This window comes from Devosia sp., assembly GCF_017744655.1.
In the GTDB taxonomy this organism is placed as follows: domain Bacteria; phylum Pseudomonadota; class Alphaproteobacteria; order Rhizobiales; family Devosiaceae; genus Devosia.
This window is the reverse complement of sequence record NZ_JAGIAW010000002.1, coordinates 112779-228121: the sequence shown is the minus strand read 5'-3', so window position 1 is coordinate 228121 and position 115343 is coordinate 112779. Positions and strand designations below refer to the sequence as shown.

The 115343-nt window shown below is 62.1% G+C and carries 98 protein-coding genes (1 of these 98 only partly in view); 44 read left to right on the top strand and 54 right to left on the bottom strand.

Annotation, left to right across the window (positions count from 1 at the left end; all coding sequences use genetic code 11):
- Both J7557_RS07015 and J7557_RS07010 read left to right on the top strand, forming a co-directional pair.
- Positions 1-1063, top strand: the 3' portion of a protein-coding gene (locus J7557_RS07015) for a hydantoinase/oxoprolinase family protein (RefSeq protein WP_291418716.1). Its footprint begins 968 nt before the window's first position; only the last 1063 of its 2031 coding nucleotides appear in the window; the start codon falls outside the window, past its left edge; its stop codon occupies positions 1061-1063.
- Positions 1060-2421 (top strand): M20/M25/M40 family metallo-hydrolase, encoded by a 1362-nt coding sequence (locus J7557_RS07010; protein ID WP_291418714.1) that lies wholly within the window; start codon positions 1060-1062, stop codon positions 2419-2421. Before J7557_RS07015 ends, J7557_RS07010 begins: the two co-directional genes overlap by 4 nt.
- A 55-nt stretch (positions 2422-2476) precedes the next feature.
- On the opposite strand, the gene J7557_RS07005 is transcribed toward J7557_RS07010, so the two are convergent.
- Both J7557_RS07005 and J7557_RS07000 read right to left on the bottom strand, forming a co-directional pair.
- On the bottom strand, positions 2477-3463 hold the full coding sequence (locus J7557_RS07005; RefSeq protein WP_291418712.1) for an ABC transporter ATP-binding protein: 987 nt from the start codon (positions 3461-3463) through the stop codon (positions 2477-2479).
- On the bottom strand, positions 3453-4451 hold the full coding sequence (locus J7557_RS07000) for an ABC transporter ATP-binding protein (protein WP_291418710.1): 999 nt from the start codon (positions 4449-4451) through the stop codon (positions 3453-3455). The genes J7557_RS07005 and J7557_RS07000 overlap by 11 nt, the downstream gene beginning before the upstream one ends.
- Before the next feature lie 120 nt (positions 4452-4571).
- On the opposite strand from J7557_RS07000, the gene J7557_RS06995 reads away from it, so the two are divergent.
- Genes J7557_RS06995 through J7557_RS06975 form a run of 5 tightly spaced genes read left to right on the top strand, consistent with a single transcriptional unit; the run spans position 4572 to position 10073 of the window.
- On the top strand, positions 4572-6158 hold the full coding sequence (locus J7557_RS06995; RefSeq protein ID WP_291418708.1) for an ABC transporter substrate-binding protein: 1587 nt from the start codon (positions 4572-4574) through the stop codon (positions 6156-6158).
- A 20-nt stretch (positions 6159-6178) separates the two neighbouring features.
- Positions 6179-7138: an ABC transporter permease gene (locus J7557_RS06990; RefSeq protein WP_291418706.1), complete on the top strand. Its 960-nt coding sequence runs from the start codon at positions 6179-6181 to the stop codon at positions 7136-7138.
- On the top strand, positions 7138-8025 hold the full coding sequence (locus J7557_RS06985) for an ABC transporter permease (protein ID WP_291418704.1): 888 nt from the start codon (positions 7138-7140) through the stop codon (positions 8023-8025). Before J7557_RS06990 ends, J7557_RS06985 begins: the two co-directional genes overlap by 1 nt.
- 3 nt (positions 8026-8028) lie before the next feature.
- Positions 8029-9192 carry a Xaa-Pro peptidase family protein gene (locus tag J7557_RS06980; protein WP_291418702.1) on the top strand — a complete coding sequence of 388 codons (1164 nt, stop codon included), beginning with the start codon at positions 8029-8031 and terminating at the stop codon, positions 9190-9192.
- A 32-nt stretch (positions 9193-9224) separates the two neighbouring features.
- The gene (locus J7557_RS06975) at positions 9225-10073 is read left to right on the top strand and encodes an alpha/beta hydrolase (protein WP_291418700.1); all 849 of its coding nucleotides are present in this window, start codon (positions 9225-9227) and stop codon (positions 10071-10073) included.
- Positions 10074-10135: 62 nt separating this feature from the next.
- On the opposite strand, the gene J7557_RS06970 is transcribed toward J7557_RS06975, so the two are convergent.
- From J7557_RS06970 to J7557_RS06950, 5 genes are read right to left on the bottom strand one after another with little or no spacing between them, the layout of a single operon-like run.
- A complete protein-coding gene (locus J7557_RS06970; RefSeq protein WP_291418967.1) occupies positions 10136-11011 on the bottom strand; it encodes an ABC transporter ATP-binding protein in 876 nt (291 codons plus the stop codon).
- Between the two features lie 58 nt (positions 11012-11069).
- A complete protein-coding gene (locus tag J7557_RS06965) occupies positions 11070-11861 on the bottom strand; it encodes an ABC transporter ATP-binding protein (RefSeq protein ID WP_291418698.1) in 792 nt (263 codons plus the stop codon).
- Entirely contained in the window at positions 11858-12766 is a 909-nt protein-coding gene (locus J7557_RS06960) for an ABC transporter permease (protein WP_291418697.1), read from the bottom strand. The genes J7557_RS06965 and J7557_RS06960 overlap by 4 nt, the downstream gene beginning before the upstream one ends.
- A gap of 5 nt (positions 12767-12771) precedes the next feature.
- Positions 12772-13749: an ABC transporter permease gene (locus tag J7557_RS06955; protein ID WP_291418695.1), complete on the bottom strand. Its 978-nt coding sequence runs from the start codon at positions 13747-13749 to the stop codon at positions 12772-12774.
- 59 nt (positions 13750-13808) lie between these two features.
- Positions 13809-15464, bottom strand: coding sequence for an ABC transporter substrate-binding protein (locus J7557_RS06950; protein ID WP_291418693.1), 1656 nt, complete (start codon positions 15462-15464; stop codon positions 13809-13811).
- Between the two features lie 220 nt (positions 15465-15684).
- Here J7557_RS06950 and J7557_RS06945 point away from each other — a divergent pair, with 220 nt between their 5' ends.
- Positions 15685-19008, top strand: a complete 3324-nt coding sequence (locus J7557_RS06945; RefSeq protein ID WP_291418691.1) for a response regulator — start codon at positions 15685-15687, stop codon at positions 19006-19008.
- Here the strand turns inward: J7557_RS06945 and J7557_RS06940 are convergent.
- The 7 genes from J7557_RS06940 to J7557_RS06910 form a co-directional block, all read right to left on the bottom strand.
- Positions 19005-19700 carry a response regulator gene (locus tag J7557_RS06940; protein WP_291418689.1) on the bottom strand — a complete coding sequence of 232 codons (696 nt, stop codon included), beginning with the start codon at positions 19698-19700 and terminating at the stop codon, positions 19005-19007. The two genes, J7557_RS06945 and J7557_RS06940, sit on opposite strands and share 4 nt — an antisense overlap.
- Positions 19697-22375, bottom strand: a complete 2679-nt coding sequence (locus J7557_RS06935; protein WP_291418687.1) for a sensor histidine kinase KdpD — start codon at positions 22373-22375, stop codon at positions 19697-19699. Before J7557_RS06935 ends, J7557_RS06940 begins: the two co-directional genes overlap by 4 nt.
- A gap of 6 nt (positions 22376-22381) precedes the next feature.
- Entirely contained in the window at positions 22382-22966 is a 585-nt protein-coding gene (gene kdpC / locus J7557_RS06930; protein ID WP_291418685.1) for a potassium-transporting ATPase subunit KdpC, read from the bottom strand.
- Positions 22967-22978: 12 nt separating this feature from the next.
- Positions 22979-25033: a potassium-transporting ATPase subunit KdpB gene (gene kdpB, locus J7557_RS06925; RefSeq protein ID WP_291418965.1), complete on the bottom strand. Its 2055-nt coding sequence runs from the start codon at positions 25031-25033 to the stop codon at positions 22979-22981.
- Positions 25034-25053: 20 nt separating this feature from the next.
- Positions 25054-26763: a potassium-transporting ATPase subunit KdpA gene (gene kdpA, locus J7557_RS06920; protein WP_291418683.1), complete on the bottom strand. Its 1710-nt coding sequence runs from the start codon at positions 26761-26763 to the stop codon at positions 25054-25056.
- Positions 26764-26866: 103 nt separating this feature from the next.
- Positions 26867-27019: a hypothetical protein gene (locus J7557_RS06915; RefSeq protein WP_291418681.1), complete on the bottom strand. Its 153-nt coding sequence runs from the start codon at positions 27017-27019 to the stop codon at positions 26867-26869.
- Positions 27020-27099: 80 nt separating this feature from the next.
- Positions 27100-28365: a Glu/Leu/Phe/Val dehydrogenase gene (locus J7557_RS06910; protein WP_291418679.1), complete on the bottom strand. Its 1266-nt coding sequence runs from the start codon at positions 28363-28365 to the stop codon at positions 27100-27102.
- Between the two features lie 183 nt (positions 28366-28548).
- On the opposite strand from J7557_RS06910, the gene J7557_RS06905 reads away from it, so the two are divergent.
- From J7557_RS06905 to J7557_RS06870, 8 genes are all read left to right on the top strand, one after another.
- Positions 28549-28932, top strand: a complete 384-nt coding sequence (locus tag J7557_RS06905) for a nucleoside diphosphate kinase regulator (protein WP_291418677.1) — start codon at positions 28549-28551, stop codon at positions 28930-28932.
- Positions 28933-29298: 366 nt separating this feature from the next.
- Positions 29299-29784, top strand: coding sequence for a GNAT family N-acetyltransferase (locus J7557_RS06900; RefSeq protein WP_291418675.1), 486 nt, complete (start codon positions 29299-29301; stop codon positions 29782-29784).
- 3 nt (positions 29785-29787) lie between these two features.
- Complete coding sequence (locus J7557_RS06895) at positions 29788-30810, top strand: glycoside hydrolase family 3 N-terminal domain-containing protein (RefSeq protein ID WP_291418673.1); 1023 nt, start codon at positions 29788-29790, stop codon at positions 30808-30810.
- Positions 30811-30844: 34 nt separating this feature from the next.
- Positions 30845-32500: an ABC transporter substrate-binding protein gene (locus tag J7557_RS06890; RefSeq protein ID WP_291418964.1), complete on the top strand. Its 1656-nt coding sequence runs from the start codon at positions 30845-30847 to the stop codon at positions 32498-32500.
- Positions 32501-32735: 235 nt separating this feature from the next.
- Positions 32736-33713, top strand: a complete 978-nt coding sequence (locus J7557_RS06885; protein ID WP_291418671.1) for an ABC transporter permease — start codon at positions 32736-32738, stop codon at positions 33711-33713.
- Positions 33714-33716: 3 nt separating this feature from the next.
- Positions 33717-34604, top strand: coding sequence for an ABC transporter permease (locus J7557_RS06880; RefSeq protein ID WP_291418669.1), 888 nt, complete (start codon positions 33717-33719; stop codon positions 34602-34604).
- The gene (locus J7557_RS06875; protein WP_291418667.1) at positions 34601-35419 is read left to right on the top strand and encodes an ABC transporter ATP-binding protein; all 819 of its coding nucleotides are present in this window, start codon (positions 34601-34603) and stop codon (positions 35417-35419) included. Before J7557_RS06880 ends, J7557_RS06875 begins: the two co-directional genes overlap by 4 nt.
- Positions 35416-36321, top strand: coding sequence for an ABC transporter ATP-binding protein (locus J7557_RS06870; protein ID WP_291418665.1), 906 nt, complete (start codon positions 35416-35418; stop codon positions 36319-36321). The genes J7557_RS06875 and J7557_RS06870 overlap by 4 nt, the downstream gene beginning before the upstream one ends.
- A 39-nt stretch (positions 36322-36360) precedes the next feature.
- Here the strand turns inward: J7557_RS06870 and J7557_RS06865 are convergent, their stop codons facing one another.
- From J7557_RS06865 to J7557_RS06820, 10 genes are all read right to left on the bottom strand, one after another.
- Entirely contained in the window at positions 36361-37146 is a 786-nt protein-coding gene (locus J7557_RS06865; protein WP_291418663.1) for a MetQ/NlpA family ABC transporter substrate-binding protein, read from the bottom strand.
- A gap of 28 nt (positions 37147-37174) precedes the next feature.
- Positions 37175-37849 carry a methionine ABC transporter permease gene (locus J7557_RS06860; protein WP_291405227.1) on the bottom strand — a complete coding sequence of 225 codons (675 nt, stop codon included), beginning with the start codon at positions 37847-37849 and terminating at the stop codon, positions 37175-37177.
- Positions 37842-38918, bottom strand: coding sequence for a methionine ABC transporter ATP-binding protein (locus tag J7557_RS06855; protein ID WP_291418661.1), 1077 nt, complete (start codon positions 38916-38918; stop codon positions 37842-37844). Before J7557_RS06855 ends, J7557_RS06860 begins: the two co-directional genes overlap by 8 nt.
- A 510-nt stretch (positions 38919-39428) precedes the next feature.
- Positions 39429-40274, bottom strand: coding sequence for an NAD(P)H-binding protein (locus tag J7557_RS06850; protein ID WP_291418659.1), 846 nt, complete (start codon positions 40272-40274; stop codon positions 39429-39431).
- Positions 40275-41507 (bottom strand): acyl-CoA dehydrogenase family protein, encoded by a 1233-nt coding sequence (locus J7557_RS06845; protein WP_291418658.1) that lies wholly within the window; start codon positions 41505-41507, stop codon positions 40275-40277.
- A gap of 60 nt (positions 41508-41567) precedes the next feature.
- Positions 41568-43190 (bottom strand): ABC transporter substrate-binding protein, encoded by a 1623-nt coding sequence (locus J7557_RS06840; RefSeq protein ID WP_291418656.1) that lies wholly within the window; start codon positions 43188-43190, stop codon positions 41568-41570.
- Between the two features lie 318 nt (positions 43191-43508).
- Positions 43509-44570: an aldo/keto reductase gene (locus J7557_RS06835; protein ID WP_291418654.1), complete on the bottom strand. Its 1062-nt coding sequence runs from the start codon at positions 44568-44570 to the stop codon at positions 43509-43511.
- 68 nt (positions 44571-44638) lie between these two features.
- Entirely contained in the window at positions 44639-46339 is a 1701-nt protein-coding gene (locus J7557_RS06830; RefSeq protein ID WP_291418652.1) for an ABC transporter ATP-binding protein, read from the bottom strand.
- Complete coding sequence (locus J7557_RS06825) at positions 46336-47328, bottom strand: ABC transporter permease (protein ID WP_367272879.1); 993 nt, start codon at positions 47326-47328, stop codon at positions 46336-46338. The genes J7557_RS06830 and J7557_RS06825 overlap by 4 nt, the downstream gene beginning before the upstream one ends.
- A complete protein-coding gene (locus tag J7557_RS06820) occupies positions 47325-48314 on the bottom strand; it encodes an ABC transporter permease (RefSeq protein ID WP_291418650.1) in 990 nt (329 codons plus the stop codon). The genes J7557_RS06825 and J7557_RS06820 overlap by 4 nt, the downstream gene beginning before the upstream one ends.
- A 299-nt stretch (positions 48315-48613) precedes the next feature.
- Here J7557_RS06820 and J7557_RS06815 point away from each other — a divergent pair, with 299 nt between their 5' ends.
- From J7557_RS06815 to J7557_RS06790, 6 genes are read left to right on the top strand one after another with little or no spacing between them, the layout of a single operon-like run.
- Entirely contained in the window at positions 48614-49654 is a 1041-nt protein-coding gene (locus tag J7557_RS06815; protein WP_291418648.1) for an ABC transporter substrate-binding protein, read from the top strand.
- Between the two features lie 15 nt (positions 49655-49669).
- Complete coding sequence (locus J7557_RS06810; RefSeq protein WP_291418646.1) at positions 49670-50890, top strand: acyl-CoA dehydrogenase family protein; 1221 nt, start codon at positions 49670-49672, stop codon at positions 50888-50890.
- Positions 50891-50902: 12 nt separating this feature from the next.
- On the top strand, positions 50903-51937 hold the full coding sequence (locus J7557_RS06805; protein WP_291418643.1) for an ABC transporter substrate-binding protein: 1035 nt from the start codon (positions 50903-50905) through the stop codon (positions 51935-51937).
- On the top strand, positions 51934-53181 hold the full coding sequence (locus J7557_RS06800; protein ID WP_291418642.1) for an FAD-dependent monooxygenase: 1248 nt from the start codon (positions 51934-51936) through the stop codon (positions 53179-53181). Before J7557_RS06805 ends, J7557_RS06800 begins: the two co-directional genes overlap by 4 nt.
- A gap of 21 nt (positions 53182-53202) precedes the next feature.
- Entirely contained in the window at positions 53203-53841 is a 639-nt protein-coding gene (locus J7557_RS06795; protein WP_291418640.1) for an NAD(P)-dependent oxidoreductase, read from the top strand.
- A 22-nt stretch (positions 53842-53863) separates the two neighbouring features.
- On the top strand, positions 53864-55171 hold the full coding sequence (locus J7557_RS06790) for an NtaA/DmoA family FMN-dependent monooxygenase (RefSeq protein WP_291418638.1): 1308 nt from the start codon (positions 53864-53866) through the stop codon (positions 55169-55171).
- Here the strand turns inward: J7557_RS06790 and J7557_RS06785 are convergent.
- From J7557_RS06785 to J7557_RS06740, 10 genes are all read right to left on the bottom strand, one after another.
- The gene (locus tag J7557_RS06785) at positions 55168-55614 is read right to left on the bottom strand and encodes an Rrf2 family transcriptional regulator (RefSeq protein WP_291418636.1); all 447 of its coding nucleotides are present in this window, start codon (positions 55612-55614) and stop codon (positions 55168-55170) included. The genes J7557_RS06790 and J7557_RS06785 overlap by 4 nt on opposite strands.
- A gap of 176 nt (positions 55615-55790) precedes the next feature.
- Positions 55791-56696: a siderophore-interacting protein gene (locus tag J7557_RS06780; protein ID WP_291418633.1), complete on the bottom strand. Its 906-nt coding sequence runs from the start codon at positions 56694-56696 to the stop codon at positions 55791-55793.
- A 2-nt stretch (positions 56697-56698) separates the two neighbouring features.
- Complete coding sequence (locus J7557_RS06775; protein WP_291418631.1) at positions 56699-57013, bottom strand: hypothetical protein; 315 nt, start codon at positions 57011-57013, stop codon at positions 56699-56701.
- Between the two features lie 301 nt (positions 57014-57314).
- Positions 57315-58373, bottom strand: coding sequence for an ABC transporter ATP-binding protein (locus J7557_RS06770; protein ID WP_291418629.1), 1059 nt, complete (start codon positions 58371-58373; stop codon positions 57315-57317).
- A gap of 9 nt (positions 58374-58382) precedes the next feature.
- A complete protein-coding gene (locus J7557_RS06765) occupies positions 58383-60584 on the bottom strand; it encodes a glycoside hydrolase family 2 TIM barrel-domain containing protein (RefSeq protein ID WP_291418627.1) in 2202 nt (733 codons plus the stop codon).
- Positions 60585-60593: 9 nt separating this feature from the next.
- On the bottom strand, positions 60594-61412 hold the full coding sequence (locus J7557_RS06760; RefSeq protein ID WP_291418625.1) for a carbohydrate ABC transporter permease: 819 nt from the start codon (positions 61410-61412) through the stop codon (positions 60594-60596).
- The gene (locus J7557_RS06755; RefSeq protein ID WP_291418960.1) at positions 61409-62245 is read right to left on the bottom strand and encodes a carbohydrate ABC transporter permease; all 837 of its coding nucleotides are present in this window, start codon (positions 62243-62245) and stop codon (positions 61409-61411) included. Before J7557_RS06755 ends, J7557_RS06760 begins: the two co-directional genes overlap by 4 nt.
- A gap of 205 nt (positions 62246-62450) precedes the next feature.
- A complete protein-coding gene (locus J7557_RS06750) occupies positions 62451-63725 on the bottom strand; it encodes an extracellular solute-binding protein (RefSeq protein WP_291418624.1) in 1275 nt (424 codons plus the stop codon).
- Between the two features lie 98 nt (positions 63726-63823).
- Entirely contained in the window at positions 63824-64807 is a 984-nt protein-coding gene (locus J7557_RS06745; protein ID WP_291418622.1) for a LacI family DNA-binding transcriptional regulator, read from the bottom strand.
- 312 nt (positions 64808-65119) lie between these two features.
- Entirely contained in the window at positions 65120-66112 is a 993-nt protein-coding gene (locus tag J7557_RS06740) for an oxidoreductase (RefSeq protein WP_291418620.1), read from the bottom strand.
- 323 nt (positions 66113-66435) lie between these two features.
- Here J7557_RS06740 and J7557_RS06735 point away from each other — a divergent pair, with 323 nt between their 5' ends.
- The 10 genes from J7557_RS06735 to J7557_RS06690 all read left to right on the top strand — a co-directional run bounded on the left by J7557_RS06735 (position 66436) and on the right by J7557_RS06690 (position 78256).
- Positions 66436-67065, top strand: a complete 630-nt coding sequence (locus tag J7557_RS06735) for an IS30 family transposase (RefSeq protein ID WP_291418958.1) — start codon at positions 66436-66438, stop codon at positions 67063-67065.
- A 177-nt stretch (positions 67066-67242) separates the two neighbouring features.
- Positions 67243-68172, top strand: coding sequence for a helix-turn-helix domain-containing protein (locus J7557_RS06730; RefSeq protein WP_291418618.1), 930 nt, complete (start codon positions 67243-67245; stop codon positions 68170-68172).
- A gap of 294 nt (positions 68173-68466) precedes the next feature.
- Complete coding sequence (locus J7557_RS06725; protein WP_291418616.1) at positions 68467-69978, top strand: alpha-N-arabinofuranosidase; 1512 nt, start codon at positions 68467-68469, stop codon at positions 69976-69978.
- 311 nt (positions 69979-70289) lie between these two features.
- Positions 70290-72218: an ABC transporter substrate-binding protein gene (locus tag J7557_RS06720; RefSeq protein ID WP_291418614.1), complete on the top strand. Its 1929-nt coding sequence runs from the start codon at positions 70290-70292 to the stop codon at positions 72216-72218.
- A 236-nt stretch (positions 72219-72454) separates the two neighbouring features.
- Complete coding sequence (locus J7557_RS06715; protein WP_291418612.1) at positions 72455-73459, top strand: ABC transporter permease; 1005 nt, start codon at positions 72455-72457, stop codon at positions 73457-73459.
- A 4-nt stretch (positions 73460-73463) separates the two neighbouring features.
- Entirely contained in the window at positions 73464-74321 is an 858-nt protein-coding gene (locus J7557_RS06710; protein WP_291418610.1) for an ABC transporter permease, read from the top strand.
- 4 nt (positions 74322-74325) lie between these two features.
- Entirely contained in the window at positions 74326-75354 is a 1029-nt protein-coding gene (locus J7557_RS06705; protein WP_291418608.1) for an ABC transporter ATP-binding protein, read from the top strand.
- The gene (locus tag J7557_RS06700) at positions 75351-76271 is read left to right on the top strand and encodes an ABC transporter ATP-binding protein (protein WP_291418606.1); all 921 of its coding nucleotides are present in this window, start codon (positions 75351-75353) and stop codon (positions 76269-76271) included. Before J7557_RS06705 ends, J7557_RS06700 begins: the two co-directional genes overlap by 4 nt.
- Positions 76272-76388: 117 nt before the next feature.
- On the top strand, positions 76389-77330 hold the full coding sequence (locus J7557_RS06695) for a family 43 glycosylhydrolase (RefSeq protein ID WP_291418605.1): 942 nt from the start codon (positions 76389-76391) through the stop codon (positions 77328-77330).
- Between the two features lie 119 nt (positions 77331-77449).
- The gene (locus J7557_RS06690) at positions 77450-78256 is read left to right on the top strand and encodes an alpha/beta hydrolase (RefSeq protein ID WP_291418603.1); all 807 of its coding nucleotides are present in this window, start codon (positions 77450-77452) and stop codon (positions 78254-78256) included.
- A gap of 133 nt (positions 78257-78389) precedes the next feature.
- Here J7557_RS06690 and J7557_RS06685 read toward each other — a convergent pair whose 3' ends face one another.
- The 3 genes from J7557_RS06685 to J7557_RS06675 all read right to left on the bottom strand — a co-directional run bounded on the left by J7557_RS06685 (position 78390) and on the right by J7557_RS06675 (position 79912).
- Positions 78390-78611, bottom strand: coding sequence for a hypothetical protein (locus J7557_RS06685; RefSeq protein WP_291418601.1), 222 nt, complete (start codon positions 78609-78611; stop codon positions 78390-78392).
- A gap of 207 nt (positions 78612-78818) precedes the next feature.
- A complete protein-coding gene (locus tag J7557_RS06680) occupies positions 78819-79310 on the bottom strand; it encodes a group III truncated hemoglobin (RefSeq protein WP_291418599.1) in 492 nt (163 codons plus the stop codon).
- Positions 79307-79912, bottom strand: a complete 606-nt coding sequence (locus J7557_RS06675; RefSeq protein ID WP_291418597.1) for a metalloregulator ArsR/SmtB family transcription factor — start codon at positions 79910-79912, stop codon at positions 79307-79309. The genes J7557_RS06680 and J7557_RS06675 overlap by 4 nt, the downstream gene beginning before the upstream one ends.
- Positions 79913-80086: 174 nt before the next feature.
- Between J7557_RS06675 and J7557_RS06670 the strand changes: the two genes are divergently transcribed.
- From J7557_RS06670 to J7557_RS06620, 11 genes are all read left to right on the top strand, one after another.
- On the top strand, positions 80087-80689 hold the full coding sequence (locus J7557_RS06670; RefSeq protein WP_291418595.1) for a superoxide dismutase: 603 nt from the start codon (positions 80087-80089) through the stop codon (positions 80687-80689).
- 304 nt (positions 80690-80993) lie between these two features.
- Complete coding sequence (locus J7557_RS06665; protein ID WP_291418593.1) at positions 80994-81533, top strand: flavin reductase family protein; 540 nt, start codon at positions 80994-80996, stop codon at positions 81531-81533.
- Positions 81534-81689: 156 nt separating this feature from the next.
- Positions 81690-81968 (top strand): hypothetical protein, encoded by a 279-nt coding sequence (locus J7557_RS06660; RefSeq protein WP_291418592.1) that lies wholly within the window; start codon positions 81690-81692, stop codon positions 81966-81968.
- A 432-nt stretch (positions 81969-82400) separates the two neighbouring features.
- On the top strand, positions 82401-87080 hold the full coding sequence (locus tag J7557_RS06655) for an NAD-glutamate dehydrogenase (RefSeq protein WP_291418590.1): 4680 nt from the start codon (positions 82401-82403) through the stop codon (positions 87078-87080).
- Positions 87081-87162: 82 nt separating this feature from the next.
- Positions 87163-88110: a class 1 fructose-bisphosphatase gene (locus J7557_RS06650; RefSeq protein ID WP_291418588.1), complete on the top strand. Its 948-nt coding sequence runs from the start codon at positions 87163-87165 to the stop codon at positions 88108-88110.
- A 277-nt stretch (positions 88111-88387) separates the two neighbouring features.
- On the top strand, positions 88388-89647 hold the full coding sequence (locus J7557_RS06645; protein WP_291418586.1) for an AGE family epimerase/isomerase: 1260 nt from the start codon (positions 88388-88390) through the stop codon (positions 89645-89647).
- Between the two features lie 83 nt (positions 89648-89730).
- A complete protein-coding gene (locus tag J7557_RS06640; RefSeq protein ID WP_291418584.1) occupies positions 89731-90516 on the top strand; it encodes an SDR family NAD(P)-dependent oxidoreductase in 786 nt (261 codons plus the stop codon).
- Between the two features lie 145 nt (positions 90517-90661).
- The gene (gene cysQ / locus J7557_RS06635) at positions 90662-91492 is read left to right on the top strand and encodes a 3'(2'),5'-bisphosphate nucleotidase CysQ (protein ID WP_291418582.1); all 831 of its coding nucleotides are present in this window, start codon (positions 90662-90664) and stop codon (positions 91490-91492) included.
- Between the two features lie 175 nt (positions 91493-91667).
- Positions 91668-92216: a PadR family transcriptional regulator gene (locus J7557_RS06630; protein WP_291418580.1), complete on the top strand. Its 549-nt coding sequence runs from the start codon at positions 91668-91670 to the stop codon at positions 92214-92216.
- Between the two features lie 16 nt (positions 92217-92232).
- Positions 92233-93498 (top strand): efflux RND transporter periplasmic adaptor subunit, encoded by a 1266-nt coding sequence (locus J7557_RS06625; RefSeq protein WP_291418578.1) that lies wholly within the window; start codon positions 92233-92235, stop codon positions 93496-93498.
- An 11-nt stretch (positions 93499-93509) separates the two neighbouring features.
- Positions 93510-96830, top strand: a complete 3321-nt coding sequence (locus J7557_RS06620; protein ID WP_291418576.1) for an efflux RND transporter permease subunit — start codon at positions 93510-93512, stop codon at positions 96828-96830.
- A 100-nt stretch (positions 96831-96930) separates the two neighbouring features.
- Here the strand turns inward: J7557_RS06620 and J7557_RS06615 are convergent, their stop codons facing one another.
- The 14 genes from J7557_RS06615 to J7557_RS06550 form a co-directional block, all read right to left on the bottom strand.
- The gene (locus J7557_RS06615; RefSeq protein WP_291418574.1) at positions 96931-97407 is read right to left on the bottom strand and encodes a GNAT family N-acetyltransferase; all 477 of its coding nucleotides are present in this window, start codon (positions 97405-97407) and stop codon (positions 96931-96933) included.
- A 124-nt stretch (positions 97408-97531) separates the two neighbouring features.
- On the bottom strand, positions 97532-99427 hold the full coding sequence (locus J7557_RS06610) for an ABC transporter ATP-binding protein/permease (protein WP_291418572.1): 1896 nt from the start codon (positions 99425-99427) through the stop codon (positions 97532-97534).
- Entirely contained in the window at positions 99427-99747 is a 321-nt protein-coding gene (locus J7557_RS06605) for a helix-turn-helix transcriptional regulator (protein ID WP_291418571.1), read from the bottom strand. Before J7557_RS06605 ends, J7557_RS06610 begins: the two co-directional genes overlap by 1 nt.
- 250 nt (positions 99748-99997) lie before the next feature.
- A complete protein-coding gene (locus J7557_RS06600; protein WP_291418569.1) occupies positions 99998-101785 on the bottom strand; it encodes a LysM peptidoglycan-binding domain-containing protein in 1788 nt (595 codons plus the stop codon).
- 146 nt (positions 101786-101931) lie between these two features.
- The gene (cimA, locus tag J7557_RS06595; RefSeq protein WP_291418567.1) at positions 101932-103575 is read right to left on the bottom strand and encodes a citramalate synthase; all 1644 of its coding nucleotides are present in this window, start codon (positions 103573-103575) and stop codon (positions 101932-101934) included.
- Positions 103576-103596: 21 nt separating this feature from the next.
- A complete protein-coding gene (locus tag J7557_RS06590; protein WP_291418565.1) occupies positions 103597-104079 on the bottom strand; it encodes a GFA family protein in 483 nt (160 codons plus the stop codon).
- Complete coding sequence (locus J7557_RS06585; RefSeq protein ID WP_291418563.1) at positions 104076-104561, bottom strand: GFA family protein; 486 nt, start codon at positions 104559-104561, stop codon at positions 104076-104078. Before J7557_RS06585 ends, J7557_RS06590 begins: the two co-directional genes overlap by 4 nt.
- Positions 104561-105094 carry a GFA family protein gene (locus J7557_RS06580; RefSeq protein ID WP_291418561.1) on the bottom strand — a complete coding sequence of 178 codons (534 nt, stop codon included), beginning with the start codon at positions 105092-105094 and terminating at the stop codon, positions 104561-104563. The genes J7557_RS06585 and J7557_RS06580 overlap by 1 nt, the downstream gene beginning before the upstream one ends.
- Complete coding sequence (locus tag J7557_RS06575) at positions 105095-105565, bottom strand: GFA family protein (RefSeq protein ID WP_291418559.1); 471 nt, start codon at positions 105563-105565, stop codon at positions 105095-105097.
- Positions 105552-105935 (bottom strand): VOC family protein, encoded by a 384-nt coding sequence (locus tag J7557_RS06570; protein WP_291418557.1) that lies wholly within the window; start codon positions 105933-105935, stop codon positions 105552-105554. The genes J7557_RS06575 and J7557_RS06570 overlap by 14 nt, the downstream gene beginning before the upstream one ends.
- Before the next feature lie 72 nt (positions 105936-106007).
- Positions 106008-106424, bottom strand: a complete 417-nt coding sequence (locus tag J7557_RS06565; RefSeq protein ID WP_291418956.1) for an endonuclease domain-containing protein — start codon at positions 106422-106424, stop codon at positions 106008-106010.
- A 119-nt stretch (positions 106425-106543) separates the two neighbouring features.
- Entirely contained in the window at positions 106544-107977 is a 1434-nt protein-coding gene (gene cysS, locus J7557_RS06560; protein WP_291418555.1) for a cysteine--tRNA ligase, read from the bottom strand.
- A gap of 247 nt (positions 107978-108224) precedes the next feature.
- Positions 108225-108671 carry a cytochrome c gene (locus tag J7557_RS06555; protein WP_291418553.1) on the bottom strand — a complete coding sequence of 149 codons (447 nt, stop codon included), beginning with the start codon at positions 108669-108671 and terminating at the stop codon, positions 108225-108227.
- 144 nt (positions 108672-108815) lie between these two features.
- On the bottom strand, positions 108816-109823 hold the full coding sequence (locus tag J7557_RS06550; protein WP_291418551.1) for a fumarylacetoacetate hydrolase family protein: 1008 nt from the start codon (positions 109821-109823) through the stop codon (positions 108816-108818).
- 138 nt (positions 109824-109961) lie between these two features.
- On the opposite strand from J7557_RS06550, the gene J7557_RS06545 reads away from it, so the two are divergent.
- The gene (locus J7557_RS06545) at positions 109962-111119 is read left to right on the top strand and encodes a DUF2865 domain-containing protein (protein WP_291418549.1); all 1158 of its coding nucleotides are present in this window, start codon (positions 109962-109964) and stop codon (positions 111117-111119) included.
- On the opposite strand, the gene gltX is transcribed toward J7557_RS06545, so the two are convergent.
- The 3 genes from gltX to J7557_RS06530 form a co-directional block, all read right to left on the bottom strand.
- Positions 111064-112389, bottom strand: coding sequence for a glutamate--tRNA ligase (gltX, locus tag J7557_RS06540; RefSeq protein ID WP_291418547.1), 1326 nt, complete (start codon positions 112387-112389; stop codon positions 111064-111066). The two genes, J7557_RS06545 and gltX, sit on opposite strands and share 56 nt — an antisense overlap.
- Entirely contained in the window at positions 112386-114053 is a 1668-nt protein-coding gene (locus J7557_RS06535) for an NAD+ synthase (RefSeq protein ID WP_291418545.1), read from the bottom strand. Before J7557_RS06535 ends, gltX begins: the two co-directional genes overlap by 4 nt.
- Before the next feature lie 189 nt (positions 114054-114242).
- Positions 114243-115157, bottom strand: coding sequence for a hypothetical protein (locus J7557_RS06530; RefSeq protein WP_291418543.1), 915 nt, complete (start codon positions 115155-115157; stop codon positions 114243-114245).
- Positions 115158-115343: the final 186 nt, after the last annotated feature.

Here is a 115343-nt window from a genome sequence, read left to right as displayed (position 1 = left end):
CCTACCCATGGTCGACATGATCACCATCGGCGCTGGCGGCGGCTCGCTCGCCCGCATCAAGGACGGCGCTCTTACTGTCGGCCCCGAAAGCGCCGGCGCCCGTCCGGGTCCGGCCTGCTACGGCCATGGTGGCACCGAGCCGACCGTCACCGACGCCCATGTCGCCCTCGGCCAGTTGCCGGCCCGCCTCCTCGGCGGCAGCATGGTGCTCGATGTCGAAGCGGCCAAGCGCGCGGTGATGACCATTGCCGAACCACTCGGGCTCGATCTCGAAACCGCCGCCCGCGGCATTCTCGCCATTGCCGACAACCACATGGTCGGCGCCATGCGCGTCGTCTCGGTCGAACGCGGCCACGATCCGCGTGATTTCACCCTCGTGCCCTTTGGCGGCGCCGGCCCCCTTCATGGCTGCGCCCTCGCGGATCTTCTCGGTATCAAGAGGGTGTTGATTACCCCTGCCCCCGGCGTGCTCTGCGCTGATGGCCTCCTCGCCGCCGATCTCAAGTCGGAATTCTCTCGCGCCATGGCCATTCCCGGCGCCATGGACCCGACGGCGACCGAGCCGATCATTGCCGAACTCGAAGAGCAGGCAAAAGCCTGGCTCGATGAGGAAGATGTTGGCGCCGAAGCCCGTGTCATCGAACGCGTGGCGCTGATGCGCTATGCGGGACAGGGTGGCGAAATCGCCGTCGCCTATGCCGCCAATCGTGCTGAAGTCGAAGCCAATTTCCAGACCGCCCACAAGGCGCTCTACGGCTTCAATCTCGGCGCGCAGATCGAACTCGTCACCCTGCGCGTTCATGCGAGGGGCCTTGCCGCCGTGCCGCCCGCTGTGGAACTCGCGCCCGGCACAACGCCGGCGCCGGAAGAACACACGGCCGTCAGCATCAATGGCAAGCAGGTCGATGTACCCGTTCTCGATCGCGCAAAACTCGGCGCCGGTGCGACCTTTGCCGGTCCCGTCATCCTGACCCAGCTCGACACCACGACCTTCGTCGCCGCCGGCTGGCAGGGCAAGGTGCATGCCTCGGGCGGTATCATCCTCACCAAGGAAGCAGCATGACCTCGCCCACGCTGAGCCCGGTCTTCTCCCATATCGAAGCCCGGCACGACGAATATATCGCCCGCCTGATCGACTATGTGCGCAACCCATCCATCAGCGCCCACAATATCGGCATCCGCGAAGTCTCAGAACTTCTCGTGAAAATGCTGGGCGACCTAGGCATGGAAGTCGAGGCGATCCCGACCAAGGGCCATCCCTTCGTCCTCGCCCGCTACAATGTCGATCCGGCAAAGCCCACGGTGCTGCTCTACGGCCACTACGACGTGCAGCCGCCCGATCCGCTGGAATTGTGGGAAAGCCCGCCCTTCGAGCCGACCATTCGCAACGGGCGCATCTATGCCCGCGGCGTTGGCGACAACAAGGGCCAGCACTTTGCGCAGATCATGGCCATCGAGGCGCACCTCAAGGTGCATGGCACCTTGCCCTGCAACGTGATCTTCCTCCTCGAAGGCGAGGAAGAGATCGGCTCGCCGCAGATCGCCGACTTTGTCAGGGACTATAAGGATCGGCTCAAGGCCGACTTCGTGGTCACCGCCGATGGTCCCCTGCACGAATCCGGCAATTCGACGCTGACCTATGGCGTGCGCGGCATGACCTCGTTCGAGCTGCGCGTCCGCACCGCTGCCCGCGATGCCCATTCGGGCAACTATGGCGGCGTCATGCCCAACGCCATCTGGACGCTGGTGCATCTGCTTTCGACCATGAAGACACCCGATGGCCGCATCACCATCGATGGCCTTCACGACCAGATCATTCCGCCGACCGAAGCCGATATCGCCGCGACCAAGGCGCTGCCGCTCGATCTGGCGGAATACATGGCCAATATGGGCCTGACGCGTCTCGATGAACCCGCCGATCGTCCGTTCTGGGACCGGTTGATGTTCCATCCGACGCTGACCATCAATGGCCTTCACGGCGGCTATGGCGGGCCGGGCACCAAGTCGGTCCTCCCCTGCGAGGCCGTCGCCAAATGCGACATCCGCCTCGTCGAAGCCATGACGCCCGAACACGTCTATGCCTGCGTCAAAGCCCACGTCGCCAAGCATGCGCCCGAAGTGGAAGTGATCACCTATGGCTCCATGCTGCCCTCACGCACGCCGCTGGACGATCCCTGGGGCAAGCTCATCCAGGAAGCCATTGTCGAAGCCCGCAACGAGCAGCCGCTGGTCTATCCATCGGCCGGCGGCAGCCTCCCAGACTATGTCTTCACCAAGGTGCTCGGCGTCCCGGCGTTCGTCATGCCCTATGCCAATGCCGACGAAGCCAACCACGCGCCCAACGAGAACATGGAAATCGACCTGTTCCTCAAAGGCATCCGCACCGGCGCCGCGCTTCTCGACCGGCTCGGCCGGGTCTGAACCATTTCACGCATGAAAAAGGCAGCCGGATCGCTCCGGCCGCCTTTTCTGTTTTCTAGGCGCTGAGTGCTTCCGCTTCTTGCACTGGATGGTAGCAGGCAACTCCGCTGAGGCCCGCCGCATCGGTATGCCGCTTCATTTGCGGCTCATTCGTGCGGCACTCGTCCGTCACCCGCGGGCAGCGCGGATTAAACCGGCAACCGGGCGGCGGATTGACCGGATTGGGTGGCTCGCCACGCGTCGCCTTGCCACGCGCGAGACGGGCCCGCGCAGGATCAGGCTCCAGGGCCGAGCCACGCAGTGCCACGGTATAGGGGTGATTTGGCGTCACCAGCACACGATCGGCACCGCCCTCTTCAACCGCACGGCCGAGATACATCACCATCACCCGATGGGAGATGGCGCGCACCACGGCGAGATCGTGGGCAATGAAGATGATCGCAATGCCGAGTCGCTTCTGCAGGTCGATCAGCAGGTTCACCACCTGCGCCTGAACCGACACGTCGAGCGCCGAAACCGGCTCGTCGCAGACCAGAACCGAGGGCTCGGCCGCCAATGCACGGGCAATACCGATACGCTGACGCTGCCCGCCTGAAAATTCATGTGGAAAACGGCTCGACGCGGCGGGATCGAGACCCACTGCCGTCAAAAGTTCTTCAACCCGTGCAGTGCGCGCCGCGCCCTTGGCGAGCCCATGCACGTCGAGCGGTTCGGCCACGATATCGAGCACGGTGCGGCGCGGATTGAGCGACAGATAGGGGTCCTGAAACACCATCTGCACTTGCCGGCGCAGTGCGCGATCCCGCTTGATCGGAGCGCCACGGAAGAGGATTTCGCCTTCGTCGGGCGTTTCCAGCCCCACCAGCATGCGCGCCAAAGTGGACTTGCCACAGCCAGACTCGCCCACAACGGCCAGCGTTTCACCCGGCATAACGGCCAAACTAACGTCTTTAACAGCCTGGAACGGCTTGCCGAACACGGCGCCACCGGCACGAAAAGTCTTGGAGAGGCCACGGGCTTCAAGGATCGGTTCAGCCGACATGGGCGGTCTCCACCAGCGGATAGTGACAGGCGCGGCTACGCCCCGGAAGATCTCCGATAAGTTCCGGGCGAACCTTGGTGCACAATTCGCCCAGATGCGTGCAGCGCGGATTGAAGGCGCAGCCCGGTGGTGGCGCAATCAGATTGGGTGGCGAACCCTTGATCGGCTCGAGCTTTTCCACCGTCTCGATCCGTGGCGCCGAAGCCATCAACGCAGCCGTATAGGGGTGCGAAGGCGCCCGGAAAATGTCGTCGACACTACCGGTTTCCACCAGCCGCCCGGCATACATCACGGCCACTCTTTCAGCCATGCGCGCCACGACGCCAAGGTCGTGGGTAATGAGCAGGATGGCCATGCCCAATTCGTCGCGCAGCTCGTCCAAAAGGTCCAGAATCTGGGCCTGGACGGTTACATCAAGCGCCGTCGTCGGCTCGTCTGCAATCAGCACTTCGGGCTTCAGCGCAATGGCCGAGGCGATGAGAATGCGCTGCCGCATGCCGCCGGAAAACTGGTGCGGATAGTCGTCGATGCGCTTGTCGGCCGAGGCCAGATGCACCGAGCGCAACAGCTCGATCGAGCGCTCCCGCGCCTCCTTTTTCGAGACGTTGAGATGGGTGCGATAAAGCTCGCCAAGCTGGTCGCCGATCGACAGAACCGGGTTGAGCGCCGAGAGCGCATCCTGGAACACCAGGCTAATCACACGCCCGCGCAGCTTGCGTTTCTGCTCCTCGTCAGCAGTCAGCAGGTCATGCCCCGCCAGCTCCATGCGCCGCGCATTGATCGTCGCATTACCGCGGACAATGCCCATCACGGCACGGGTCGAAACCGATTTTCCCGAGCCGGATTCTCCAACCAGCGCCAGCACTTCGCCGCGCTTGAGGTCAAACGACACATCGCTGACCGCTTTCACGTCACCGCGCATGGTGCTGAAGCTGACATCGAGCCCTGACACCGAAAGCACTGGGCGCTCGTCTGCCTGTTTCGTCATCAGTGACACTACCTCGCTCAGAAATTGTACGACAATCCTTGACACGGCTTTGAGCGCATCGCAACACTTGGGTGCCAATTCAACAGCGAGACCATGATGATCCGCAATGTTAGGAATGCTTTGACCCGTCGTTCCGTCCTGATGGGCGGGGTCGTTATGGCCATGGGGATGGCCAGCCTGAGCCCTGCTTCAGCGCAGGACGCAGCCAGCCGTATCGTCATCGGCACCACCGCCGACGTCGTCAATTTCAACCCGCTCGTCGGCAATAGCCGTTCGGATACCTGGGTCACGAACCTGATGTATCCGCGTCTGATGCAGATGACGGACAAGGGCTCCAAGGATCCCTACGTCGCCACCGAATGGGGCTATTCCGAGGACGGCCTGACCGCCTGGATGGACATCCGCGGCGACATGACCTGGAACGACGGCACGCCCTTCACGGCTGACGACATCGTCTTCACCGTCACCGCAGTCACCACCGAAAAGATCGGCGTGACGGCAGGCCTCATTCCTTCCTTCGTCAGCGCCACGGCAGTGTCGCCGACCCGCGTCGAATTCACGCTCAGCCGTCCGGACTCGACCTTCCTGACCAATATCGGCTTCTGGATGCCGATCGTTCCCAAGCACGCCTTCCCCGAAGTCGGCCAGGTCGCAGCCTTCGCCAATGACAAGGATTGGGTGAGCGCTGGTCCCTTCATCCTGACCGAAGTCAATGCCGGCCAGAACTACCTGCTGACCGCCGTCGACAATTACCCGCTCGTTGAAGCGGGCAAGGCGACCGTCGATGAAGTCGAATTCCGCGTGTTCCCCGATGTGAACGCCCAGGCCCTCGCCCTCCGCGCCGGTGACCTCGATCTCATCGCCAACTCGCTGCCGGCCCCGATTGCCCGCACGCTGCAGGGTCAGCCGGGCATTACGATCGCCCAGGCGCCATCGCTCGGCTGGTCGCACGTGCTCTACAACATGACCGACGAAGTGCTCTCCAAGCTCGAAGTGCGCCAGGCTTTGGCTCATGCCGTGGACTACGAAGCCATCCGCACCATCGCCATGCAGGGCCTTGCAACCTCGACCAATTCCTCGGCCGTGTCGCCGGTCCTGAGCTACTGGGCCGATCCGGAAGCTAAGGAATATGCCTTCGATCCGGAGCTTTCCAAGAAGATCCTGACCGATGCCGGCTATACCGACGCCAATGGCGACGGCTTCTTCGACGGGATCGAATTCGATCTCCTTTACGAACAGAGCGCGGCAGATATCGCCAACTGGGCCCAGATCATGAAAGACGGCGCTGCCAAGGCCGGCATCAAGATCAACCTGACCGGTCTCGAGCGCAACACGTACCTGGCCCGTGGCCGCGAGAAGGACTTTGACATCTACGCCGGCAACTGGGCGGTGATGGAAGAGCCGGCCGCCTATCTCGGCCTTGCCTACCGCACCGGCGGCTTCATCAACTACGCTTCGATCTCGGACCCCGACCTCGAAAAGCTGATCGACGAAGCCCAGGCTGCAACCACGCCGGAAGCCGTCAAGGTTCCTGTCCAGGCAGCTGCAAAGCTGATCTCGGAAAAGGTCTACGACAACGTGCTCTACTACCAGACCTTCCAGTTCGCCTATAACAGCGACAAGTGGGAAGGTTTCGTGATCCAGCCTTCCGACCTGCTCTCGCTGGTCAATCCGCTGTCGCTGGCTTCGGTCAAGCCCAAGAACTGATCCAGTAGAGACCTGATAACGTGCATCTCACCGGCTACTTTCTGCAACGTTTGATACGTGGATTGGTGACCTTCTGGTTCGCCGTGACGGTTACTTTCTTCCTCGTCCGGCTTTTGCCGGGTGACCCGGTGCTGGCTGTCGCCGGCCCAGGCATGACCGAGGAAATCCGTCAGACGCAGCTTGAGCTGTACGGACTGGACCGCCCTCTGGCGGTCCAGTACTTCGCCTATCTGCGCGAGCTCGTTCAGGGCAATCTGGGCGTCTCGTTCCTGCGCAGCCAGCCGGTGAGCCAAGTCTTGATGGAGCGTCTCCCGTGGACGCTCCTTCTTACAGGGTCGGCGCTTCTTCTCACGGTGATCCTCGGCGTGCCGCTTGGCGTCCTGGCGGCTACCCGTGCCCGCGGTTGGGTCGATCAGGTCGTCCAGATCACCGGCGTCGTCGGCCAATCGCTCTTCGTTCCCTCGCTCGGTATTCTGCTCCTTTACACCCTCGGCCTCATGCTCGGCTGGTTCCCCATAGGCGGGGCCGTCAAATCGGGGCTAACGGGTGTTTCCTATTATCTCTCGGTCGTGCACCACCTGATCCTGCCCAGCTTTACGCTCGTTCTGGCGCAACTCGCCTCCTATGTGCTGACCCTGCGCGCCACCCTGATCGAAGCTCTGGGCGAAGAATATTGCGACCTCGCCCGCGCCAAGGGCACGCGCGAAAACAAGGTCATCTGGAAGCACGCCCTGCGCAACGCGCTCCTCCCCACCACGACCCTGATCGGCCTGCAGATCGGGTTCCTCGTCGGCGGCGCCGTGCTCACCGAAACCATCTACGCCTATCCCGGCGTCGGCCGCGCCATTTACGAGGCCGTGGGCCAGCTCGATTTCCCTGTGCTGCAGGGCGCCTTCGTGCTGCTCGCCGCCACGGTGGTCATTGCCAATCTCCTCACCGACATCGCCTACGGGCTCTTGGACCCGCGGGTGCGCGCCTGATGACCATGACCAATACTTCTACGACGGCGCCCACCCTGGCCCCAGCCGACCTCAAGCCCGCTCAGCGCACCTGGCGTGCCTTCCGGCGCAATCCGCTCGGCATGGGTTCGGCCGCCGTCATCCTGATCATGGTGCTCATCGCCCTCCTTGCCCCGCTGCTGGCAGAATTCCCCAGCGGCTACGGCATCGAAATCCTGATGCCACCCTCCGCCGCCCATCCCTTCGGCACCGACGATCTCGGCCGTGACGTGCTGGCCCAGGTCATCTGGGGCACCCGCATCAGCATGATCATCGGCTTCGCCTCGTCCTTCCTCGCCATTCTCATCGGCGTGGCTTTGGGCATCCTCGCCGCCTATGCCAAACGCCTCGATGCGCCGATCTCCATGATGGTCGACGTCTCCCTCGCCTTGCCCGTGCTGCCGCTGATGATCCTCGTGGCAGCGCTCGTCGGCCCTTCGGTCACAACGCTGGTCGTCGTCATCGCGCTCTTCTCGTGGCCCGAGGTGACCCGCATCGTCCGCTCGCAGGCGCTGTCGGTCACCCGCCTCCCCTATGTCGATGCGGCCCGCACCATTGGCGGCTCGCATTTCTGGATCATGACCCGCCACCTGCTGCCCGCCGTTGCGCCGATCATCGTCGTTTCAGTGGTGCTCACCGCCTCGCGCGCCGTGATGTCCGAAGCTGGCCTCTCCTTCCTCGGCCTTGGCGATCCGGAAAGCTGGTCCTGGGGCAAGATCCTCTTCAATGCCCAGCGCTCCGGCGCACTCACCGTCGCATGGTGGTGCACGCTCTTCCCCTCGCTGGCCATTCTTCTTCTGGTCGTCTCTTCGACCCTGATGTCGATCGCCTACAACGACGCCCGCAATCCAAAAACCCGGGAGAACTGAGCCGTGAAGCAACGCCTTTCGCGCGACACCTATGCGCGCATTCAGGATGGACTGCGCGCCCGCATGGCCGCCCAGGGGTTTGACGGCCTCCTGGTCGACGACCACCACCACGTCGCCTATCTCAGCGGCTTCTTCCATTTCCCCAATGAACGACCTGCCGCGATCTGGCTGACGGAAAAGGACTGCATTCTTCTCGTCCCGGCGCTCGAAGCCGACCACGCCGAGAAGCAGAACACCGCTGCCGAATTCGTCGTCTATCCCGAATATCCCGGCATCGAGGACGCCTTCTCGATCCTGCTGTCAAAACTGAACCCCACCGGCCGCATCGCCTATTCGCCGACGACGCCTGTTGGCCGGGTCAGAAAGTTCGAGCAGTTTGCGCCCAATGCCACCTGGGTCATGTCCGAAATCGTCGAGGACGCGCGGCTCATCAAATTCCCCGAAGAGATCGCCCTTCACCGCGAAGCGGCACGCATTTCCGACGCCATGGTAGACGCGGGCCTCCGGCTTATCTGCGACGCCCTTGCCGCCGGCACGCCACTCCCCAGCGAGGCCGAACTCGCCCGCCACGTCACCAGTTTCGGCACCAAGACCATGTATGCCGAACACGAAGACGTCGTCGTCGGCCAGATGCTGGCCGGCGGTCTCGTCTATACCGGCAAGAATGCCGCCCTTCCCCATGGCCTGCCCTCGGCAGAACGGGTCAAGCCCGGCGAAACCTTCATCCTCTCACTCGGCTGCGCCGTTGGCGGCCGCTTTGCCGAGAGCGAACGCACCTTCGTCATGGGCGAGCCCACGGCCGAGCAGCGTCGCTATTTCGAAGTCGCTACCCGCGCCCAGGCCATCGGCACAGATGCACTGATCGCCGGCCGCCCCTGCTCGGAAGCCAATCGCATCTGTCTCGATGTCATTCGCGAGGCCGGCATGGCGCAATATCTGCGCCACCGCCAGGGCCACGGCATCGGCATTTGGCTGCATGAGCCGCCGTGGATCGCCGATGGCGACGACAGCCCGCTGCAGCCGGGCATGATCGTCTCGTCCGAACCGGGCCTCTATATCCCCGGCCATGGCGGCTATCGCATTTCCGACACGGTGCTGATCACCGAGACGGGGCCGGAGCGGCTGACCAGCCATCCGCGCACCATCGACGAATGCATCATCGGCTGATCGCTGGATTTCACGACTAAGAGGAGACTGGAATGGACGTCACCATCAATGGCGCGCGCCTGAACATCGAAGTTCTGGGCGGCGACGACAAGAACAAGCCGGCGATGATCGTTCACCACGGCGCCCCTGGCCTTGGCAGCCATGCCGAACCCAAGGCCTCCTTCGGCCCCTTCTCCGACGAATATCGCGTCGTCGTCTTCGACGCCCGCGGCAGCGGCGCGTCCGAAGACAAAGCCCCCTTCACCCATGAACAATGGGCGGCCGACGTCGATGCCATCCGCGAATGGATCGGCGCCGAAAAGATCATCATGGCCGGCGGGTCCTATGGCGGTTTTATCTCGATGGAATATGCCATCCGCTATCCCGACCGCGTCCTCGCAATGGTGCTGCGCGACACCTCGGCCGACAACGCACACCGCGAACTCTCGCGCGCCAATGCCCTCGCCTCGCCGCGCATCGAGGTCGATCTCGACCTCTTCAACCGCATCATGGCCGGCACGACCCGAGACAACGAAGACCTCAAGGCCGCCTGGGCGCATATCCTGCCGCTCTACGACCATGACCTCGACATGGACAAGGTGCATGCGCGCGTCGCCAACACGCCCTATCACTATGCGACGCACAATTTTGCCTTCGCCGTGAACCAGGAAAACTACGACCTCAAGCCGCATCTGCCCGGGATCAAGGTCCCGACACTGATCACCGTGGGTCGCCACGATTGGATCACCCCGGTCGCTGCTTCCGAAACCATCCATCGCCTTATTCCCGGCTCGGAACTGGTCATCTTCGAAAATTCGGGCCACGCTCCGCAGGTCGAAGAAGCCCCGAAATTCCAGCAGACGGTCCGCGACTTCCTTCGCCGCGCCCTCGGCAAGGCCTGACAGGCCAAACCCAAGACCGGCGCTAACATGCGCCGGTCTCGGAGAAAGAATGACGGCCCAGCCTAGACAGCGTCGAACTTGCGCACGAAATGGCCCGGCTGCACTTCCACGACTTCCGGCGAAGCTTTTCGCGCCAGCGCCCGCACCGCCTGGGCTTCGCTCGCGAAAGATTTTGCACCCGTGCCATCGAGCTTAATTGCAGGGTCCGGCACGGCCGAGAGCAGCAGTTTTGTATAGGGATGCTGCGGATTGGAAATCACTAGGTTCGGCGCCCCCCATTCCACGACCTGTCCCGCATACATGATGGCAATGTCATCGGCGATGAACTGCGCCGTCGCGATGTCATGGGTGATGTAGAGGAAGGTGATCGAGCGCGTCTCCTTCATCCGCCGCATCAGGTCGAGCACCGAGCGGCGGATCGACACGTCGAGCATCGAAGTCGGCTCGTCGGCAATGATCAGCTCCGCGCCCACGGCCAGGGCCCGGGCCAGATTGACGCGCTGACGCTGCCCGCCCGAAAGCTCATGCGGATATTTTTCGAGCGTCACCGAGGGATCAAGCTCCACATCGGCGCAGACCTCCTGCACTGCACTATCGAGTGCCTCGCCCCGCAGCTTCTTGTGCAGCATCAACGGCCGCTCGAGATGATGCCGGATCGTATGCGCCGGATTGAGCGCCGAGAACGGGTCCTGAAACACCATCTGCACGCTGCGCAGATAGTCGAGCTTGTCGGCACGCGAGCGCATGCCGGCAATATCCCGCCCCTTGAAGGCAATCGTGCCCGAGGAGAGTTGGAAGAGCCGCGCCACGGCCCGGCCGAGCGTCGATTTGCCCGATCCGCTTTCCCCCACCACGGCCAGCGCTTTGCCCGGCCGGATGGAGAGCGAGATATTGTTGAGCGCCACCACTTCATGGGCCGCGCCCAGCATGGGCTTCATGTGGAAGATCTTGGTCGCGCCTTCGATCCGAAGCAGTTCTGAAACCTGCTGCATGGTTTCAAGCCCTCGTCAGCAGCGGCATGGAGGACCAGAGCCGCCTGGTATAGTCATGTTGCGGATTGGCGATGAGTTCGGCCGAAGGCGCCACCTCCACCAACTTGCCCTCGAGCATGATGGCGATGCGGTCGGCGAATTGCCCCATCAGCGCCAGGTCGTGGGTGATGAAGAGGATCGAGAACCCGAACTTGCGCTTGAGTTCGACGATTTCCTGCAGGATTTCGCGCTGCACCACCACGTCGAGCGCCGTTGTCGGCTCGTCCATGATGATCAGTTTCGGTTCGAGCGCCAGCGCAATGGCGAGCACCACGCGCTGCCGCATGCCGCCCGAAAGCTGGTGCGGATAATCGTCGAGCCGGCTCTGCGGAATGCCGATCAGCGCCAGCAGTTCGCTGGCCCGGGCCCGTGCCTCCGCCGTCGAAACGCCAGTGTGGCGCACAATCACGTCGCGGAACTGTTCAAAGATCGTCAGCACCGGATTGAGCGAGTTCATGGCGCTCTGGAACACCATGGAGACACTCGACCAGCGCCACTTGCGCAGCCGCTCCGGCGTCATGGCGAGCACATCCTCGCCATCAAGGCTGATCGAGCCCTCGGAAATAATGGCCGGCGGACGATGCAAACGCATCAGCGCCAGAGCGATCGTGCTCTTGCCCGAACCCGACTCCCCCGCCAGCCCCAGCACCTCGCCGCGACCGATGGAAAAGTCGACGCCCTTCACAGCCGTGAAAAGTCCCTTGGCCGTCAGAAAATCGACTTTCAGCCCGCGCACATCGAGTAGTTTGTCGGTCATGGCTTGACCTCCGCGAGACGCTGCTGGTCGAGCTTCTTCTGCGCCTTGATGGCTGCAGCCACAGTCCCGAGCGTGCGTAGCCGCGGGTTGGAGATTTCATCGACGCCAAAGTTCAGCAGCGACAAGCCAACACCGATACCGGCCACGGCCAGCGCCGGCACCAGCACTTCCCACCAGGCGCCCACGCTGATCGCCGACGCATTTTGCGCATGGTAAAGCATGGTGCCCCAAGACACCGACATGGGATTGCCGAGGCCCAAAAATTCCAGCGTTGCCTGGGTGATGATCGTATAGGTCACCGAGCCGATGAAATTGAAGCCGATGATCGACAGGAGGTTAGGCAGCAGCTCGACAAAGATCATCCGCGTCGGCCGCTCGCCGATCAATTCGGATGCAAGAATATATTCCCGATTCCGCAGCGTCAGGGTCTGCGAACGGGTAACGCGTGCGCCCCAAGCCCAGGAGGTCATGCCGATAATGATGGCGATGACGGCCGGATTGGTCTGCCCCATGAAGGCGGCAATGACCAGCAGCAGCGGCAATTGCGGAATCACCAGTACTACATTGGTGAAAAACGAGATGACCTCGTCGATCCAGCCACCAAAATAGCCGGCGGCAATGCCGAGCACGGTACCGATCAGCACGATGATGATGCCGGCGAAGAAGCCCACGGCCAGCGAGGTGCGCGTGCCATAGATGAGCTGGGCGAAGACATCGCGTCCCATGCGGGTGGTGCCGAGCAGTTCATCGGCATTAGGCGGCTGATGCGGCCGGCCGACGCGCTGCATCGGGTCGAGATTGAGCAACATAGGCCCGAAAATGGCAACGGCGACATAGAGCAGCACAATAATCAGGCCGATCAGGGCCTTCTTGTTGCGCAGGAAAACTTTGAGTGTCTCGAACATGGGTCTCAGGCCTTCCGCAGGCGTGGATCGAAGAAGACGTAGAGAAGATCGACCGCGAGGTTCGCGAGCAGGGTGGCAAAGGTCATGATCAGCAACTGCCCCTGAATGAGCGGATAGTCGCGCGTGACGATGCCGATATAGAGCGTCTGCCCAAGGCCGGGATAGTTGAACACCACCTCCGTCACGAGCGAACCGCCGAGGATCGCACCCAGCGTCAGGCCGAGCGAGGTCACCGAAGGCAGCAGCGCATTGCGGGCGGCATAATTGAGCTGCACGCGCCGGTCCGACAGGCCCTTGGCGAGCCCCATAGTGACGTGATCCTCGCCCAATTGGCCGATCATGTTGTTGCGCATGGTGACGAGATAGCCGCCGACGAAAACCACCATCAGCGAGCAAATGGGCATCAGCCCATGCAGCGCCACGCTGCCGAAGAATTCCCAACTCCAGGCAGGGTCGAGCGCGGGTGCAAAGGCGTAGCCCGTCGGCAGCCATTTCAGTGCCACGCCAAAAATGAAGAGTGCGGTCAGGGCAATCACCACTGCCGGGGTCGCCTGCAAGGCCAGCGAAACCGGTGTCACCACCGCATCGAGCATGCCCCCGCGGCGCCATGCGGCGAAGGTGCCGATGATCGAGCCGACACAGAAAGCCATTAGCGTCGCGGTCCCCGCCAAAAGCAGCGTCCAGGGCAGCGCATAGGCCAGAACCTGGTTCACCTTCTGCGGATAGAAGCGGATGGAATAGCCGAGGTCGCCGGTAAAGACCGACTTCATATAGTCGAGAAACTGCAGGTGCAGCGGCCCCGAGGCAAAACCAAATGTCGCGACCAGCGCATCGCGCGCTTCCGGCGTCAGGGTGCTGTTCTGCTGGGCGAACATGACGTCGATGGGATTGCCCGGCATCAGGCGCGGCAGGGCGAAATTGATCGTGGCGGCCACGAGGAAGGCCACAAGATAGAAGGCTATCCGGCGGATAACGAAATTCATCGCACTCTCCAAAAGAGCAAGACGGCGCAGCCGAAGCCGCGCCGCCTTTCTTCAAGGGATTACTTGACTGGGGAGAGTGCCAGGAGGTGCAGCAGGCGTTCCGGCACGCCGGCATAAACCACCGGACGAGCGACCGGATTGTCGGCATTGAAGAAGCCGGTGAAGCGGGTCGTGTTGTATTCGTACCAGAGCGGGTTGTTGAACACGTTGATCAGCGGCATGTCGGCGGCGATCAGGGCCAGAACCTTCTTCATCGCTTCGCCCTGCTCGGCCGCGTCGGTCGTGGCATTGAAGGCATCGAGCGCCGCATCGAGTTCGGGATTGGCATAACGCGAGGAGGCGAAGCGGTTCTGCCCGACGTTGCGCGAGTGCAGCGAGGAGTCGAGGAAGAAGTGCGGGCTGACGCCGGTAGCGACGGCATTGAGCGCGGCTTCGTACTTGCCCGAGATCAGCGCATCGGTCCAGGCCGGGCTTTCCGGCGTTGCCATCGCGGCATTGATGCCCACTTCGGCAAGGCCTTCGATGGCGAGCTGCACCGTGTTCACCCAGTCGGTCCAGCCATTGGGCACGATGATTTCAAAGGCAATCGGCAGGCCGGTCGGGGTTTCGAGGAAACCGTCACCATCCTTGTCGGCATAGCCGGCATCGGCAAGCAGCGTCTTGGCGGCTTCGATATCGAACCGGGCGAAGTGCCCGAACTCGGCTTCGGCCTCGACATTGTTCCACACGTCATAGGCCTGGCCGAGGCCGGAGGCATATTCGTTGGCGGTCGGGTAGCCATAGCCGGCAATATCAACCATGGCCTGACGGTCCATGGCCATCGAGAAGGCGCGGCGGAAGTCGACGTCGCTGAAGGCTTCCTTGAGGCCCGGATCCTCGCTTTCCATGTTGAGCGAGAAATAGACCGGCGAACCGGCCGGGAACCAATAGCCGCGGTGATCCGGATCGCCGGCCAGATAGGTGCGTTCGATATCGGGCAGGAAGGAGCCGAACCAGTCGAGCTCGCCATTGGCGGCCATGGTCAGCACCTGGTCATTGTTCGACACCTGCGGCATGCGCATGCAGTCGACTTCCAGCTCCGCATTGTCCCAATAGTTTGGGTTGCGGCACTGGATATATTCCTGCGGCGTGAAGCGGCGGATTTCCGTCAGCGGACCCGAACCGACCGGAGCGGGATTGGTGAAGGTGACGGGGTCGGCCACATCAGCCCAGACGTGCTCGGGCACCACATAGGTCTGCACGATCTGGTAGATCAGGCCCGCATCGACCTGCTTGAACTTGAAGGTGACGGTCTTGTCGTCACTGGCTTCGACGCTTTCGAGCTTGGGCCAGACGGCGCGCAGGTCGAGAGCGGGGAATTCCTTGATCATATTGAATGTGAAGGCCACATCCTTTGCCGTCAGCGGCTCGCCATCTGACCATTTTGCGCCATCGCGCATGGTAAAGGTCAGCGAGAGTCCGTCGTCGGAATATTCATATGCGGACGCCAGGCGATAGTTCGCCTCGCCACCCTTGATAGCGTTGAACACGACCAGCGGCTCATACATGAAGTCCAGCACCGTCGGCAGAACCGTGGTGGCATTCATCGGGTTGTAATTTTCAACCCAGGCCGTCAGCTGCTGCGGCACCGCCGTCAGAATGGCTTCCTGCGCGTGCGAAACAGGCAGGCCAACCGTGGCGGCCAATAGCACGAGCGTCGTCTTCTTCAGAGACATCTGAAGTCCTCCCAAAATGATCCTCCGCATCCGGCGTCGAGGCCGGATCCACCGCATGAGTTGCGATTGGTATCTAATTGGCACTAGAGTGGTGATGGAGTCACCGCGTCAAAATCGTCAAATTTGCCGGAAAAATCGGCAAAAACTCAGCGCGGCGGCAGGAGTCTGGTTTGAAGTGGTCTCATCGGGGAGGTGAGGCGGCAGGCCCGGAGGAGAAGACATGAAGCTGCCGGCGCTCTGGCCGTCCAACTTTCGGGGACGGCTGTTCCTGATCTTTCTCGGCGTCATGGCGGTGCCGCTGTCCCTCACCTTTTGGGCGCTGATCACCACGCTGACGTCGAGCCTGCGCGACGAGACTTTCGCGCAGTTGCAGTTCGTGCGCGACGCCAAGCATGCCGAGATCGAGCAATACCTCGCCTTCTCCCTGCGCCAGGCGGAAACGCTCACCAAATCCAACACGGTGCGCTATTCGGTCGGCGAATTTTACGGCTTTTCCTACGCCTTCCGCATGATCGACGCCTCGCCCGACAAGGCCCAGCGCGTGTTGCAGGAAGTGTTCGCGCTCAACGAAGGCGGCGTGGGCCAGCCGGCCGAAATGGGCGGTCCCCTCCTCCGCACTGCGCTTGAATATGCCAATGCGCACAACCGCTTCCACGAAGATTTCGCGAGTTTTGTGCGCACCTCCGAATTCGACAATCTCTACCTGATCAACAGCGCCGCCCGCGTCATCTATTCGGTCGAAAAGGACGGCTATCTCGGCGCCGATCTCGACATGACGCTGAGGAATACGCCGCTCGGGCAATTGACGGAAACGCTGCTCGAAGGCGATGGCGAAGACCGCCTCGCCCTCCTCGATTTCCGCCGCGACCCCGTCACCAATGCCTTTTCCGCCTATGTCGCCGTGCGTATCGACTTTCACAGCCGCACCCGCGGCCTTGCCGTCTTCCGCCTGCCCGCCGATGCCGTCGACGCCGTCGTGCAAGGCCAGTTCGGCAATCAGGCGACGGGGCAATTGTTCCTCACCAGCAGCAGCGGCGCCCTGATCTCCGGCCCGCCCGACGGAGCCCTGCACCCCGGCGACAAGCGCCTCGCCAGCATTTCCCGCGGCTCCGAACGCGGCGCCGACATTCTCGATAGCGGCGCCGGCGGCGAGCCCGCTCTTGCCGCCTGGACCGTCCTGCCCTTCGGCGCCACGCCTTGGCACCTCTCGGCCGAAACGCCCACCCGTCTCGCCTTCGCCAAGACCGAATCCCTCACCCAGTTCGTAGCCCTGATCGCCGCCATCAGCCTGCCGCTGATCTTCCTCATCGCCCTCATGCTCTCGCGCACCATCTCGGCCTCGCTCGGCAAATTGGCCGACGCTGCCGAAGCCATCGCCGCAGGGCAGCTTGATCTCGATGTGCCGAAAATCTCAGGCCCGGATGAGCTGGCGCGCCTCACCACCAGTTTCAGCCGCATGCGCATGGCAGTGCGCGACCAGCTCACCTTGATCGGCCAGAAAAACCAGGAACTGGAACAGCAAGTCCGCGTCATCGCCGAAAAGAACGCCGAGCTGGAAGAAGCTGACCGCCAGAAGGACGCTTTCGTCGCCAATACCAGCCACGAATTGCGCACCCCGCTCAATGGCATCATCGGCATTTCAGGCACGCTGGCGACCGGCGCTGCCGGCGATCTCACCGCCTTGCAGCGCAGCCAGCTCGAACTCATCACCTTCTCCGCGCGGCGCCTCTCCCGCCTCGTCGACGATCTGCTCGATCTCTACCGCATCCGCCAGGGCCGGATGAATCTCGACATCCACGCCGTCCACCTTCCGACCTCGATCCGTAACGTGCTCTCGGTGGCGCAGACCATGGTCTGGGGCGAGCCTGTCAGCATCAAGGTCGAGCTGGAAGACGACTTGCCCTATCTCGAAGCCGACCCGGTGCGGCTCGAACAGATCCTCTACAACCTCGTCGGCAATGCCATCAAATATACCGGCAGCGGCACGGTCTCGGTCAGCGCCCGGCGTGTCGGCCACGAAATCGAAATCTCGATCAGCGATACCGGTATCGGCATCGCTGCCGACAGTCTCGAACGCGTGTTCCAGCCACTCGAACGCGCCAGTGGCAACGAGATCGAAGGGTCTGGCCTCGGCCTCACCATTGCCCGCCAGCTCGCCCACGCCATGCATGGCAAACTCTCGGCGACCAGCACGCTGGGCGAAGGCTCTGTCTTCCGTCTCGTCCTCCCCGTCGCCCCTCCCGGCTCGGAACTGAACGCCGTGGAACTCCTCGCGGAGCCAGGCACCGGCTACATCGACCTGCCCCTCATGCCCGACGCGCCTTTTGCCGCCAAGGATGGGCCGCATCTCCTCGTCGTCGACGACGAGCCGGTCAACATCCAGGTCCTGCGCAATGTGCTCCAGCCGCTCGGCTACCGTTTCGAGGCCGCCCGCAATGGCACGGAAGCCCTCGACGCCGTCGCCCGCCAAAAGCCCGATCTCGTCATTCTCGATGTGATGATGCCCGGCCTCAGCGGCCTCGACGTCGCCCGAAAACTGCGCGAGCGTTTTTCGCTGCATGAATTGCCCATCATCATGCTCACCGCCCGCAGCCGCACCCGCGATCTCCTCGCCGGTTTTGAAAGCGGCGCCAACGACTATGTGTGCAAGCCCTTCGTCAAAGACGAACTCCTGGCCCGCATCGCCACCCTCCTTTCGGCCACCCACGCCCAGATGCAGGCGCGCGAAAACGCCGAACTCAAGCAGGAAATCGACCGCCGCGTCCGCGTGGAAGACGCGCTACGCCTTTCCCAGCAACGCATGTCGCGCCTCCTCGACACAGTCTCTGTCGGCCTTGTCTGCGCCAACGAGGCGGGGCGTATCATCTATGCCAACCAGCAAGCCATGCAGCTTTCCGGCGGCCGCATCGAAACCGGCCAGACGCTCCTCGGCGACCTTCTCGATCCCGGCTTCCTCGACAATATGCGCAGCGAGATCGAAACCGACGGCCAGGCCAATCTCACGAACACGACCTTTGGCGCGCCGGACCACAAGGTCATCATCCAGGGTTTTGACATCGAACCCCAGCAAGGCGGCGGCCTTGCCCTCATCATCGACCACGACACCGCGCCACTCCGGCAGCGGGCGGAGCTCGTAAACCGCTCCATTCGCGACGTCCTCGACACGGTCGGCCCCGACCTTGCGGCTATCGAAGAGACCCCGTCGGACCGGGAACTTTACCGCGAAATGATCGTGGCGGTGATGACAGAGAGCCTCAACCTCTGGCGCAAGGCGACCGGCAAATCCAAATTCGACCTTGCCGAGGAAAGCGGTATCTGGCGCGTGAGTCTCGACCGCTCCTCATTGCAAGCGCGCACGCTCGACAAGTACCTGCTGGTCGAAACCCTCCCCGACCGTCCCCGCTGGCGCGACGTCATCGGCACCGGCGAATATGTGCTTGCGCAAGTGGCTTCCCTGCAGCCGGAAACCACCGAGCCCCTCTCCGGCCACGTTTCCAGTCTCAAGCGCATGGTCAAAGCCTCGCTCGAAGCGGACCGCACCTAGCCCTCGCGCTTCAACCGATAGCCAATACCCGGTTCGGTCACGATATGGCTGGGCGAGGCTGGATCGGCCTCCAGCTTCTGGCGCAATTGCCCAATGGCGACGCGCAGATATTGCGTATCCTCGGTATGCGCCGCCCCCCAAACGGCCACCAGCAGCTCCTTGTGCGTAAGCACCTTGCCATGGCCCGAAATCAGCCGCGTCAGCAGCGCATATTCCTTGGGCGGCAGATGCACCGCCTCGCCGTTGCGGGTCACGTAGCGCATATCGAGATCAACCGCGACATCGCCAAACCGCACCTTGGTTGCCGCCGGCTGCGCCACCGCCCGCGGACGGAGCGCCACCTTGATACGCGCCAAAAGCTCGCCAATCCCAAAGGGCTTTTCGACATAGTCATTGGCGCCGCTCTCAAAGGCCTCAATCTTCTCGCCTTCCTTGTCGCGCGCCGACAGGATCAGGATCGGTCCTTCATAAAAGGCCCGCGCCCGCGTCAACACATCCTTGCCGTCCATGTCGGGCAGGCCGAGATCGAGGATCACCACGTCGGGACTCCACTGCGCAATTTCCCGCAGCCCCTGCGTACCGTTATCGGCACGCCGATGGTGGTAGCCCGCCGCCTCCAGCGCCGGCCCGAGGAAGCGATGGATTTGCGGCTCATCGTCGATGACAAGAATGCGTGCGAGCGGTTGGTTCACTTGTCTTTCCAGACGTCGGCGTCCGACTTGTTGAGAGCGATCAGCATGCGCGTGCCCTTGTCGCCATGAATGGGGCTGGCGGCCACAATGGTGCCCCCCATGGCTTCAATGAATCCCTTGGTGATGGACAGCCCCAGCCCCACGCCCTTGCTGCGATCGGTCGGTTCTTCGAGCCGCCGGAACTTGTCGAAGACGCGCTCCAGCTCATCGGTGGGAATACCCTTGCCCTCATCCTCGATGCTGATGATGACCTTCCTGCGGTCCTCATAGGCCGCTATACTGATTTCGGTATTGTCCGGCGAATAGGCAATCGCGTTTTCGAGAATGTTCACCACCGCCTGCTCCAGCAGGCCGGGATCGATCATCACCTTGGGCAATTCCGCCGGGAAATCATAGGTGATCGAATGCTCGCCCAGCCGCCGGCTCAACCGCGCCGTGGCGGTGCGTAGCACGGCCTCTATATCGCTGTCCTCCAGCCGCAGCGTCACCCCGCCGCCCTCAAGCCGGGTCATGTCGAGCAGATTGCGAATATAGTGATTGAGCCGCTCGCCTTCCTCGCGGATGGATTCCAGCAAGTCCTGCTTCACCGCCGGCGCCAGCTTGTCGCCCAGCTCCAGCAACGTCGAGGACGATCCAAGCACCGTCGACAGCGGCGTCCGCAGATCATGGCTCACTGAATTCAGCAGCGCCGTCCTGAACCGGTCCGAGCGCCGCAAGGTCTCGGCCTCCACCGCGTGCAGGGCGAACTCCGCGCGTTCGATGGCAATGCCACCGCCATCCGCCAGCGCCGTAAGCAGCTTTTCCTGATCCGACCCCGGCACCGTCGCGACCCGCTCGATGCCGACCACGCCCGTCCGGTTCTGCACGCCCCGCAGCGGCCGGAACGACCAATTGCTCTGCGGCAGCGTGCCCGTATTGTGCCCGGCCGGTTCGCCCCGCTCCCAGGTCCAGCGCGCCGCCGCCATGGCCCCCGGCCCCAGTTCCTGCGCCTCCGGCGCCCCGGCCACGATCACCAGTTCTCCATTTTCAGGCAATAGCACGATCGACTTCGCGCCCGTCGCCGCCGTCGTCTGCTCGGCCAGTGCGCGGGCAGCGTCGGCCTTGGTCGGCGCCCGCGAAAAGGCCCGCGTTGCCACCAGCAGCGAGGTCACATCGCTTGCCCGCCGCTGCGCCTCTCGCGCCCTGTCGCGCGAACGGCCGGCCAGGATGCCCGTCGCCAGTGCCACCGCGAGAAAGACCATCAGGGTGAGAAGGTCAGTCGGCGAGCCGATGGCAAAGCTGTAGCGCGGGCTCAGGAACAGCACGTTGTAGATAGCAAAAGCGCAGACCGCCGCCACCATGCCCGGCGCCAGCCCATGCACCACAGCCGCCGCCAGAATGGCCGCAAGAAAAATCATGCCCAGATCCGCCCGCTCGAACTGCAGATCGAGCACATAGGCCAGCGCCGTCGCCACCCCGACATAGCCTAACCCGATGGCATAGGGCGCCCAGCCGCGCCGCAGGATTTGCAACCAGGGCCGCCGCATCCGCACCTGGTTCTCGCCCGGCTCGGTCACGACGTGAATGGACACGCCCCGCGCCGCCCGCAACAATTCGGCCGCCAGCGACAGGCCGAACATTTCGCGCAGGCGATTGTCGCGCCCCTTGCCGATGACAATCTGGGTCACATTGTTCTGGCCGGCATAGGCGAGCGCGGCCGCCACGAGATCAGCGCCGTTGAGCACCACCGTCGTTGCGCCCAATTGCTCCGCCAATTTCAGCGCATCCGTCAGCTTCGAGGTCGTCCCGGCTTCTCCGTCTTCCGACCGCCCGCGCGTGATATGCGCCACGATCCAAGGCGCATCCTTCATCGTATCGGACAGCCGCCTGCCCTGCCGCACAAGCGCACTCGCCATGCCATCATCGGCCACCAGAACCAGAATGCGGTCCCCCGCCGCCCAGGGCCCCTCCAGCCCCTTGACCCGCATTGCCGCGTTGAGCTGATCATCCACCGTCTGCGCCGCGCGCCGCAGCGCCAGTTCGCGCAGTGCCGTCAGGTTTTCGGGCTTGAAGAAATTGTCCGCCGCCAGCCGCGCCGTTTCCGGAACATAGACCTTTCCCGCCGCCATGCGCTCGCGCAATTCGGCCGGGGTAATGTCGATGACTTCAATATCATCCGCCCGCGACAGCGCCCCGTCCGGCACCGTCTCGCGCTGCCGCACGCCAGTGATTTTCAACACCACATCAACGAGGCTTTCGAGATGCTGGACGTTCAGTGTCGTCCAGACATCGATCCCCGCCGCCAGCAATTCCTCGACGTCCTGCCACCGCTTCGGGTGCCGCGAGCCCGAAGCATTGGTATGGGCATATTCGTCGACGATCAGCAGCTCGGGTTTTCGCGACAGCGCCGCATCGATATCGAACTCAAGCAGCGTCCGCCCCCGATGCTCGATCGGCCGCCGCGGCAGCACGTCCATACCCCTAAGCAGGCTCTCCGTCTCCTTGCGCCCATGCGTCTCGACGAGCCCGATCACCACATCGAGCCCGTCCATCTTGCGCCGTCGCGCCTGGCGCAGCATTTCGTAGGTTTTGCCGACACCCGGCGCCATGCCCAAGAAAACCTTGAGTTTTCCCCGATGCGCCTTCTGCGTTTCGGCGAGGAGCGCTTCGGGATCTGGACGCCGGATGTCTTGCACGTCGGACTACTCAGCAGGTTGGAGCGGATAGGCGCTGTCGAGCGCCAGATTGGTCATCAGCACGTTGACGCGCGCCTGGCCGATAAAGCCCAGCAGCGGCGCCTCGGTGTTGGCCGCAACGAGAGCCTCTACCAAGGAGGGTTCTATACCGCGCGCTGCGGCAATGCGATCCACCTGCAAAGCCGCAAACTCCGGCGATATCTCGGGATCGAGCCCCGAACCCGAGGTCGTGACCGCATCCGGCGGGATAGCCCCCTCCGGCGCATAGGCCCGAACGGCCGCGGCATCCGCGGCCACGCGCTCGAACAGCACCGGATTGAGCGGCCCGAGGTTCGAGCCCGACGATCCCGCAGCATTGTAGCCATCCCCCGCCGCAGAAGGACGCGGCCAGAGATAGCCCGGCCCCGTGGTCACCTGCCCGATGAGTTTCGAGCCCACAACCTCGCCCGCCGCATTCTTCACGAGCGAGCCCTCGGCCTGCGCCGGGAACAGTGCCCCGCCCGCCGCCGTCACGACGGCCGGATAGGCACCACCGAGAATGACGGAGAACAGCAGCATGGAAACAATGGCTGGTCTTGCCTGGTTCAGCATTTTCTTTGCTCCTTATGCGAGACCGAGTGCGGTGATGGCAACGTCGATGATCTTGATGCCGATGAACGGCGCGACGAGACCACCGAGGCCGTAAATAAGAAGGTTGCGCGACAGCAGCGCCCCGGCCCCCACCGCCCGATATTTCACCCCGCGCAGGGCGAGCGGAATGAGCGTGACAATGATCAGGGCGTTGAAAATCACCGCCGAGAGGATGGCGCTTTCCGGACTCGTCAGCCCCATGACGTTGAGCGCCTGCAACTGCGGCAACACGACCACGAACAGCGCGGGAATGATCGCAAAATACTTCGCGACGTCATTGGCAATCGAGAAGGTCGTCAACGCACCACGGGTAATCAGCATCTGCTTGCCGACCTCCACGATCTCGATAACCTTGGTCGGATCGCTATCGAGATCGACCATATTGCCCGCTTCGCGCGCCGCCTGGGCACCCGTCTGCATGGCCACGCCAACATCGGCCTGAGCCAGCGCCGGCGCGTCATTCGCGCCGTCGCCGCACATTGCCACCAGACGCCCCTTGCCCTGCTCCTCGCGGATCAGGCGCAGCTTGTCCTCGGGCGTCGCTTCCGCAAGGAAATCATCGACGCCTGCCTCTGCCGCAATGGCCGCCGCCGTGACCGGGTTGTCGCCCGTAATCATCACCGTGCGCAGACCCATCTTGCGAAGATCGGCAAAGCGAGCGGCAACGCCTGGTTTCACCACGTCCTTGAGATGGATAACGCCGATCAGCGTCTTCCCCTCGGCAATGGCCAGTGGCGTTCCACCGCTGCGGGCAATACGATCCACCACCTGCCGGAACTGGGCCGGCGCATCGGTGTCGGTCTTCCCCGTCAGCTTCAGGATCGCGTCAACCGCACCCTTGCGCCAGGATTTGCCCTCGGTATCGATGCCGGAAAGCCGGGTCGATGCCGAGAACGGAATGATCACGCTGTCGGCCGGTACTTCGGTGATAAAACCCTTGTTGCGCGCCAGTTCGATGATCGAACGGCCTTCGGGCGTTTCGTCGCCAAGCGAGGTCATCACGGCAGCGCGCAGCGCCAGGTCTTCCCTGATACCCGGAGCCGGAATGACTTCGGTCGCCATGCGATTGCCGAAGGTGATCGTGCCCGTCTTGTCGAGCAGCAGCGTATCGACGTCACCGGCCGCTTCCACGGCGCGACCCGAAGTCGCCAGCACATTGACCTTGAGCAGGCGATCCATGCCGGCAATGCCGACAGCCGAGAGCAGCCCGCCAATGGTGGTCGGGATCAGACAGACGAATAGTGCCCCAAGCACAACCGGATCGAGCGCAATGCCCGAATAGGCGGCGAAGGCCAGCAGCGTCACGACGGCAATCAGGAAGATCAGCGTCAGGCCGGCCAGCAGCACAGCCAGCGCAATCTCATTGGGCGTCTTGCGCCGATCGGCGCCTTCCACCATGGCGATCATGCGATCAAGGAAGGTCGAACCCGGACGCGAGGTGACGCACACCTTGATCCAGTCCGACACCACCGTCGTGCCGCCAGTCACGGCCGAACGGTCGCCGCCGGATTCGCGGATCACCGGAGCGCTTTCGCCCGTAATCGCCGCTTCGTTGACCGAGGCCACGCCTTCGATGATCTCGCCATCGACCGGAATGACATCACCAGCCTCGACCAGAATGACCTGACCCAGGCCCAGCTCGTGAGCTGGCGTCGGCACCACAAGCCCCTGCTTTTCATCGACGATCAGCTTGGCCTTGGTCGTGGTGCGCGTTGCCCGTAGCGAGTCGGCGGCAGCCTTGCCCCGGCCCTCGGCAATGCTCTCGGCGAAATTGGCGAAGAGCACCGTGGCCCAGAGCCAGAGCGCAATGGCGACGGCAAAGGCGCCATTCGCCCCGCTGCCGATGGCAATCGCCGCCGAGATCGTCGCGAGCACCGCAACGAGTTCGGTGGCGAGGATAACCGGGTTGCCGAACAGTTTGCGCGGGTCGAGCTTTACGAACGCATCGCCCAAAGCGCGGGCCAGCGTCGCGACATTGAGGCCACCGGCAAGCCGGGCGCCTCCCTTGCCTTCAGTTCCAAATTCCATTGTAGACATGTGAGGAGACCTCAGTTTGCCGAGACCGCTTCGAGCACCTGGAAGTGCTCGACGATCGGGCCGAGGGCCAGCGCCGGGAAATATTGCAGCGCGCCCAGAATGATGATGACGCCGACAAGCAGACCGATGAATAGCGCACCCGTCGTAGGCAGGGTGCCGGTGCTCGGGGCCAGCTTGGGCTTGGCGACCATGCTGCCGGCGATGGCGAGCACAGCCACGATCGGAATGAAGCGACCGAGGAGCATGGCAAGGCCAAGCGTGGTGTTCCACCACGGCACGTTGGCCGAGATGCCGCCAAAGGCCGAACCGTTATTGGCCGTGGCCGAAGTGAAGGCATAGAGCAGTTCGCTCAGCCCATGCGCGCCGGGATTGAAGAGGCTCGCAAGCCCATCTGGCCAGACCACGGTCAGCGCCGAGAAGCCCAGTGTCGAGAGCGGCACGACCAGCAGCGCCACCATGGCAAACTGGATTTCGCGCGCCTCGATCTTCTTGCCCAGATAATCCGGCGTGCGCCCGACCATGAGCCCGGCCACGAAGACCGAGAGCACGGCCATGACCACCATGATGGCAATGCCCGAACCGATGCCACCGGGCAGGATTTCACCCAGCATCATCAGCAGCATCGACATGCCACCGCCGAGCGGCATCAGGCTGCCGTGCATGCCATTGACCGAGCCATTGGATGCGCCCGTCGTCTGCGCCGCCCATGCGGCCGTGCTGGCGAGACCAAAGCGGGTCTCCTTGCCTTCCATATTGATCGGGTTTTCGATCCCCGCGGCAACGAGAGCCGGAGCCGGCTGCGCTTCGGCGACATAGATCACTCCAGCGCCTGCCGCGAGGATCAGGATGCCGGCCGTGGCGAGGGCACGGATTTCCTTGCGCGCAAAAGCCGAACGGCCAAAGGCGAAGAATGCAGCCCAGCCAAGCGTGTTGATCGCGATAGCCGTGATCAGGTTGGTCAGCGGGCTCGGGTTCTCGAAGGGATGCGCCGAGTTGACGTTGAAGATACCGCCGCCATTGATGCCCAGCTGCTTGATCGCCAGCTGGCTCGCGGTCGGCGCCACCGAAATGGTCTGGCTCGCGCCATCGAGCGTTGTCACGCTGACCGAAGCCGCAAAATTCTGCACCACGCCCATGCCGATCAGGGCCACGGCGAGAACAATCGAGAGCGGCAGCAGCACATAGAGTGTCGTCCGCACCAGATCGGCCCAGAAGTTGCCGATCCCGCTTTCACGATTGCCGGCAAAGGCCCGCGCCAGAGCCGCAGCAATAGCCGCCCCAGTCGCCGCAGACACAAAGTTCTGCGTCGTCAACCCAACCATCTGGGTAAAGTGGCTCATGGTGGTTTCGCCGCCATAGCTCTGCCAATTGGTATTGGTGACGAAGCTGACCGCGGTATTGAACGCCAGGTCCGGCGAGACGCCGGCAAAACCCTGCGGGTTGAAGGGCAGAATGCCCTGCAGGCGCAGCATGGCGTAAAGCAGCACGAAGCCAAATAGGTTGAAGGCGATCAGCGAGGCGCCATAGCCCAGCCAACCCTGCGATTTGTTGGGGTCGATGCCAGCGAGCGCATAAAAGCCGCGCTCAACGGGTTTCAGCACCGGGTCGAGCCAGGTGCTTTCCTTGTTCCAGACGCGCGACATGAAGATGCCCAAGGGCCAGCCCAAAGCGAGGGCGAGACCAAGGGTCAGGGCGATTTCCGCCCATCCTTGCCAGTTCATTTTGAAGAGTTTCCGCTAAAGTTTGTCGGGCCGGAACAGGGCGATGACCATGTAGACGGCGATAGCGAGGGCGCCGAGCCCCCAGAGCCAGAGCAGCATGGCGCTAGACCCGCGCGAGCAGCTTGGCGAGGGCAAAGGTCAGGACGAAGAAGCCCACCCCCAGCGCCAGAAAGAAGATATCGAACATGTCGAGCCTCCAGAAAGAGAGGCCCGCACATTCATACCGTCGCGCGTAAAGTTTCCATACGGAATGCATAAAGCCGCATAAAGCAGCCATAAAGAAAGGCGCCGCTGATCCCCCAGCGACGCCCTGAAAACCCGGTCTTTCAGACCGAACTAGCCAGCAAAGAACGGCTGCGTACCGTGGGCCTCGATGGCATTGGCGAGACGGCCAAGCGCATGGATATAAGCCGCCGACCGCACCGAAACCTTGCGAGACTGGGCAATGTCCCAGATCGCCCGACCTTCGCGTTCGACGATCTTGAGGAGACGCGCGTGGATCTCTTCGAGGTCCCAATAATAGCCCTGACGGTTCTGCACCCATTCGAAATAGGAAACCGTAACTCCGCCGGCATTGGCGAGAATATCGGGCAGGACAATGACGCCCTTTTCGTTGAGGATCTTGTCGCCATCGGGCGTGACCGGACCATTGGCGAGTTCGAGCACAACCTTGGCCTTGACCGTCCCGGCATTGTCCTTGGTGATCATGTCTTCCAGCGCCGCCGGCACCAGCAGATCGACCTCCACCGACAGCAGCTCATCGGCCGAGATCACCTTGGCGCCGAGTTCGGATGCCATGTCGGCAACGCGACGGCCAGCTTCCTTGCCAGCGATCAGCTTTTCGACATCGAGACCGCCGGGGCGGTAAATAGCACCAGCCGAGTCCGACACCGCAACAACCGAATTGCCGTCGGCCGCGCTCAGCCGCGCATAATATTGCCCGGCATTGCCAAAGCCCTGGATGGCAACCGTATGGTCCTTGTCGAGCCCGAGTTCGGCCGCAAGATTGCGCACGAGATAGAAGCCACCGCGCGCCGTCGCGTCATTGCGGCCGAGCGAACCGCCCAGCGCAATCGGCTTGCCGGTGATGACAGCTGGGGAAACCTCGCCGGTGATCTGGTTATATTCGTCCGACATCCAGCCCATGATCATGGCATTGGTGTAGACATCCGGCGCCGGAATATCGCGGTCAGGGCCGATGATGTTGGCAAAGGCCTGCACATAGGCGCGCGACAGGCGCTCCAGTTCGGACTTCGACAACTGATGCGGATCGACGCGCACCGCGCCCTTGCCGCCGCCATAGGGCAGGTTCATCACCGCGCATTTGAAGGTCATCCAGAAGGCCAGCGTTTCGACTTCCTCGACCGTCGAATCCGGGTGGAAGCGGATGCCGCCCTTGGTCGGCCCGCGCGTATCGTCATAGCGGCAGCGCCAGGCAAGGAACGATTTGCGCGAGCCATCGTCCATGCGGATAAGCAGGCGCGTCTTGGTGGTTTCGCGCGGATATTTGAGTTTCTCGATGACATCCTGATCGATCTTGAGGTGGTTGGCGGCCTCTTCGAGACGGATAAGGGCGCGATCTAGCAGGGTGTCGTCGGACATCATTGTTCCTTGCGATCATGAAATGTGCACAGTGCATAAAAATGCGGCATACAACTTCCATATCAGAAGGCTTAGGTCAACAATCCTGACTCTTGTTGGCGAGAATATATTCGCTCCGCCTATTGACTGTGCATTTCTGCGGTCGGAGTATCCTGAAATCTCGATATATCGGTTCGATCCGCCGTGTTCCCTTCCCTCCCTCTGCCCGAAATCCTCATCAATTCAGACGATTACAACCGCGTCATGGTGCTGGCCGAGCGCTCGTTCGAGTCGATGCCCTATGTCTCGGCCTATCTGGAGCGTGAATTGAAACGCGCGGAAGTCTGCGATCCATGGGACCCTGCCGGCGTCTCCATGGGCCACCGCGTCATGTTCCGGCTCGACGACGAAGGCCAGGTACGACTCGGCCGCCTCACCTACCCCAATCGCCCCTTCGGCGAGCGCGGCAATGTGCCGATCCTCGGACCCGTCGGCGCGGCCCTCATCGGCATGCGCAAGAACTCGTCCATCGAATGGCTCGACGATGGCCGCATCCGTACGCTGACCGTGCTCGACTACGGCTGGTAGTCACGTGGAATATTGCATTCCATTGCTCGCATTCACTGGAATACAATATTACCAGCAACATTCACCGACGCAGCGACCCGACACAGCGCACACCCAACCCAAAAAGCACGTGCGGCAGAATTTTGCTGCACCAGAATGGCTAAATGCGCGCCATATCTGGGCTAATTCGCCCTGGGCGTCCTGCCCCATCCACAGAGCGAAAATTTGAGGAATATAATATTCCTAATTTCGTTGACACTTGGAATATTCGCTCCTAGCATCCCCTTGCAACGATACGAAACGGTGTGTGGAGGCACTCCATCGCGGAGGGCCGGAGCCAATCGCTTTCTGGCTCGTTCAATCTGCCGATAGGGAGCGGCATAAGACATGGACCTGCTCGTCAATCTCTATAGCCGCAAGCTCGACGACCTCCGCGCCCGCGTCGAGGATGTCGGGGCGACTATTCGCGTCGCCCTGCCGCCCGAGCAGCACATCATTAGGGATTGGGTCCGCACCCATTTTTCCGAGTATTGGGTCAGCGAAGTCAGCGCCGCCATGGCGCATCAGCCGCCCGGTTGCCTCATCGCCACCGTCGATGGCCAGCTCGTTGGCTTTGCCTGCTATGACGCGACGGCGCGCGGCTTTTTTGGCCCCACCGGCGTTTCCGAAGACCAGCGCGGCAAGAATATCGGCCTCGCCCTCTTCTATCACACGCTCGCTGCCATGAAGGCGCATGGCTATGCCTATGCCGTCATCGGCTCGGCGGGCCCCGTCGATTTCTACGTCAAGGCGGCCGGCGCCATGCCCATCCCGTCGGACAAGGAAGACATCTACCAGGGCCTGCTGCGCATCAAGAAGCCCGAGGCGAACTAGACCATGACTACGACGCCCCTCGCCCTTTTCGTCGGCATGCCGGGATATGAACTCTCGGCCGACGAGATCGCCTTTTTCCGCGAGGCCAATCCTTTTGGGCTCTTCCTCTTCAAGCGCAATCTCGACAATCCCGAGCAGATCAAGCGCCTCGTCCACCAGTTCAGGGAAGCCGTCGGCCGCGACGATGCCCCGGTCTATATCGACCAGGAAGGCGGCCGCGTGCAGCGGCTCGACAATGGAAATTGGCCGCTGTTCCGCAGCCTCGGCCAATTCGGCGCCCTCGCCCGCAAGGACCTTGAAACAGGCAAGCGCGCCATGCGCCTCTCGACCTTCGCCATGGGCTCGATGATGTCAGAACTCGGCCTCGGCAGTGGTACGACCCCCGTCGTCGATCTCGCCCGCAAGGGCACGCATGACGTTATCGGCCAGCGCGCCTTTGGCGACGATCCCGATCTCGTCATCGAAATGGGCCGCATCGTCATCGATGCCATGCTCGAAGTCGGCTCCATGCCGATCATGAAGCACATTCCCGGCTACGGCCGCGTCACCGTCGATCCGCATTTCGATTGCCCAGTTGTCGATGCCGAGGTGGACGATCTGCGCCAGACCGATTTCCGCCCCTTCATCGCCCTAAAAGATTCCCCCTGGGCCATGGTGGCGCATCTGGTCTTTACCCAGATCGACAAAGACCACCCAGCCTCCGTCTCTGCCGCCGTCTGCGACCTTATCCGCCGCGACATCGGCTACGACGGCGTTCTTATTACCGATTGCCTCACTATGGAGGCGCTCAAGGGAACCTGGCCGGAACGCGTGCGCGCTGCGCTCGATGCAGGCTACGACATTGCCCTCCATAGCCAGGGCGATCTCAACGCCAGCGAGGCGGCGGCCAGGGCGGCAGGTCCGCTCACCGCCGAAAGCCTCGCGCGTATCGACCGGGCCCAGTCGCGGCTCGGCAAGTCTCGTGTGGACGTGAGGGCGCTCCATGCCGAGGTGGAAGACATTTTCAGGGAGAACGGACTTGCCTGAGGCAGGGCCGTATTCAAAGGAGAGACATATAATGCTGAAAACTACGCTGATCGCGGCCGTTTCGGTTGCGACCCTGGCCATGGCGGTGCCCGCCAGCGCCCAGAACGTGCTCACCTTGAGCTCGGAACAGACCACGACCTTCGTGCGCAATTTTAACCCGTTCGGGCAGACCTCGGCGCGCTACACCACGCTCGATTTCATGTACGAGCCACTGGTCGTCTTCAACCGCCTCAAGGGCAACGAACCCAATTTCCGCCTCGCCGAAAGCTATGAGCTGGCCGACGATCTCAAGTCGATCACCTTCGTGCTGCGCGATGGCCTGAAATGGTCCGATGGCGAAGCGCTCACCGCCGACGATGTCGTCTTCACCTATGACTACATCAAGAAGTTTCCGGCGCTCGATTTCATCTCGGTTTCGGCCCAACTCGCTTCCGTCGAAAAGGTCGATGACCGCACGGTCAAGTTCAGCCTCAACGAACCCAATTCGCTGATCGCCAATACCATTGTCGGCATGCCGATCGTGCCCGAGCACATCTGGGCCGACATTGCCGATCCTGTGACCTTCGCCAACGAAAACCCGGTCGCCTCCGGCCCGATGACCGAGATCACGCGCTTCACCCCGCAAGTCTACGAGCAGTGCCGCAATCCCAATTATTGGGACGCTGAGAACCTCAAGGTCGATTGCCTGCGCATGCCGCAGCTTGCCGACAATCCGCAGGTTCTGGCGGCCCTTGCCGACGGTACGCTCGATTGGGCCACGAGCTTCATCCCCGATATCGACAACACCTTCGTTGCCAAGGATCCCGAGCACCACAAGTACTGGTTCACTCCATCGAGCCTCGTCTCGTTCCAGGTCAGCCAGATCACGCCGGACGAGAACAACCGCAAGGCGTTCACCGATGTGAACTTCCGCCGCGCGCTCTCCATGCTCATCGACCGCCAAACCATCGTCGACATCGCCGGCTATGGCTACCCGCTGGTCAATGAAGACCCGGCAAGCCTTGGCGAACTCTACAAGGCCTTCGCCAATCCCGAAGTCGAAACCCAGTTCGGCCAATACGGCAAGTTCGACCTCGAAGCCGCCGTGGCCCTCCTCGACGAGAATGGCTATGTCGACGCCGATGGCGATGGTTTCCGTGACAATCCCGATGGCACCCCGATCGCCATCGACATCATGGTTCCCAATGGCTGGACCGACTGGATCGATGCCGTCCAGATTTCCATCGAAAGCCTGACCGAAGCCGGTCTCAATGTGAAAATGTCGACCCCGGAAGCTGCGGTCTGGACCCAGAACCTGATCGACGGCACCTATTCCATGACGCTCAACGCGCTGGCATCGGCGGCCAATCCCTACTTCCCGTATATCCGCTCGTTCAACCCGGGCGATTTCGGCAAGAGCCGCTTCACTGCGCCGCACTGGGAAAATGCCGAGGTTATGACCCTCCTTGAGCAGTACACCCAGTCCAAGGACCCGGCCGAGCAGAAGTCGCTCATGGACCAGCTCCAGCTGATCGTGGCCGAAGCCATGCCGATCATCCCGGTCTACAACAGCCCGTCCTTCTACGAATACAATACCAACCGCTTCACCGGCTGGGCCGACGCCGAGAACCCCAAGTACTCGCCCGTCGTTTCCAACGCCAACCCGGCCCGCCTGCTGCAGCTGCTCGATCTCGATCCAGTCGCCCAGTAATCGTGCCAAGGCGGGAGCGTTACCCTTGCGCTCCCGCCGTCTCTTATAATGCCGCGCTGCCCCGTTGCGCTTTGCCCAAAGTAGACCTCATCCTGAGGTGCGGAGCGCAGCGTAGCCTCGAAGGACGAGGTCGTGCCCCGATGCTTCGACGCCACGCCCTCGTGGTTCGAGGCTTCGCTACGCTCCGCACCTCACCATGAGGACTACTGGACCCACAGGGAGAAACCTTGCACCGATGACCTTCCTGCTCCGGCGTCTCGCCTTCTATCTCGCGGCCTTCATCGCCGCGGCCACCGTAAATTTCTTCCTGCCGCGCCTGATGCCGGGTGATCCCATCCAGATCATGTTCGCCAGCGCCGGCTCCGAACTCTCCCTCGAAAATCTCAACGCCCTGAAGCTCACCTTCGGCTTCATCGATGCGCCGCTCGGCGAGCAATACCTGCGCTATCTGCAGAGTGTCTTCACTGGCGATCTCGGCCGCTCGATCAAGTACTTCCCCCTGCCCGTCACCGAGCTTTTGGGCCGCGCCCTCGTCTGGACCCTCGGCCTTGTCGGCATCGCGACGCTCTTCAGCTTCTGCCTCGGGACCTTCCTCGGCGTCATGGCAGCCTGGCGCCGCGGCACGATCTTCGACTCCATCGTCTCGCTCACCGCCATCTTTTCCAGCTCCGTCCCGGCCGTCGTCGTCTCGCTGATCATGCTCTTCCTTTTCGGCTATCAGCTCGGCTGGTTCCCCAATGGCTATGCCGCCGATCCGCTGCTCGATCCGGGATTCAACTGGACCTATATTTCAAGCGTGCTGCATCACGGCACCCTCCCCATGCTGACCATGGTCATCGTGCTTACTGGTGGCTTCGCCGTCACCATGCGCAACAACATGATCAACCTGCTGGGCGAAGACTACATCGTCATGGGCCGCGCCAAGGGCCTCGCCGACAATCGCGTCATGCTCTGGTACGCCGCGCGCAACGCCCTGCTGCCCACCGTTTCGAGCCTTGCCATCGCGCTCGGAACCGTGCTCGGCGGTTCGCTCGTCACCGAAGTGGTGTTCAACTATCCCGGCCTCGGCAACACGCTCTACCAGGCCATCATCGCCCGCGATTATCCGGTCATCCAGGGCCAGCTCCTGATCATGACCGCCGCCATGCTCATCGCCAATTTCGCCGTCGATCTCAGCTATGTGCTGCTCGACCCCCGTTTGAAGAAGGCTTGAGCGATGACGATTTTCCGCCAGCTGCTCAGCAACAAGAAGGCCATGGTGGGCATCACCATCCTTCTCATCGTTGTCCTCGTCGCCATCTTCGCGCCCTTCCTCACCGAGTATAGCCCGGTGAAGCGCGTCGGGCGTCCACACCAGGCTCCCTCATGGGAGCATTGGCTGGGCACGACCCGTCTCGGCCACGACGTCTTCGCCCGTCTCGTCTATGGCGCCCGCGTCTCGCTCGCGGTCGGCTTCGGCGCCGGCCTTGCCATCACCCTCATCGGCACCGTCCTCGGCATAATTGCCGGCTACAAGGGCGGCGTCGTCGACGAGGTCATCAACTTCTTCACCAATATGGTGCTGGTCGTTCCGAACCTGCCGCTGCTCCTCGTCCTCGCCGCCTTTATCGGCCAGGCAAGCCCGCTGGTGATCGCCGTTATCCTCGGCCTCACATCCTGGGCCTGGGGCGTGCGCGTCACCCGCTCGGAAACCCTCTCCATCCGTCAGCGCGACTATGTCAAATCCGCCGAAATGCTGGGCGAACCAAGCTGGCGCATCATGGCCTTCGAGATTTTCCCGAACCTGATTTCCATCGTCGGCATCAATTTCATCGGCAGCGTCATCTTCGCCGTGATCACCGAAGCGACGCTCGAATTCCTCGGTCTCGGCGATCCCAACACCGTCTCCTGGGGCATCATGCTCTACAATGCCCAGAACGCTTCGGCCCTTTCGGTCGGCGCCTGGTGGGACCTCCTCGCCCCATGCTTTGCCCTCGCCGTCCTCGGCCTTGGCCTCGCACTCATCAACTTCGCCATCGACGAAATCGCCAATCCACGTCTTCGTACCGGCGGCATGCTCAATCGCTGGACCCGCATGGTCCGTATCGGAGAGGGCAAGCTATGACCGATCCCGTCCTCTCGATCCGCAATCTCAACATCGACTATATCGGCGCCGAAAAGGACTTCCACGCCGTCAAGGATGTCTCCTTCGACATCGCGCCAGGCGAATTCTTCGGCCTCGCCGGCGAATCCGGTTGCGGCAAGTCGACCATCGCCTTCGCCGTCAGCCGCCTCCACCGCCCCCCTGCCCTCATCCGCAAGGGCAGCCAGATCCTCGTTGGCGGCCGCGACGTGCTGGCCCTGACCGACGATGAACTCCGCCGCTTCCGCTGGCGCGAGGTCGCCATGGTGTTCCAGAGCGCCATGAACTCGCTCAATCCGGTGCTGACCATCGAAACGCAGTTCTATGACGTCCTCAAAGCCCACAGCCGCATCAGCCGTGCCGAAGCCCGCACCCGCGCCGCCGAACTCCTGAAGCTCGTCGACATTTCGCCCGACCGGCTCTCGTCCTATCCGCACCAGTGCTCGGGCGGTATGCGCCAGCGCATCGTCATCGCCATCTGCCTCGCGCTCAATCCAAAGCTGCTCATCATGGACGAGCCCACCACCGCCCTAGACGTGGTGGTGCAGCGCGAAATCCTGCAGCGCATCGACGTCTTGCGCAAAGAACTCGGCTTCTCCGTCCTCTTCATCACGCACGATCTCGGCCTGATGGTGCAGGTCAGCGACCGCATCGGCATCATGCTCGAAGGCGAGCTGGTGGAAGTCAACGACGCCCAGACCATCTACCGCACGCCGCAGCACGCCTACACAAAACGCCTCTGGGCCTCGATGCCGAAACTCCATGGCGAACAGATCCGCGAGGGAGCCCAGTCATGAGCGACGCCATCCTCGCCCTCGACAATGTCAGCAAAACCTTCGGCCGCGCCGACAAGCCCGTCTACGCCGCCCGCTCGGTCTCCTTCGGCCTCCATCCCGGCCGCACCCTGGCGCTGGTCGGGGAATCCGGCTCCGGCAAGACCACCGCCGCCCGCCTCATCATGCGCGAATATACGCCCGACGAAGGCCAGCTGCTCTTCCGCGGCACGCCCCTAGGCAAGGCCAATGCCAAGGCATTGAAAGCCTATCGCGCCTCGGTGCAGATGGTGTTCCAGGACCCCTTCGCGGCCCTAAACCCCACGCACACGATCCGCTATCACCTCGAGCGCCCCCTGCGCCTCCATCAGCCCAAGCTGAACGCCAAGGAGCGTACCGCCGCCATCGAGGAATTGCTCACCCGCGTCAAACTCGACCCGGCGCTCTTGATGCCAAAGTATCCGCACGAACTCTCGGGCGGCCAGCGCCAGCGCATCAGCATTGCCCGCGCCCTCGCGGTCAATCCGCAGGTCATCGTCGCCGACGAACCGACCTCGATGCTCGACGTCTCGGTGCGCCTCGGCATTCTCAATCTGCTCAATGACATGAAGGCCCAACTGGGCCTGGCGCTCTTGTACATAACCCACGACATCGCCACGGCGCGCTATGTCGCCGAGGACATCATGGTCATGTATGCCGGCCAGATCGTCGAATGGGGAGACACCGAGAGCGTGCTGACCAATCCCCAGCACCCCTATACGCGGCTTCTTCTTTCGGCGGTCCCCGACCCCGATCGCCGCTTCTCGGACACGCGCTTCTCCGAAGAACTCAACCGCATCGAGTTCATCCGCCGGCAGTCGGCTTTGCCGCAGCCCGAAACGCGGGAAGTCGCAAAAAACCACTTCATCCGACCGATGCCGGAATAAGAAACTCCCGGCGTCCAATGCACGCCAGGAGTTCTGCTTTTACCAGCTCGCGAGAACGGCGCCGTTGAAGGTCGTCTCGACGAAGGTGCGGATTTCGTCCGAGTGGTACGCATCCACCAGGGCCTTCACCCACGGTTGACCCTTGTCTTCCGTACGGATCGCGATCACGTTCACATAGGGACCCTTCGGGCTTTCGCGCAGGATCGGGTCGTTGACCGGATCAAGGCCAGCCTGTTCGGCGAAGTTCGTGTTGATGCCAGCGGCGTCAACGTCGGGCAGAACGCGCGGCAGCTGGGCAGCGTCGACTTCGATGATCTCAAAGTTCTTCGGGTTGCCGACGATGTCAGCAACGCTCGCTGCGGTGCCAACGCCTTCTTTGAGGTCGAGCAGGCCGTTGTCTTCGAGCAACAGCAACACGCGGCCGCCATTGGTCGGGTCGTTTGGAATGCCAATCTTGGCGCCATCGGGCAGGTCGGCAATGTTCTCGTACTTGTCCGAGTAGATGCCGATCGGGAAGTTCACGGTCGTTGCCACGGACTCGATGGCATAGCCGCGGTCACGCACCTGGTTGTCGAGGTAAGGCTGGTGCTGGAACGAATTGGCGTTGAGTTCGCCCGAAGCAAGAGCTTCGTTCGGAATGACATAATCCGAGAATTCGAGGATTTCGAGATCGATGCCCTGGGCAGCAAGGATCGGCTTCACGGCTTCCAGGATCTGCGCGTGCGGACCGGGCGTCGCGCCAATCTTGATGGTTTCGGCATAGGCCGGCGCCGCGATTAGGCTGAGGCCAAGGGCAACACCAGCGATAACAGTCTTGAACGACATGGATAAAAATCCTTTCGAGGGAGGGGAGTTAGTGGCGCGAGCGCTTGTCGAAGCGCCGCGCAAGGGAGTCGCCAAGGCTCTGGACGCCCTGGACGAGAACGATCAGCACCAGCACCACGGCCAACATCACGTCGGGCATGAAGCGCTGATAACCGAAACGAATACCGAGATCGCCGAGGCCACCGCCGCCGACGGCGCCCACCATGGCCGAATAGCCGATGAGGCTGACGACGGTCAGCGTCAGCGCCAGTGTGATGGCCGGCAGTGCCTCAGGCAGCAGAACTTTCTGCACGATCTGAAACGGGCTCGCGCCCATCGACCGCGCCGCTTCGATCAGCCCCTGATCCACCCCACGAATGGCCGCCTCGATGACGCGCGCAATGAAGGGCGCCGAAGCAATGGTCAGCGGCACGATGGCCGCGCTGGTGCCGATGGACGTGCCGGTAATCAACCGCGTCAGCGGAATGATGGCGACGACGAGAATGATGAACGGCGTCGAGCGCGCCGCATTGACGATCAGACCAAGCACTGCGTTCACGGCGGGCGCGGCAAACAGTTCACCGCGCTGGCTCGTCGCGAGGAACACGCCGAGCGGCAGGCCGATCAGCGTGCCGATAAAGCCGGCAATGCCGACCATGTAGAGCGTCTGCACGAAGGAATCGACGAGCAGCTTCAGGATTTGGGGCGAGAAGACTTCAGGCATAGCCGAGCACCTCCGTTTCAAGACCCAGTTCCTTGGAGGTCACCAAAAGGGCGGGCAATTTGGCCACGTCAGGCAGGCTCACCACCAGCGTGCCGAAAGGCCGGCCAGAAATGTGGTCCACCTTGGCCTGCACGATGCCGAGATCGGCATCCAGCTTTCGCGTCAGCACGGAAAGCCACGGCTGCGCTGCGCCCTCCCCCTTGAACACAAGCTGCACCAGCGCTTCCTTGTCCGCCTCGGGCGTTGCGCTCAGGCGCATGGCCAGATGCTCGGGCAATTGCGTCCCGGTAATGCTGGAAACAAAATTGCGCGTCGTCGCATGCTGCGGCCCGGTGAACACATCATAGGTCGCGCCCTCTTCGACGATGCGCCCTTCGTCAATCACCGCCACCCGATCGGCCACAGTCTTGATGACAGACATTTCGTGGGTGATCAGCAGCACGGTCACGCCGAGATCGGCATTGACCTGCTTGAGCAGCGCCAGAATCTGTTCGGTGGTTTCCGGATCAAGCGCCGATGTCGCCTCATCCGAGAGCAGCACCTTTGGATTGGTCGCCAGCGCACGGGCGATGCCGACACGCTGCTTCTGCCCGCCCGAGAGTTCCGCCGGATAGCGATCGACCTTGTCCGACAGTCCCACCAGATCAAGCAGCGGCAAAACGCGCCTACGGATTTCCGCCTTGGAGACACCTGCAATTTCCAGCGGCAGCGCCACATTGCCAAAGGCCGTGCGCCGCGCCAGCAGGTTAAAGTGCTGGAAAATCATGCCAATCGAGCGGCGCTCCTGACGCAGCGCCCGTTCTTCCAGTGCTGAAATCTCGACGCCATCGACCCGCACCGAACCGGAACTGGGCAGTTCCAGCCCATTCACCAGCCGGATCAGCGTCGATTTGCCGGCACCCGAACGGCCGATAACGCCAAGAATGGCGCCCCTCGGCACATCGAGATTGATTTCATGAAGTGCAGTAACGGGCGCATTGGCACCGCGTGCCGCAAAGGTCTTCTCGACCCCGCGAAGTTGGATAATGGCTTCACTTGAAGCCGCGCCGCTGGAGATGTGATCGGTCAATTTCAGTCCGCTAAATGACGACGGAATTAGTCGGCATTTAGACTAAAAAAGTCGAGGGAGACACTTCCAAACAATGGACGAATTCCGGGTTTTTCGTCCACCGGTTCTGGATTGAGCGCAAAATCCGGTTTTCGTGGGCGGGGGGTCATCCAACCACCGGCGTCATTCCCGCGAAAGCGGGAATCTCTATTTCCAGAAGCGGAGGTCCCCGCTTTCGCGGGGATGACACGGTGAAAGAGAACTCGACATATCCCCATCCACCGGCGCGGCACCTCCCCTTGACGGGCTCCGACCCGTCCCGAAGGGCAAATCGCTCCAGTGGAGCGATTTGAGGCGAGGAGGATGGGAGGGGGTGCGGGAGCCACGATGCCTGTGCGCGCGAACACCCCCACCCTTAATCCCTCCCCACAAGGGGAGGGACACCAAGGAGCCGGAACGACTGAGGCTTGCGCCTCCCTCCCCCTTTTTGGGAAGGGAACGAGGGTGGGGGTATCGGCGCAAACCGCCCTCTCAAGCCGCTCCCAGTTCCTCCGCCAAATACGCCTCAACACTCCGCGGCTTCCGCGCCAACACGCGCTCGACAGTATCGGTGAGCCCCGCCGCACCACCCTGCGCAATCACCACAAAAAACTGCTTCACCACCTCGGCCTCAAAGCCCTCAATGCCCGAGGGCAATCCGGCCACCGCTGACGACACACCCACTGGCTTCCCCGTAATCCGCGTCGCCAGTCCCGCAATATCCGGAATAGACAGCGAATCCGGCCCCGTGATCACCAGCGGACCAGCCGCCACTTTCGGCGCCAGGAGCTGGCTGATCGCAACATCGGCAATATCACGCACATCAACATAGCCCACCTTGGCCCCATGTCTCGCCGCAATGGCTTCACCCCGCTTGATCTGCGCCGCCACCGCGGCGAGCGACACCTGCAGCCATGCGTTCGGCCGCACCGCCACATAGTCGAGCCCCGACTGCGCCAGATGATCTTCCACCCTCTTATGCGCATCGCCCGAGAACGACGTCCCTACCGTCCAGTCCGACCCGGAAATTTTCACGATCCGCGCCACGCCTGCCGCTTTGGCGACATCGACCAGCGCAATCTGGTCCTCGGCCAGCCGCTCGCTGATCGGCGAGAGCAGCAGCACCCGGCTCACACCGTTCAACGCCGCCGGCAATGAGGCGGGCACCGAAAAATCGCCCTCCGATATCTCGACCTTATCGCCAAAAAGCTCCCTGGCCGCCTCTGGCCGTCGCGTCAACACGCGAACCCGATGCCCACCGTCGATCAGTTTTGGCGTCAGCACCCGGCCCAGTTTGCCGGTCGCACCGGTAATGAGAAACAGATCGGAAGACGGCATCTAAAACACCTTCCCCTCTTTCAGATGCGTGGTGGTCCCATTGAGAATGTAATCGCCGACAATGCGCGACTTGTGCAGCAGCGGATTGTGGTTGAGCACCGTCCGGATGTTCCGCCAGTGACGGTCGAAATTGTACTTTCGCGAGGTCGCTGAACCGCCGCCGAGTTCGAACATGCGCTCAGCTGTACGCGGCCCCAACTGACCAATAACCAATTGGGCTTTCGCCGTTACCAGTGTGCTAGCAACAAGTGACGTTTCGATAGCCTCCGCGTCACCCGTTGCGAACGTATCTGCGGTATGCTGCAAAGCCCTCGCACCCTCGGCAATCAGCGTGTCGATCGCCAGCGAATTGGCCGCGATTTCGCCGATAACCTGTTGAACGAAATGATCTTCCCGCGCCGTCGCTGCCGGACTATGCGCCGCCGACCGCGCCTGCTTCCTCACATAGTCGATCCCATCGCTCAAGACGTTCCGCACCGCCCCCGCCGCACTCGCCGCCAGATGCAATTGCCGCAGTGTCGAGCAGTGCCGACCGACCTGATTTTCTAGACTTCGGCGCGCAAACTCGTGCTCAAAAACCTCAACATTATCAAGCACTACGCCGCCACTCGCGGTCAACTTCTGCCCCATGCCATCCCAATCGTCGAGGATGTTTATGCCCTCCCGATCAACCGGTAGCAGCACACCAACCGTCTCGCCCGCCTCATTGACCGCACTGAACGAAGCATAGTCGGCATAGGCCGTTCCGGTCGCATACCACTTGCGCCCATTGAGCCGCCAAGTGCTTCCAACCTTTGAGATTTTCGTCGTCACCTCACCCGGCCGCGCCGTCCCCTGCTCGGTATGTGCCCCACCAAACAGCTTGCCCTCCAGCACCCGCTCGATAGCCCCCGCATCGCGCTGGTCGGCGCCGCTCAGCACCAGATTCTCGACATAGTTGAAATGCGACCTAAGTGCATGAGCTACATTGGAATCTGCCGATCCCAAGGCCGCGATCAACTCGATATAATCCGGCACCGAACCACCCGGCCCACCCAGTTCCAACGGCACCCGCAAAGCGCCAAGCCCGGACTCCCGGAACAGCCGAAACGCCTCGAACGGCAGTTCGCGATCCAGATCCCTCTGCGCCGCACCCTTGGCGATTTCGGCGACAAGACCCGGAATTCGCTCAAGTAATTCTTCCCGGTTGGGGCCACCTTGGGTCGACGAAAGTTTCTGAACGGCAGCGGTCATCGGCAGGCCCTTATGTAAAAACAATAAGCCTGCCGGACACTTATCCGGCAGGCCAAAAGATCACGAAGCGAGGTAGATATCCGCGCCGTTGGTCCAGAGGTGCTCCGCGCCGAGTTTCAGGTTTTGCACGCGCTTGTCGGAAATGGTGATCGAGGCGGGCGTGACGATATCGAGCGTCGGCAGGTCTTCGACCACGATGCGCTGGAAATCGTTGAACAGTTGCAGGCGCTTGGCCGGGTCGATCTCGACGGCAGCAGTTTCGAGCAGACGGTCGACTTCCGGGTTTTCGTACTTGGAGCCGTTGGAGAACGGCAGGCCGACCTTGAAGTTCTTCGACCAGTAGAGGCGCTGGATGCCGACGGTCGGGTCGTAGAGATTGCTCATGCCTTCGATGGCGATGTCAAAATCGCGATCGGTGAAGATACGCTTCACGAAGGTCGCAAAATCCTGCGTGCGCAGCTCGACCTGAATGCCGACCTTGGCAAGGGCCTGGACAAAATATTCGCCGGTCTGCTTGGGCGGGCCCGAGGGCTGGGTCGGATCGACGAAGAGCTTGAAGCGGAAGCCATCGGCGCCGCGCGGATAGCCGGCTTCGTCGAGCAGCGCTTCGGCCTTGGCCGGGTCAAAGTCGTATTTCGGCACGTCGGGGTTGTAGAAGCGCGCGAGATCGGGGCTCACCGGGCCGTCGAGACGGGTGGCGTAGCCGAGATAGATGGTGTTGACGATAAAATCCTTGTCGATCGCATGCGCGATGGCGTGACGGACTTTGACGTCGGCGAGGTAGGGATTTTCGAGGTTGAATTCGGCACGCGCAATGCTCGGCGAATAGGGCGCCGGACGCGTATCGACGACGAGGTTCGGATTGGCCTTGAGGCGCTCGATATCGGTGAGCGGCACGTTGGCAACCGAAACCTGCACTTCGCCCGATTCAATGGCGGCGACGGCTGCGGCCGGATCGACGATGAAGCGAATAATGAGCTGGTCGAGATAGGGCTTGCCTTCGCCCCAGTAGTTTTCGTTCTTCTTGAGAATGACGTGGCTGCCACGTACCCATTCGACGAAGGTGAAGGGACCAGTACCGACCGGCGCGAAATTGTGCGGGTTCTCCGGGATATTCGTGCCTTCATAAAGATGCTTCGGCACAATCGGCGCTTCAAAGCTTGCAAAGGCGGTCAGCAGGAACGGTGCGGGCTTCGAAAGGATCAACTCAACCCCGTGCGGGCCGAGCACGTTGACTTCTTCAACCGAAGCGAAGGTGGCGCGGCCGCGGGGGTGATGTTCCTTGAGGGCAAGGATGGAGAAGGCGACGTCTTCGGCGGTGAAGTCGGTGCCGTCATGCCACTTCACGCCTTCGCGCAGCTTGAACGCGTAGCGCAGGCCGTCCTCGGCGACTTCCCACGAGGTGGCAAGTAGCGGCTGCGGCTCAAAATTTTCGTCATAGGTCAGCAGACCTTCGGTGGTCTTGCCGCTGACATAGTAGGCGGCGCCGGCGGTGTGGGCGATGAGCACGAGAACCGGTGGTTCGGTGCCGATATTAATGGACACTGAGCCACCCGGCGTCGGGGTCGCGTTCTGGGCGAAGGCGAAGCCCGGCACCGTCGAGACGGCGGCCAAGGCGGCTGTGGAAAGCAGGAAGGCGCGGCGGGTTGGGGCGAGCACGCCACGAGATTTGGAAGTCGTCATTTTTGGTCCTGACCGTTGCGTGCCGCTCTCGAGAGCGACGTGGAAACTGGGGCCTCTGTCGGGCAAGGCAGGACAACTTTATAATGTCTAGTTTTTTTATCGAGATAATGGATTACGAACTGAGACGATGGGCGGAAAAACCCTCAGCGCCACACTTGGTCGAGAAAGAAAAATTTCGCGCGTGCGTTTCAAGCTGCACCGATCGGCGTGGTAATCGGCGAAGAAATCAGGCGAATTGCGGAAGAAAATGCTTCTGTGCCCGCTCAAACGACGAGGGCCGGCAAGCGCCGACCCTCCTAAAAAGTTGGCAGATGGCGCTCAGGCAACGCGCTGGGTGCGGCTCAGCGGAATGATCTGTGCGGAGCCGGCGGCCGACCGGGGCACGCGGCCTTCGACCGGGTGGCCTGGATCGGTGAAACCAGGCGTAGACGGATGGCCAGTTGCCACGAGACTATCCACGAGGGCTTCATCGTCGGCATCAATCTTAACGTCGAGCGCGCGGATGTAGCCATCCCACTGCTCTTCGGTACGGGGACCAGCAATGGCCGAGGTGATGAGCTGGTTGTTCAGCACCCAGGCGAGCGCAAAATCAGCACCGGTCGTGCCCTTGGCGGCAGCATGGGCGGCGACTTTCTTCGCGACCTCGATGGATTCCTCGCGGAATTCCACGTCATGCATGCGTTTATCGCCGCGGCCGGCGCGACTATCGGCCGGGGCCGCTTCGCCGACATTGTACTTGCCGGTGAGCACGCCGCGGGCGAGCGGGCTGTAGGACACATTGCCAAGGCCGTTGGCGACGGCGGCCGGAAGCTGTTCGGCTTCGGCCGTGCGATTGACGATGTTGTAGAGCGGCTGGCTGGCGATCGGACGATCGATGCCGAGCTGGTCTGCGAGATGCGCCACTTCGGCAATGCGCCAGCCGCGGAAGTTGGACACGCCGAAATAGCGCAGCTTGCCGGCCTTGATCAGATCGGCAATGGCGCGAACGGGCTCTTCGAGCGAGGCGTCAAACACGGCACGGTGGAAATAGAGGATGTCGATATAGTCGGTGTCGAGATTGCGCAGCGAATTCTCGACGGTCTCGTAAACCCACTTGCGCGAATAGCCGCCCTTGTTGGGTTTTGGATCGCGCGAGTTGACGAACTTAGTGGCGAGCACCCAATCTTCGCGGTGCTTCTTGATACCCTTGCCGACAGTCTGCTCGGACTTGCCGTCGTGATAGACGTCGGCGGTATCGATGAAATTGATACCCTGCTCGTGCGCCTTGTCGATGATGCGGAAGGCGACATCGTCCGGCGTCTGATTGCCAAACATCATGGTGCCCAAGGTGATCGGTGACACTTTCAGCGCGCTGCGGCCAAGATAGCGATAGTCGACCATGGAAAACTCCCTGTTCGTGGTGCCTGAAGCCGGCACCATGGTCTTTTGTATTGAAGGTGGAATTGAGGTCAGGAAGCGAGCGCCCTGCTTCGGGTTTCGCCGCCGGCCGCCGCGGCGATGAGCGCGCGGGTATAGTCGGTCTTGGGCTGACGCCAGATGGTCTTGTGGTCGCTCTCTTCGATAATGCGGGAATCCTTCATCACGATGACGCGGTCGGAAATGTACTGAACCACCGCCAGATCGTGCGAGATGAAAAGATAGCTGAGGCCAAGGTCGCGCTTGAGATCGACCAGAAGATTGAGAATCTGCGCCTGGATCGAGACGTCGAGCGCCGAAACCGGTTCATCGCAAATCACGAGCGAGGGGCGCAGGATCAGCGCGCGGGCGATGCCGATGCGCTGGCGCTGGCCGCCGGAAAATTCGTGTGGATAGCGTTCGGCGGCTGAAAGCGGCAGGCGGACGTGCTCAAAGGTTTCGGCGATGCGCTGGCGGCGTTCTGCGGCGTCATGGACGCCGTGAACGATCAGCGGCGCTTCGAGAATGTCGCGGATCGATTTTCGTGGATTGAGCGAGCCGAACGGGTCCTGGAAAATCATCTGCAGGTCGCGGCGAACCGGCTGAAGCTGATTAGGGCTGAGGCCGGTAATGTCCTGGCCCTGAAAGCGGATGCTACCGCTTTCGGCATTGACGAGGCGCATGATGGCTTTCGACAGGGTCGACTTGCCGCTGCCGGATTCACCCACAATGCCAAGAGTTTCGCCCTTGGCGAGGGTGAGTGTTGCCTTGTCGAGCGCCCGGTTTTCGCGATTTCGGGTGCGGTAGGTAACGGAAAGACCGTCGACCTGCAGGATCGGCTCGTCGTCATTGGCGACGGGTGGCAGATCGCGCGGGACCGGCTGGCGGATCTGATAGTCGTTCTGCCCGTCGAGATCCTTTACCACGCGGATTTCGGAAAGCGAGCGCGAGGTGTGGTGCACACCGTCTTCGAGCCGGATCGAGGCCTGGGCCAGGCCGCGCGTATAGGGGTGGCGGTCTGCCGAGAAGAGTTCGGACGTCGGCAGCTCTTCGAGCTTATCGCCGTGATACATGACCACCACGCGGTCGCTCCAGCGCGAGACGACGCCAAGATCGTGGGTGATGAGCAGAAGGCCCATCGAGAGCTTGCGGCGCAGTTCGTCGAGCAGTTCGAGAATCTGGGCCTGAATGGTCGCGTCGAGCGCCGTCGTTGGCTCGTCGGCTATAAGAAGTTTGGGTTTGCAGGCCACGGCAATGGCGATCATCACGCGCTGGCGCTGGCCGCCGGAAAGTTGGTGCGGGAAATCATCGACGCGCTTTTCGGCATCGGGGATTTTCACGAGGTTGAGCAGCTCGATGGCGCGGGCACGCGCTTCCTTCCTACTCAGCTTTTCGTGGAGGCGCAGCACCTCGGCGATCTGGTTGCCGATAGTGGCGACCGGATTGAGGCTGGTCATTGGCTCCTGGAAGATCATCGCGATCTCCCGCCCACGCACCTTGCGAATGTCGCGGTCGGAAAGCTTTAGGAGGTCCGTGCCTTCGAAAGTGATCCGGCCATTGGGTACCTCAGCATTGCGCGGCAGGAGACGCATCAGCGCCAGGGCGCTGAGCGATTTGCCAGAACCGGACTCGCCAACGACGGCGACGGTTTCGCCGCGATCGACAGAAAAGCTCAGGTGGCGGACCGGATCGGCAGAGCCGAAACGGACGGTGAGGTTTTCGACCTCGAGAAGACGGCTGGATGCGGGGCTCACGAGCGTTCCTCCGAAAAGCGCGGGTTGAGCGCGTCGTTGAGACCGTCGCCGATCAGGTTGAGGGCGAGCACGGTGAAGACGATGGCAAGGCCCGGCAGGAAGGTGAGATACCAGGCGGTGCGGATGAGTTCGCGGCCATTGCCGATCATCGAGCCCCAGCTGACGACGTTGGGATCGCCCAGGCCCATGAAGCTCAGGGCCGATTCCATCAGGATGGCCGTCGCGACCATGACCGAGGCGGTGACGATCAGCGGCGGCAGGGCATTGGGCAGAATCTCGCGAAAAATGATGCGCGGATGGCGGAAGCCGAGACTGCGGGCGGCGACCACATAGTCCTTTTCGCGAATGGCGCGGAACTCGGCGCGGGTGAGACGCGCCACCATGGGCCAACTGACGATGGCGATGGCGACCGAAACAGTAGTGGCCGAGGGCTGGGCGATTGCAACGAGGACCACCAGCAGCACGAAATTAGGAAGGGTCTGGAAGATTTCGATGATGCGGACGAGCACATCATCGACCCAGCCGCCAAAGTAACCGGCCAGCGAGCCGACGGTGATGCCGACACCGAGGCCAAGGGCCGTTGCCGTCAGGCCGACAAAGAGCGAGATGCGCGCGCCATGGAAAAGACCGGCCAGCACGTTACGACCCATGGAGTCGGTTCCGAGCGGGAAGGCGGCGTCCTGGCCCGGCCAGAGGAAGGGTTTTCCGACCATGCCGAGCGGATCGCCGGGAAAAACGATGGGAGCGACGAGGGCGACAAGTACCATCAGGGACAGGAAAACCAACCCGAAGAGCGCATTGGGATTGCGCAGGAAGGCTGCGAGTTCACGCCGCCCGGCGGGCACAGACACCGATGCCGTGCGCGTGGTGCGGGCATCGGGCGCCTTGATATTATGCCATTGAGACGTATCCGGCTTTTCGGCCTGGGTAGCGCTGGCGCGCGCCTGTATGGGCGTAGCGGCGTGCGTGACGGCGGTTTCGGTCGTCATTTCTGCTCTCCGATGCGGGGATCGAGCCAGGCCTGCGCAAGGTCCACAATGGCATTGGCGAGAATGACCAAAATGGACGAGAGTAGCAGGATGCCCAGAAGAACTGTGTAGTCGCGGCCCATCACGGCCTCGAAGGCAAGGCGCCCGAGGCCGGGCCAGCTATAGACAGTCTCCACCACCACGGCGCCGCCGAGCATGCCGCCGACATGCATGCCGGCCATGGTGGTGATGGGGATGAGCGCATTGCGCAGCACATGCTTGACGGTCACAACCGCGGGCGAGAGCCCCTTGGCATAGGCAGTGCGCACAAAGTCCTGGTTCTTGACTTCGAGCATGGCGGCGCGGGTCAGGCGGGCATAAATGGCGACGTAGAATAGCGCGAGTGACGTCGCCGGCAGCACCATGTAGCGCGCCTTGTCGATGATGGCGGCAAAGCCGGTATAGGACGAGCCGATGGTCCCTGCCCCGCCGCTCGGCAGCCAGCCCAGTGTCACCGAGAACAGCACGATCAGCATCAGGCCGATCCAGAAGCCGGGCACGGAATAAAAGAGCAGCGCGAAGATCGAGAGCAGCCGATCCGGCAGGCGACCGGAAAAGGCCGCCATCAGCGAGCCTAGCGTCAGGCCGATGAGAATGGCGATAGCCAGAGCCATGGCCATCAGCGTCAGCGTGCCGGGAAGACGTTGGCCGATCAGCTCGGTCACCGGCATGCCGTAACGTGGCGAGAAGCCGAGGCTGAACTGAGCGAGATTGCCGAGATAATTGGCGAGCTGCACCAGCACCGGATTGTCGAGACCGAAGCGCTCACGCAGCGCCTGCATGGTTTCGACCGTCGCCGAACCGGCTTCGCCTGCCATCACGTCAGCAGCATCGCCCGGGGCGAGTTGGAGCAGGAAAAAATTGAGAATGATGATGCCGAGAACGGTGGGCACGGCCTGAAGGAGCGTGCGTCGCAGCGTCCTCAATATGCGCGGCAGAGCTGACATGAGCGCTTTCTCTTTCACTCGATGGGAGCAACGGGGTCCTTGCGGCATCCGGAAAGAGCACTGCTCAGCTCCGGGGTTCAGCCTGCGAAATTTATGTTGACTAGTTTTATAGGCTTTGTCAAATCTGCTTTGGCAAATTCATCCTGACTTTTCGCGATTTCAGGAACTAGTTTCTTACAAATCGATCAAAATCAGACATTGAAGCAAATTTCTTGCGCATCACAGTGCGCGACAGAAACAGACAAACGCTTGGGGATGCCGGTTTGGAAAAACCTGCCCTCGCCAACAGGAGAAGAGGCATGACGATCAAGAATACGATTTCCGAGATCTGGTACACGCGCTGCCCCGTGCCCACTCCGGTTGGTCTCGCGGTGCAACTGGGTCTTCTGGACGAGGCGTTTGCCAAGGAAGGCGTGAAGCTCAATTCGATCATAGACAGCAAGGATAGAGCGATCCGGTCGAGCCACTTCGACCATCACCTGAGCTATTCCTTCCGCCACGGCGGCAATGTTCCGCCGATCCGCGCACGCTCGGAAGGCAATCCGACTCGCCTTGTCGGCATCACCTGGACAGATGAATTCCAGGCCATCATCACCCTGCCCACGAGTGGCATCAAAACGACCAAGGACTTGGTCGGTCGCCGCTTCGGCATTGCCCGCCGTCCGGCAGGGATCGTCGATTTCATGGCTGCAACCGCGCTCAAGGGCCTCGTTTCGGCCCTGTCGCTCGCAGGCCTTACGCATAAGCAAGTCGAGATCGTCGATATTCCTCTGACCGAATCCGTACTCGATGGCCGCGAGGGTCCGCAGCTCTATGGCCTCAGGAATCGCCAGGCCTATGGGGCCGAAGTCGCTGCTCTACTGCGCGGCGAGGTTGATGCGATCTACGTGAAGGGAACCGGCGGCATTGCCATCACCAATCTCATCGCGGCCCATACCGTGGTGGAGTTCGGTTTCCATCCCGATCCGAAAATCCGCATCAATTCCGGCTCACCGCGCGTGCTGACAGTGGACGAGCGCCTGGCCGAAGACCGGCCGGACCTCGTCGCCCGCCTGATCGAAACGCTGCATCGCGCCAGCGACTGGGCCGAGGCGCATCCCGATGATGTCCGCCGCTTCGTCGCCCGCGAAGTCGGCGCTTCCGAGGAAATCGTGGCCGCTGCCAATGGTCCGGACCTGCACAAGCATCTGGGGCTCGGCCTTGAGCCCGAACTGGTCGATGCCATCGGTCACTACAAGGACTTCCTCTACGAGTGGGGCTTCCTCGAACGCGATTTTGACATCAACGCCTGGGTCGACCGCCGGCCTTGGGACGGCATCGACATTCGCGCCGTCGCCTGATTTCCGAGGACTGACATGACCACCGACTTCACCCCCTATATCGCCAAGGCCGAGCATCTCGGCCGACGCTTCGCCCTCACCGCTGGGCATTATGACGAAACCGGCGAATTCCCCTTCGCCAATTTCGACGCCCTCTACGAGGCAGGCCTGCTCGGCCTCGTGACGGCAACCGAGCATGGCGGTCTCGGCGGCGGGCTCACCGAAGCGCTGGCCGTGGTTTCGGCCGTGGCGCAGGGCGAGCCATCCACCGCTCTGGTGCTGGCGATGCACTACAGCCAGCATTACGGCATCCGCGCCTCGGGCAAGTGGCCGCAGCATCTGATCGAGCGCGTGACCAAGGCCAATCGCGAAGGTGTCGCCCTGCTCAATGCCGCACAGGTTGAGCCGCGCGTCGGTTCGCCCTCGCATGGCAGCCTTCCAGAAACGGTGGCACGCAAGGTGGGCAATCAGTGGCGCATCACCGGCCACAAGACCTATGCGACGGGTATTCCGCTCCTCAAATGGGTTTCCGTGCTCGCCGTCACCGACGAGCCGGAACCGCGCCTCGGCTCCTTCCTGGTGCCGACCGATGCCGATGGCATCCGCGTCGAAAAGACCTGGAACGCCACCGGCATGCGAGCCACCAATAGCCATGACCTGATCCTCGATGACGTCGCCATCGATATCGAAGATGTGCTGGATATCGCCCCGGCCACCGAAGGCCTCAAGCGCGACGAACGGCTTGGCGCCTGGTATTTTACTCTCGTCCCCTCGATCTATGACGGCGCCGCCCGCGCGGCGCGCGACTGGCTGGTGGATTTCACCAGCACGCGCGCTCCGGCGAGCCTCGGCGCACCGCTTTCGACGGTACCGCGCATTCAGGATGGTGTTGGCCAGATCGAAGCCTGGCTCGCGACCAATCGGCGCCTGCTGCGCACGATCGCCGAGGATTTCGATGCCGGTCGTCCCTTTGGCTCGGACTCGGCGGCGACCAAGCACGAGGTCATCGAGAACGCCATTCTGGCGACGACGCTAGCCCTCGATCTCGGCGGCAATCCCGGCATCAGCCGCGATCATCCGCTCGAGCGGCACCATCGCGACGCGATTTCGGGCAAGGCCCATGCGCCGCAGAACAACATGATCCGCACCATTTTGGCCAAGGGCGCATTCGCCCGCTATGCCGCCCGCAAGGACGAGCCAGTGGAGCCAGTCGCCGTGCGCACGCCGACGCGTCCGCGCCTCGTCGCCAGCGCCTGAGGAGTTTTTGAGATGAGCCAAGAACCCAAATCCGTCTGGTACACGCGCTGCCCTGCCCCGACGCCGCTCTCTATCGCCGCCCAACTTGGTTGGGTGGACGAGGCCTTTGGCGCCCAGAGCGTTGCGGTCGCCTCGATCCGCGACAGCAAAGACCCGGCTGTTCGCCAAAGCCACTTTACGCATGCGCTCGATTGGTCGTTCCGCCAGGGCGGCAATATTCCGCCAATCTGGGCGCGTTCGGGCGGACGGGAAACCCGCATCGTCGGCATCACGACGACCGATGAGTTCCAGGCGGTTATCTCCCTGCCGACGACCGGCATCAAGTCGGCCAAGGACCTCAAAGGCCGCAGGGTTGGCGTGCCACGGCAAGCTGGTGGGATCGTCGATTTCCAGCGCGCCACTGCGCTCAAAGGCATCGTCTCAGCGCTATCGCTCGAGGGACTGACCGCTGGGGATGTCGAGATCGTTTATCTCGATGTGCGCGAGACGGCTTTGCTTGAAATCAGCAATGCGGCCTTCCTCGGCCTCAAGCGCCGCTACCCCTATGGCGAGGAATTGCTGGCTCTCGCCCGCGACGAAATCGATGCCTTCTTCGTCAAGGGCGCGGAAGGATTGGTGCTGGCCAATCAGATCGGCGCAACCATTGTTTCCGAATTCGGCTTCCATCCGGATGCCCGCATCCGCATCAACAATGGCACGCCACGCCCGCTGACGGTCGACGCGAAATTTGCCGATGAGCGGCCAGATCTCGTGGCTGAACTGGTAGCGACGGTCGATCGCGTCGGCGCTTGGGCCGAGACCCATCCCGAAGACACGGTGCGCTTCATCGCCCGCGAAATCAGTGTCGCCGAAGAAGCGATCTGGGCCGCCAATGGCCCGAATGTCCACCGGCACCTGAAACTGACGCTCGAAGACGAGCAGATTGACGCCCTCTCCCATTTCAAGGATTTCCTCCTCGAATGGGGTTTCATTCCCGCCGACTTCGACGTCGCCGCCTGGATCGATCCACGCGCGCTCGACGCCATCAGGCGCAGCGAGGCCGCATGACCACTCCCTTTGTCGACATCGCCATTATCGGCGGCGGCCCGGGCGGGCTGGCGCTCGCCCAGGGCCTCAAGAAAAACGGCATCGAGGCGGCCGTGTTCGAACGCGATGCGGAGCGCGCCGACTATGTGCAGGGTTTTCGCCTGCGCCTCAGGCAACGCGGCCTCGATGCGCTTGAGGCCAATCTGCCGCCGCATCTCTTTGAAGCATTTCTCGCCACTCTTGGCCGGGCGCCAACCGAAAACACCGCGCTCGACGAGAATTTCGTTCCCGTAGACAGCAGCGCCTGGGGCCGCGGAGTCGAGGACACCCATGTCGAAAAGTCGGTGAGCCGCATCACCCTGCGGCAAATCCTGCTTTCCGGCCTTGAGGATGTGGTTCAGACCGGCAAGCAGTTCCTGCACTACGAGATCGAGCCGGAAGGTACAGTGCTGTCGCACTTTGCCGACGGGTCGCGCGTCCGCTCCAACATTCTCGTCGGCGCTGACGGCGCGGGCTCGACCGTGCGGCGGCAATTGCTGCCCGACCTGAAGAGTATCGACACAGGCGTGCGCCGGCTTGCCGGAAAAATGACGCTCGAGGCAGCGGCGGCACACGACATCGAATCCGTCCTGCTCGACACCAATGCCAATATCCGGCCGAGCGAAGGCCACAACCTGATGATCACCAGTCATCGCGTTGATCCCTCGGCCTTCGACCGTCACGGCGTCATTGGCGCGGATGATCCGACACATAGAGATATTGCCGGTTTCCACTTCAACAACGCAACCAGCTACGTTTGGTGGAACACGGCCTATGAGGTAGGCGAGCTTGCGCCGGACGATGTACTCGAAACGCTCGACGGTGCGGCGCTGTTGGAGGTGTTGCTGGCAAAGATCGGCCATTGGGACGAGCGCATTCTCAAGCTGATCCGCCACACCGATCCGTCGACCGTTGCTCTTCTGAAAGTGCGCTCTTCGCAGCCGGGCGCTGTCTGGGAAACGGGGCCGGTGACGCTTCTGGGCGATTCCATTCACGCCATGACCTATTTCCGCGCGCTGGGCGGCAATACGGCGCTCTACGATACGGGCTTGCTCGTGCCGCAACTGGTGGCGTCACGCAAGCGCGGCAAGCCCATACTCACCGCGCTCAACGACTACGAAAACGCCATGCGCGAGCACGGCTACGAGGCCGTGCGCTCCTCGCTCACCGCCATGCTGAACAATGTCGCCGCCGGCCGCGCCCTCAAGGGCGTCGCCGCCGAGTAGAACCATAGAAAGCCCCATTCCATGTCCATCGTCGTCTTCGGCGCCTCCGGCAATATCCGCAAGGAAGCCCTGTCGCGCGGTTTTCGCGTCACTGCCGTCACCAATTCGAGCCCGCTCGAAGCTGAACCCAATCTCACGACGCTCACGGCGGATCTCGCCGACACCGAGGCTGTTGCCCGGATCATTTCGGGCCATGATGCAGTGATTTCGGCCTATAGCCCCGGCCTGCGGAAATACTCGGCCGACGAGGCCGCCGAACTCATCCGCCGCGCCCATGAATCGCTCTTCGAAGCCGTCAAACTCGGCGGCGTGAAGCGGCTGATCCTTGTCGGTGGCGTTGGCAGCCTCGAAGCGAGCCCCGGCGTCGATGTCGTCGACAGCGACTTTTACCCCGCCGACCACAAGGCCCATACGCTGCGCAACCGCGAGATCGTGCGTGCCCTCAAGCGGGGCGAATATGATCTCGACTGGACCTATGTGTCGCCGCCGCTCGAGATCAAAGCCGGCGACCGCACCGGCAAATTCCGGCTCGGCGAAGACCAGCTTCTCCGCGACCCGGACGGCAATAGCCGCATTTCTGAGGCCGATTTCGCCGTGGCCATTCTCGATGAGCTCGAACAGGGCCGCTACGTGCGTCGCCGCTTCACGGCGGCCTATTGAGCCGACTGCTTGGGAAATTGACATGACCACTTACAAGCGTCGGCTCAATCTCAATGTCGGCATCAACACGACCGGATATCTTGGCGCAGGCTGGAAATATCGCACCGGGACGCGCGAGGAAATCACCGACCCCGCATACTATCTGCGCCTCACCCAACTGGCCCATCGCGGGCTCTTTGACTCGGTTTTTTTCTCCGACCATCCGGCGCTGATGACGGACCCGAACAGCCGGCCGTTTCACACGATCGATCCGCTGATCCTGGTGACGGCATTGGCAGCGCAGGTGCCTGACATCGGCTTCGTTACGACCATGTCATCGACCTATAATTCGCCCTACAATCTGGCGCGACGGACGCAGTCGACCGATATCATTTCGGCCGGCCGGCTGATCATCAACGTGGTCTCTTCGTTCAATCCCGGGGTTGCCGCCAATTTTGGCAGCGAGCCGTTGCCGTCGCGCGATGTGCGCTATGCCAAAGCGCGCGAATTTCTGGATGTGGCAAAAAAACTCTGGGCGAGCTGGGACCCGCGGCGCGCGGGCGACGTGCCGCCCGAGCGGTTCTGGGATGCCAGCCAGGCCCAGGCCATCGACCATGTCGGCGACCATTTTTCGGTAAAGGGTCCGCTCAATGTGCCGCGGGGACCGCAGGGGCATCCGGTGATCGCACAAGCCGGCGCTTCGGAAGGCGGGATCGACCTCGCGGCGCGGCATGGCGAGATCATTTATTGCAACATTCTCTCGCGCGAAGCGGGGCAGGCTTTCCGCAAGAAAGTCTTTGATCGCGCGAGGGAAGTCGGCCGCGACACTTCGGAAATCCGCATCGTTCCGGGTCTTGTCGCCATTGTCGGCGAGACGCGGGAGGAGGCTTTGCGCAAGCATGAGCTGTTCAGCGGCGCGGGCTCGGAAGATGGGCTCATCAAGCGCTTCATCGAAGAAAACGGGCTCGATGCAGACACCTTCAACCCCGATGAAGTGCTTGATCCCCAACGCTTTATTCCAGATCCGAACCGGCTCATGGCCGTCGGCATGGGACTTGGGCTTTCCGACTTGCTGGCGCATGAAAAGCTGACGGCGCGTGAGGTCGTTCGGCGCTCAGAGGGACACCATCGGCTTGTGCTTGGGACGGCCGAAGAAGTGGCTGACCAGATCATCGACCTTTGGGCCGATGGGACGGTGGATGGCTATACCTATCAGCCGCCGCGGGCACCGGATGATATCGAGGAATTCGTCGAGCAGGTCGTGCCGATCCTGCAGGATCGCGGTGTCTATCCTACTGAATATGAAGGCAAAACGATCAGGGACCGCTATGGCCTGCCCTATCCTGACTAGGCGACGAGGTCGTTGCTGATGCTCTCGACGCCGCCGCCGGCCTGCATGTCTGCTAGGCTGGTTTTGTCGAGGACTTCGGCGATGGCGTTGCGGACCTCGAACATCAGCTTGCGGACGCGGCAGGTTTCGATGTCGCAATCGGCGCAGGGCTGGTAGCGGGTTTTGCTGGCGCAGGGGATCGGCGCCAGCGGCCCGTCGAGCACGCGAACGACGTGGCCGATCATGATTTCTTCAGGCGGACGAGCAAGATAGTAGCCGCCGTACTTGCCCTTGCGGGAGTAGACGAAGCCGGCATTGCGCAGCTCGGAGAGGATGGCGTCGAGGAATTTTTTGGGGATGTTATTGGTCGCGGCGATGTCGCCGACCATGGCCAGATCGCCCGGTTTCACACCGGAGAGGTGGCCCAGAGCCTTCAAACCGTATTTGCCCTTGTTGGTGAGCATTGCGAACCGACCATCCTTCACGCTGCGCGAAAATTTCGCGCAGTTGGTAGATAAAGTCGATCAATCTTCTTAACAAGAGGCCAATCGCCAACACGCGGCATTCCGCCCCCATTCGGTTGGCAGACTGTTCCCTTCGAGTGTCGCATTTGGCCGCTTAATGCGAAAAAGCTGTTAGCCTACTCGTAGACCTTGCCGAAGCGCCAATAGCCCATCAGGTTAAGGAGGCTCCGGTCGATGCCGCGCTCCTTGATGAGGAGGCGACGGATGGACATGATCGCTTCGGACTCGCCGGCGATCCAGGCGTAGAAGGCGCCTTCGGTGGCCTTGGCCAACTCCCAGGGGACATTCCTGTCGATGTCGATGTTTTCGAGCTCGACACTGGTCTCTTCGGCATTGGCGGCGGGGAGTTTGGCGCGCTCGACGGCGTCGACGAGGAGGTTGCCGGGGCGCGAGTCGCCCTCTTCGTGGCGGATGAGCCAGTTGACCACGAGACCGGGCCAGGTTGGGAGGGCCAGAGCGTCGGCGCGGTCGGCGACTTCGGCGAAGACTTCGCAGGGCGGCGGGCTTTTGCGCGCGGCGAGTTCTTCGAGGATACCGGCGAGGGCGGGGACGGCGGTTTCGTCGGCCATGAGGAGGACGTGGCGCGGGTCGGCGGGCGGCTTCCACTCAAAACCACCGCCGATCCTTTCGGAGCGGCGATTGGGGGCGGAGATTTGCACCTTGTCGCCCGGCTTGGCATGGGTGGCCCAGCGCGAGGCGGGACCGTTTTCGCCGTGGAGGACGAATTCTACGTCCACTTCGGCCTCATCGGCGCGGAGGTTGCGGATGGTGTAGGTGCGCATGGGAACGCGCTCGGCGACCGGGACGGATTTGTAGGTGGCGTACCAGTCCTCGGCATCCGGCATGTCGGGCACGCGGCCATCGTCGGTGGGGAAGAAAATCTTGATGCGCTGGTCGGGAGCCCAAGTAGTCATTTCCCGGATTTCCGGACCAGAGAAGGTGATGCGGCGCAGGTGCGGGGTGACGTCTTCGGAGCGCGCGAGGGCTGCGTTGAAAATACGATAGGGACGTGTGTGGGACATATTCAGGCGTGGCCGATGACGGAAGAGAGGGCGAACGAAGAGCGATTGCCCGACAGCGCGGCGCGGGCCAAGGCGAATTGCAGGGCGTGGACGTCGGAATATTCGGCGGGCTCCCAGCCGCAAACGCAGTTGCGCGGCGGCAGGTGGGAATCGGCGACTTCGCGGTAGACCTTGCCAAGAGCCGTGGCGAGCGTTTCGAGCACGTCCATGGGCTGAGCCTGGTTCACTTCCAGCGCTTCGCAGAAGAGGGTCAGCACGCGCTGGTGGAGAATATCCGCATTGTCGCGGTCGGCGGCGGCGTCGGCATTTTGGTGCATGGCGGCTCCGGGCATGGCCAGAGCGCCGCCCGCTTTAATATGATTAGTTTCGTCATATTAAAGCGGTGTGGGGTGGGATGCAAGGGGTGCGTAGTGGCACAGCCGGCCACCCCCTCCCATCCTTCCCCATCAAGGGGGAGGTGCGTATCGAGTTTGGGAATGGATCAGGGTGCCTCTCTGCTCTCGACGATCGTCACCACCGGGCTTGTCCCGGTGGTCCATGCGGAGGCGAGATGGATTGCCGGGACAAGCCCGGCAATGACGATGGAATGGAAGGAATGGCGTGTGGTGCGGGACGTCGTTAGCGCAGGCGCTTGCCGTCCCGGCCGAAGACGAGCAGCGAGGCCGGGTTGAACCTGGCCTGGTAGCGGTCGCCGGTTTTCAATGTGCGGTTGTTGTCGGTGGCGATGGTGAGGAGGTTGGAGCCGGTGCCGCGGGCATAGGCGTAGGTTTCCCCGCCGAGGTGCTCGATGATTTCGACTGACGTATCGAGGGCAGCCGTACCGGTGGGGTCGAAATGCTCGGGGCGGATGCCGACGGTGACGGCGGTGCCGGCCGGGATGGCAATGGGCGATGGGATCAGGTCGTTGGGGAAATCGGCAAGGCGGATGCCGCCGGCTTCGACGGTGCCGGTGAGGAGGTTCATTTTGGGCGAACCGATGAAGCCGGCGACGAAGAGATTGTTGGGATCGTCATAGAGTTCGAGCGGCGAGCCGGCCTGTTCGATAATGCCATCGCGCAGGACCACGATCTTGTCGGCCAGGGTCATGGCTTCGACCTGGTCGTGGGTGACGTAGATGATGGTGGTGTTCAGTTCCTTGTGGAGCCGCGCGATTTCGATGCGCATGTGGACGCGCAGTTCCGCATCGAGATTGGAGAGCGGCTCATCGAAGAGGAACACATCGGGGTGGCGCACGATGGCGCGGCCGATGGCGACGCGCTGGCGCTGGCCGCCTGAGAGCTGGCCGGGCTTGCGGTCGAGAAGCTTGCCGAGTTCGAGAATGCGGGCGGCCTCGTCGACGCGCCTGGCGATTTCGTCCTTGGGGCGGCCGGCGAACTTTAGGGCAAAGCCCATGTTTTCGCGCACCGTCATATGCGGATAGAGCGCGTAGGACTGAAACACCATGGCGATGCCGCGATGGGCGGGATCGATGTCGTTCATGCGCTTGTCGCCGATGAACAGATCACCCGAGGAGATCTGTTCAAGGCCGGCGATCATGCGCAGGAGGGTAGACTTGCCGCAGCCCGAGGGACCGACGAAAACCACGAACTGCTTGTCTTCGATGTCGAGATCGACGCCCTTGATGACATCCACCGCGCCAAAAGACTTCTTCACATTTCGGAGTTTGAGACCGGACATTGGTAATCCTCAGACGGCGGTGAGAGTGGTGACGGTGCGGCCGAGCCGCTCATTGGTGACGGTGACCGTGATCGGGCCCTTGCCGGTGGTGCGCAGCCAGAAGCCGGTCGAGCCGGCGCGCAGCGGCACGAGGCCGGGGCCAAGGCGGGTGGCGGGACCCGATACTTCGATGGAGACCGGTTCGGGGAAGAAGGGGAGCTTCGTGCCCGACTGATCGAGCGCCCGGACGATGACCCGCACCGTGTCGCCTTCGGCACCGAGTTCGGTATGGTCGGGCGTGACCTGAAGTTCGGTCGCGATCGGGTCGGAGATGAACTTTACCGTCTTGGCCACCTGGCCATTGATGTAGCCGGTGATAACTGCGTCTTCCCAGGACATGCCCCAGAGGCCGAGTTCTTCGTCGGTCAGGTGTTCGCGCTTGATGACGACGGGCGCGTGGGGGAGATGGGGGAAGGCTTCGCGGTCGGGGCGGAAACGCTTGGGCGCGTTGTTGCCATAGGTCAGCTCGACCTCGTCGCAATTAGTGAGGATCATCAACGGCAGCACGCCGCCGATGTTGCGTTCGCCGCGGGCCCAGAAGGTGACGGGCTTGAGGATGATTTCTTCCTCGGGCTCGCACTGGCTGGCATAGGCATAGGCGGCGAATTTGGGCTCGCGGAACATGTCCATGACGCCGTGGTGGCAGAGGCGGTCGCCCGAGCCAAAGTCCTTATGGGTATTATAGTCGAAAGCGCACCAGCCGATGCAGCCGGCAATTTGCGGATCGCCATAGGCGGCGTTCATCACGTCGAGGTGGCGGCGAACGTGTTCGGCCTGGCGCTGCTCCTGATCGTAGCTTTTGGTGGGGTACATGTGCCCACCATATTCGGTGATCATATAGGGCACGATGCGGTCGAGACCCGTGACTTCCTGCTGCGGGCGCAGCGGGGTGCGCGGGCGATTGCCGCCCCATTCCTCGTTGCCGAGGATGAAGTCGTTCATGGTGTAGACGTCTTCGAGCAGTTCGCTATCGGTGATGTAGCGGACGCCGCCGGTCTGGCGGGTGCTGTCGAGTTCGCGGGCCAGCTTGTTGGTGCGGACGTAGAAGTCGTGGCTGTCCTGGCTTTCGTTGATGCGAACGCCCCAGATGACGATGGAAGGGTGGTTCCAATCGCGGGTGATCATGCGGCGGACGTTTTCGACCGACTCGTCCTGCCACTCCAGCGGGCCGATATGCTGCCAGCCGGGGATTTCTTCGAACACAAGCAGGCCGAGTTCGTCGCAGCGATCGAGGAAATAGTGGCTCTGCGGATAGTGCGAGGTGCGCACCATGTTGAGGTGCAGCTGGTGCTTCAGGATTTCGGCGTCCTGCACCTGGGCCGACTTGCCCATGGCGTAGCCGGAATAGGGGAAGGACTGGTGGCGATTGAGGCCGCGGAGCTTCAAGAGCTTGCCGTTGAGCTTGAAACCATCGGCGGTGAATTCGGCGCTGCGGAAGCCGAAGCGGAAGCTTGCCGTGTCCTGGCCGGACGCTGTGTCGATGGTGACTTCGAGCGTATAGAGCGCCGGGGTCTTGATGTCCCAGAGGGTGATGCCGGCGAGATCGTTGAAGGCGATGTCGACCGAGGCGCCGGAGATGGCGGCGTCAGTGGTGGCAACGGTGTTGCCCGAAGCGTCCTTGAGGGTCGCTACCAGGGTGCCGGAGAGCGGCAGGTTTTGCGGATTACTGAGATCGATGCGGGCGCGGACGGACTTCTTGTCGGCCAGCACGTTGGGAGTTTCGATCTTACCGTTGCCGACGAAGATGCTCGATGTCACGCGCAGCCAGGCTTCGCGGTAGAGGCCGGCATAGGTGAGATAGTCGATCTGGCCGCCGAAGGGCGGGATGGCGGGGTTTTCGCTGCCGTCGATGACGACTTTCAGGACATTTTCGCCTGATTTCACGCGGCCGGTGAAGCGGCCTTCGAAGGGGGTGTAGCCGTCCTTATGCGCAGCAATTTCCTCGCCGTTGAGATAGACGCGGGAATTGGCCATGGCGCCATCGAAGACGACGGAGACTTCCTTGCCCTGCCAGCCTGCGTCAGCGGCGAAGCGCTTTTCGTAGGTGAATTCGCGCTGATAGGCCTTCTCGTCAAAATAGGAGAACGGCAGGTCCACCGCATTGTGCGGCAGACGGACGGTGTCCTTGCCTTCGAAGAGCCAGCCAGAATTGAAATCGATCAGAGGACGCATAGTTAGGTTCTACTTAACGGCGCCCAGCATGCCTTCGACGAAGCGACGCTGGAGCAGGAAGAAAATGATGAGGGTGGGAAGGGTGGCGAAGATCGCACCGACCATGATGACGCCGAAATCGGGCGTGTAGGCGGAGGTGAGACCGGCCACGACAAGGGTGAGCGTCTTCATCTCATTGGTCTGCAGGACGATGAGCGGCCAGAGGTAATTGTTCCAGTTGGCCATGAAGACAATGATGGTGGCGGCCGCGTAGGTCGAGCGCATCACCGGCATGTAGACATAGAGGAAGATCTGCCACTCCTTCAGGCCATCGATGCGGGCGGCATCGCGCAGCTCATGGGGGAAGGCCTTCGTTGCCTGGCGGAAATAGAAGATGATGAAGATCGAGGCGACAGTCGGCAGCAGGATCGCCTGGTAGGTGTTTATCATCTTGAAGTTGGCCATCATGATGAAGAGCGGGATCATGAGGGCGGCGAAAGGGATGGAGAGCATCAGGAGAAGCCCGGCGAAAATCTTTTCGCGGACCTTGCTGCGGAACATTTCGAAGCCATAGCCGGCGAGCGAGGAGACCAAGAGGGTCAGCGCCGTGCCGAGGCCGGCGATCAGGAACGAATTGAACAGAATCCGCGGCATATCGACGGAACTGAAGAACACCGAAATGTTCTGCAACAGCGCGCCGCCGGGGGTGACCTTGCCGCGGATGATATCGGCGGAAAGATTGGTCGCGCCGATCACCATCCAGAGGAAGGGAAAGACCGACACAAAGGCCGCGACGGTCAGCAGCAGATAGGTGGCAATGCGGCCGATAAGGGCGAGAGGGTTGCTCATGTGCGGCGCTCTCTTGCGGCCAGGAACTGGATCAGGGTCAGGATACCGACCATGACGACGATGACGTAGGATACGGTCGCCGCGTAGCCGAAGCTGGGCATGAACTTGAAGCTGAGGTTGTAGATGTAGAGCGACAGGGTGAGCGTCGAATCCGAGGGGGCGCCGGGGGTCGAGGGGATCAGGTTTGGCTCATCGAAGAGCTGCAGCGTGCCGATGGTCGAGATCACCGTCGTAAAGAGGATCACGGGCTTGAGCATGGGTACGGTGATGTACCAGAAGCGAGCCCAGGCGGGGACGCCGTCGATCTTGGCCGCTTCGTAGATCGAGCGGTCGATATTCTGCATGGCGGCGAGATAGAAGATCATGTTGTAGCCGGTCCAGCGCCAGGTGATGGCACTGATGATCACGACTTTCGACCAGAAGGGATCGGCCATCCAGGGGATGGGGTCCGAGATGATGTGCGTGAAGAGCAGGAACTGGTTGATCACGCCATCGGCGGCGAACATCGAGCGGAAGACGACGGAATAGGCGACGAGCGAGGTGACGCAGGGCAGGAAGATGGCGGTGCGGAAGAGGCCCTTGCCCCAGAGCTTGCTGTCGTTGAGCGCATTGGCGAAGAGCAGTGCCAGGACCAGCATGATGGGGACCTGGATGGCAAGGAAGGTCAGCGTATTGGTGAGCGCCCGGATGAAGACCGGATCCTGCGTCAGCCGCACGATGTTGGCGAAGCCGCCGAAGCTGAAGGCCATGCCGCGGCCGACCTGAAAACTCATCCAGAGCGACCACAGGATCGGATAGATCATGAAGACGCCGAGCAGCACCAAGGCGGGCATGACAAAAAGCCAACCGCTTACCTGCTCGTTTCGCGCGAGACCCGATTGCGCCACGCTATTCTCCGTTGTTGTCACCACTGCCTGCCAACCCCGATGTCATTCCCGCGAAAGCGGGAACCTCCGTTGTGAAACAGGGGTCCCCGCTTTCGCGGGGATGACACCGGGATAGGGTCCGCACCTCAGGTGCGGACCCGACATGACGGTTTTACTGGACCTGCTGGCGGACCTGGGCGTCGATGGCGGCGATGATCTCGTCGATATTGCCACCCGAGGTGATGTTCGGGATCTGGGCGGCGACAGCAGCGTCGGCTTCGTTGGTGAAGATGCCGTAGTTCACGGCCGGAATCTTGCCGAGCCAATCGGAGAAGTTCTGCCAAACGGGGGTGCCGCCGAAGAAATCGTCGCTGGCCTTGTAGGCGTCGCCTTCGCGGGCAGCGAGGAGCGAGCCGAGAGCGCCCTGGTTGACGAGAATCTTCTGGTAGAAATCGACGTCCTTGCCCCAGATTTCAGCGAGGAAATCGACAGCTTCAGCCTTTTCGGCCGAGGAAGAGAGCACGTACCAGCTGGAGCCGCCGAGGTTGGAGGCATTGGTCGCGCCTTCGACACCATCGAGAGCCGGGAGCGGGGCGATGGCCCACTTACCGGACTGATCAGCGTTGGCCTTGATCGTGCCGACCATCCACACGCCGGTGAAGGTCGAGAGGGTGTCACCCGAGGTGAACGAGCCGGTATATTCGGTCCAGCCCGAGACGGGCTTGGAAATGCCGGCAGCCATCAGGCGCTGGTAGGTCTCCATGGAGGCCTTGAGGACCGGGTTGTCAGCGATATGCACGCTGCCATCGGCATTGAAGTACCAGGAGCCGGCCGACTGCATCATGATGCGGAGCCAGCCGGCATCGTTGGGATCGATCGGCAGCAGGATGCCACCGGTCTTTTCCTTCACGGTCTTGCCGATTTCGATCAGCTTGTCCCAGGTGATGTCCTGGAGGTCGGCGGCGGTGAAACCGGCTTCGCCCAGAAGGTCGGAGCGGTAGAAATAGCCGGTGACGCCGGAGTCGAAGGGCAACGAATAGGTCTGGCCGTTGACGGTGGCGAGTTCGACCTTGTAGGGCGCAAAGCCCGAATAATCGACGGCGCTGTTGAGCGGCTCGAAAGCGCCGGGGAACGACTGCAGATATTTCTGGGCGCCGTAGTCTTCGATCAGGACGATGTCGGGCAGACCATCGGTGGTGCCCGAAGCGAGCTGGGCCTGAAGCTTGGTTTCAAGATCGGCCTTGGCGAAGTCGACGATATTGACGGTCACGTCAGGATGCAGCGCGGCGTAGCGCTCGGCCGCTTCCTTCATGGTGGCGCCATTGAAGTTGGGGTCCCAGCACCAGACGGTGATTTCGACGGCCGAAGCGGCGGTAACGCTGAACATGCTGACGCTGGCCAGCGCGACGGCGGCCGCGCGCTTCCAGCCCGTGGACAAACGGGTCATTGCAATTCCTCCCTAGCGGGTGTTTCCTCTTCACCCGTAGGCAGAACCTTAACCGCATAAATCGCGGCACGCAATAATTTCAGTAAATTTTTACTGCGTTATTTTTCAAGAGGTTGGCGGGTACTGCCACGCCAGACGAGCTTGGACGCCAGGGTGATCTGCTTGGCGAGTTCACGGCCACCGACGCGTTCGAGCAGCAATTCCACCGCCCCTTCGCCGATTTCCTCGGCCGGAAGATGCACCGTTGTGAGGGGTGGATTGAGAAATTGGGCGACGGAAATGTCGTTGAAGCTGGCGACGCCGACATCGCCGGGAATGGTGAGGCCCATTTCGTGAATGGCGCGATAGGCGCCGATGGCCATGGAATCGTTGAAGGTGATGATGGCGTCGGGCGGGCGCTTTTCACTGAAAATTTCCTTGGTCAGACGATAGCCGCCCTGCTCGGTATTGTCGCCCGAGCGGAACATGCGGTCGTCGAACCAGCCGGCCTTGGTCATCCACTGCACGAAAGCCTGGGCGCGGCGATCGCCCCAGCCGATATAGGCAATGCGGCGATAGCCCAGATTTGCCAGGGATTGCAGCAGTTTTTCCATGGCGAGGCGGAGGTCCGCCTGGACGGAATCGATCTGGTCGTCGGGTGGAGCATGGTCGGCAAAGACGAGCTGCTTGGCGTGGCGCTGCAGCCACTCGATCTCGTCTTCGTCGTGACGACCGATGGCGATGACCCCCGAGGCGCTTTGCAGCATGCCGGCATCGGGCTTGGCGTCGGTGTGGTAAACTTTTACCGTTTCGATCTTGAGCGCGGCGCAGCGGCTTTCGATGCCAAGGCGCAGGGCGACGTAATAGGGATCGACCAGTTCCTGCTCGGGGCGCAGAAAATGCACCAGAGCGAGCTTGGTAAGGCCCTGGACATTGGCGCGATTGCGATTGCGCGGTGTCGCATAATTGAGCTTTTCGGCCGTCTCGATGATGGCCTGGCGCTTGCGGTTGGAGATCGACAGCGTCGTGTCGTAGTTGAGCACACGCGACACCGTGGCGCTTGAAACGCCTACTGCCGCTGCGATTTCCTTGAGAGTGACCATGAGGGCGGAAGCTACAGCCGCGAAAGGCTGGCGGTCAACGGGCTGTTCGCGGCGCGAATGTGAGCATGTCCCGCTTCGTCGGTGGGACTGTTTGCTTCGCCCGTTCGGTTCATCCGTGGCGATTTTATCTACGCGATGCTGCCCTCCGGTTTGATCCGAGGGCAGCACGGTGGGTGGGAGGACATACTCAACGCAAGCACTACCTTTAGCTGGGGTATTGCCAGCCCGTCCCGACAATCCCGTCCGGGGCGGCATGGACCACCGGGACAGGCCCGGTGGTGACGATGGCGGGTGGATTTGGTTCGAGACGGGTTACTCCCGCGGGCGGACCAGCACCCTGCCCCGCACTTCGCCCTTGAGAATGCGGTTTGCCGCCGCCGGAAGGGCTTCGAGGCCGATTTCTTCCACCAGCGCGCCATAGGCGCTGATATCGAAGAGTTCGGCCACGCGCTGCCAGGCGGCGATGCGCTTTTCATAGGGCTGCATGACGCTGTCTATGCCGAGGAGGTTTACGCCGCGCAGCAGGAAAGGCAGGACATTGGTCGCAAGGGCAATGCCGGCAGTATTGCCGAGGGCGGCGACGGAGCCGCCATATTTGACCTGTTTCAGCACTTTGCCGAGCACATTGCCGCCGACGCAATCGATGACGCCGGCCCAGCGGGCGGGCTCGAGCGGCTTGTCGGCATCGGCCAGAAATTCGGCGCGATCGAGGATGCGGGTGGCGCCGAGGGCGGTGAGCGCGGCCGAGTTTTCGGGACGGCCAGAGAGGGCCACACCGGAATAGCCGAGGCGTGCAAGGAGCGCGATGGCGATCGAGCCTACCCCGCCCGAAGCTCCGGTGACGAGCACTTCGCCCGATGACGGGGTGAGGCCTTCGGATTCCAAGCGCATGATGGCGAGCATGGCGGTGAGGCCGGCAGTGCCGACGACCATAGTATCGCGGGTGGTGAGGCCTTTTGGCAGGGGGACGAGCCAGTCGCCATTGACGCGGGCGCGCTCGGAAAAGCCGCCCCAATGGGTTTCGCCGACGCGCCAGCCGGTGAGCACGACGGGATCGCCGGCGCGGTAGCGGCCATCGGAACTATCGCGAACCGTGCCGGCAAAATCGATGCCGGCGACATGGGGAAAGGTGCGGACGAGACCGCCCTGCCCCGTCAGGCACAGGCCATCCTTGTAGTTGAGGTCGGCCCAATCGATGTCGACAATGACATTGCCTTCGGGCAGGCGAGAATCGTCGAGCGTCTCGACCGCATTGGTGACGCTACCGTCCTCGGCCTTCTGAGTTACAAGGGCACGAAAGCTCATGGGTCTGTCTCCTGAGGCCAATCCATCCCCAGTGTCATTCCCGTGAAAGCGGGAATCCGCGTTGCGAAACGGAGGTTCCCGCTTTCACGGGAATGACACTGCGATTGAAGGGAGGGTGCTGTGTATCCCGGCAATATCCAGTTGGGTTCAATCTAGCGCGTTATCGGTCAAAGTCAAAGGCAGTGCCGACTCTTGTATGGAAGAAATGCCTGTCTAGAACGTTGATATTAAATGCTAAATCCGACAAACTGCGGGAGCCGGGCGAAATCGAGCTGACAGAATGCACCCCTCGTCGGCACAGTATCGGTATCTAGGCGGGATCTATCCCCCAGGATCGGCCGGAGACGGCGTCATGGGCCCAGCGTGGCCGCCGCCCAGGCAAGGGCGGCAGTCCGGCCTTGCATATGAGCCATCGGCCTGGCCTTGACCAAAGGCCCATCGAAGCGGCTCTGCGCACCGTGCCGAGGCACTGGGAGGCAGACCTGATGGCCTTCTCCCGCTCTGGCCAGAACTTCCTGATGCTGCATGAGCGCATGAGCCGCATCCTGGTCGGCACCCGGCTGGCCTCAAAGCATGCAGGACCGGTGGCCGAGACGATCAGGGCAGTTCTCGAACCCCTGCCGCCGCTTCTGCGCCAAACCCTGACCTTCGACAATGGCACCGAGTTCGCCCGGCACCACGAGCTCAACCCGCTCGGCCTCGCTACTTACTTCTGCGATCCCCATGCCCATGGCAGAAGGGCGGCATCGAGAATGCCATCGGGCGCATGCGACGCTTTCTGCCACGAAAGACCGATCTCGCCAAAATCGACGAAACCGTCCTCACCAGTCTCATTGCAGTCTATAACAATACACCTAGACGCTGCCTCGGCTGGAAAACACCAGCCGAAGTCATTCTCAAATCAAGTGTTGCACTTCAAACGAGAATCCACCTCCCCGCTTTCGCGGGGATGACACCGTGGTTTTGGAATGACAACGCGCTTGAGAGCGAGATCATTGTGTTTCGGCGTTTCTGATAGACTGAAACCCCAAAGCCTTAGGACCTTTGTGACGAAATTATTGCAGCACGCTTGATTGGTTCAGCTTTTTTGATAGACAATTACTGTCCATCATCTGAAAGCCTAACCTCTCATGAGCCGCAATTTTCTGGTCGTCGATCCCGAAGAGGATATCGAGGTTCTGAAGGGTTTGGCCTCGCCGATCCGGGTGCGCATTCTGAAGCTGCTGCATGTGGAGGGGCCGCTCAATGGCAATGACATTGCCGACAAGCTGGACCTGCCGCAGTCGACGGTTTCGACCAATATCCAGATTTTGGAGACGGCTGGGCTGATCCGGACGGAGACGCAGAAGGCGCGGAAGGGCAATCAGAAGATCTGCCATTCGACGTTTGACGAAGTGCTGGTGATGTTCAAGGAGGACATGACCCCGCTCAAGTCGAACTCGATCGAGGTGGCGATGCCGCTGGGGCTCTACACCAGCTGCGAGGTTTCGGCGCCGTGTGGGCTGTGTTCGACCGAGGGGATTATCGGGCTGCTAGACGTGCCGGAAACTTATCTTGAGCCCGACCGGATGAAGGCGGGGCTGATCTGGTTTACGCGTGGGTTCCTCGAATATCAGTTTCCCAACAATGCCAAGCTGGCGCAAAACACCATTGAAGTGCTTGAATTTGCGCTGGAATTGAGTTCGGAAGTGCCGGGGACATCGGCGGATTGGCCGAGCGATATCACGCTATCGGTCAATGGGACGGAGATCGGGACGTGGACGTCGCCGGGCGATTTTGGCGACAAGCGCGGGGTCTATACGCCGGACTGGTGGAAGCTCAAGGGCAGCCAGTATGGCAAGCTCAAGAGCTGGCGGGTGACCGATGAAGGCACCTATGTGGATGGGGTGAAGATTTCGCCGGTGTCGCTGGTGGACCTCGATCTCTCCAATCACCACTCGATCCGGTTGCGGATTGCGGTGAAGCCGGATGCCAAGCATCCGGGGGGGATCAATATCTTTGGGCGTGGTTTTGGGAACTACGACCAGGATATTATTATGCGGTTGCAGACGGCTAGGTAGTTTCACGCTGCGTATTCCCGCGAAAGCGGGAATCTCAGGCCACGGTTGACGAACGGGGATTCCCGCTTTCGCGGGAATGACACCGTAGGTGGGCTGCTGGAGCGGCGGTCGTGGAGAGATGGATTGCCGGGACGAGCCGGTAATGGCGGTCGCCTAAGGTTGGGTGCGCCGCTTAAACGACCCGTTTCAAAAATCATACAAAAGTGCGCCGAGCGGCTTCACAGGGCGAGCTTCGTCCTGTACAACCGATTTACTGATACAAATCAGAAAAACAGATTGTATGGGAGGGGCGTGGTGAAGGCGTCTGTCGTTGCGAATAAGGATTACACGATCTCCAAAATTGATGATCGTGTCTATGGGGCATTTCTCGAGCACCTCGGCCGCGCCATTTATGAGGGCATTTACGAGCCCGACCACCCGACGGCCGATAAGGACGGCATGCGTGGCGATGTCGCCAAGCTGGTGAAGGATCTCAATGTACCCGTAGTGCGCTACCCCGGGGGTAACTTTGTTTCCGCCTATAACTGGGAAGATGGCGTCGGACCGCGTGAGGAGCGCCCGGTTCGTCTCGATCTCGCATGGCACACGTCGGAAAGCAATGCCGTTGGCGTGCACGAATTTGCCGACTGGTGCGCTACCGTTGGCACCGAGATGATGCTCGCTGTGAACCTTGGTTCGCGCGGCGTCGACGAGGCGCGCAACTTCCTCGAATATGTCAATCATCCCGGCGGTTCCTACTGGTCGGACCTGCGCATCAAGAATGGTCGCAAGGAACCCTGGAACGTCAAAATGTGGTGTCTCGGCAACGAGATGGACGGCCCATGGCAGGTCGGCCACAAGGACGCCGACGAATATGGCAAGTTGGCCGCCAATACGGCGCGCGCCATGCGCATGTTCGACAAGAACCTCGAACTGATCGTGTGCGGCTCATCGCATTCGGACATGCCGAGCTTCCCCGACTGGGAGCGCATCGTGCTCGAGCACACCTATGATCACGTCGATCATATCAGCCTCCACATGTATTTCGCCAATCGCGACGACAATACGCCCAATTATCTGGGACTGAGCGAGAAGCTCGATCGCTATATCGAAACCGTGGCTTCGACCATCAAGCAGGTGAAGCACAAGAAGCGCTCCAAGAAGGACGTCTATATTTCCTTCGACGAATGGAACGTCTGGTACCATTCGAACAAGAAGGATCGCGAGATCCTCGATGGCAATGGCGGCTGGCCGCATGCGCCGGGTCTGCTCGAAGATATTTACAACTTTGAAGACGTGCTGATGGTGGGGCTGATCCTCAACACCTTCATCCGTCGCTCGGATGTGGTGAAGATCGCCTGTATTGCGCAGCTCGTGAACGTCATTGCGCCGATCATGACCGAAAAGGGCGGGCCTGCCTGGGCTCAGACTATCTACTACCCGTACTTCTTCGCTTCGGTGTTTGGTCGCGGCACGGCGCTGCAGCTCGTCACCAATTCGCCTGGCTATGAAACGACCCACGCCAAGGATACGGCCTATGTCGACGTTTCAGGCGTGCACAATGAAGAAGACGGCACGCTGAGCTTCTTCCTCGTCAATCGCCACACCAGCGAAAGCATCGAGACGGAAGTGAGCCTGCAGGGCTTTGCCGGCGGCACCGTTATCGACCATCAGGTGATGACGCATCCGAACCTCAAGGCCGTCAACACGGCCAAGAATCAGGATGAAGTGAAGCCGAGGAAGGGTGAAGGCGCCAAGATCGAGGGCGGGAAGCTCTCGGTAAACCTGCCGCCGTATTCCTATCAGATGGTGCGGGTGAAGCTCTAAAGCTTCGCGCTGGTTGGCCCCTCCCGCCCTCCCCCATCAAGGGAGGTAAAGGGACCGTGATTGTGCCAACACTGAGCACGGCCAAGTGCGACGACTTGGCTCGCAGACTGTTAACGTTCACCGTCTCCCAACGGTGAAAATGAGGCACATCGGCAACGATGTGCCTCTCTTATTTTTGTATCATGTTATCCGATTTGTATCACGCAAGTGATTGACATCGCCTACCCCTCAGTTAAGTATGACTTATAACGGCGCTGGAGGGTGCCGAGAAGCGAAATGCGGGAGGCATTTCGCCCATGGGAGGATACAGAATGGATAGACGTAGTTTCCTTATCGGGACGACGGCGCTGGGCGCCCTTATGGCCGCCGGCAAGGGCCTGGCCTTTGCTCAGGATGCCGAGGGCAGCGCCCCGGACCTGACGCAGTTTCCGCGCAATGAAACGGTTATCGTGCACAATCCCGAAGGGATCATCCGCAACCCGGCATGGTTCAACCTGTGGGCCGTGGGCGCGGGCAATGGCACTTCCAACGGCCTGCACAACCTGACGACGGACACGCTGTGGTTCATCGATCCCGATGCTGGCGTCGAAGGCGCGAGCGAGAACGCGGTCTATAATTCGCTGGCCGACGATCTCTGGCAGTACAATGAAGACTTCTCGGAAATGACCGTGAAGCTCAAACAGGGCATCTACTGGAGCGACGACGTCGAATTCACCGCCGACGACGTGGTCTTCACAGTTCAGAAGCAGGCCGCAACGCCCGGCACGCCCTATAATGGCGCCTTCTCCAACCAGGTCGAAGAAGTCACCGCACCGGACAAGTACACGGTCCACTTCAAGCTCAAGAAACCCAATTCGCGTTTCCATACGCTGTTCTCGGTGCGCTGGACCGCCGCCTGGATCATGCCGAAGCATGTTTACGAGGGCGTCGAAGACATTCTCAGCTACGACGCGAACCCGCCGGTCTCCATCGGGCCCTACACGCTGCATTCGTTCGATCCGAACGGCACCTGGTACATCTGGGAAAAGCGCGAAGACTGGCAGCGCACGGCCATGGGCATGATTGCCGAGCCGAAGCCGAAATATGTCATCTACCGCAACAACATTTCGACCGATAACCGCCTGATCGAGATCCGCAACGGCAATCTCGACATGGTGCACGACCTGACGCCGGAAGGCACATTCTCGGTGGTGCAGCAGGATCCGCAGATCCAGGGCTGGTTCCCAGGCTTCCCCTATGCCCATCCCGATCCGACGCTGGTGATGGCGATCTTCAACCACCAGAACCCGAAATTCCAGGACAAGCGCGTCCGCTGGGCTCTGGCGCTGATGCTCGATGCACGCGCCATGTCGATGGCGTCCTATCGCGGTGCGGCAACGCTGTCCGCCATCTCGGTGCCGCCGACCGGTACGCATCCGCGTGACTACCATGCGCCGCTGCAGGACTTCATGATCAACTACGAGATCGATACGGGCACCAGCAAGGTGAAGCCCTACGATCCAAATGTCGGCATGCAGATCGCAGACATGGTGCGCGGCCAGTTCGGCGATGCCGTGCCAACCGACGAAACCGCGGTGCGCAATGCCTTTGGCTATGGCTGGTGGAAGCAGAATATTCCGGCAGCGGAAGAACTGCTGACGGCCGCCGGCTTCACCAAGAACGGCAACCAGTGGATGCAGCCTGATGGCACGCCTTTCACCTTCTCGGTGATGGTGCCACAGGAAGGCGTGGTCAACCGTCTTGGCGTGATCATTGCGCAGACCTGGGCCCAGAACGGGATCGGCGCACAGGCCGAAGTCGACGCCGACACCTGGGGCCGCCAGCGCGTGGGCAATTACGAGTGCAATATTGCCTGGGCCGTGGAAACCTGGGGCGGTCACCCCGACCTGTCGTTCTTCATGGACAGCTACCACTCGGCCTATGTCGCCGAGCCGGGTGCCAGCCAGCCGGATCGCAACTGGATGCGCTGGAAGGATCCGCGTCTCGACGAAATCATCGAGAAGATCCGCGGTATCGACTTCAACGACCCCAAGGGCATCGAATACGGCCACGACTTCGTGAAATTGCATCTCGAAGAAATGCCGAATATTCCGATCATGGCCTACAACGTGTTCTCCATCCAGTCGAACAAGTACTGGACCGGCTGGCCGAACGCGGAAAACAACTATGCCAACCCGGTGACCAACTGGTCGAACGGTCGGTACATCTTCACCCAGATTACGCCTGTCGCAGGGGCGTAAGCGTCCTCCCTGGTGGCCCGGCGAAAGCCGGACCACTCTGAGGGGCGCGGGTGACTGCGCTCCTCATGAGTTTTCTCCCGTGGTCAGTCCCGGGACAAATAGACCACCCCGCCCGACTGGGTGGGAGCTGGGCCCCGGCCTGCGCCGGGGTGACATGCAGTGGAGGAGACTGCTTCGGCGCCCCATCGGCCGAAGGCTGGGCCCCACCGGATAGGCAAGGACGGTGAGGAGTCCGTATGCAAGGTTATTTCTATTTCGTGGCGAAGCGCGCGCTGCTGATGTTGGCGGTGATATTCTTCGGCGTTTCGGCCATGTTTCTCGTGACGTATCTTTCGCCCATCGACCCTGTGGAACAGGTGTTGGGGCGACTTTCGGCCAGATCGAACCTGTCGCCTGAAGCCATTGCTTCGACGCGCGAGGCGCTGACGGCGATGTTCGGGACTGGGCAGCCGATGCTGACCCAGTATTTCAACTTCTGGACGCGACTGCTGCAGGGTGACCTCGGGGCGTCGCTTATGGCCTTCCCTACCCCCGCCATGGAACTGGTGATGCGCGGCATGCCCTGGACGCTGGGCCTGTTGCTGACCTCAACCGTCATCACTTTCATCATCGGCAACCTGATGGGTGGCCTTGCCGGGTACTTCCAGAACAACCGCTTCTTCAAGGCCTTTGGTATCGTGACCATGGGCCTGCAGCCGATCCCCTATTACATCGTCGCCTTCATCATCCTGATCATCTTCGGCTTCCTCTGGCCGGTGCTGCCGATTTCGGGCGGTTTCGGGATGGATGTGCGGCCGGGCTGGACCATGCCCTTCATTCTCTCGGTGCTACAGCACTCGCTGCTGCCGGCGCTGTCGCTGGTGCTGGTGGGTCTCGGTGGCTGGTTCATCGGCATGCGGGCGCTCGTTTCCAACATCGTCACCGAGGACTATGTCACCTACGCGGAACTCGCCGGGGTCAAGCGCGACACCATCGTGGGCGCCTATGTGATGCGCAATGCGCTGGTGCCGCAGGTGACGGCGCTCGCCATGGTCATAGGCGGTGTCTTCTCGGGCACGATCATCACCGAGCAGGTGTTCAACTATCCCGGCATGGGCTCGCTCCTCGTCGATGCGGTGAATGCCGGCGACTATTCGACCGTCCTCGCCGTCTGCACCGTGTCGATCACGGCCGTGGCCTTCGCAATCTTCATCGTGGACTTGCTGCACCCGCTGCTCGATCCGCGCGTTCGGGCGGAGTAGAGCCATGTTCGCCGTTTTTCGCGACCTCATCCGCTACAATGTGGAATTCGCCATCGGGCTGGTGCTCGTCGGCATCATGGTGATCTTCGCATCGCTGTCGTTCTTTTCGCCAGTCGATCCGAGCATGATCTACATGGCCATTCCCGACCAGCCGCCCTCGGCGCAGTATTGGTTCGGCACCAATTCGCGCGGGCAGGAGCTGTTCTGGCAGCTTTCGGCGGCGTTCAAGAACAGCCTGATCTTCGGCATTACCGTCGCCGTGCTGAGCCGCATCATCTCCATCACGGTGGGGCTGGCGGCCGGCTATCTCGGCGGCTGGGTCGACCGGGTGTTGATGTTCATCAACGACATTTTCGTCGCCGTGCCGATTTTCCCGATCCTGGTGCTGTTCTACTTCGTGCTGCGCAACAACATGGACAGCTTTACCATGGCGCTGATCCTGGCCTGTTTCGGCTGGCCGTTTGACGCCCGCCTGATCCGCTCGGTGGCGCTGGGGCTGAAGCATCGCGAATTTACGCGGCATGCCGTGTTTGCCGGGATGAGCACGCGAAAAGTGCTGCTTGAAGAGCACCTGCCCTATGTGATGCCGATCGTGTTTTCGACCTTCATGAACAACATGCTTTGGTCGATCGGCATGGAGGTGACGCTGGCTGTGCTTGGCTTCACCAATATCAACAATCCCACCATCGGCACCGTTCTCTACTGGGCCAATTCGCACTCGGCGATGGTCGTCGGGGTGTGGTGGTGGATCGTCATACCGGTGATCCTGATCGTCATGACCTTCCTGGGGCTGTTCCTGCTGGCTGTCAGCATGAACGAATATATCGACCCGCGCAGCCGCCTGCGCCGCATGGGGGCTTGAGGCCATGGCTGAGGATATCGTTAAAGTCGAAGGCCTGAAGGCCTATTACCAGATGAACTACTTTGGCGTGAGCCGGGAGGTTCGGGCGGTCGACGGGATCACCATGACCGTGCGCAAGGGCGAGGTCTATGGTATTGCCGGGGAAAGTTCTTCGGGCAAGACCAGCTTCATCAAGGTGCTGGCCGCCGCGATCAGGCCACCGCTGAAGGTGGTCGAAGGATCGGTCAAGTTCGATTTCAAGAATGGGCCGATCGATGTCGCCACCGCGACGCCCAAGCAGATCGAGGCGGTGCGCTGGAAGCACCTGAGCTACATCATGCAGGGCTCGATGAGCGTGCTTAACCCGGTGCGGCGCATCGGACGGACCTTTCATGATTTCGCCTCGCGGCCGATGGGGCTGACGGGCAAGGCATTTGAAGACCGGGTGATTGCGCATCTGGCACGGTTGAAGCTGCCGCCGGATGTGTTGAAGGCCTATCCGCATGAACTGTCTGGGGGCATGCGGCAGCGCGTGACCATCGGGCTCGCGACGGTGTGCCATCCCGAATTCATCATTGCCGACGAGCCGACGACGGCGCTCGACGTGGTGGTGCAGAAAGAGGTGCTGAGCCTTATCCGCGACATCCAGAAGGAGATGAACGCGGCCGTGGTGTTCGTGACGCATGACATGAGCGTGCATGCGAATGTGGCTGACCGGGTGGGCATTATTTATGCGGGGCGGCTTGTCGAAGAGGGGCCGACGCGGGACATGTTTTTTGCGCCCAAGCATCCCTATACGGCGCATCTGGTGGCGAGCTTGCCGCGCATTGGCGACGTGAAGCAGCGACCGGCGCTCGAAGGGCGGCCGCCGAACCTGGCTGATCCACCGCAGGGGTGCCGGTTCCATCCGCGTTGCCCCTTGGCCGTGGATAAATGCCGCCAGGACGTGCCGCCGATGGAACAGGTGGGACCGGACCATCGGACTGCCTGCTGGCGCTGGCAGGACGTGAAACCGCTGGTTGGGGCCAGTGCACCATCGGGAGTGATGGCATGACGACGCTTCTCGATGTGCGCGACGTATCCAAGCGTTTCACCATGGGCGGGATCTTTGGGCGGAAGACCGTTGATGCGGTGATGGATGCGAGTTTTTCGCTCTCGGCGGAGAACCCCGAGATTTTCACAATTATCGGGGAGAGCGGGTCGGGCAAGACGACGCTGGCGCGGATGATTTTGGGGCTGGAAGACCCGAGCGAGGGAGAAATCCTGTTTCGCGGGAAGAGGGTATCGCGGTATGGCGGGCGGGCGGAAAAACTGGCTTTCATGAGCCAGGTGCAGCCGGTGTTTCAGAACCCGTTTGAGGCGTTCAATCCGCTGAAGAAAGTCGAGCGGTATCTCGAAAGCACGGCGCGGCGGTTTTTGCAGACTTCGGACAGGGCGGCGATCGACCGGGCCATGGACGAGGCGCTGCAGAAGGTGGGGTTGAGCCTTAAAGAGGTTCGCGGGCGGTTTCCGCATGAGATGAGCGGCGGGCAATTGCAGCGCTGCGCCATTGCGCGGGCGCTGATCCCCAATCCGCCGCTGCTGATTGCCGACGAGCCGGTGTCGATGGTGGACGCATCGCTGCGGATGAGCATCGTCAACCTGCTCAAGAGCCTGCGGGATGACCTGAAGGTGTCGGTCATCTACATCACGCATGACCTGGCGACGGCCTATTACATTTCCAACCGGCTGATCATCATGCAGCGCGGGCGGATTGTTGAGATGGGCGATGCGCGGACGGTGCTGGATAATCCGCAGCATCCCTATTCGAAGCTGCTGAAGGCTTCGGTGCTGTCTACCGACGATGCAGGGGACGGGAAGCTCGCGACCGATCCGGAGATGGTGAAGGCGGCGGGCGATCTGGTGGGACAGGCGGGGAAGCTTGTGACCAAGCCCGATGGGCGGGAAGTGCGGGTTTACGCGGGCGTTTAGGCCCACCAGCAGCACCCTGCGGAGGAGAGAACCCCTCACCCTGACTTTTCGCTGAACGCGAAAAGTCTGTCCCTCTCCCGCAAGGGGCGAGGGGAAAACCGAGCGAGTGGAGAGATTATGAGCGCGCCGATCTTTCGTGATCCCATCGAGGATGGGGCGGCCGATCCGACGGTGATCCGGCGGGAAGGCACCAATGAGTGGTGGATGTTTTATACCAATCGCCGGGCTGCGGCCGGGGGCGAGGGGTTTTCGTGGATCCACGGATCGCCGATTGGAATCGCGGTTTCGACCGATGATGGGGCGAGCTGGCACTATCGGGACACCGTAAAGGGGCTCGATGCGCCGGGGGATCTTGGGCTCAATACCCATTGGGCGCCGGAGGTGATCTTTGCCGAGGGGCGGTATCACATGTTCCTCAGCTATATCACCGGGGTGCCGACGCATTGGAAAGTGCCGCGGACGATCACGCATTTTGTCAGCGATGATCTCGAAAACTGGACGCGGGTGGGGCCGCTGACGCTGTCGAGCACGAACTGCATCGATGCCTGCGTTTTCAAAAGCCCGGATGGGCTTTGGCGCATGTGGTACAAGGACGAGGGCCAGGGATCGAGCACCTGGAGCGCGACCAGCACGGATATGTTCGACTGGAAACTCGAAGGGCTGGTGCTGCCGGGATCGCCGGATGCGCCGCCGCATGAGGGACCGAATGTATTTCGGCTCGGCGGGTTTTACTGGCTGATCGTCGATGAATGGCGGGGCCAGGCCGTTTATCGCTCAGACGATACGAAGAACTGGGTGCGACAGGGGATTGTCGGCGGTGAGCCGGGTGCGGATGCGCTGGATCGCAAGTTCATGCGCCATGCTCAGGTGGTCGTGGTCGGCGATCATGGGGCGCTCTACTACTTCACACATCCCGAATGGGACGAGCTGGGGCACAAGGAAGGGCCGCCGGATGCGCGGTCGCGGGCGACGGTGATCCATCATGGGCGGCTGACCGTGCAGGACGGCGTGCTGGTGCTCGAACGCGATATTCCGGTAGACCTGCCGCTTCTGCGATAAAGTCTCTCCGATAAAGCGCATGTCTTTGTCCTGAACCGGTCACTACTTTCAGGAGACACGCGTTAGTCGAAAGCTGTTTTGTGCACTCGTCGCGGCGGTGTCACAGATGGAGGGACATGATGGAAAACACTTTCCAGGACGACGGCCTCGACCTTTTTGCACAGAACGGTCCCCCTGCCCTGCCGGCAGGGGGCGAGACGCTGGAGCGCGACGGTGCGCGCGTGTGGTTCGCCAGTTTTGGCGAGGGGCCCGCGGTGCTTTTGCTGCATGGCGGCATGGGGAATTCCAACAATTTTGGCTTTCAAGTGCCGGCGCTGATCGAGGCGGGTTATCGCGTCGTGGTGATCGATAGTCGGGGGCACGGGCGCAGTTCTTGGGATGGCGGGGCGTTTTCCTATGGCCAATTTGCCGAGGATGCCTTTGCGGTGCTGGATCGGCTGGAGGTCGACAGCGTGGCCGTCGTCGGGTGGAGCGATGGGGCTTGTACGGGCCTTGCCATGGCCAAGGCGGCGCCGGAGCGCGTGGCCGGGGTGTTTTTCTTTGCCTGCAATGTCGATCCGAGTGGGACGCTGCCGTTTGAGTTTACCGACACGATCGGGAAGTGTTTGGCGCGGCATCAGAAGGATTATGCGGCGCTGTCACCGCATCCGGAGCGGTTCGACGAGATGAGTGCAAAACTGCAGGTGATGCAAGGGAGCCAACCGGATTATTTGGCGGAGGATTTGAGGAAGATTGAGGTGCCGGTGACGGTGGCGCAGGCGGAGCGGGATGAGTTCATTCGGGCCGAGCATGCGCGATATATCGCCGAGACTGTGCCGGGGGGGCGGTATGTCGAGATGGCCGGCGTGAGCCACTTTGCGCCGGTGCAGTGGCCGGCGCTGTTCAATGGGGTGGTGCTGGAGTTTTTGGAGGGGTTGGATGATTAGGTGGGGTTTAGCGACGTCTATTTGTCGCTCGTCACCACCGGGCTTGCCCCGGTAGCCCCATGCGGGGGCGAGATGGATTGCCGGGACAAGCCCGGCAATGACGACGGCGGGGATAGCCTTGTGTTCGTAGGCGCTACTGCGCTGGCGGCTCAGAGCCGAGTTCGCGTTGGCGGCGGAGGAAGCCGATCCAGCCGCTGAAGCGGTCGTGGAGTTTGCTGAAGCGGGTGGCGGTGTCGTTGGGGACGCCGAGGGTGATCAGCTCCTCGTGCATGTCCTTGAGGGCGCGTTCCATGTCGTCGGCGTCGTCGAGCAATCGCTCGATCTGTTCCTGGGTCAGCCGGACCAATGTTGCCATGACAGATACTCCTTCCCTTTTGGGGAAGGATACGCCGAAACTTGGGTGTCGTCAGGGGGGTGTGTTGGCGGGTGGTTAGAGAACCACGGACTGTCACCCAGGCGCAGGCCAGGACCCATCCACGGATATCAAGATGAGCCCCGGCCTTCGCCGGGGTGACAATCGAGTTTTAGGCAGGGGCCGGTGACGATCCGCCGGGATTTGAGATCAGGAATTATCCGGCTTCCAGACGGCGGGCGGTTCGCGTTTGAGCGGGCCCATGGTGGTGATGTCGTTGCCGCGGCGCATGGCGATGTTCATGCGGAAGGAATTGCCGATGCGTTCGGAGCGCTCGATGAAGATTTCGGCGATTTCTGGCGCGCAGAGGCGCGTCACGGTCTCGCGGAAGAGGCGCAGCCAGCGCATGAAGTGGGCGTCTTCAAGCTCGGGAATGGCCATGTGTTTTGGCATGGGACGGCCACCGTATTTGCCGGTGCCGAGCAGCATGGAGCTCCAGAAATCGGCGATGGTGGCGAGGTGGGCCGGCCAATCGGCTTCGGGGATGACACGATTGAAAACCGGGCCGATGACGGCGTCCTGGCGGGCGGCGGCGTAGAATTCGTTGACGACCTGTTGGATGAGGGCTTCGTCGAGGCCTTCGGGGGTTTCCCAGCCAATGCGGGTGAGGCGCGTGCCGACGGGGGGGCGGGGTTCGGTCATGAGGCGGACTCGGGGGTAATGCGATAGGAGCAGCGGCGGCCGCCACTGACGATATGGTCTTCGCGCTCGACATTTACATCGGGGCCGAGGACGGCGCGGAAGACTTCCAGCTCGGCGCGGCAGAAGCCCTGGCATGCAGTGGCCGCAGCGCAGATGGGACAGTGGTTTTCGACGAGAAGCAGCGAGCCGTCGGGCTGTTCGTTCCAATCTGCCATGTAGCCTTCGCGGCTGCGCAGATCGACGAGGGCGGCGACGCGGTCTTTCAGGTCCGACTTGTCCGATACGGCGCCCTCATAGGCTTCGCGGGTGAGGGTTTCGCGGGCGGTGATGATGGTGTCGAGCGCGCCTTCACCGAGGGTCGAGCCGATGAGGTCAAGGAGTTGGACGGTGAGCGCCGCGTGCGTGTCTGGGAAGCGCGACTGCGCAGCCGCCGTGAGCGACCAGGCTTGAGTGGGGCGGCCGACGCCGGCGGAGATGTTCTCGGAGGTGACGAGGCCGTCCTGCGCGAGGCGCAGCAATTGTTGGCGCGCAGCTTCGCCGGTGATCCCCAACTGTTCGCCGATGGCGGACGAGGAGAGGCCATTGCGCATTTTCAGAGCCATGAGCACCCGCTCGCCGGGGCTCCGCGGCGACCAGGCGTAATTTTCCAAGTCCGAACTTGACATATTCGTGGAATGGGTTTTCAAAGTCATTGCTTGGAAAATACTCCGGATGGCCAACAATGGCAAGCCGGTCGCGTTTCTGGTTCTCGGAAGCGCTTTTGAAGGAGCCCCGAAATGGCCTTTGAACTCCCTACCCTGCCCTATTCCACCAATGCGCTGGCTGGTGCCGGCATGAGCCAAGAGACGCTGGAGCTGCACCACGGCAAGCACCACCAGGCCTATGTGACGGCGCTGAACGGTTTTGTTGAGAAGAACGCGGACCTGCAGGGCAAGAGCCTTGAAGAGATCGTGCTGTTTGCCAAGGACAAGGCCGACCTCGCGCCGGTGTTCAACAATGCTGGGCAGCACTGGAACCACATTCACTTTTGGAACGCGCTGACGCCGACGGGTGGCAAGCTGCCGGGGAAACTAGAAGCCAAGATCGTCGAGGACTTTGGTTCGGTTGATGCGTTCAAGGACGCGTTCAAAACCGCGGCGACGACGCAGTTTGGTTCGGGCTGGGCTTGGCTGGTGCTGGGCAATGACGGCAAGCTGAAGGCTACGAAGACGCCGAATGGTTCGAACCCGATCGCTACTGGCGAAGGCAAGGTGCTGCTGGGTCTCGATGTGTGGGAGCACTCCTACTATGTCGATTTCCGCAATCGTCGTCCGGACTATGTGACGAACTTTTTGGACAAGCTGGCGAACTATGAGTTTGCCGAGGCGAATTTGGGCTGAGGCTGGAGTGATAGGCCACCGCACACACTGACGGTCGTCACCACCGGGCTTGTCCCGATGGTCCACGCCATCCGTAGGGATGGCGGCTCCCCGAGACGCATTGCCGGGACAAGCCCGGCAATGACGACGGTTGGAGGTGCGGTGTCATGCAGGTGGCGGCACGTCGCCCTATGTTCTCTCCGATTTCTGAAATGCGATGCGGTGGATGGATTGCGCCTTGCGACCGGATTGCGTGATTATTGACTTTCAGCAGTTCGCCCGGCGCGCAGCGCGTGCCAAGGTGGATGCGTCCTTGAGTAGCGTAATGGCTGATTTTGAAATGCCGGACACCATGGCGCTGCGCCCGACCCGGAACCCTGTGGTGAATACCTCGGAGTTTCGTGCCGCCATGTCGTCTGTGGCTTCCAGCGTGTCCGTGGTGACGGCGCGGCGGGGCGACGAGATGGTGGGGCGGACGGTGACAGCCGTATTGTCGCTTTCAGCCAATCCGCCGTCCGTCTTGGTTTCAATCGACATTGTCAGCCGGCTGGCCGATTTCATCGCCAAGACGGGTGGATTTTCCATGGCGGTGCTGGCGGAAGACCAGATCGAGATTGCCGATGCCTTTGCCGGCAAGGTGCCGCATGACGCGCGGTTCGATCTTGGCCAATGGTCGCGCTGGCCGTCGGGGCAGCCACTGCTGAAAGGGGCGGTGACGGCGATCGATTGCGAAGTGATCGGCTCGATTGAAACGGGGACGCATGTGCTGTTTGCCGGGGCGATCATCGAGTCGGATTCTTATGAGGAGCGGCGCCCCCTGCTCTGGCAGCGCCATGGCTATCACGCGCTTTCTGGCATCGACTGACACGACGCATTGTTGAGCGTGTCTTTTGTCCAGAAACCGGCAACCACTTTCGGGCGGCAAGCTTTGGTGCCACACTGCAATCGTTTTCCTGATTCAGTCTGGATGGGGCAACCGCGGCCGGAAGACCTGAGTTTGCCAAGCGTCCAGGAGGCAGATGTGCCGCGTTATTTTTTTCACTACCGCACCGATGAAGAACTGGTCCGCGACGAAGCGGGCAGCGAATTGGCAGACCTCGACGCCGCCGAGCAGCAGGCCGCCGAGATCGGCAAGGCGATCATCGACAAGCTGGCTGGCGAAGGCGGCGAGACGCGGGCGCCACGGACTATCGAAATCACCGACGCGCGCGGCGAAGAGCTGCTTTATGTGGTGTTCTGGGAAGGGCCGAAAATCGGCGAAGGGCCGGCGAACCCCGTCACGCCCGTCAGCGTGCACTAGGACCGGTCGGCCTATTGGAGCCAGGCTTTGCGCCCGGACTATTTTAGAGAAATAGCGGCATCCCGTGGGCGGTGACCACGAAGCCCAAGATCAGGGCTGCGGCCAATGCCGCGTAGGAAACCATCAGATAGACGTTGGGCATGGGGGCCTCATCGCAGTACCCTCAAAGACTACCAGATCAATCGAGATTAACAAGAGGTAAACGCTGCGCAGGCTGGCACGAGTCGGAAACGCTTTGCCCGAATGTGGCAGTTTTGTGAAATTTTTCGGTCGTCACACTGCTGTTCGGTCATTGGGGCATGAAACTTAGGAAGGGCAGACAGGCCGGGCAGGCCTGATAGAGTGCAGGGCAAATCACTTCGGCAACCGGCGTCTGGCTTCGGCACGAAGCAGCGCCCGGACCGACCGAAAGCGCTCTAAGGGGGGCGGTATATGACGGACGAACGGAGCTGGGCTTTTATCGAGGCTGCATCGGCTTTGGCGAAGGGCAATGCGAGCCTCGAGCGCTTCCTGATCGAAGCGATCAAGGCGACCGATCCCGATGATCTGGCGCGCCAGAAGCCCGAGGTTCTGCTGGCCGCGCTCGAAGCCAGCCACAAGGCGCTATTTGCCGGCTCCCTTAGCGATACGCGCATTCTGCTGACCCCGCCGGCCAAGGCGGGCGATGCGCTGGTGATCGATGTCATTTCACCCGACATGCCCTTTATCGTCGATTCAACGCTCGCGGCGCTGCGCGCGATGGGCGGGGCTATCCGCCTTTTCTCTCATCCGGTCGTGCGGGTGAACCAGGGGCAGGTCACCGACAATGGTGGCGCAGCGATCAGCGTGCTGCATATCCATAGTGAGCCGGTGGCCGACCGCGAGGCGCTGCGGATAGAAATCGCCGAGACGCTGGCCGAAGTGGCGAATGCCGTGAACGACTGGCGGGCCATGCTCGACCGCTTGCGGGGGGCAATGGCTGGGCTCGATGGGCTGAAACCGGCGCTACGCGACGAGCCCGTGCGCTTTCTTGACTGGCTGACCGAGCATAATTTTACGTTCCTCGGCATGCGCGAATATCGGCTGGAGGACGAGATGCTGGTGCCGGAGGGCGAGACCGGGCTCGGCATCTTGCGCGATGCAGGACTGAAGGTTCTGCGGACGGGCCAGGCCTATGTGGACAGTACGCCGGAGCTGGTGGCTTTCCTCAAGACCAGCGAACCGCTGCTGGTGACCAAGGCCAATGTGCGGGCGCGTGTGCATCGGCGCGTGCATCTCGATTATGTCGGGGTGAAGCTTTACGACGCCGCGGGCAATGTGCGCGGGGAGTTGCGCGTGGTGGGCCTCTTTACCGCGCAAGCCTTGGCGACGCCGCATACCGATGTGCCTGTTATCAGGCGCAAGGTGGCCGAGGTGATGCGCAAGAGCGGGCTTGATCCGCTTGGGCATGCCGGGCGGGCGCTGCTGAGTGCGCTCGATTCTTATCCGCGCGACGAGATGTTCCAGATCGATACCGGGCTCTTGGCCGAGTTTTCCGAGGCGATTGCGGCGCTTTATGATCGGCCGCGCGTGCGGGTACTTCCCCGTATCGACCGGTTCGACAATTTTGTTTCGATCCTGGTTTTCGTGCCGCGCGATCGCTATGACGGCGATGTGCGGGCGCGGATCACCCGCTATCTCGCCGAGGTCTATGACGGGCGCGTTTCGGCTTATTATCCGAATTTCCCCGAAGGCGATCTCGTTCGGCTGCATGTGATCATCGGGCGGCTGGGGGGCGTGACGCCCAATCCGAGCCGGACGGAACTGGAGAGTCGCGTCGAAGCGCTGACGCAGGATTTTTCGGACCTGCTGCAGAAGGCGGCGCCCGATCCGGCGGAGATCAGCGACTATCGATCCGCGTTTTCGCAGGCCTATCAGTCGCGAAATTCGGCCGAGGATGCGCTGGGCGATATTGCGGTGTTGCGCGGAGTCACCGAGGGCGGGATTGCGCTGAAGCTGCGGGCGCGGCAGGGCGCCGAGGGTGCGCTGGGGCTGAAGTTTTATGCCAAGGGCGGGGCTATTCCGCTGAGCGACCGCGTGCCCATGCTCGAGCATTTTGGGTTCAACGTGATCGACGAGCGCACTTATACGCTGGTGCCGCGCGACGGGGTGGAACGGTTTATCCACGACATGGTTTTGGCGCCGAGCAATGGAGCGGAGCTGGATGTGGCGACGCGGGGCGGGGCGATCGAGGCGGGCCTCTTGGCCGTGTGGGCCGGGGCGGCGGAGAGCGATCAACTCAATACGCTGGTGACGCTGGCCGGGCTCGACTGGACCGATGCGGCGCTGTTGCGCTCGTTCTCGCGCTATCTCCGGCAGATCGGGATTTCCTATTCGCAGCGCTATATTGCGCAGGTGCTGGTGACGCAGGCGGAGGCGGCCAAGGCGCTGGTGACGCTGTTTGCGGCGCTGCATGACCCAAAACTCGAAAGCCGCGGCATGGCCGAGGCGGCGGCGCGGGACACTATTGCGGCGCAGTTGGAGGCGACGGCTTCGCTCGATGAAGACACGATCATCCGGCGGTTCCTTAATCTGGTCGATGCGTCGTTGCGGACCAATTCGTTCCAGCGGGATGGGAACGGGCAGCGGCGGCCGGCTTTGGCGATCAAGTATGATAGCGCCAAGGTGGAAGGCATGGTGGCGCCCCGGCCCTATCGCGAGATTTCGGTCTATTCGCCGCGGGTTGAGGGTATTCACCTGCGCTTCGGCGCCATTGCGCGCGGAGGCCTGCGCTGGTCGGACCGGCCGGAGGATTTCCGCACGGAAGTTCTGGGGCTGGTGAAGGCGCAACAGGTCAAGAACGCGGTGATCGTGCCGGTGGGAGCCAAGGGTGGTTTTGTGCCCAAGCGGCTCGTGGCCGGGATGCCGCGCGATGCGTTCATGGCGGAAGGCACCGAGAGCTACAAGATCTTCATCGGCTCGCTGCTGGATGTGACCGATAATCTCATCAATGGCGAGGTGGTGCCGCCGACCGATACGATGCGGCGGGATGGGGATGATCCCTATCTCGTGGTGGCGGCGGACAAGGGCACCGCGAGTTTTTCGGACACGGCCAATGCCATTGCCATCTCGCGCGGCTTCTGGCTGGGCGATGCTTTCGCTTCGGGCGGCTCGGTCGGCTATGACCACAAGAAGATGGCCATTACCGCGCGCGGCGGCTGGGAAGCCGTAAAACGGCATTTCCGCGAGATGGATCGCAATATCCAGGCGGAGCCGTTTACCGTTGCCGGCGTGGGCGACATGAGCGGCGACGTGTTCGGCAACGGCATGTTGTTGAGCCCGGAGATCCGGCTTGTGGCGGCGTTTGACCACCGCGATATCTTCATCGATCCGACGCCGGATGCGGCGGTGAGTCTGGCCGAGCGACGGCGGCTTTTTGCCCTGCCCCGTTCGAGCTGGCAGGATTATGACAAGAGCCTGATTTCGGCGGGCGGCGGGGTGTTTTCGCGCAGCCTCAAGGTCATTCCCTTGAGCGATGAAATGCAGGCGGTGCTGGGGCTGAAGAAGGTTAGCGCGACGCCGAACGAGGTGATGCGCGCCATTTTGTCGGCGCAGGTGGACCTCTTATGGTTTGGCGGTATCGGCACCTATATCAAGGCGGCGGAGGAAGACGACGCTTCGGTGGGCGATCGCGCCAATGATGCGATCCGTGTCACGGCCGCCGAGGTGCGCGCCAAGGTGGTGGGCGAAGGCGCTAATCTCGGTGTGACCCAGCGCGGGCGCATTGCCTATGCGCTGAAGGGTGGGCGGATCAATACAGACGCCATCGACAATTCGGCTGGCGTCAATTCTTCGGACCTCGAGGTCAATATCAAGATCGCGCTGGCGCCAGTGGTAGCAGCGGGAGTGCTGGATGAAGAAGCGCGCGTTGCGTTTCTTGCCAGCATGACTGATGAAGTCGCGGCTTTGTGCCTGCGGAACAATTATCTACAGGGGCTGGCGCTGTCGCTGGCAGAGCGGGCCGGGACTTCGGAACTGCCGGATCATCGCGTGCTCATTGAAGGGCTTGAAGAGCGCGGGCGGCTGGATCGCGCCGTGGAATTTTTGCCCAGCGATGCCGCGCTCGATGCGCGGGCAGCGCAGGGCAAGGGGCTGACGCGGCCGGAACTGGCTGTCATCCTTGCCTATGCAAAGCTGTCGCTGTTCGACGATCTCGTTGCGGGGCGGGCCATCGACACAGCCTATCTTGCGGGCGAGCTTTTCCGGTATTTCCCACAAAAGCTGCATGAGGCTTATCCGGCGGCCGTGGAAGGTCATCGGCTGAAGCGTGAAGTGATCGCGACGGTTCTGGCCAATGCGATGATCAATCGCGGCGGGCCGGCCTTCGTTTCCGAACTGATGGCGGCGACCAGCGCCAGTGCCGGGGAAGTGGCGCTCGCCTATGCGGCAGTGCGCGATATCTATGGTCTGACCGGGCTTTATGCGGGGATCGACGCGCTCGACAACAAGGTGCCAGGGGCGGTGCAGCTCTCGCTTTATGCGCAGGTGGAAGCCCTGCTCTATCGCGAGGCGCTGTGGTTCCTGCGCAATGGCAATGTCGGGGCGAGCGATGTGGCAGCGCTGGTGGACCGGCACAAGGCGGGCGTCGAAACGCTGCGCGGCGCGGGTGTGAGCCTGTTGTCGGACAAGGAGCGGGACGCACTTTCGGGGCGGATTGCGGAGCTTGTGGCTCATGGCGTCGACGCGGAACTGGCGCAGCGGATCGGGGAATTGCCTGTCATCGGCAATGCTAGCGATATCGTGCTGGTGGCGGAACGCGCCGGGGTTTCCATCGAGGCGGCGGCGCAGGCTTTCTTCGGGGCGGCGGGTCAGTTCGATCTCTTCCGCATTGTCGAGGAAGGGCGGAATATCGCGCTCGATGATCGGTTTGATCGCATGGCGCTCGACCGGGCGCTGGCCAATCTGATGCGTGCATTGCGCGACCTGACGGCGGACGTGTTGAAGGCGGGCGATATTGGCGCCTGGCAGGGGCAGCATGAGGCCGGGATCGCGCGGACCGTGAAGGCCGTCACTGAGCTGACAGGCGGGGCGGCGACGGTGTCGCGGCTCAGCGTGGCGGCAGGTCTCTTGGCGGATTTGGCGCGGGAGGGGTAGGCCCTCTCCCCTGCCCTAAACCAAAGTCGGTCTTGTCCCGCCGGCCTCAATCGCGACAGTGGCGGGCAACAAGGAGTTGCCCATGACCACGCTTGCCCAATGGCTTACTGCCGAGACCGATGATACCGCGCTGCGGAGTGTGGTGGTGAGCATGGCGGGGGCTTCGGCGGAGCTTGCAGACGTGTTGCGGGTGGCGCCGATTGCCGGGCAGACGGGGTTGGCGGGGCACACCAATGTGCAGGGCGAGGCGCAGAAGGCGCTTGATGTCATTTCCAATGACGTGGTGCTGAAGCATCTGCAGGCGAATACCGCGGTTTCTGTGCTGATTTCGGAAGAGCTGGATGATGCTGTTCAGTTCGAGAACCAGGGCGCGTTCATTGTTGCGACCGATCCGCTGGACGGGTCTTCCAATCTCGATGTGAACGTCACCGTGGGCACGATTTTTTCGGTGCTGCCGAGTGCGGGCGGGCTCTTGCAGAAGGGGCGCGCGCAGCGGGCGGCCGGGTTTGTTGCCTATGGGCCGGCGACGAGCCTCGTGCTCCGGATTGCGGGAGCGGTTTCGGTGTTCACGCTCGATGACAAGGGTGAATGGGTGCAGGTGGTTGTGGCGGCAAAGGTGCCGGAAACCACGGGCGAGTTTGCGATCAATACGGCGCGCGAGCGGTTTTGGGACGCGGCGACGCTGGGCTATGTGAAGGAAAGTGTTGCCGGGGAAACCGGGCCTGCCGGCAAGCGCTACAATATGCGCTGGGTGGGTTCGATGGTGGCCGATATCCTGCGCATTCTGATGCGGGGCGGGATTTTTCTCTATCCGCTCGATAGCGAGACGGTGAGCAAGGGCGGTCGGTTGCGGCTGCTTTATGAGGCGAACCCGATGGCCTGGCTGATCGAGGGGGCCGGTGGGCTTTCGACGACCGGACGGCAGGGGATTTTGGATGTGGAGCCGACGGGGATTCATCAGAGGGTGCCGGTGATTTTGGGATCGGCTGAGGAAGTGCGGCGGGTGGAGACATGGTACGCGAAGGGGTGAATCCGGCTCGCGTTCCAATTGTAAGCGCCTCTGCGGAGGATGCCACTCGAGCATAGCTCTCGCGGCCTTCTTGGCTCAAATCATGCCACTGGCATGATTTGCCCTGCGGGACGCCTCGAAGCCCCTCACCCTGGATTTTCGCTGAACGCGAAAAGTCTGTCCCTCTCCCTCAAGGGGCGAGGGAGGGGCCGGTGGGCGCTGGAAAAATTGCAACGTTGCGAAAGTGCGGCTAGAAGCTTCTTGAGGTCCGGCATTCTAACGCCGGACGGGAGCCAAGATGAGCGACAATTCTCTGCCCAAGACCAATGCCAGCCCCTGGCAGAAGCGCCCTTTTCACCGCCAGTATCTGATGCGGCAGGCCAATGATCTCTTCGACTTTTTCGAAGCGGCCTCGATCAATCCCAAGGGCGGGTTCTTTGAGCTCGATGACGAGGGCATGCCGCTCGGGGAGGACAATGCGGTCCGGCAGATCCATGTGACGACGCGCATGATCCATTGCGCCGTAGTGGGGAGCCTGATCGGGCGGCCGGGATCGGACGAGATCATCGACCATGGCATGAACTATCTCTGGAACAAGCATCGCGACGAGAAGCGCGGCGGCTATGTCTGGTCGCTCGATGACAATGGCGTCACGGATGGGGCCAAGCAGGCTTATGGGCATGCTTTCGTGCTGCTGGCCGGGTCGAGCGCCAAGCTCGTGGGACATCCCTTGGCCGACAAGGTGATTGCCGATGCGACCGAGGTGATCGAAAAGCGGTTCTGGGACGACAGTGTCGGGGCGGTGCGCGAAGAATTCAGCGCTGACTGGACCGAGGTGCGCGGCTATCGCGGCCAGAATTCCAATATGCACCTCACCGAGGCGCTGATGGCGGCTTATGAGGCGACGGGGAACCAGGCCTATCTCAAGAAGGCTGAGCGCATTGCCGAGCTGATCATTCGCAAGAATGCGGTGAAGCTCAATCATCGCGTGGCGGAGCATTTTGACGAGTATTGGGTGGTCGACAAGAACTATCGCCACCCCAACGAGATGTTCCGTCCTTCGGGCACGACGCCGGGGCATTGGCTCGAATGGTCGCGCCTGCTCTATCAGCTCTGGGTTTTGGGGCAGAAGCAGCATTCGTGGATGACCGATGCGGCGCGGAACCTCTTCCAGCGCGCGATCGAGCTCGGCTGGGACAAGGTGCATGGCGGCTTTTTCTATACGCTCGACTGGAACGACGAGCCGGCCATGCGCGAAAAGCTGTGGTGGCCGGTGGCCGAAGCAATCGGAGCGGCTGCTTACATCAATGCCCACGACAACGACGCCTATTTCCAGGTCTGGTATCGCAAGCTCTGGGACTATGCCGAGAACCATGTGATCGACCACGCGCGCGGCGGCTGGCTGAGCGAACTGGAAGAGGACCTGACGCCGGCTTCGAAGCTGTTTGTCGGCAAGCCGGATATTTATCACGCGCTGCAGGCCTGCCTGATCCCGCTCTATCCGGCGACCGGCAGCCTCACGCATGCGATCATCGAGCAAGACCACACCATCCGCTAAACTCTGGTCGGTTCAAGAAATCGGGCTGCGTGGGACAACCCTGCGCCGCCCTTTGCGTTGTGCCTCCATACAAGGAGGCGTGGATGCAGACCCTTTCGAACAGAACCGCATTGGTGACCGGGGCCGGATCTGGCATCGGCAAGGCCACGGCGCTGCTCCTGGCGCGGGAGGGCGCCAATGTGGCGGTGTTGAGCCGGACCAAGGCGGAGGTTGACGCTGTGGCGGCGGAGATCGAGGGTTTGGGTGGCACGGCGATCAGCATCACGGCGGATATTTCGGACGACAAGGATATGGCGCGGGCTATTGCGCTGGTGGTCGAGCGGTTCGGGAAACTCGACATCGTCGTGGCCAATGCGGGGATCAACGGGGTCTGGGCGCCGATCGAGGAGATTACGCCGGAGGAATGGGATAAGACCATCACGGTCAATCTGCGCGGGACCTATCTGACGCTGCATCATGCGGTGCCGCGGCTGGAGGCGGCGGGTGGCGGGGCTGTGGTGATCATCTCGTCGATCAATGGGACGCGGACGTTTACTACGCCGGGAGCGTCAGCCTATTCGGCGACCAAGGCGGCGCAGGTTGCGATGGCGCAGCAATTGGCGCTGGAACTAGGGCCGCGCGGGATCAGAGTGAATGCGGTGTGTCCGGGGTCGATCGAGAGCCAAATTGGCGAGAACACCGAAAAGCGCGGGATGGAGAAGACCGAGATACCGGTGAGCTTTCCGAACGGCGACATTCCTATCAGCGGAGGCAAGCCGGGGAAGGCTGGGGATGTGGCCGAGGTCGTGCTGTTTCTGGTGTCGGATGCGTCGCGGCATATTACGGGGACGCCGATCTGGATCGATGGGGGACAGGGGTTGTTGCGATAGGGCAATCATCCGGCGATTGCCGAACCCCCACCCTTGATCCCTCCCCACAAGGGGGAGGGAGACGATGAAACCGACAATTCGATTGATTGTCAGAAGAGGGAGACAGGCGTAAAGACGCCCTGACTTCTTCCTAAAAGCCGGCCAAATGACCGATAGTTCTGTTCTCGTTGCTCCGCGTGATATTACCGATCTTGCAGTGGAAGCTGCGATCGCGGCGGCGGCTGTGATCCTCGATGTCTATGCGCGGCCGATCCATGCCGTGGCGAAATCGGACGGGTCGCCGGTGACCGAGGCGGATGCGGCGGCCGAAGAAGTGATTATCGGGCATCTCAAACAAACCGGGCTGCCGGTGCTGGGCGAGGAAAGCGTTGCCGCGGGGATCGTGCCGGTGCTGGGCGAGCGCTATTTCATCGTTGATCCGCTCGATGGCACCAAGGAATTCATCAAGCGCAATGGCGAATTCACCGTCAATATCGGGCTCGTGGAACATGGCAGGCCGACCATGGGCGTGGTGCTGGCGCCGGTGACTGGCGAAATTTTCGTTGGCGATGCCAATGGCGCCTGGACCGGGCGTGTGGTCGATGGCGTCGTCACCGAGAAGCGTGAAACCAGAGTGGGCTGGTTGGCGCGCCTACGGATCGTTGCCAGCCGCTCGCACGGCCATGAGGCGCTGGAAAAGCTCTGCCAGACACTCGATGTCGAAAGCGATGTGTCGGTGGGCTCGTCGCTGAAATTCTGTTTGCTGGCGCGCGGCGATGCGCAGCTTTACCCGCGCTTTACCCCAACTTGCGAATGGGACACCGCGGCGGGCCAGGCGGTACTGGAAGCGGCGGGGGGAGCCGTGGTAACACTGGACGGCGCCCCGATGCGCTATGGGAAAAACGAACTAAGCTTCCTCAACCCCTATTTTGTGGCTGCAGCAAGCCTCGAATTAGCGCAATTGGCGGCAAGAGAAATGCGCGAACTCCTCGCGTAATGCTGCTGCAATGTGCTTTCCCATAGATTTCGCGCATGGGGACGTGATGCGACATGCAACAGACGCTTAACTGATCTGCACGATCACCACCCCCGTAAATCTTGTGCTGGAGGGGTTGTAGATATATAGCCCCGGCATATATCGAACCGGCATAGTGCCGGGAGGATTATGCTTGATGAACGTGCGGACGCTGTGTCTATCGGTGCTCTATGAGGGTGAGGCGACGGGTTATGACATCCGTCGCATGTGCACCGAGGGCGAGTTTGCCTATTTCGTGGAAGCCAGTTTTGGCTCGATCTATCCCGCGCTCGCCAAGCTCGAAGACGATGGCCTCGTAACCAGCCGCACGGTGCCGCAGGACGGCAAGCCGGCACGAAAGGTCTATGCCATCACCGATGCGGGCCGCGAGGCTTTTGCCGAGGAACTGTCGGCGCCGCTGGGCGAGGACGTTTTCCGCAGTCCGTTTCTCCTGCTGGCACGATTTGTCAGCATCCTGCCGCATGATCTGGTCGCTGGACGGGTGAAAGAACACCTCGACCGGCTGACCGCGGAGCGGCAGCAACTGGACCAGGTGCGGTCCGAACACGAATGCAGCCCGGCAGATTGTTGGGTTCTCAATTACGGTCGTGAAGTTTTGGGCGTTGCAGAGAAGTATCTGCGTACCCATATGCACGAACTGATCAACTTATCGCGAGCCGACGAGCGCAAGGACGCTGCGGAATAAAAGGGGCTGATATTCTATGCGTGCATTGTTTTCCTATGGCCTGGCGCTACTGATCCTGCTTGGAGCAGGTGCCTGGCTTGCTACCGGTACCCTCGTGCAGGGGGGTAACGGTCCCGGCAATGGTGAAAAGCCAATCATCTCCGTCATCGAGGGCGAAGAGCATGGTCCTATCCACAATGCGATGGCAGATGCCGGCGTGCTGGCGGAACACCATGCGCCCGAGACTGATCCAGCCCTGACCATTGCACAACGCAATGAAGCCACGACCGGTTCCAATGCCCCGCTGCCGGACGTGCGAACCCAGACCTTCACCGCCCAGCCCATGCCGGTGGAAGTGCCGCTGCGCGGTCGCACCCAGGCCAAGGCAACCGTAACCGCTGTCGCCGAAACCGCCGGAACTGTGGACACCGTGCATGTGACCAAGGGCCAGCGCGTGGAAGTGGGTGACCTCCTTTGCACGCTCGACCAGGGTACGCGCGTTGCCGCCGTCGCCCAGGCGGAAGCTGCAGTTGACCAGGCCAACGCGGCCCTCGCCCAGGCCCAGCTCAATTTCGACACCAATGCAGGCCTGCGCGAAAAGGGCCTTGCCGCTGCCAACACTGCGAACACTGCCGACGTGGCCCTTGCCCAAGCCAAGGCCGGCGTGAGCCAGGCTGCAGCCGGTCTCGACAATGCCAAGGCCGAACTCGATCGCACCGAAATCACCGCAAAGGTGGCCGGCCTCGTGCAGGACCCGGTGGCCCTTGCCGGTTCGATGCTGAATGCCGGCGGCCCCTGCGCCACTATCGTACAGCTCGACCCGATGATCTTTGCCGGCATGGTTCCGGAAAAGCATATCGGCCTTGCCAAGCTCGGCCTCGTTGCTTCGATCAAGACCGTTACGGGTCAGGCCGTCGAAGGCAAGGTGACCTATATCGCCTCGCAGGCCGACAATGCGACCCGCGCCTTCCCGGTGGAAATCGAAATCCCGAATGCTGATTTTGCCATCAAGGACGGCGTGACCGCCGAAGCCGTGGTCAATCTCGGCGCGGCGCCGGGCCATCTGCTGCCGCAGTCGGTGCTGACGCTCGATGACGAAGGCACCCTCGGCGTGCGGACCGTCGAAAACGGTGTCGTGGCGTTCCACGAAGTGACCATCGTCAGCGACACCCGCCAGGGCGTCTGGGTGACGGGCCTGCCCGCGGTGACCGAAGTGATCACGGTCGGCCAGGAAGGTGTGACTGCCGGACAGGCCGTGAAGGCCAGCCCCGCGACTGCTTCCACTGAAACCGTAGCCAGCTAAGGACGAGTTTGATGCTCGACTTCATCGAAAAAATCCTGAGGATGCCCAGGGTCGTCCTCACCGTCATGGTGATCGTCCTGACGGCTGGTACGGCGGCCTATCTCTCCATGCCCAAGGAGAGTTTCCCGGCCATCGACGTTCCCTACCTTTACGTCTCCATCAGCCAGACGGGCGTATCGCCGCGCGACGCGGAAAACCTGCTCGCCAAGCCCGCGGAAGAAGAACTCGCCAACCTGCCGGGCTTGCAAAACATTTCGTCGACCTCGACCACCGGCCACGCGTCGGTGATCCTCGAATTCGACATCAATACCGACAAGGACAAGGCCCTTCAGGATACGCGTGCCAAGATGGACGCGATCAAGGCAAAGCTGCCTGCCGATGCCGATGACCCGACGGTCAGCGAAATCGACTTTATCGGCCCGATCATGTCGGTCGCCATCTATGGTACCGCGCCTGAAAAGGAACTGACCCGCCGCGCCGAAGAACTGCAAGACGCGCTCGAAGCCCTGGGCGATGTGCGTGAAGTGAAGCTCTCGGGTTCGCGCAAGGAACAGCTCGAAGTCCGCATCGACCTCCTGCGTCTTGAAGCCTATGGCCTGAGCGCCAGCCAGCTGCTGGATGCGCTTTCGCGCAACAACATGGTTGTGCCCGGCGGTACGCTGAACACCGGACAGGGCTCGTTCAACATCGAAGTTCCCGGCCTGATCAGCAATGCGCAGGACGTCTACGCCCTGCCCATCAAGACCGATGGCAATACTGTCGTTACCTTCGGCGATGTCGCAACGATCACCCGTACGCTGGCCGACGCTACCGAATATACCCAGGTGAACGGGTCTCCGGCCCAGATTCTGGGCGTTTCCAAGAAGCTCGGCACCAATATCATCGACGTATCGAACCAGGTTCGCGCGACGACGGAAGAACTCGCCAAATCCTGGCCGAGCGGGGTGAGTTACTCGGTCTTCCTCGACCAGGCCGATACCACGACCAGCCTTTTCCGCTCGCTTGAAGCCGCGGTTCTGACGGCCGTGGCGCTGGTGCTGATCACCTGTATCGCAACGCTGGGCCTGCGCCCCGCACTGATGATCGGCCTTTCGATCCCGCTATCGTTCATGATGGCCTTCCTCGTCGCGGAAATGCTGGGCATGACCATCAACATGATGGTGATGTTCGGGCTCGTGATCGCGGTGGGCGTGCTCGTCGACGACCCTGTGGTGGTCGTCGAATATGCCGAACGAAAGCTGCAAGAAGGCGTACCCAAGCGCGAAGCCTTCATCATGGCGATGCGCAAAATGTTCGTGCCGGTGGTGGGTGCTACCGCGACCACACTCGGCGCCTTCATTCCGCTGCTGTTCTGGCCGGGCATTATCGGCAAGTTCATGAGCTACCTGCCGATGATCGTGATCATCGTCATGATCGCCTCGTTCATTTCCGCTCTGATCTTCATGCCGGTTATCGGCTCGGTGATCGCCTCGACCCATGTGGACGAGAAGGAAAAGGCCAAGGCCGATATCGTCATGTATCCGGACAAGTTCGACCCCAAGAAGGTCACGGGCCTGACCGGTTTCTACGTGCGGACCATGGAGAAGCTGATCTCCTGGCCCCTGCCGACGCTCGCGGTGGGTTTTGGTATCATCGTGGCGATCTTCGTCACCTATGCGACCAACCCGACCGGGTCGGAAGCCTTCCCGGCTTCGGAACCGGAATATGCGACGGTGGCCGTCGTGGGCCAGGGCAATTATTCGCCCGAGGAAGTCCGCGACATGCTGATCGAGGTCGAAGACCAGATCCTGCAGGTCAACGGCATCCAGGACGTGATCATGCAATTCGGCACGACCGGCGCCTTTGGCACCATGCCGCCTGACACGATCGGCAATTTCCAGCTGCAGCTCGTCAACTGGAACCATCGCGTGCCGGCCGAAAAGATCTTTGCCGACATCCGCAGCCGCGTCGACAATATTGCCGGCCTCGATATCCAGGTGCTGGCGGCGGAAAATGGTCCGCCGGCGGGCAAGGACCTGAACATGCGAGTCGAGAGCAAGAACTACGACGACCTGGTGCCTGTGGTTGCCGCTATTCGCGATCATCTCTCCACCTGGCCGGAAGTGGTCGACGCCGAAGACGGCCGCCCCTCCCCCGGTATCGACTGGCAGATCACTGTCGATCGGGCCGAGGCGGGCAAGTATGGCATCGGCGTGCGTGAACTCGTGCCCTATGTGCAGCTCATCACCAATGGCGTGAAGCTGGGCACTTATCGCGACGGGGAAACCGGCGACGAACTCGACATCCGCGTTCGCCTGCCCAAGGAAGAGCGCACCTTCGACGCGCTCGACTCCATGCGCATCGCCACCCAGAACGGCATGATCCCGGTTTCGAACTTCATCGATCGCAAGGCCGTGCCGAAGGTTGCCAATATCGAGCGCCGCAACCAGGTTTACGTGATGAACGTGGCCGCAGGTCTTACGAACCTGCCGGAAGGCGTCTATGCCGCCGACAAGGTGGCGGAACTGCAGAAGTGGATCGGCGAGCAGAACTTCCCCGAAAGCGTCAATGTCGCTTTCGGTGGCGCGGAAGAGCAGATGGGCGACGCCAATGCCTTCATCGTTTCGGCGATGGGCATGGCCATGGCCCTGATCTTCTTCATTCTGCTGCTCGAATATAACAGCTTCTACCAGGTGATGGTGACGCTCTCGACGGTGGTCATGTCGGTGGCAGGCGTGCTTTTGGGCATGCTGGTCACCGGGATGAGCTTCTCGGCGATCATGACCGGTCTCGGCATCGTGGCGCTGGCGGGCATTGTGGTGAAGAACGGCATCGTGCTGATCGACACCTACAATGACTATAACCGCCACCAGCACGTCGAGCCTGTGAAGGCCATGCTGCTGACGGTCAGCCAGCGTGTGCGGCCGGTGCTGCTGACGGCGTTCCTCACGGCGCTGGGCGTTATCCCGATGTGGGCGAATGTCGAGTTCGACTTCATCCGCCGTGAAATCGTCATCGGTGGCCTTGCCGGCTCGTGGTTCATCCACCTTTCGGCAGCTCTGGTTTCGGGCCTGTTCTTCTCGACCCTGCTGACGCTGATCATGGTGCCGGTGATGATCACCGCGCCGAGCGTGATGTGGAAGCAGATCAAGTGGGTGGGCGCGAACTTTGCGAGCCTCGGTCAGTGGATGGCGAGCCCCTTCCGCGGCAAAACCACTGCGGCTCCGGCCGGCTTTGACGGCGTAGCCGTGGAAGTGCCCGACGATGCTGATGGCGAGAAGCGCTATGTGGTGAGCAAGGACGCCGGGCTCGGCGACAAGGACAAGCACGACCGTCGCGACGCGGCGGAGTGATCTGGACCGAGATGTGAATGAAAAAGGCCCGCAGCGATGCGGGCCTTTTTGTTTGATAGAGGAAACAGGGGTTCCCGCTTTCGCGGGAGTGACATCGGGGTTAGCCGGTCACAAACTCACGCAGCCGCCAGTCGTCACCGTCGAAATGGATGTCGCGGCTTGTGGGGTTTTGAGGCGCGAGGATTTCGGACCAGAAGGTCTGCGCGGGGCGGTTGGCGTGGGGGACGGCGATGTGCCATTGACCGGGGTGGGCCTGTAGAGCCTGCTGGACGGCGGCGCGGGCGAGGCCCCTGCCCCGGTGGGCTTTCAGCACGAAGAATTCGGCCATGAACCAGCAGGGCGCGCGGCCGGTGAGCGGGCATTCGTCGATGACGGGGGCGAAGCCGGCGATCTCATCGTCGGACATGATGAGATAGGGAAAGCGCCAGAAGCGGTCGAGGAAATCGTAGGCGTAGCGGCCGTCGACACCGACCGGGAACGGCATGAACTCGGTCATGTCGTGGAGGTAGAGCTGGATCAGGTTGGCGATGACCGGCTTTTGGTCGGGGCGAGCGCTTACGAGGGTGATGGTGGGCATGAACGGAGGTTAGGGGGCGCTGCCCTAACAATGCAAGTCCGCACCAAACGGAGATCTCCGCTTTCGCGGGGATGACACCGAGTGTGGGAGAAGTTGAGGCGCCGCCCTGGGACAGCGCCTTCCCTTACTCCGCTGCAGGAGCGCCACGCTTGACGAAGCCGTCGGGGTCTTCCTGGGCGAGGGCCAGAGCTTCTTCGGCCTCGGTGGCTTCGCGCTGGCGGCTCCACATCTGGGCGTAGAGGCCGTTCTGGGCGAGGAGCGCGGCGTGGTTGCCGCGTTCGGCGACGAGGCCTTCGCGCAGCACCAGGATTTCGTCGGCATTGATCACCGTCGAGAGACGGTGGGCGATGACGACGGTGGTACGGTTGCGCGAGACGACGTCGAGGGCAGCCTGGATGTCACGCTCGGTCTTGGTATCGAGGGCGGAAGTCGCCTCATCGAGGATGAGGATCGACGGGGCCTTCAAAATCGTGCGGGCGATAGCAACGCGCTGCTTTTCGCCGCCCGAGAGTTTCAGACCGCGTTCGCCGACCGGTGTGTCGTAGCCCTTGGGCAGGGCTTCGATGAAACTGCCGACCTGGGCCATCTGGGCGGCCTGGTGGACTTCGTCCAGAGAGGCGCCCGGGCGGCCATATTCGATGTTGTAGCCGATGGTGTCGTTGAACAGCACCGTATCCTGCGGGACCATGCCGATGGTGGAACGCAGGCTTTCCTGCGTCACATCGCGCAGGTCCTGCCCATCGATGGTGATACGGCCGCCAGTGACGTCGTAGAAGCGGTAGAGCAGGCGCGAAATGGTCGACTTGCCGGCACCGGTGGGGCCGACGATGGCGACGGTCTTGCCGGCCGGCACTTCGAAGCTGACGCCCTTCAAGATCGGGCGATCGGCATCGTAGTGGAAGGTGACATCATCGAAGCGGATGACCGGGCCGGTGACGGCGAGGGGCTTGGCGTCGGGCTTGTCCTCGATTTCAGGGTCCTGATCGAGGAGCTTGAACATCTCCTCGATGTCGGTGAGGCCCTGGCGAAGTTCGCGATAAACAAAGCCGATGAAATTGAGCGGGCGATAGACCTGCATCAGGAAGGTATTGAGGAGGACAAAGTCGCCCAGTGTCAGACGACCAGCCATGACGCCGAGAACGGCCATGATGGAGATGACAAGGAAGCCGCCATAGAAGATGACGGCCTGGCCGAAGTTAAGCCAGCCCAGCGAGGTCCAGATGCGGATGGCGGACTTTTCATAGCTCGCCATGGAGCGATCATAGCGCTCGGCTTCCATCTTCTCATTAGCGAAGTATTTGACCGTCTCGTAGTTGAGCAGGCTGTCGATGGCCTTGCCGTTCGCATCCGTGTCAGAATCGTTCATGTCCCGGCGGATGGCGATGCGCCAGTTGGACGCCTTGATGGTGAACCAGAGATAGGCCCAGATCATCACCACTAGGACGCCGACATAGCTGACCCCGAAGAGCCAGACGAAGATGACGGCGACGACGATGAATTCGATGATGGTCGGCACGATGTTGAGCATAGCGAAGCGGACGACCGTTTCGATGCCCTTGGTGCCGCGCTCGATGACGCGGGAAAGGCCGCCGGTGCGGCGCGCCAGGTGGAAGCGCAGCGACAGGCGATGGACGTGGTGGAAGGTTTCGAGCGCCAGTTTTCGAACGGCATGCTGGCCGACGCCGGCAAAAAGCACATCGCGCAACTGCTGGAAGGCGGCATCGAGGACGTTGCCGAGCACATAGGCGATAACAAGCACGACGGGGATGGCGAGGCCGAGGATGAGCTGGCTATCGGCATCGGTGCCATCGAGGCTGTCGATGATGCCCTTATAGGCAAAAGGAATAAGGGTGGTCGCGACTTTGCTCAAGACCAGAGCGCCGAGGGCGAGGACCACCTGCATGCGCAGGTCGGGCCGGCCTTCGGGCCACATATAGGGCCAGAGATTGCGAACGGTAGAGAATACAGAGCCTTCGTCCGCGCTAACGGACGGCTTCTTTTCAGTGCTGTTTTGAGCCATTAGGCCGGTTCCGCTTCCTTGTGGGGCGCTTGGAAGTTGAGGCCTGTGAGCAGGCCTCCAAAGGCGGTTCCGATTTCGGCGAGCCGGTCATGCCGGATCATGTAGCGATTACGCGTACCATGAGGCTTGCGCTCGATCAGGCCGGCGTCGAGCAGCACCTTGATATGCTGGGAGACGGTGGACTGGGCGAGGGGCAAAGATTCAGTGACATCACCGCAGCAGCATTCGCGCTGCTGCTGGCTCGCGAGGAACCGCAGGATATTGAGCCGAACTGGATGACCCAGGGCTCGCATGATGTTGGCGATGTCGTCGTCTTGCATGGGGGCCGGCCGAATTAATCGGTGAATTGCGATGAACATGGTGAGGATTGACCGCAAGGTCAATCCCCGGGGATGGTTTTGGGGCATAAAGCACAGCCCTTGCCGGCTGTCATCCCGGCGAAGGCCGGGATCTCTCAGGATAGGCCCCGGCCTTCGCCGGGGTGACAATCGAGGATCATAAGCAAACTTTGGTCTACCGGGTCACGGAAAGAGAAATGGCGCCAGGGCGCGCCATTTCGTGTCAGTAGACCTATTGGGGCAGGCTGAAAACCTGGCCGGGATAGATGCGATCGGGATCGCGGATCTGGCCGGTATTGGCATCGTAGATGGTCGTATACTTGATGCCTTCGCCATAGACGCGGCGAGCGATAGTCCAGAGATTGTCGCCACGGCGGATGATGGCCTTGCCCGAGGCGAAACGCTGGGCATCGGGCGAGCCGACTGATACCGCGACCATGGTAGGCACGGCAGGTTCGGCTACCGGCTGCGGCGCTTCCGCCACAGCGACCGGGGTGGCCGGCGCCTCGGGAGCGGGAGTTGCCGGCGCCGCGGTTTCTGGAGCGGCTGTTGCTGGAGCTGATGCCGTAGGCGTGGTTGCGGCAGCAGGAGCCGGGGTAGCGGCCGGTTGGGTCGGCGCAGCCGCGACGGGCGCTGTTTGTGCTGTCGCGGGAGCGGCAGGGGTGGCAGGCTCGGCAGTTGGGGCTGCGGGCTGGGTAGTCGGGGTCGGTGTTGTTGCCGCGACAGGTGCGGGTGCAGGCGCCGGCGGCACGTCGGCACTGGCGACGGCCGTTGCGGGCTCGGTCGCCGTTGCGGGCATGTCGACGACGAAGTCGACCTCGGCGCGGGCGATCACGTCAGGCGAGCCGGCGGCGAGCAAGTCGGCGCGGACGCGCTGGCTGGGGGCGTCGAGAACGTCGCCGCCTTCGACAAGCCAGCGGCCGCCTTCGATGGTGGCATCGGCGATGAAGGTGTCATCGACATAGAGACGCACAATGCCGCCTTCGGGACCAGCGCCGGCAAAGAAGGTGCGGTCGCCTTCTATTTCGATGGCATCGATGGTCGGCGGAATCTCGGCGAGCTGGGCGGCAGGGGCGCCCGGAACGGGGTTGGGCGTGGCAGGAGCCGCCGGCGTCACGGGGGGAGCGGCAGGAGTGGCCGGTTCGAGCGCGGTTGCTAGGGCTGTTGGAGCTGCTTCGGGGGTAGCGGCTGGCGCGGGAGTTGTTGCAGGCGCAGGGGTTGCTGCCGGAGCAGGTGCCGGTGTGGCTGGGGGCGTTGCAGCAGCGGCCGGAGCAGGTGTTTCCGGGGCCGGCGCAGGCGCTTCGGGCGCAGCAGGAGCCTGTGCGACTTGCGTCTCGGCAGGTGTTGAGGCGGGCGGCGCAGGCGTTGTCGCCGGGGCTGCGGGTGCAGCCGGGGTAATGGCAGGCGCGGCGGGAGCCGTGGCGGGCGCAGCAGCGACCGCAACAGGCGCTGGATCGGCCGGGATGGGCGTTGCCGGTTCGGCCGTAGCGACAGCAGTCGGTGCGGCGGGCGCGTCGGTGCGGGTCAGGCCCTGCAGGACTTCGCTGGCCTGGCCGGGAGCGCTGGCGACGACCAGCGGCTGGGTGGACTTGTCTTCATTGACGACGACGACGAAGGACTGGGCCGCCCTGCCCTCCTTGCCGCGTTCGGCCAGGGTGATTTCAACGCCGCCTGCCGGTAGGGGTTGCTCGGGCACAAAGACCCAATCACCTGTGCTTTCGACGGTGGTCGAACCGAGGAGGGTTTCGTCGGAATAGACTTCGATTTCGCTGCCCGGGCGGCCGCTACCGGCGATGACAACGGAGCCATCGGGCTCGGCGCGCAGCAGGCCGAAGCTGGCGGCGACGAGATTTTCCGGAACGTCGGCCGGCGGCGTAACGTCGAGGGCCGGCGCGGTGAGCTCAGTTTCAGGCTCTGCGGGGGCAGCCGGCTCGGTAGCCGGCGTCTCGGCCACGGCTTCGACCGGCGCCTTGGGGAAGAGCCCGGCATCCGACAATTTGCCCCTGATGCACTGGCCCATGCCATCGGGGCTGTTGAAGCAGTTTACCGCGGTCGGGGCGACAAAAACGCCGGCAATGACGAGCAGGGTGACGGCAACTGCCCCGATGGTGAGGGCGAGAGGTCGTTTCGGAGCAGTTTCGGCCAGTTTGTCCTCCCGGACGGTTGTCAGCCAGTCGCCTTTTGAGCTGGCCGCGCAGTCGCCAATACTGAGGACGACTGCACCGCTTCAGTCTTCAACAGCTTGTATGTGATTGATTCATACAGAGCTTCAAAGGACGCATCAATGATATTGGACGAGACGCCGATGGTGCTCCACCGCTCGCCAGTGCCGTCCCGGCTTTCAACCAGTACACGGGTGACCGCGCCCGTGCCGCCGTCCAGGATACGGACCTTGAAATCGACCAGCTCCAGGTCTTCGATGCGCGCGGAATAAATGCCGAGATCTTTTCGCAAGGCCTGATCGAGGGCGTTGACGGGGCCATTGCCTTCGGCGACGGACATCAGCAATTGGCCATCGACGCGGACTTTTACCACGGCTTCGGTGACGGTGATCTCTTCGCCCTGCGCATTGTGGCGGCGCTCGACCATGGCGCGGTAGTGCTCGACATCGAAGAAGCTCGGGAGCGTGCCGAGGACGGAGCGGGCGAGGACGGCGAAGGAGGCATCCGCGCCGTCATAGGAATAACCTTGGGCCTCGCGCTCCTTGACCGTGGACAGCAGCTTTTCGAGGCGGGGATCGTCCTTTTCGAGCACGATATCGTGGCGGGCCAAAGCGGTGAGCAGGTTCGACTTGCCGGCCTGCTGAGAGACCATGATGGCACGTTCATTGCCGACGCTTTCGGGCGGAACGTGCTCATAGGTCGAAAAATCCTTGAGCAGGGCCGAGGCATGGATGCCGGCTTTGGTGGCGAAGGCGGCGGCGCCGACATAGGGGGCCTGGCGCGCGGGGGCGCGGTTGAGGCGATCGTCGAAGGCGCGGGAGATGTGGGTCAGACGTTCGAGCTTTTCGGGCGTGATGCCGGTTTCGAAGCGCTCGGCATAGTAGGGTTTGAGGACCAGCGTCGGGATCAGGGTGACGAGATTGGCATTGCCGCAGCGCTCGCCGAGGCCATTGAGCGTGCCCTGGATCTGGCGAACGCCGGTTTCAACGGCGGCAAGTGCATTGGCGACGGCCTGGCCGGTATCGTCATGGGGGTGGATGCCGAGCCTTTCGCCGGGGGCGAACTTGAGGACTGTGCCGATGATGGTGCGGACTTCGGAGGGCATGGTGCCGCCATTGGTGTCGCAGAGGACGACCCAGCGGGCACCGGCTTCGAGGGCCGTCGTGACGCAGGATAGGGCGTATTCGGGATTGGCTTTGAAGCCGTCGAAGAAGTGTTCGAGGTCGATGAGCACTTCCTTGCCGGCTGATGCGGCAGTGCGGACCGTGTCGGCGAGGCCTTCGAGGTGCTCGTCGGTGGTGGAGCTCAAAGCGAGTTCGACCTGGTAGTCCCAGGCTTTCGCAACGAAGCAGGTGGCGGCGGCGGCGGAATTGACGAGGCCCTGGACGCCGGGATCGTTGGCGGCGGAGCGCCCTGCCCGCTTGGTCATGCCGAAGGCGGTGAAGGTGGCGTTCTTGGTGCGCTTCTTCTCGAAAAAGGCGGTGTCGACCGGATTGGCACCGGGATAGCCGCCTTCGATGTAGTCGACGCCCAGTTCCTCCAGGAGATCAATAATGGCGATCTTGTCCTCGAGCGAGAATTCTACGCCGGCCGTCTGCGCGCCGTCGCGCAGGGTCGTGTCGAAAAGATAGAGGCGGTCTCGGGACATTTTGGGGGCCTGCTAGTCGAGTTACTTGGGGGGCCAGGTGGCCGTGTCGTGGTCGGGATGCTGGTGACTGGTGCTGCTGATGCGATGCAGCATTTCGGGATTGTCGGCATAGGTTGGACGATCGCCGGGAACGGACAGCAAATTCCCGTACCAGGCGACCCGGCTTTCATTGCCGTACTGGTTTTCAGGTGGAGCGCGATCGGGCTCGTCGAGGGTGCCGACGAGTACGCCGAGATCCTGGCCTTCGGGATATTCGAAGAGCAGCGGCGTGCCGCAGGCGGCGCAGAAACCGCGGCGCGCGACATCGGAGCTATGAAAATAGCTGATGGTGCCGCGCGTGACGCGGAAGGCGGTCTTCATCACCGGGCAGATAACGGCGAATGGGCCGCCGACGGCTTTCTGGCACATGCGGCAATGGCAGACGTGGACATTGAAGGGCTGCTGGTCGAGTGCGTAGCGCACAGCGCCGCATTGGCAGCCGCCGGTGAGCAGGACGGTGCTCATGGCCATTTGTCCGTGTCGTGATCGGGGTGCTGGCTGTTGGTGGCCTTGATACCGCTCCACCAATCCTGCCGGTTTGGGTCTTCGGTGATGCCGCCGTGTTCGATGCTGGGGAGCGTATCGAACCAGGGCACGCGGCTTTCATTGCCGGTATTGGCGCCAGGCGGGAAGAGCTCGGGATGATCGAGCGAGCCGATGGTGAAATTGACGCGGTTGCCGGTGAGGTCTTCGTAGAAAAGAGGCGTGCCGCACTTGTTGCAGAAGCCGCGATCTACGTGGTCGGAACTGCGGAAGCGGCTGGGGGTGCCGCGGGTCCAGGTGATGACTTCGCGCGGGGCGGCGACGAGGGCGGCGAAGATATTGCCCACCGCCTTCTGGCACATGCGGCAGTGGCAGATGTGCGAATTGTCGAACATTTCGGTGGCGTGATAGCGCACGGCGCCGCATTGGCAGCCGCCGCTTACGTCCATCTTGTAACGGTCCATCAGGTGGTCTCCTTGGGCGGCCAGCTCTCGGTGTCGTGATCCGGATGCTGATGATTGCTGCGCTTGATGGCTTGCACGAGCGTGTCATCGCCCTGGCCAGTAATGGTGGCGATATGGGCGACGACATCGGCCGCCCAGGAAATACGGCCCTCTTCGCCATAAAAATGGGTGGGGCGCATGGCTTCGGGATTATCGAGGGAGCCGATGGTAATGGAAACCCATGACTGATCGGGCGTGCGCCAGGCAAGCGGCGTGCCGCAGGCCGTGCAGAAGCAGCGCTCGCCTTCATCGGAAGTGCGAAAGACCGAGAGCTGGCCACGCGTCAATTCGAAGAAGCGCGCGGGAACGCCGGCAAAGCTGCCGAAGAGATTGCCCGAGGCTTTCTGGCACATGCGGCAATGGCAGATGCAGGGGCGCGCGGGCTGGCGATGGAGCGCATAGCGCACGGCGCCGCACTGGCAGCCGCCGGTGATACGCACATCGTCTCCGCTTTCATCCTTGCGCCAGGCTAGGCTCTCCTCCGTGCCGGACATCTATTCGTGCCTCGGCGGCCAGGCTTCCGTATCGTGGTCCGGATGCTGGTTGGAATGGATGCCGGCCATGAAGTCGCGCCATTCGTCGCTAACCTCGCTGCGCATGGGCAGGCTCGTCAGCGTGTCGAAAAAGGGCTGCTTGTCGGCGGGATTGACCTGAATTTCGGGGGCGGCGACGGTGGGATCGTCGAAGGCGCCGATGGCGAGTTCGAGACCGAAGCGGGTTTCATAGGCGAGCGGGGTGCCGCAATCGCCGCAGAAGGCGCGGCGGGCAGCGTCCGAACTCTGGAACCATTTGGGTTCGCCACGGGTCCAGGTGGCGTTGTGTGACGTGACCAGCGGACCGAAAAAGCCGCCGAACGCCTTTTGGCACATGCGGCAATGGCAGATGGAGGGCCGGCCGAGACGTGTGACGCGGAAACGAACCGCGCCACACTGGCAGCCCCCGGTATGGGCTTCATTCTGGGGCATGACAGACCACTTCGATATTGTTGCCATCGGGATCGAGGACGAAGGCGGCGTAGTAGTTTTCGCTATAGTGCGGGCGGAGGCCGGGCGCGCCATTATCGCGGCCACCGGCAGCCATGGCGGCGGCATAGAAGGCGTCGATGGCGGCGCGATTGTCCGAGCCGAAGGCGTAGTGGCGGCCGGGGCCGGTGTCCTTGGCCTCGGTCAGCCAGAAATCGGGCTGGCCCTTGCCATAGCCGGCAACCTTGACGCCGCCGGTATATTCTTCCGGTACCTGCATCAGAAGGCTGATGCCCAGAGGGGCGAAGGCGGCGTCGTAGAAGGCCTTGGTCTTGTTCCAGTCTGCGACGAGAATTCCGACGTGATCAAGCATGGTGGTAGCTCCTGTGTTGAGGAGACCATGGAGATGGGGTCGCGGTGACAGGGGCTGTCAGGAGGAATGCGGTCATTGGGGTTTCTCGTGGAGAGTGGCCCAGATGGTTTCGCTGACGTCGTCGGGACGGGCGAGGATGGCGTTGTTCCAGAGGCGGAGGAGGCGGAAATTTTGCGCATGGAGATAGGCGTCGCGGACGAGGTCGCGGAGGGATTCAGCGTGTTGGGAGCCGTCGGCTTCGATGATGAGACGAGCATCGAGGCAGACGAAGTCGGCGATGTAGTGATCGACCGGAAACTGCCGGCGGAATTTGAAGCCGGAGAAGCGACGGCTTCGCAGGAGACGCCACAGCCGCTGTTCGGCTTCGGTCGGGTCGTGGCGCATGGAGCGGGCACGACCGCGGAGGAGACCGGAAACTTTTCGATGCTTCGGCGAAGAATACCCCTCATCCGCCCTCCGGGCACCTTCTCCCGCAAGGGGAGAAGGCAGACCGGCGGAGGTGGCAGGCAATGTGCCAATCAAAAGCGCTGGCCCGCCCTCGCCCCTTGCGGGAGAGGGTGGATCGGCCGGAGGCCGAGACGGGTGAGGGGTATGCTCGGGGGCCACCATCACCGCTTCACTTCCCATTTGGTCGCACGCTGGCCCTGTTCGTCCTTGTAGTCGAGGAGGGCAATGCCTTGTTCGGCCAGCTCGTTGCGGATGGTGTCTGCCTTCGCAAAGTCCTTGGCGTTGAGGGCGGCGAGGCGGTCGGCGATGGCGTTGGCGATGTGGGCGGGGGCTTCCCAGCCATCGTTGGAGTCCAGCAAGCTGTCGAGGCTGAAGCCGAGGAAGCGCAGGGTGGCGGCGAGGCAGTGCTTGGCGTTGCCTTCTTCGCGATTGGCTTTCTTGGCGATGAAATCGAGCGCGACGCTGGCGCGGTGGAAATTGAGGTCGTCGGCGAGTTCATTGACCACCGAGGCGTCGGGGGCGTCACCCTCGGCAAGGGTTGCGCCGCGGGCGGCGCGTTGCCAGTCGCGGAGTTTTGCCTCGGCCTCTTCGAGGCGCTTGACCGTGAAGTCGATGGGCTCGCGGTAGTGCGTCATGAGCATGGCAAGGCGCAGGACGTCGCCGATCCAGGCGCGGCCGCCCATGGCGCCGGTTTCCAAGAGTTCGTTGATGGTGACGAAATTGCCGAGGCTCTTGGACATTTTCTGTCCTTCGACCTGCAGGAAGCCGTTGTGCATCCAGACATTGGCCATGGCGTGGGTGCCGTGGGCGCAACGGGACTGGGCGATTTCGTTTTCATGGTGCGGGAAGATCAGATCGAGGCCGCCGCCATGGATGTCAAAAGTCTGGCCGAGATAGCGCTCGGACATGGCGGAGCATTCGATGTGCCAGCCGGGGCGGCCGCGGCCCCAGGGGCTCGGCCAGCCGGGTTCGGTTTCCGAGGAGAGTTTCCAGAGGACGAAGTCGGCCGGGTCTTCTTTGTGCGCTTCGACGGCGACGCGGGCGCCGGCAAGGTTGTCTTCCAGGTTGCGGCCGGAAAGCTGGCCGTAATCTTCCATGGAACGGGTGCGGAAGAGGACTTCGCCGCCGGCATTGTAGGCGTGGTTCTTTTCGATCAGCGCCGAGATCAGGGTCTGCATCTCGGTGATGTTGTCGGTGGCGCGCGGCTGGTGGGTGGGTTGCAGCGTGCCGAGGGCCTTCACGTCGGCGAGGAACTGGTCCTCGGTCTTTTCCGTGACCTTGCGGATCGCCTCGTTGAGCGGCAGATCGGGGAAATCGCGCAGGGCGCGGGCGTTGATCTTGTCGTCGACGTCGGTGATGTTGCGCACATAGGTGACGTGGTTTTCGCCATAGACATGGCGCAACAGGCGGAAGAGCACGTCGAAAACGATGACCGGGCGCGCATTGCCGATATGGGCAAAGTCATAGACCGTGGGACCGCAGACATACATGCGCACATTGTTCGCATCCATGGGCGCGAAGGGCGCCTTGGTGCGGCTGAGCGTGTTGTAGAGGGCGATCTGCGGGGTCATCGAGAGGTCCTGTGGGCCAGACATGCATTTGCTCTGGCGGGAGCCTCTATCTTCAGAGAATTTTAGATGAAGAAGACCGCTCCGCCAACGCTTGGGTTAGCAGGTAATAATGCAGACGGTAATGGTGCACTTGGTCTTCATGGGCCGGAGATTGGCCGGGCGCCGTGAATAAATCAAGCGCAAAAGAAAAGAGGGCGGCCCGAGGGCCGCCCATTTCGCTTTGGAGGCGAACATCATCCAGGGAGGATGATCCTATGACGCGGCCGTGGAGTTACCCGCGAAACTGCTGATGGCACTGGCCGCAGGTGCCGCCAATGGTCTGGAGGGCTGCGGCATAGGCCGCGGCATCGCCTGCGTCAGCGGCGGCAATGCCGGCTTCTGCGGCAGTGATGCCGGTATCGACGATGGCGGTGAAGGCGTCGAAATTTTCCCAGATGACGGGGAGCGCTTCGGATTCGCCGACGATAGAGCCTTCGGGGAAAAGGGCTGGGATGTGACTGTAGTTGTCGCGCAGCTTGGTCAGGGCGGCGACGGCCTCAGCACCGGTGAGGTTACCGGCACTACGCAGAATGCCGCCATCTTCGCGCATCAGGTTCTTGCGCATGGTGACAGCCTCTTCGGGCGTCGCGGGGGCCACGAATTCCTGCGCCAGGGCGGCGACAGTGCCGGCGGCGAGGAGCCCCGCAATGGCGATACCCATGAATTTCTTCGAAATCATCAATGCACCCTCAACATGCTTGAACACAGTACGGACCGCTCCAACGGTCCGACGAAACCTGCCGGCTCCTCCATCCGACGGGCCGACAGTGCCACGGGGCCGTGACGCCCCCAACGCCAACACAGGAATGTTACCGAATTGCGGTCAGGGTCGCAGCGCCACCACAGTCTGGTCGATATCGCCGAAAACAGAGCGATTGCCGGTGCCGATGGCGGCGATGCGGACGCGGTCGCCGGGCTTGAGGAAGGGCGTGCGGGCGCGGCCGAATTTGGCCTTTTCGGCGGTGCGCGCCTCGGCGATGCAGCCAAAGCCGATGCCGTCTTCCTTGATGGGCAGGGTCGCATCGTGATGGTTGGCGATGGTGCCCGAGCCGATGATGGTGCCGGCGCCGAGCTGGCGGGTGCGGGCGGCCTCGACGATGAGGTCGACGAGATCGAAGTGGACATCCACGCCGGCATTGGGCTGACCGTAAAGCGTGCCATTGACCTCGACGCGCACCGGCAGGTGCAGGCGGTTGTCGCGCCAGCGGTCGCCGAGGGTGTCGGGGGTGACGACGACGGGAGCGAAGCTGGTGGAGGGTTTTGAATGGAAGAAGCCAAAGCCGTTTTGCAGGTCGTCGGCGACGAGGCGGCGCAGGGAGACGTCGTTGCAGATGGTGACGAGGCGAATGGCTGAGGCCGCCTGTTCGCGGCTGGGGCGCATTGGCACGGCGCCGATGATGACGGCGACTTCCACCTCGAAATCGAGGGCAAGATCGTCTTCGGGGACGACGATGGGGTCGGAGGCGCCGGAGAGCGAATCGGAGCCGCCCTGATAGAGCAAGGGGCGGACGGATTGCAGTTCTTCGTCCTTGCTACCCTTCAGGGACCGGACGCGCTCGAGATGGCCCATATATCCGGCGCCGTCGATCCACTGGAAAGCGCGAGGAAGCGGGGCGAGAACGGCGGACGGCTCGAAGGTCTGGCCTGATATTTCGCCCTTGTCGAGTTGAGTGGAAAGGGCAGCGAGAGCGGGAGAAAGACGGTCCCAATCGTCCAGCGCCGCTTGAAGGCTGGGGGCAATGCGGCCGGCGGAAACGCAGCGAGTGAGATCGTGGGAGACGACAACCAATTGCCCGTCGGGGCGGTTCGCGCGGAGGGTGGCGAGTTTCATGGACGGGCGATCTCTCTTTTGTGTTGCTCGGCGGCGATATCGTCGGCGTTTCAGATTGCTATAGTGTTGCCATCCTCGCCAGCGATGTCTTAAGGCGACATACGGCCACCTCTTCTGGCCGACGAACAGGACCCATTCGTGACCATATCTGCTTCCGGTTTTCGCGCATCGATTTTGCTGCTCCTGGCGGCGCTGCTTTTCTCGCTCGATGTGCAGACCGTCTATGCCCAATCGACGCAGTGCCGGCAGCTGGAAAGCGCGCTCTATCAGTTCGATCGCAATGGCGATTTCCGGCAGATGCAGAACAATTCGGGTGCGGCGCGGCAATTGCAGCGCGACGTGCAGGCAGCGGAAAGCCAATATATCCGCCAGGGCTGCAACGACGCGGCGCGGGCCGGGCAACAGTTGACGCGGCAGTGCCAGCAGATTGCACGCGCGGTGCTGCAGCTGCGTGACGACTATGCGCGGGTTTCCCAGTCGGTCGATACGGCCAATGCCGTGGCGCAGCAGCGCGAGGCAATCCTCCAGGAAATGGCACGCTTCGGCTGCAATTCAGGCTCGAGCGCGACATTCAATCAGGAACGCCAGTCCGTTTTCGACCGGGTCTTTGGCTCGACCTCGGAAGGCGACTTCACCAATGGCGATTTCGTCGATGGTGGGGATTACTGGGGCTACCAGGGCTATGCGACGGTGCGCACGGTCTGCGTGCGGCTTTCGGACGGGTATTTCTGGCCCATCAGCTATTCCACCCTGCCGGACTATATCGGCAATGATGCGCAGCAGTGTCAGGCCATGTGTCCCAATACGCAGGTCGAGCTCTATTATTACGACAATCCCGGCCAGGAGCCGGAGCAGATGCGCAATATGTATGGCGCGCCCTATACGTCGCTGCCGACCGCCTTCGCCTATCGCAACCAGTTCGACAAGAATGCCAGTTGCAAGGTGGCGCCGAAGAATGACGGCACGGTGACGCTGACGGCTTCAGGCGGCGGGGATGCGCGGGCGATGATCGATATTGCGGGCCTGTCGTTTCCCCTGCCCCGGCGCGATCCGCGTGGCGTGGTGCCGGTGACGCCCGTTCAGGCGGCGCCGGTCGAGGCTGTCGCGGCGGTCGCCATGATCGATGTCCCCCTGCCCCGTCCACGCCCGACAGGCCCAGGCGAAGTTGCAGTTCGCCCCGCTGCCAACCAGGCGCCGGCCGAGGCAGACTTGCGGATCGTCCACTTCGGGGACAAGACCGTCAGGGTAGTCGGTCCAGACACGCCTTACGCCCAAGCAGGACGAGCAGGGACTTAAGTTCCGGGCCATCGTGACGGCCCGTGAGGACCATGCGCAGCGGCAGGAACAGGGCTTTGCCCTTGCGGCCAGTGGCGCCCTTCAGGGCGTTGGTCCAGGTGGCCCAGGTGGTTTCGTCCCACGGCTCGGGCGGCAGCATGGCCTTGGCGAGATCGAGGAATTCGCGATCTTCTTCGGCAACGACCGGCTCGATGGGGCCGGTGACGAGCTTTGACCATTCCACGATATCGGGGAAGCGCACGAGATTTTCGCGCAGGAGGAGCCAGATGGCTTCGCCTTCGAGGCCCATGGAGGAGAGACGCGGCAGCGCTTCCTCGTAGGACATGGTGTGGAGGAGGCGCGCGTTGAGGCTGTCGAGTTCGGCGGGATCGAAGCGGGCGGCGCCGTGCGAAATCATCGACAGTTCGAGTTTTTCGGCGATGGCGTCGAGGCCAGCATAGGGTTCGATGGGCAGGCTGGTGCCGGTCAGGGTCGCCATGATGGCCACGGCGAGCGGCTCGTAGCCTTCAGTGCGGAAATCGGAGATGGACTGAGAACCCAGGCGCTTGGAAAAACCCTGGCCAGCGGCATCGGTGAGGAGATTGTGATGGGCGAAGGTCGGGACCGTGCCGCCCAGAGCCTCGATGATCTCGATCTGGGTGCCGGTATTGGAGACATGGTCTTCGCCGCGAATGACGTGGGTGATGCCCAGGTCGATGTCATCGACGACCGAGGGCAGCGTATAGAGATAGGAGCCGTCGGCGCGAATGAGGACCGGGTCGGACATGGAGGCGGTGTTGACCGTCTGCTGGCCCTTGATGAGGTCTTCAAATTGCACCGGACGCCCGTCGAGCTTGAAGCGCCAATGGGGCTTGCGGCCTTCGGCTTCGTTTTTGGCCTTGTCTTCTTCGGTGAGGTTCAGGGCGGCGCGATCGTAGATCGGGGGCTTGCCGAGGAGGCGGGCGCGGGCGCGCTTGCGGTCGAGTTCGTCTTCGGTTTCGTAGGCCGGGTAGAGGCGGCCGGCGGCGATCAGCTTATCGCGGGCGGCGTCGTAGAGCGCGGTGCGTTCGGACTGGCGGACGAGCAGATCGGGCGTGACGCCGAGCCAGGCCAGGTCGACCTCGATGCCATCGGCGAATTCGCGGGTGGAGCGCGCGAGGTCCGTATCGTCCATGCGCAGGACGTAGCGGCCGCCGGTGCGGCGGGCGAAGAACCAGTTGAGCAGCGCCGGGCGGGCATTGCCGAGATGGATGCGGCCCGTGGGAGACGGGGCCCAGCGAACGACGGTCATCCGACGGTCACGTCCTTATAGCCATTGGTGATGGGGTATTTGCGGCCGAGGCCGAAGGCGCGCGGGGTCAGTTTCGGACCCGGCGCGGACTGGCGGCGCTTGTATTCGGCAATATTGATGAGGCGTTCGATGCGCTTGACGAGGGCGGGATCGTGGCCGCGGGCGACGACATCGCCGAGGCTCATTTCGTCCTCGACGATGGAGCGCAGGATATCGTCCAGCACCGGATAGGGCGGCAGGCTGTCCTGATCGGTCTGGTTGGGGCGGAGTTCGGCCGAGGGGGCCTTGTCGATGATGGACTGGGGGATGACCTCGCCCGTGGGCCCAAAACTGTCGCCGGGCATGTGCTTGTTGCGCCAATCGGCCAGCGCATAGACTTCCATCTTGAACATGTCCTTGAGCGGATTGTAGCCACCGTTCATGTCGCCATAGATGGTGGCGTAGCCGACGCCCATTTCGGACTTGTTGCCGGTGGTGAGCAGCATGGAGCCGAGCTTGTTGGAGACGGCCATGAGCACGACGCCGCGCATGCGCGACTGGATGTTTTCTTCGGCGAGATCGGCGGGACGATTGTCGAAGATGGGTGCGAGTTCGACGAGGGCGTCGTCAACGGGATTGCCGATCGAGACCACGTCGTAGCGCACGCCGAGACGCTCGGCGCAATCCTTGGCGTCCTTGAGGCTTTCATCGGACGTGTAACGATAGGGCAGCATGATGCAGTGGACTTTTTCGGGTCCGAATGCATCGACGGCCATGGCGGCGACGACGGCGCTGTCGATGCCGCCGGAGAGGCCGAGGACGACGTGGCTAAAACCGTTCTTGAAGACATAGTCGCGAAGGCCGAGGACGGCGGCGCGCCAAGGGGCCTCTTCCACCGAGGTCAGTTCTTCGATGCGCCCATTGGTCGAGGTCCAGGTGTCGCCGTCGCGGCGCCAGTCGGAGATCAGGAAGTCGGTTTCGAAGCTTTTGCCCTGGAGGACCAACTTATCGCCGGGGGCGATGGCGAAGGAGGCGCCGTCGAAGACCAGTTCGTCCTGGCCGCCGACCTGGTTGAGATAGATCAGGGGCACGTCATGCTCGACAGCGTGCTTGCGCACCAGCTCCTTGCGGATGTGCTGCTTGTTGGTCCAGTAGGGCGAACCATTGGGGCAGAGCAGGATTTCGGCGCCTTCCCGCATCAGGTGTTCGCAGACCCAGGGGTGCCAGATGTCTTCGCAGATCGGGATGCCGACCGAGACGCCCTTGATCGTCACCGGGAGAGGCAGCGGGCCGGCGGCGAAATAGCGCTTTTCGTAGAAGACGTCGTCATTGGGCAGCTCGCGCTTGAAGCGCAGGGCGAAGATATGGCCCTTTTCGGCGACGATGACGGCGTTGTGGAGACCGGTCTGGTCCTTCCAGATGGTGGGGAGGACGAGGACGACATCGGTGCCGGCGGTTTCGGCGGCCAGCGTCTGGGCTGATGCCATGGCGTCGGTGACGAACTGGGGCTTGAAGAGCAGGTCGTCCGGGAAATAGCCGGTCAGGAACAGCTCGGAAAACATCAGGATGTCGGCCTTGGCGGCAACCGCATCGGCAAGGGCCTTCTGGGCCAAAGCGAGATTGCCGGGAAGGTCGCCAACCTTGGGATTGAGCTGGGCGAGCGCAATTCTGAGCTGGTCGGTCACGGAAGAAACCTGGGTAAATGGACGGACCGCCCGGCCCGCGGCCGAACGCGGGCAAGACTTAGCCTCTGGACCGTGGGAGAGCAAGCGCCCGCGGGCGAAGCGGGGGAGGGAAAGAAACGGAGATTCCCGCTTTCGCGGGAATGACACGGTGTGTTTTTGAGGAAGCTTGGAAGCGGCTGCGTCCCTAAACTAGAAGCGGCCGGTGACTTCGAGCAGCGCGCCGTAGCGGAATAGCGACAGGTTATCCACGGTGCCCGCTGTATAGGTTACGTTCGGCGTGGCCGTGTTCGAATAGGTCGTATTTGCACTGGCAGGCCCGTTTAGCCACCAGCCTCTACCGCCAACCCGAACCGTCAAGTTTTCTGTCGGGTGCAAACCGAGCATCAGTTCGCCGCTGGCACCATAAGCCGCCCCATCAATAGAGCCCGTAACGCGGTTGGCAGTCATGCCGCCAATAGCTGTGTTGGGAATGACATAGCTGGGAGTGGTACCCGTGACCCAAGCATAGGGAACGCCGGCGACCTCGGCAGTGATGTCGGCGAACGTGCTCAATTCGGCCTTGGCCGTAACGCCGAGACGCAGAGCATGCACGTGTAGACCGTCGAACTTCAGGATGTCGGCACGGGCCTTGTCGGGCGATTCCTTGAGATATTGGTAGCCGACGAGGCCACCGACACGAAACGTCTCATTGCCGAACGGCATATAGCCGAAGTCGGCGCCCACGTGGCCAATCTGACCGCCGGTAAACCCCACATCACCGGGAAGGAGGTTTGAACTATAGGTTCCTTCGGTTGCGAAGGCGTAGCCACCGGTGCCCTTGACGTAGGATCCGGTATAGTCGTCGTTGATCCGGAAGTGGCCTTCGAGAATGTGGCTCGTATCGTTGGTCCGCAATGTCTCGCCATTAAGGGACAACTGCTGACCGCCACGCGAATACCAATAACGCACACCGGCCTCAAAGCTCAGCGGATCATCTGCTTCCGGCTGCCACTGATCGGGATAGGACGGGCGCAGGCCGGGGAAGGCGCCATAGTCTGCGGCAAGCACTTGCTGGGTGGCGGCGCTCGAAAGTAGCACAAGGGCGCTGAGGGCAACCTGCTTCATCACACACTCCCGATCGGTTTTACCGTTAAGCATCGTGGAACGTTTGTGAATGATTAGGGTTAATGTTCCGCTAAGTTACATGTTGGCGTGATTGGGGCTTTGGTAACTTCCTTGACCGAAAATACCGTTGGCAGGCCTCCATTGCCTGGTTCGCATGCAACCGAGGCGGCGCGTGAGGAGTTGGAT

Coding starts and splice junctions, on each gene's coding strand:
- J7557_RS07010 (WP_291418714.1), top strand. CDS start 1,060: ATGACCTCGCCCACGCTGAGCCCGGTCTTCTCCCATATCGAAGCCCGG.
- J7557_RS07005 (WP_291418712.1), bottom strand. CDS start 3,463: ATGTCGGCTGAACCGATCCTTGAAGCCCGTGGCCTCTCCAAGACTTTT.
- J7557_RS07000 (WP_291418710.1), bottom strand. CDS start 4,451: ATGACGAAACAGGCAGACGAGCGCCCAGTGCTTTCGGTGTCAGGGCTC.
- J7557_RS06985 (WP_291418704.1), top strand. CDS start 7,138: ATGACCATGACCAATACTTCTACGACGGCGCCCACCCTGGCCCCAGCC.
- J7557_RS06975 (WP_291418700.1), top strand. CDS start 9,225: ATGGACGTCACCATCAATGGCGCGCGCCTGAACATCGAAGTTCTGGGC.
- J7557_RS06970 (WP_291418967.1), bottom strand. CDS start 11,011: ATGAAGCCCATGCTGGGCGCGGCCCATGAAGTGGTGGCGCTCAACAAT.
- J7557_RS06965 (WP_291418698.1), bottom strand. CDS start 11,861: ATGACCGACAAACTACTCGATGTGCGCGGGCTGAAAGTCGATTTTCTG.
- J7557_RS06960 (WP_291418697.1), bottom strand. CDS start 12,766: ATGTTCGAGACACTCAAAGTTTTCCTGCGCAACAAGAAGGCCCTGATC.
- J7557_RS06955 (WP_291418695.1), bottom strand. CDS start 13,749: ATGAATTTCGTTATCCGCCGGATAGCCTTCTATCTTGTGGCCTTCCTC.
- J7557_RS06950 (WP_291418693.1), bottom strand. CDS start 15,464: ATGTCTCTGAAGAAGACGACGCTCGTGCTATTGGCCGCCACGGTTGGC.
- J7557_RS06945 (WP_291418691.1), top strand. CDS start 15,685: ATGAAGCTGCCGGCGCTCTGGCCGTCCAACTTTCGGGGACGGCTGTTC.
- kdpC (WP_291418685.1), bottom strand. CDS start 22,966: ATGCTGAACCAGGCAAGACCAGCCATTGTTTCCATGCTGCTGTTCTCC.
- kdpB (WP_291418965.1), bottom strand. CDS start 25,033: ATGGAATTTGGAACTGAAGGCAAGGGAGGCGCCCGGCTTGCCGGTGGC.
- kdpA (WP_291418683.1), bottom strand. CDS start 26,763: ATGAACTGGCAAGGATGGGCGGAAATCGCCCTGACCCTTGGTCTCGCC.
- J7557_RS06915 (WP_291418681.1), bottom strand. CDS start 27,019: ATGCATTCCGTATGGAAACTTTACGCGCGACGGTATGAATGTGCGGGC.
- J7557_RS06910 (WP_291418679.1), bottom strand. CDS start 28,365: ATGTCCGACGACACCCTGCTAGATCGCGCCCTTATCCGTCTCGAAGAG.
- J7557_RS06900 (WP_291418675.1), top strand. CDS start 29,299: ATGGACCTGCTCGTCAATCTCTATAGCCGCAAGCTCGACGACCTCCGC.
- J7557_RS06895 (WP_291418673.1), top strand. CDS start 29,788: ATGACTACGACGCCCCTCGCCCTTTTCGTCGGCATGCCGGGATATGAA.
- J7557_RS06885 (WP_291418671.1), top strand. CDS start 32,736: ATGACCTTCCTGCTCCGGCGTCTCGCCTTCTATCTCGCGGCCTTCATC.
- J7557_RS06880 (WP_291418669.1), top strand. CDS start 33,717: ATGACGATTTTCCGCCAGCTGCTCAGCAACAAGAAGGCCATGGTGGGC.
- J7557_RS06875 (WP_291418667.1), top strand. CDS start 34,601: ATGACCGATCCCGTCCTCTCGATCCGCAATCTCAACATCGACTATATC.
- J7557_RS06870 (WP_291418665.1), top strand. CDS start 35,416: ATGAGCGACGCCATCCTCGCCCTCGACAATGTCAGCAAAACCTTCGGC.
- J7557_RS06865 (WP_291418663.1), bottom strand. CDS start 37,146: ATGTCGTTCAAGACTGTTATCGCTGGTGTTGCCCTTGGCCTCAGCCTA.
- J7557_RS06860 (WP_291405227.1), bottom strand. CDS start 37,849: ATGCCTGAAGTCTTCTCGCCCCAAATCCTGAAGCTGCTCGTCGATTCC.
- J7557_RS06850 (WP_291418659.1), bottom strand. CDS start 40,274: ATGCCGTCTTCCGATCTGTTTCTCATTACCGGTGCGACCGGCAAACTG.
- J7557_RS06845 (WP_291418658.1), bottom strand. CDS start 41,507: ATGACCGCTGCCGTTCAGAAACTTTCGTCGACCCAAGGTGGCCCCAAC.
- J7557_RS06840 (WP_291418656.1), bottom strand. CDS start 43,190: ATGACGACTTCCAAATCTCGTGGCGTGCTCGCCCCAACCCGCCGCGCC.
- J7557_RS06835 (WP_291418654.1), bottom strand. CDS start 44,570: ATGGTCGACTATCGCTATCTTGGCCGCAGCGCGCTGAAAGTGTCACCG.
- J7557_RS06825 (WP_367272879.1), bottom strand. CDS start 47,328: ATGACGACCGAAACCGCCGTCACGCACGCCGCTACGCCCATACAGGCG.
- J7557_RS06820 (WP_291418650.1), bottom strand. CDS start 48,314: ATGTCAGCTCTGCCGCGCATATTGAGGACGCTGCGACGCACGCTCCTT.
- J7557_RS06815 (WP_291418648.1), top strand. CDS start 48,614: ATGACGATCAAGAATACGATTTCCGAGATCTGGTACACGCGCTGCCCC.
- J7557_RS06810 (WP_291418646.1), top strand. CDS start 49,670: ATGACCACCGACTTCACCCCCTATATCGCCAAGGCCGAGCATCTCGGC.
- J7557_RS06805 (WP_291418643.1), top strand. CDS start 50,903: ATGAGCCAAGAACCCAAATCCGTCTGGTACACGCGCTGCCCTGCCCCG.
- J7557_RS06800 (WP_291418642.1), top strand. CDS start 51,934: ATGACCACTCCCTTTGTCGACATCGCCATTATCGGCGGCGGCCCGGGC.
- J7557_RS06795 (WP_291418640.1), top strand. CDS start 53,203: ATGTCCATCGTCGTCTTCGGCGCCTCCGGCAATATCCGCAAGGAAGCC.
- J7557_RS06790 (WP_291418638.1), top strand. CDS start 53,864: ATGACCACTTACAAGCGTCGGCTCAATCTCAATGTCGGCATCAACACG.
- J7557_RS06785 (WP_291418636.1), bottom strand. CDS start 55,614: ATGCTCACCAACAAGGGCAAATACGGTTTGAAGGCTCTGGGCCACCTC.
- J7557_RS06780 (WP_291418633.1), bottom strand. CDS start 56,696: ATGTCCCACACACGTCCCTATCGTATTTTCAACGCAGCCCTCGCGCGC.
- J7557_RS06775 (WP_291418631.1), bottom strand. CDS start 57,013: ATGCACCAAAATGCCGACGCCGCCGCCGACCGCGACAATGCGGATATT.
- J7557_RS06770 (WP_291418629.1), bottom strand. CDS start 58,373: ATGTCCGGTCTCAAACTCCGAAATGTGAAGAAGTCTTTTGGCGCGGTG.
- J7557_RS06765 (WP_291418627.1), bottom strand. CDS start 60,584: ATGCGTCCTCTGATCGATTTCAATTCTGGCTGGCTCTTCGAAGGCAAG.
- J7557_RS06760 (WP_291418625.1), bottom strand. CDS start 61,412: ATGAGCAACCCTCTCGCCCTTATCGGCCGCATTGCCACCTATCTGCTG.
- J7557_RS06755 (WP_291418960.1), bottom strand. CDS start 62,245: ATGCCCGCCTTGGTGCTGCTCGGCGTCTTCATGATCTATCCGATCCTG.
- J7557_RS06750 (WP_291418624.1), bottom strand. CDS start 63,725: ATGACCCGTTTGTCCACGGGCTGGAAGCGCGCGGCCGCCGTCGCGCTG.
- J7557_RS06745 (WP_291418622.1), bottom strand. CDS start 64,807: ATGGTCACTCTCAAGGAAATCGCAGCGGCAGTAGGCGTTTCAAGCGCC.
- J7557_RS06740 (WP_291418620.1), bottom strand. CDS start 66,112: ATGAGCTTTCGTGCCCTTGTAACTCAGAAGGCCGAGGACGGTAGCGTC.
- J7557_RS06730 (WP_291418618.1), top strand. CDS start 67,243: ATGAGCCGCAATTTTCTGGTCGTCGATCCCGAAGAGGATATCGAGGTT.
- J7557_RS06720 (WP_291418614.1), top strand. CDS start 70,290: ATGGATAGACGTAGTTTCCTTATCGGGACGACGGCGCTGGGCGCCCTT.
- J7557_RS06715 (WP_291418612.1), top strand. CDS start 72,455: ATGCAAGGTTATTTCTATTTCGTGGCGAAGCGCGCGCTGCTGATGTTG.
- J7557_RS06710 (WP_291418610.1), top strand. CDS start 73,464: ATGTTCGCCGTTTTTCGCGACCTCATCCGCTACAATGTGGAATTCGCC.
- J7557_RS06705 (WP_291418608.1), top strand. CDS start 74,326: ATGGCTGAGGATATCGTTAAAGTCGAAGGCCTGAAGGCCTATTACCAG.
- J7557_RS06700 (WP_291418606.1), top strand. CDS start 75,351: ATGACGACGCTTCTCGATGTGCGCGACGTATCCAAGCGTTTCACCATG.
- J7557_RS06695 (WP_291418605.1), top strand. CDS start 76,389: ATGAGCGCGCCGATCTTTCGTGATCCCATCGAGGATGGGGCGGCCGAT.
- J7557_RS06690 (WP_291418603.1), top strand. CDS start 77,450: ATGGAAAACACTTTCCAGGACGACGGCCTCGACCTTTTTGCACAGAAC.
- J7557_RS06685 (WP_291418601.1), bottom strand. CDS start 78,611: ATGGCAACATTGGTCCGGCTGACCCAGGAACAGATCGAGCGATTGCTC.
- J7557_RS06680 (WP_291418599.1), bottom strand. CDS start 79,310: ATGACCGAACCCCGCCCCCCCGTCGGCACGCGCCTCACCCGCATTGGC.
- J7557_RS06675 (WP_291418597.1), bottom strand. CDS start 79,912: ATGGCTCTGAAAATGCGCAATGGCCTCTCCTCGTCCGCCATCGGCGAA.
- J7557_RS06670 (WP_291418595.1), top strand. CDS start 80,087: ATGGCCTTTGAACTCCCTACCCTGCCCTATTCCACCAATGCGCTGGCT.
- J7557_RS06665 (WP_291418593.1), top strand. CDS start 80,994: ATGGCTGATTTTGAAATGCCGGACACCATGGCGCTGCGCCCGACCCGG.
- J7557_RS06655 (WP_291418590.1), top strand. CDS start 82,401: ATGACGGACGAACGGAGCTGGGCTTTTATCGAGGCTGCATCGGCTTTG.
- J7557_RS06650 (WP_291418588.1), top strand. CDS start 87,163: ATGACCACGCTTGCCCAATGGCTTACTGCCGAGACCGATGATACCGCG.
- J7557_RS06645 (WP_291418586.1), top strand. CDS start 88,388: ATGAGCGACAATTCTCTGCCCAAGACCAATGCCAGCCCCTGGCAGAAG.
- J7557_RS06640 (WP_291418584.1), top strand. CDS start 89,731: ATGCAGACCCTTTCGAACAGAACCGCATTGGTGACCGGGGCCGGATCT.
- cysQ (WP_291418582.1), top strand. CDS start 90,662: ATGACCGATAGTTCTGTTCTCGTTGCTCCGCGTGATATTACCGATCTT.
- J7557_RS06630 (WP_291418580.1), top strand. CDS start 91,668: ATGAACGTGCGGACGCTGTGTCTATCGGTGCTCTATGAGGGTGAGGCG.
- J7557_RS06625 (WP_291418578.1), top strand. CDS start 92,233: ATGCGTGCATTGTTTTCCTATGGCCTGGCGCTACTGATCCTGCTTGGA.
- J7557_RS06620 (WP_291418576.1), top strand. CDS start 93,510: ATGCTCGACTTCATCGAAAAAATCCTGAGGATGCCCAGGGTCGTCCTC.
- J7557_RS06615 (WP_291418574.1), bottom strand. CDS start 97,407: ATGCCCACCATCACCCTCGTAAGCGCTCGCCCCGACCAAAAGCCGGTC.
- J7557_RS06610 (WP_291418572.1), bottom strand. CDS start 99,427: ATGGCTCAAAACAGCACTGAAAAGAAGCCGTCCGTTAGCGCGGACGAA.
- J7557_RS06605 (WP_291418571.1), bottom strand. CDS start 99,747: ATGCAAGACGACGACATCGCCAACATCATGCGAGCCCTGGGTCATCCA.
- J7557_RS06600 (WP_291418569.1), bottom strand. CDS start 101,785: ATGGGCCAGTGCATCAGGGGCAAATTGTCGGATGCCGGGCTCTTCCCC.
- cimA (WP_291418567.1), bottom strand. CDS start 103,575: ATGTCCCGAGACCGCCTCTATCTTTTCGACACGACCCTGCGCGACGGC.
- J7557_RS06590 (WP_291418565.1), bottom strand. CDS start 104,079: ATGAGCACCGTCCTGCTCACCGGCGGCTGCCAATGCGGCGCTGTGCGC.
- J7557_RS06585 (WP_291418563.1), bottom strand. CDS start 104,561: ATGGACCGTTACAAGATGGACGTAAGCGGCGGCTGCCAATGCGGCGCC.
- J7557_RS06580 (WP_291418561.1), bottom strand. CDS start 105,094: ATGTCCGGCACGGAGGAGAGCCTAGCCTGGCGCAAGGATGAAAGCGGA.
- J7557_RS06575 (WP_291418559.1), bottom strand. CDS start 105,565: ATGCCCCAGAATGAAGCCCATACCGGGGGCTGCCAGTGTGGCGCGGTT.
- J7557_RS06570 (WP_291418557.1), bottom strand. CDS start 105,935: ATGCTTGATCACGTCGGAATTCTCGTCGCAGACTGGAACAAGACCAAG.
- cysS (WP_291418555.1), bottom strand. CDS start 107,977: ATGTCTGGCCCACAGGACCTCTCGATGACCCCGCAGATCGCCCTCTAC.
- J7557_RS06555 (WP_291418553.1), bottom strand. CDS start 108,671: ATGATTTCGAAGAAATTCATGGGTATCGCCATTGCGGGGCTCCTCGCC.
- J7557_RS06550 (WP_291418551.1), bottom strand. CDS start 109,823: ATGAAACTCGCCACCCTCCGCGCGAACCGCCCCGACGGGCAATTGGTT.
- gltX (WP_291418547.1), bottom strand. CDS start 112,389: ATGACCGTCGTTCGCTGGGCCCCGTCTCCCACGGGCCGCATCCATCTC.
- J7557_RS06530 (WP_291418543.1), bottom strand. CDS start 115,157: ATGAAGCAGGTTGCCCTCAGCGCCCTTGTGCTACTTTCGAGCGCCGCC.